Raw genomic sequence first — 109,020 nt, 5'->3', positions numbered from 1 at the left:
GCCAGATAGGCCATAGCGCCACCGCCAATCAACAGGGCAAGCGCGACGGCCTCCGCCGCAAAGCCGCGCGCTGCCAGTGGTGCCAGCAACGGCATGGCGCCGAACAGCAGGGCTACCATCGCAGAAGTGGCCAGCAACAGGCGCGGCAGCAGGCGGCGGGCGCGATCATCCAGGCGGAAATGCCCGCGCGTCCGCAGCAGCCACCACAGCGCCAGCGCATTGACCCAGGCCGAAATCGCCGTGCCGACAGCGATGCCGACATGGCCGAGCGGCCACACCAGGATGAGATTGGCGACGAGATTGACCAGCATCGCCGCCAGCGCCACGCGCACCGGGGTGCTGGTGTCGCTGCGCGCGTGGAAGCCGGGGGTGAGCACCTTGATCAGCACATAGGCCGGCAAACCCAGCGCAAAGCCGGACAGGGCCGCCGCTGTGGCGCGCGTGTCGGCTGCGGTGAATTCGCCGTGCTGGAACAGCAGCGCCACGATCGGCTGCGCCGCTACCACCAGCCCGGCCGCAGCAGGCAGGGTGAGGATCAGCACCAGCTCCATGGCGCGGTTCTGCTGGGCGATGGCGCCGGGCCCATCATCGGCGCCGATCAGCCGCGACATTGCCGGCAGCAGCGCGGTGCCAACGCCGATGCCGATGATGCCCAGTGGCAGCTGATTGAGCCGATCGGCGAAATAGAGCCAGCTGACGGCGCCATCGCCCAGGAAGCGCGCGGCGAGCGCGGTGGAGATGAGCAGGTTGATCTGCACCGCGCCGGCACCAAGGGCGGCCGGAACGATCAGCTTGAGCAGGGTCTTCACCTGCGGGGTGAGGCGGGGCAGCCGCAGCTTGAGGTTGATCCCGGCGCGGGCGCAGGACCACAGCAGCCAGACCAATTGGGCAATGCCGCCCAGGGTGACGCACAGCGCCTGGATGCGCGCCGCCGCCACATCGTCGCCGCTGCCGGACCACAATAGCCCGGCGATCAGCACGATGTTGAGCAGGATGGGTGCGGCCGCATTGACCGCGAACCGCCCGACCGAATTCAAGAGGCCGCCCAGCAGCGAGGTGAGGCTGATCAGCATCAGATAGGGGAAGGTGAGCCGGGTGAAATCCACCGTGAGCGCGAATTTTTCGGGCGCGGCATCGGGAAAGCCACCGGTGAGGCCCCACACCACCGGTACGGCCGCAGCCACCATCACGACGGTGAACGCCAGCAGGATCGGCAGCAGCACCGCCAGCACATCCTCGGCAAAACGCGTGGCGCCGTCGAGGCGGCCGCCATCGGCACCCACCTGCCGGTTGAACATCGGCACGAAGGCTGACGCAAAAGCGCCTTCGGCGAACAGCGCACGGAACAGATTGGGCAGGCGCTGGGCGATCAGGAAAGCGTCTGCCGCCATGCCAGCGCCCATCAGCGACGCCTGCAACACATCGCGGGCAAAGCCACCGATGCGGGAAAGCAGGGTCAGACTGCCGATGGTGGCGGTGGCGCGGACGAGGTTCATTGCGGGTTTGGATTAGGGCCTGAGCCGGAAAGTGCAAGGCGGGAAGGCGACTGTTCTCCCCTCCCTGGAAGGGAGGGGTCGGGGGAGGGTCCGCCCAGAACGAGCCGAGCGCAGACCTGCTGCACAGTCGCGCAGGTTGCAGAGATGGCCGATCTTGCCGCTGCGCACCCTCCCCCAGCCCCTCCCTGCAAGCAGGGAGGGGAGCTATTTGGCGGCTGCCCCAAAACGAAAACGGGCGACCCGAAGGCCGCCCGTCTTGTCGTTTGTGATGCTCGCTTACGCGTTGCCGACCTGGCCCTGCTGGGACATGTACAGCGCACCAAAATCGATCGGATCGAGCATGAGCGGCGGGAAGCCGCCGTCGCGCACGGCGTCCGCGATGATGCGGCGGGCAAACGGGAACAGGATGCGCGGGCCTTCGATGATGCAGAAGGGCTCGATGGCTTCTTCCGGCACATTCTTCAGGCCGAACAGGCCGGCATAGAGCAGCTCGACCATGAAGGCAGCGCCGGCATCGACTTCGGCCTTGGCGCTGATCTTCAGTTCGACTTCATACACGTCATCGGCGGCCTTGCGGGCGTTCACACCCACATTGACGTCGATGCGCGGCTGGCCCTGCACCTGCAGGCTGTTCGGCGCGTTCGGGTTCTCGAAGCTGAGATCCTTCACATATTGGGTGATGATCGCCACCTGCGGCATCGGTTCATCACCAAAGCCGTTTTCGGGGGACGCGCCCAGATCGATCTCGTCAGCCATGATGGCGATCCTTCCGGTTAAGGCTTATTCGTCGTCGCCAAAGGTTTCGACCGGGCCCGAATCCTGGCCCTTGGCATCCACGTCACGATCGACGAACTCGATGATCGCCATGGCAGTGGCGTCGGAACGGCGGAAGCCGGCCTTGACGACGCGGGTGTAGCCACCCTGGCGGTCGGCATAGCGGGCAGCCAGCACGTCGAACAGCTTGGCCAGCTGGGCATCGTCACCCAGACGGGCATCGGCGAGGCGGCGGTTCGAGAGGCCACCGGTCTTGGCCAGCGTCACCAGCTTTTCGACATAGGGACGCAGTTCCTTGGCCTTGGGCAAGGTGGTCTTGATCTGCTCGTGCTTGATCAGGGCGGCAGCCATGTTGCGCAGCATCGCGATGCGATGGCTGCTGGTGCGGCCGAGTTTGCGGTGGGCAACGCCGTGGCGCATGATGTCTCACTCCGTTCGTATCAGGGCCGTGCGAGGTACCCTGAGCCAGGCTGATGATGGGGTCAGCCCTTTTCCCCTTTGCCTTGATAGGCAGTGCGGGTCGCGGCAAAGCCGCGCCCATGACGTCGAACGGGTTGCCGTTGGCGGCTGAGGCCGCCGCCGGCACCCGCCGGCCGGACTGCGCCGAGTCTGTGGCTAACGCTGCGCGTTAGCCACAGCCAGCTTGTCAGAACTCCTGCTCGAGCTTCTTCGCCATCTCTTCGATGTTTTCCGGCGGCCAACCGGCAATTTCCATGCCGAGGCGCAGGCCCATCTGGGACAGCACTTCCTTGATCTCGTTCAATGACTTGCGGCCGAAGTTCGGGGTGCGCAGCATCTCGCTCTCGGTCTTCTGCACCAGATCGCCGATGTAGATGATGTTGTCGTTCTTCAGGCAGTTGGCCGAACGCACCGACAGTTCCAGCTCGTCCACCTTCTTGAGCAGGTAACGGTTGATGCTGGCGCTGTCGTCCACTTCCACCACGCCGGTGCTGGTGGTGTGGGCCACAGGCGCGGCCACGGCGGCATCCTCGAAATTCACGAAGAGCTGCAACTGGTCCTGCAGGATCTTGGCGCCATAGGCCAGCGCGTCTTCCGGGGTCAGGCTGCCATCGGTTTCCACCGAGATGGTCAGCTTGTCATAGTCCAGTTCCTGGCCCACGCGGGTCGGATCGACCTTGTAGCTGACCTGGCGCACCGGCGAGTAGAGCGCATCGACCGGCACCAGGCCAATCGGCGCATCGGCCGGGCGGTTGGCGCTGGCCGGCACATAGCCCTTGCCGGTTTCCACCGTCAGTTCCATGTTCAGCGTGGCGCCTTCGTCCAGCGTGCAGATCACCAGATCCTTGTTCATCACTTCCATGTCGCCGGTAACGGCGATCTGGCCAGCGGTGACCGGGCCGGGGCCGGTGGCGTTCAGATAGACGCGCTTGGCCTGATCACCGGCCATGCGGATCGACACCTGCTTGATGTTCAGCACGATGTCGGTCACGTCTTCACGCACGCCAGCCAGGCTGGAGAATTCGTGCAGCACGCCGTCGGTCTTGATGGCAGTGACGGCCGCGCCCTGCAGCGACGACAGCAGCACCCGGCGAAGGGCATTGCCCAGCGTCAGGCCAAAGCCACGCTCCAGCGGTTCGGCGATGAAAGACGCCTTCTGCTTGCCGTCACCGCTGGGGCGCTGCTCCAGACGGTTGGGCTTCTTGAGTTCGGTCCAGTTCTTGGCGATGACTGCCACGGTTTTCACCTCGGTCTTGGGCGGAACAGGTCGTCACCTGCTCGTCCCGTTGGTCCATGGATTAGGAACGCTGGGCGCCGCAACGGAGCCCGGCGCCAGGCAGACGGTCAGACGCGGCGGCGCTTGGGGGGGCGCACGCCATTGTGCGGGATCGGCGTCACGTCGCGGATGGCGGTGATGACGAAACCCACGGCCTGCAAGGCACGCAGCGCCGATTCACGACCCGAACCCGGGCCGCGCACTTCGACTTCCAGCGTGCGCACACCGTGTTCGGCGGCCTTCTTGCCGGCGTCTTCGGCAGCCATCTGCGCCGCGAACGGCGTCGATTTGCGGCTGCCCTTGAAACCCATGGTCCCCGCCGACGACCAGGCAATGGCATTGCCCTGCGCGTCGGTGATGGTGATCATGGTATTGTTGAAGCTGGCGTTGACATGGGCAACACCGCTGGTGATGTTCTTGCGCTCCCTGCGCTTGATGCGAGCAACTTCGCGAGCCATTTCGAGTATCCTTGCCTTGTATGAAGAAGAAGATGAGCAGCGGTGACGCGCTTACTTCTTCTTGCCGGCGATCGGCTTGGCCTTGCCCTTGCGGGTGCGGGCGTTGGTGTGGGTGCGCTGGCCGCGCACGGGGAGCCCCTTGCGGTGACGCAGGCCGCGATAGCAGGCCAGGTCCATCAGGCGCTTGATGTTCATCGCGTTCTGGCGACGAAGATCACCTTCCACGGTGAGTTCACGGTCGATCTTTTCACGGATCAACAGGATCTCGGCGTCGGTCAGTTCCTGCACGCGACGTTCGCGCGGGAAGCCGAGTTCGGCGGCCAGCCGCGTGGCGGTGGTGCGGCCGATGCCGTGGATATAGGTGAGCGCAATTTCAACGCGCTTGTTGGTCGGGATGTTCACACCCGCAATACGTGCCACAGTCGTTTTCCTTTCATGCTCCACGGCGACCCTGGGCAGATGTCGCCATCTCAAAGCAATATGCCGACCACCCGTGCGGGCCGCCGGTTCCTGATCCGATGAAACGGAAGTGGGCGGGTTAGACGCGAGTCGCTGGAAAGTCAAGCCGACGGCGGCGCGCGATCAACCGCCGGATCAACCCTTGTCGACAATCTTGTCGATGGCTGCGGCAACAGCATCCATATCGGCCATGCCGTCCACACGCGCAACAATGCCACGGCCTTCATAATGCGGAATGATCGGCGCGGTCTTGGCGCGATATTCCATCATGCGCTGGCGCACGGTATCGGCATTGTCGTCGGCACGGCGCTTGAAATTGCTGGCACCGCACACGTCGCACACGCCCTCAACCCGGGGCTGCTTGTAGCGATCATGATAGCCTTCGCCGCAGCTGCCGCAGGTGAAACGGCCGGTGATGCGATCGACCAGCGCCTCTTCGTCGACCACCAGCTCGATCACATGATCCAGCATCAGGCCCTTTTCGGCGAGCATGGCATCGAGCGAATCTGCCTGCACATCGGTGCGCGGATAGCCATCAAGGATGAAGCCGGCACGGGCGTCGGGCTGGTCCAGCCGTTCCGAAAGGATGCCGGACACGATCTCGTCGGAAACCAGCCCGCCGGATTCCATCACTGCCTTGGCGGCCAGGCCGACCGGCGTGGCCGCCGCCACGGCCGCGCGCAGCATGTCACCCGTCGACAGCTGGACCATGCCGCGCTCCTTCACGAGGCGGCTGGCCTGGGTGCCCTTGCCCGCTCCCGGCGGGCCCAGCAGGATCAGATTCAACGACGATTCCCCCGAAGTTTGGACTTCTTGATGAGTCCCTCGTACTGATGCGCCAGCAGATGGCTCTGGATCTGCGCAACCGTATCCATTGTGACATTGACGACGATCAGAAGGCTAGTCCCCCCAAAATAGAAGGGTACCTTCAATTCGCTGATCAGGAATTCCGGCAGCAGGCAGATGAGCGTCAGATAGGCCGCACCGATCACGGTCAGCCGGGTCAGCACGAAATCGAGATATTCCGATGTGCGCTGGCCGGGGCGAATGCCGGGCACGAAGCCGCCGTACTTCTTGAGATTCTCGGCCGTCTCGTCCGGGTTGAACACCACGGCGGTGTAGAAGAAGCTGAAGAAGATGATGCCGGCGGCATAGAGGAACATGTAGAGCGGCGCGCCGTGCTGCAGCGCCGTTGTCACCGTGGTCATCCATTCCGGCATGGTGCCCTGCTGGCTGAAGAACTGCGCCACGGTGAGCGGCATCAGCAGCAGCGAGCTGGCAAAGATCGGCGGGATCACGCCCGAGGTGTTGATCTTCAGCGGCAAGAAACTGCTGTCCCCCTGGAACATGCGGTTGCCCATCTGGCGCTTGGGATACTGGATCAGGATCTTCCTTTGCGCGCGCTCCATCAGGCAGATGAAGGCGATGGTGCCCAGCGCCACCACGGCGACCAGCAGCACGAAGCCGGCCGACAGCGCGCCGGTGCGGCCCTGTTCGAACAGCGTGCCCAGTGCCGAGGGCAGCTGCGCCACGATGCCGGCCATGATGATCAGCGAGATGCCGTTGCCGATACCGCGGCTGGTGATCTGCTCACCCAGCCACATCAGGAACATGGTGCCGCCCAGCAGCGAGATCACGGTGGAAATGCGGAAGAACCAGCCCGGATCGATCACGGCGGAAACGCCCTGGCCGGCGCCCCAGCCTTCCAGGCCAACGGCGATGCCATAGCCCTGGATGATGGTGAGGAACACGGTGCCGAAGCGGGTGTATTGGTTCAGCGTCTTGCGACCGGCTTCGCCTTCCTTCTTCAGCGCCATGAAACTGGGGATGAGGGAGGTGAGCAGCTGCACCACGATCGAGGCGGTGATGTAGGGGGTGACGCCCAGCGCAATCAGGCTCATGCGTTCCAGCGCGCCGCCGGAGAACATGTTGAAGAAATCCAGCACGCCGCCGCGGGTCTGATCGAACAGGCTGGACAGCGCCAACGGATCGATGCCGGGCAGCGGCACGAACGAGATGAGACGGAACACCACCAGCGCACCGAGCGTGAACCAGATGCGGCTCTTCAGCTCGGTGGCCTTGGAGAAGTTGGCGAACGACAGGTTCGAAGCCATTTGTTCGGCGGCAGACGCCATGAAACCCTACCCTGCTCTGCTGGTCTGAAACGGCGAAGCGCCGCGTGTCATCCCCATGTAGGCGACACGCGGCGCAATTGCCATGGGGTCGTTTGACCCGGTTGCTTCTTTACTTGGCGGCCTTGGCAGCACGGGCAGCGGCACGGGCGGCCTTCTGCTCGTCCTTGCTCAGCGGCGCCGGAGCCGGGGCCGGCAGTTCGATCGAACCACCAGCAGCTTCCACCGCAGCCTTGGCGGTGGCCGAGGCACCGGCGAGCTTCAGCGTCACCTTGGCGGTGAGCGCACCAACGCCGAGCAGGCGCACGCCATCACGCGCGGTGGTCAACACCTTGGCGGCGACCAGCGCATCGGCGTCGATCAGCGTCTTGGCATCCAGCTTGCCGGCATCGATGGCGGCCTGCAGCGTGCCGAGGTTGATGACGGCATAATCCTTGCGGAAGATGTTGTTGAAGCCGCGCTTCGGAATGCGCATGTGCAGCGGCATCTGGCCGCCTTCGAAGCCGTTGATCGAGACACCCGAACGGCTGGTCTGGCCCTTCTGGCCGCGACCGGCGGTCTTGCCGACACCGGAACCGATGCCACGGCCGACGCGCACGCGCTTCTTGCGGGCACCGGGATTGTCGTGGAGGTCGTTGAGCTTGGTGGTCATGATTTGCACTCGCTTTCGCTTACGCGCTGGTTGTTGAGCCTGAAATGGCCGGGCACCCCAGGATGAACCTGCGGTGCCCGGCATTTGTTCGTGCCCGGCCGGGGCCGGGCAAAGGGGTCACGCGACCTCTTCAACCTTCAGAAGATGCGCCACCTTCTTGATCATGCCCCGGATTTCCGGCGTATCGACATGCTCGCGGCTGCGGTTCATCTTGTTGAGGCCGAGACCGATCAGGTTCTTTTCCTGGATCGGGGTGCGGCGGATCGGCGAACCGATCTGGGTGACTTTGACTTTGGCCATCATGCCTCTCCTCACGCCACCGCTTCGGCGTCGGCTTCGGCCTGCTTGGCCGAAACGTCGCCGCGGCGCGACAGCAGATCCACAACCTTCTTGCCGCGACGCTGGGCGACGCTCTTCGGGCTGACCTGGCCAACCAGGGCCGCGAAGGTGGCACGGATCATGTTGTAGGGGTTGTTGGTGCCCACCGACTTGGTGACCACGTCGGCAACGCCCAGCGATTCGAACACGGCGCGCATCGGACCACCGGCGATGATGCCGGTGCCCTGCGTGGCGGAACGCACATAGACCTTGCCGGCACCGAAATGGCCGTAGCCATCATGGTGCAGGGTGCGGCCATCGCGCAGCGGCACGCGCACCATCGCCTTCTTGGCGGCGGCGGTGGCCTTGGCGATGGCTTCCGGCACTTCGCGGGCCTTGCCATGGCCGAAGCCAACGCGGCCCTTGCCGTCACCCACCACGACCAGGGCTGCAAAGCCGAAGCGCTTGCCGCCCTTCACGGTCTTGGAGACGCGGTTGATGTGGACGAGCTTTTCGATCAGCTCTTCGCCAGCGGGTTCGCCGCTGTTGTTGTCACGGCCACGCTTGTTGCGGTCACCGTCACGACGGTTACCACCGGGGCCGCCACGACGATCACCGCCGGGGCCACCACGACCACGGCCACGGCCGCGGCCTTCGCCTTCCGGCGCTGCGCCGGTCACTTCGATTTCATCGCTCATCTTAGAACTCCAGTCCGCCTTCGCGGGCGCCCTCAGCCAGCGCTTTCACGCGGCCATGGAAGAGGAAACCGCCACGGTCGAACACCACGGCCGAAACGCCGGCCGCCTTGGCCCGCTCGGCCAGGCGCTTGCCAACGGCCGACGCAGCGTCGGTGGTGGCGCCGGTCGAAGCCCGCACGTCCTTCTCCAGGGTGGAGGCCGACGCCAGCGTGACACCGTTGGTGTCGTCGATGATCTGGGCATAGATATGTTGCGACGAACGATGCACCGACAGGCGCGGACGACCGCCGCTCTTGAGGCGCAGGGCCGTGCGCACGCGGCGCCGACGCTGTTCGAAATGGGTGAGCTTGCTCATTTCTTCTTCCCTTCCTTCCGGAAGATGAACTCGCCGCGGTACTTGATGCCCTTGCCCTTGTAGGGCTCCGGCTTGCGCCAGCGGCGGATTTCGGCGGCAACCTGGCCAACGCGCTGCTTGTCGGCGCCGGTGATTTCCACCGTTGTCGGATCAGGCGTCTTGATGGTGATGCCGGCCGGAATGGCGAAATCGACATCGTGGCTGTAGCCGAGCTGCAACTTGAGGTTGCTGCCCTGCACCGAGGCACGATAGCCGACGCCGGTGATTTCCAGCACCTTGGTGAAGCCATCCGACACGCCGGTGACGAGGTTGTTCACCATCGTGCGCTGCATGCCCCAGAAGGCACGGGCGCGCTTGGTCTCGTTGGCCGGCAGCACCGCGATCTGGGCACCATCGATGGTGTAGCTGATGTCGTCCACCAGCGGCATGGACATCTCGCCCTTGGGACCCTTCACGACCAGGATGCGGTCGTTGATGGTGGCGGTGACACCGGCCGGAACGGCGACGGGTTTCTTTCCGATGCGCGACATGGTCAGAACACCTGGCAGAGGATTTCGCCGCCAACATTCTTTTCGCGCGCTTCCGCGTCGGAAAGAACGCCCTGGGGCGTCGAAACGATGGTGATACCCAGGCCGTTGCGAATGCGCGGCAGCTCGGTGGCGCCGCTGTAAACGCGGCGGCCGGGCTTCGACACGCGGGCCAGGTGCTGGATGGCGGGGCGACCTTCGAAATATTTCAGGTCGATCCGCAGGTTCTCGTGACTGCCATCGAGCACCGGGGCATAGCCACGGATATAGCCTTCACGCTGCAGAACATCCAGAACGCGGGCGCGCAGCCTGGAAGCGGGGGTGACGATCGAATCCTTGCGGGCCTGCTGGCCGTTCCGGATCCGGGTGAGCATATCGCCCAAGGGATCAGACATCGACATCGGGCTATCCTTACCAGCTCGACTTGGTCACACCGGGAATCAGGCCCTTGTTGGCCAGTTCCCGCAGCATGACGCGCGAAAGCTTGAACTTGCGGTAATAGGCGCGCGGACGGCCGGTCAGCTCGCAGCGGTTGCGCACCCGGGTCGGGTTCGCGTTGCGCGGCAGCTCGGCCATCTTCAGGCGGGCCATCAGACGTTCCTCATCGGAACGGCCTTCATCATTGGCGATCGCCTTGAGCACGGCATATTTGCCGGCGTACTTCACAACCAGCGCCTTGCGACGCTCGTTCTTGTTGATCATCGAAAGCTTCGCCATGGTTCAGGCCGCCTTCTTTTCGAGGGTGTAACCAATGAACGGGAAGCCGAACAGCGCCAGCAGCGCGCGGGCTTCCTCATCGGTCTTGGCCGTGGTGGCCACGATGATGTCCATGCCGCGAATCTGGTCGATCCGGTCATAGTTGATTTCCGGGAAGATCAGCTGTTCCTTGATGCCGGTGGCATAGTTGCCACGGCCATCGAACGACTTGGCGGAAAGGCCACGGAAATCCTTCACGCGCGGCAGCGCGATGGTGACGAAGCGATCAAGGAATTCATACATGCGCTCGCGGCGCAGCGTGACCTTGCAGCCGATCGGCATGCCTTCACGCAGCTTGAACTGCGCGACCGACTTCTTGGCTCTACAGATCACCGGCTTCTGGCCAGCGATCAGGGCCATTTCACCGGCAGCCTGTTCGACCTTCTTCTTGTCCTGGGTGGCTTCACCGACGCCCATGTTGAGCACGATCTTCTCGATCTTCGGCACTTCCATCAGATTCTTGTAGCCGAACAGTTCCACCATCTTCGGGCGGATCGTTTCGGCATACAGGACCTGCATGCGGGGGTTGAGCTTCTCAGCCATTGATCACGGCTCCCGACTTCTTGGCGACGCGCACCTTCTTGCCATCCACCACGGCAAAGCCCACGCGGGTCGGCTGGCCAGTGGTCGGATCCTTCAGCGCCACCTTCGAAACGGCCATCGGCGCTTCCACGCGTTCGATACCGCCATTCGGGTTGGCCTGGTTCGGCTTGTTGTGACGGGTGATCAGATTCACACCGGCCACCACCACCTTGCCGTCGCGCGGCAGGTTGCGGGTCACGGTGCCTTCCTTGCCCTTGTCCTTGCCGGACAGGACAATCACGGTGTCACCCTTCTTGATCTTGGCAGCGCTCATCACAGCACCTCGGGGGCAAGGCTGATGATCTTCATGTGACCCGTGGCGCGCAGTTCACGCACCACCGGCCCGAAGATGCGGGTGCCGATCGGCTCTTCATTCTTGTTGATCAGCACGGCAGCATTGCTGTCGAAGCGGATCACCGAGCCGTCGGGACGACGGATATCCTTGGCGGTGCGCACCACGACAGCGCGGTGCACATCACCCTTCTTCACCTTGCCCTTGGGCTGCGCTTCCTTCACCGACACCACGATGATGTCGCCGACGCCGGCAAACCGACGCTTGGAGCCGCCCAGGACCTTGATGCACATCACCCGCTTGGCGCCACTGTTGTCCGCCACGTCGAGGTTCGTCTGCATCTGGATCATGCGTTCGATCCTTCCATCAAGTCTGCCGATTCCGACCGGCAGACGGTTCAAAACTCAGCCGGAAAAGGTCAGCCGACCTTTTCGAGCACTTTCCCGAAAAGGTCGGTTTACCCGACCTTTTCCAATACCTTCCACGTCTTCAGCTTGGACAGCGGCGCACATTCCTCGATGCGCACCGTGTCACCGGCCTTGATCACATTGCCCTCGTCGTGGGCGTGATACTTCTTCGAACGACGGATGATCTTGCCGTACACCGGGTGAGCGACCTTGCGCTCCACCAGCACGACGACCGTCTTGTCGCCCTTGTCGGACACCACGGTGCCCTGCAATACGCGCTTCGGCATGTCTCAGGCTCCCGGCTGCGCGGCGGCCTTGCGGGCCGATTGCAGCGTCTTGATGCGGGCGATCGTGCGGCGCACGATGCGCACACGGCCGGGGCTCTCCAGCTGGCCGGTGGCCGCCTGGAACCGCAGGTTGAACTGTTCCCGCTTCAGCTCCGAGAGCTGGTTGGCGAGTTGATCGTCGGTCGAAACCTTCAGATCGGCAAAAATCTTGTCGGCCATTGTCTTAGTCCTGTGTGGTCGGTTCGCCGAGGCGGACCACCATCTTGGTCTTGATCGGCAGCTTGGCGGCCGCACGCTCGAAAGCGCCGGCAGCAACGTCGTACGGCACGCCGTCGAGTTCGAACATGATACGGCCGGGCTTGACGCGGGCCACCCAATATTCCGGCGAACCCTTGCCCGAGCCCATGCGGACTTCAGCAGGCTTGGACGATACCGGCAGATCGGGGAAAATCCGGATCCACAAACGGCCCTGACGCTTCATGTGACGCGAAATGGCGCGACGAGCCGCTTCGATCTGGCGGGCGGTGATCCGCTCCGGCTCCATGGCCTTCAGGCCGAAGGCGCCGAAGTTCAGCGCCGAACCACCCTTGGCATCGCCATGGATGCGGCCCTTGAACGCCTTGCGGAACTTGGTGCGCTTTGGTGACAGCATTTCTTTCTACTCCTCAGCGCGCCGGACGGACGCCAGAGGTCTGGGCTTCCATCATCAGGCGATCCTGGGCCATCGGGTCGTGGCCAAGGATTTCGCCCTTGAAGATCCAGACCTTCACGCCGCACACGCCATAGGCAGTGTGGGCCTGATGTTCGGCATAATCGACATTGCCGCGCAGGGTGTGCAGCGGCACACGGCCTTCACGATACCATTCGGTGCGGGCGATTTCCGCGCCACCCAAACGGCCCGAGCAGGTGATCTTGATGCCTTCGGCGCCCAGGCGCAGGGCCGACTGCACCGCGCGCTTCATGGCGCGGCGGAAGGCGATGCGGCGCTCCAGCTGATCGCACACACCGGCGGCCACCAGCTTGGCATCGATTTCCGGCTTGCGGATTTCAACGATGTTCAGGCTCACGTCGCTGCGGGTCATCTGGGCGATCTGCTTGCGCAGCTTCTCGATGTCCGCACCCTTCTTGCCGATGATCACGCCGGGGCGCGCGGCAAAGATGGACACGCGGCACAGCTTGGCCGGGCGCTCGATCACCACCTTGGAGATGGCGGCCTGGGCGTGGTTCTTCAGGATGAACTCGCGGATGCGAAGATCTTCCAGCAGCAGATTGCCGTAATCGTCGCCCTTGGCGAACCAGCGGCTGTCCCAGGTGCGGTTGATCTGCAGGCGCAGACCGATGGGGGACGTCTTGTGACCCATTAGTTTGCTCCCTCTTCATCGGCTTCGCGGACGACGACGCGCAGGCGGCTGAACGGCTTGGTGATGGCAGAGGCACGGCCACGCGCACGCGGCGTGAAGCGCTTCATGGTGATCGCCTTGCCAACGCTGGCTTCCTTGACGATCAGCGCATCGACATCGAGATTGTGGTTGTTCTCGGCGTTGGCGACGGCCGAAGCCAGCACCTTGCGCACATCAACCGCCATCGCCTTGCGGCTGAACTGCAGGATGTTGAGCGCGTCCGAAGCCTTGCGGCCGCGGATCAGACCAGCCACCAGGTTCAGCTTGTAGGCCGAGCCGCGGATGGTGGTGGCAACAGCCAGCGCCTCGCGGTCGCCGACCTTGCGGGGGGATTTGGGCTTGGACATCAGCGCTTGCCCTTCTTGTCAGCGGCGTGGCCGGGGAAGAAGCGCGTCGGCGCGAATTCGCCCAGCTTCATGCCCACCATGTCTTCGTTGACGGTGACGGGGATGTGCTTCTTGCCATTGTAAACGTTGAAGGTGAGGCCAACGAACTGCGGCAGGATGGTGGAACGGCGCGACCAGGTCTTGATCGGCGCACGCGCACCGGAGCCCTGTGCGGCTTCGGCCTTCTTCAGCAGCGAGAGATCCACGAAGGGACCCTTCCAGACGGAGCGGCTCATGCGCGCTTACCTCTTCTTCTTGGCGTGGCGCGAACGGATGATCATGTGATCCGTCGCCTTGTTCGAACGGGTCTTCATGCCCTTGGTCGGCTTGCCCCACGGGGTGACCGGGTGACGGCCGCCCGAGGTGCGGCCTTCACCACCGCCGTGCGGGTGGTCGACCGGGTTCTTGGCAACGCCGCGGGTGAGCGGACGATAGCCGAGCCAGCGGTTGCGGCCGGCCTTGCCGAGGTTCTGGTTGCTGTTGTCCGGGTTGGACACGGCGCCCACGGTGGCCATGCACTCGGCGCGGACATAACGCTGCTCGCCCGAGTTCAGGCGCACCATCACCATGCCCTTGTCGCGGCCCACGACCTGCACGAAGGTGCCGGCGGCGCGGGCCATCTGGCCGCCCTTGCCGGGCTTCAGCTCGACGTTGTGGACAATGGTGCCAACCGGCATCTGGCCGATTTCCATCGCATTGCCCGGCTTCACGTCGACCTTCTTGCCGGCGATCACGCTGTCACCAACGTTCAGGCGCTGCGGGGCGATGATATAGGCCTGGGTGCCTTCCTTGTCGGCGTACTTCACCAGCGCGATGAAGGCCGAACGGTTGGGGTCATATTCCATCCGTTCGACAGTGGCCGGCACGTCCCACAGACGGCGCTTGAAATCGACGATCCGATACAGGCGCTTGTGACCGCCGCCAATGCCGCGCGCGGTGGCGTGGCCCTTGTTGTTGCGGCCGCCGGTCTTCTTCAGACCTTCGGTGAGCGTCTTGAGCGGACGACCCTTGTGCAGGGCCGAGCGGTCGATCAGCACCAGGCCGCGCTGGCCGGGGCTGGTCGGGTTGAATTTCTTGAGTGCCATGGTTCTGTCCCTGCCCTCAGATGCTGGTGGTCACGTCGATGCGGTCGCCATCGGCAACCGTCACCACGGCCTTCTTCACATCAGACCGGCGATATTCCTGGCCGCGCCAGCGCTTGGTCTTGCCCTTGGCGACCATGGTGTTCACGGCCAGCACCTTCACGCCATAGAGCGCTTCGATGGCGGCCTTGATCTGCGGCTTGGTGCTGTCCTTGGCGACCTGGAAGACGACCTGGTTATATTCCGACACCAGCGTGGACTTCTCGGTGATCACCGGCTTCACGACAACGTCGTAGTGCTTGAGATCGATGTTAGCCATTGACCCGGGCCTCCAGAGCCGAAACGGCAGCGCGGGTCAGGACCAGCGTGTCGTGCTTGAGAATGTCATAGACGTTGGCGCCGATGGCCGGCAGCACATCGATGTGCGGCACGTTGGCCGACGCGCGGGCAAAGCCGACATCAACCGCAGCGCCATCGATGAACAGGCCGGACGTGATGCCGAGCGCGCCCATCGAAGCGAGGAACGCCTTAGTCTTGGCTTCGCCAAGGTTCAGGTCTTCCACGACGATCAGCTTGCCTTCCTGGGCCTTCACCGACAGCGCGGTGGCCAGGCCAAGACGGCGGATCTTCTTGTTCAGCGACGGATCGAAATCACGCACGCGCGGGCCATGGGCCTTGCCGCCGCCGATGAACTGCGGCGCGGCGCGGTTGCCGTGACGGGCACGACCGCCGCCCTTCTGGTTGCCCAGCTTCTTGCCAGTGCGGGCGACTTCGCTGCGCTCACGCGCCTTGCGGGCGGTGCCGCGACGCTTTTCCAGCTGCCAGGTCACAACGCGGTGCAGGATATCGAGGCGCGGTTCCTTGCCGAACACGGCGTCCGACAGTTCCAGCTCGCCGGCGTCAGCCGCGGTCAGGGTCTTCACCTGAATCTTCATGATCAGGCCTCCGTGGTTTCGTCAGCGGCCGGGGCGGCATCAACCGCTTCGGTCACGACGTTGGTGTTGGCAGCCACCTTGAGAGCGGCCGGATAGGGGGCGTCGGCGTTGCGGGCCACCTTGACGGCGTCCTTGACGAGCAGCCAGCCGCCCTTCGAGCCGGGCACCGAGCCCATCACGAAGATCAGGCCGCGCTCGACGTCGGTCGACACGACTTCCAGATTTTGCTGGGTGCGCTGCTTGGCGCCCATGTGGCCGGCCATCTTCTTGCCCTTGAACACCTTGCCCGGATCCTGGCGCTGGCCAGTGGAACCGTGCGAACGGTGCGAGACCGAGACGCCGTGGGTGGCGCGCAGACCGCCGAAGTTCCAGCGCTTCATGACGCCGGCAAAGCCCTTGCCCTGGGTGATGCCGGTGACATCAACCATCTGGCCGGGGACAAAATGATCCGCGGAAATGGTGGCGCCGGGTTCCAGCACGGCGTCAGCCGCCACGCGGAATTCCGCCACCTTGGCCTTGGGCTCCACTTCGGCCTTGCCGAAATGACCGCGCTCGGGCTTCGTGGTGTTCTTGGCCTTCTTCGCGCCAGCGCCAAGCTGGACAGCGGTGTAGCCGTCGGTCTCGTCGGTCTTCACCGCGACGACCTGGTTGTTCTCGAGGGCAAGGACGGTCACCGGAACGTGCCGGCCGTCATCGCGGAAAATCCGCGTCATCCCCATTTTCTTCGCGATCACGCCTGTGCGCATGATCTGTTCCTTTCATCAGAGGCCCCATCCGGTGTTCCCGGGGGAGGGGCGTGACCCTTCCAAAGTCGCTCCGCGTATTTGGTCGGGACGGTTACTTGCCGAGCTTGATTTCCACGTCCACGCCGGCGGCCAGATCGAGCTTCATCAGCGCGTCCACCGTCTGCGGGGTCGGGTCAACAATGTCGAGAAGACGCTTGTAGGTGCGCACCTCGAACTGTTCACGGCTCTTCTTGTCGACGTGCGGCGAGCGGTTCACGGTGAACTTCTCGAAGCGCGTCGGCAGCGGAATCGGGCCACGGATGGCCGCACCAGTCCGCTTGGCGGTGTCGGCGATCTCACCGGTGGCCAGATCGAGCACACGATGGTCAAAAGCCTTCAGGCGAATGCGGATGTTCTGAGCGTCCATGGCACCAATCTTGTTCTGCAGCCAAAATATTGGCAGCGTTCATTCAAAAAAAGCGGACCGGTTCATCCCCAAACCAAGGTCGGGGTTGCACCGGCCGCTTCGAAATTCCTGCCCCTGGGTCTTCACGCCGCGGGGCCCGGCTTTTTCATCTGCGCGGTGTTTCCACGCGCGGACGAATCAGGGCCGCTCCCCTAGGGAAGCGGCCCTTTACACTCACTTGATGATGGTTGCAACCACGCCGGCGCCGACGGTACGGCCGCCTTCGCGAATGGCGAAGCGCAGGCCCTGGTCCATGGCGATCGGAGCGATCAGCTTGACGGTCAGCTGCACGTTGTCACCCGGCATCACCATTTCGGTGCCAGCCGGCAGCTCAACGGTGCCGGTGACGTCGGTGGTGCGGAAGTAGAACTGCGGGCGGTAGTTGGCGAAGAACGGCGTGTGACGGCCACCTTCGTCCTTCGACAGCACATAGACTTCGGCGGTGAACTCGGTGTGCGGCTTGATCGAGCCGGGCTTGCACAGCACCTGGCCGCGCTCCACGTCTTCACGGCCCACACCGCGCAGCAGGGCACCGATGTTATCGCCAGCCTGGCCCTGATCGAGCAGCTTGCGGAACATTTCGACGCCGGTGCAGACGGTCTTGCGGGTGTCGTGGATACCGACGATCTCGATTTCCTCGCCAACCTTGACGACGCCCGATTCCACGCGGCCGGTGACCACGGTGCCGCGGCCCGAGATCGAGAACACGTCTTCGATCGGCATCAGGAACGGCTTGTCCAGCGGACGCTCCGGCTGCGGGATATAATCGTCAACAGCGGCCATCAGCGCCAGGATGGCTTCACGGCCCAGCTTGTCGTTGGTGCCGTTCAGGGCGCACACGGCCGAACCACGGATGATCGGAATGTTGTCGCCATCGAAATCGCGCTTGGACAGTTCTTCACGGATTTCCATTTCGACCAGCTCGAGGATTTCCTCGTCGTCAACCAGGTCGCACTTGTTCATGAACACGACCATCGACGGCACGCCGACCTGCTTGGCGAGCAGGATGTGCTCCTTGGTCTGCGGCATCGGGCCATCGGTGGCCGACACGACCAGGATGGCGCCGTCCATCTGCGCGGCACCGGTGATCATGTTCTTCACATAATCGGCGTGGCCGGGGCAATCGACGTGGGCATAGTGGCGGTTGGTGGTTTCATACTCGACGTGGGCGGTCGAGATGGTGATGCCGCGCTCACGCTCTTCCGGGGCCTTGTCGATGTTGTCGTACGACGTGAAGGTGGCGCCACCGGTTTCAGCCAGCACCTTGGTGATGGCGGCAGTCAGCGAGGTCTTGCCATGGTCGACGTGACCGATGGTCCCGATGTTGCAGTGCGGCTTGTTCCGCTCGAATTTTGCTTTGGCCATGGCCTTGAACCTTCTTCCTTGCTCAACGTGTGAGGCGTTCAACGATTTTGGCGGGTCCACAACGGAACCGCCCTGGCGGTGGTGTCAGCGGAGAACCGGCCGAATCATCGTGCCCAGAGGCGCGCTGACTAGCCGGGTTTCGCGAAAAATCAAGCCAGCTTGAGCTTGATTTCCTCAGCCACGTTCGACGGCACTTCGTCATAGTGGCTGAACTGCATCGTGTACTGGGCGCGGCCCTGCGACATGGAGCGCAGGTTGTTCACGTAACCGAACATGTTGGCCAGCGGCACCATGGCATCGATCACCTGGGCATTGCCGCGGGTATCGGTGCCCTGGATCTGGCCACGGCGGCTGTTCAGATCGCCGATCACGTCACCCAGATAATCTTCCGGCGTCACCACCTCGACCTTCATGATCGGTTCGAGGATCTTGATGCCGGCCTTGTCGGCAGCTTCGCGCATGGCGCCGCGACCGGTGATTTCAAAGGCCAGGGCCGAGGAGTCGACGTCGTGATAGGCGCCGTCATACAGGGTGGCCTTGAAGTCGATCAGCGGGAAGCCGATCAGGTGGCCCGACGACGCGACTTCACGGATGCCCTTTTCGACAGCCGGGATATATTCGCGCGGCACGTTGCCGCCCTTCACTTCATCGATGAACAGCACGCCCGAACCGCGCTCGCCCGGCTCGACCGTCATCTTGACGCGACCGAACTGGCCGGAGCCGCCCGACTGCTTCTTGTGGGTGTAATCGACATCGACCTTGCGGGCGAGCGATTCACGATAGGCCACCTGCGGTGCACCGACATTGGCTTCCACCTTGAACTCGCGCTTCATGCGATCGACGAGGATTTCCAGGTGGAGTTCGCCCATGCCCTTGATGATGGTCTGGCCGCTTTCGTTATCAGACGACACACGGAACGACGGATCTTCCTGGGCCAGGCGGTTGAGGGCGATGCCCATCTTTTCCTGGTCAGCCTTGGTCTTGGGTTCCACGGCGACTTCGATGACGGGATCGGGGAATTCCATGCGCTCCAGGATCACCGGCTTCAGCGTCGAGCACAGCGTGTCACCGGTGGTGACATCCTTCAGACCCACGAGGGCGACGATGTCGCCGGCCATGGCTTCCTTGATGTCTTCGCGGTTGTTGGCGTGCATCAGCAGCATGCGGCCAATCTTCTCGCGCTTGTCCTTCACGCTGTTCAGCACGGTCGAGGCGGCTTCCAGCTTGCCCGAATAGATGCGGGCAAAGGTGAGCGTGCCGACGAACGGATCGGTCATGATCTTGAAGGCCAGCGCCGCAAACGGCTCGTCATCGGAGGCCTCGCGGGTCTCTTCGACGTCCTTCAGGTTGATGCCAACCACCGGCGGAATGTCGAGCGGGCTCGGCAGATAATCGACAACGGCGTCGAGCAGCGGCTGCACGCCCTTGTTCTTGAACGCCGAACCGCACAGCACCGGCACGAAATCGAAGTTCAGCGTGCCCTTGCGGATCAGCTTCTTCAGCGTGGCGACGTCGGGCTCATTGCCCTCCAGATAGGCTTCCATGACGTCGTCGTCCTGCTCGACGGCCATTTCGATCAGCTCGGAACGGGCAGCGGCAGCGGCATCGGCCATGTCGGCCGGAATGTCCTTGTATTCGAACTTGGCGCCCAGGCTTTCTTCCAGCCAGACAATGGCGCGGTTCTCGACCAGATCGACAAGGCCGACGAAATCGCTCTCGAGGCCGATCGGCAGATACAGCACGGCCGGGCGGGCACCCAGGCGATCCTTGATCATCTGCACGCAGCGATCGAAATTGGCACCGGTGCGGTCAAGCTTGTTGACGAAGCACATGCGCGGCACCTTGTACTTGTCTGCCTGGCGCCACACGGTTTCGGACTGCGGCTCCACGCCGGCCACGCCGTCGAAGCAGGCCACGGCACCATCGAGCACGCGCAGCGAACGTTCGACTTCGATGGTGAAGTCCACGTGTCCGGGGGTGTCGATGATGTTGATGCGATGCTCTTCACCCTTGCCGTCCTGGGCGCGCCAGAAGCACGTGGTGGCGGCCGACGTGATGGTGATACCGCGCTCCTGCTCCTGCTCCATCCAGTCCATGGTGGCGGTGCCTTCGTGCACTTCGCCAATCTTGTAGGACTTGCCGGTGTAATAGAGGATGCGCTCGGTCGTGGTCGTCTTGCCGGCATCGATGTGGGCCATGATGCCGATGTTGCGATAACGCTCAAGCGGGTGGGAGCGGGGCATGGGGAAGAGCCTCAGGCTTGGGGGAAAGGGATGGGCCGGCACCGCGAACGGCGCCGGCCGCACTGATTACCAGCGGTAGTGCGAGAAGGCGCGGTTGGCTTCCGCCATCCGGTGCGTGTCTTCACGCTTCTTGACGGCCGAACCGCGGTTGGCGGCGGCGTCCATCAGCTCGGCCGACAGCCGGGCGGCCATCGTGTGCTCGGCGCGCTTGCGGGCGGCCGAGATGATCCAGCGGATGGCCAGCGCCTGGCCACGTTCCGGACGGACTTCCACCGGCACCTGGTAAGTGGCACCGCCGACGCGGCGGCTGCGCACTTCGATGCCCGGGCGCACGTTGGCAAGCGCATCGTGGAACACGCCCAGCGGTTCACGGCGGCTCTTGGCCTCGATCACTTCGAGAGCGGAATAGACGATCGATTCAGCGACCGACTTCTTGCCCTGCAGCATGACGAGGTTCATGAATTTGGAAAGCACCTGATCGCCGAACTTGGGATCCGGCAGGATGACGCGCTTTTCGGGGCGACGACGACGTGACATATCTATATCCCCCTTACTTCGGACGCTTGGCGCCGTACTTCGAACGGCTCTGCTTGCGGTTCTTCACACCCTGCGTGTCGAGCACACCGCGAACGATGTGATAGCGCACGCCGGGAAGATCCTTCACGCGGCCGCCGCGAATCAGCACGACCGAGTGTTCCTGCAGGTTGTGGCCTTCACCCGGGATGTAGCCGATGACTTCAAAGCCATTGGTCAGACGGATCTTGGCCACCTTGCGGAGCGCCGAGTTCGGCTTCTTGGGGGTGGTGGTGTAAACGCGGGTGCAAACGCCACGCTTCTGCGGGTTGGCCTCCATGGCCGGCACCTTGTTGCGCGCCTTTTGCGGCGTGCGACCCTTGCGGATCAACTGGTTGATCGTTGGCATCGTCTCTCTTCTCGCTTCGGCAAATGGCCACCATGGCCAGACGCCTACTCCAGACCTGCCCCGTTGATGTTCCCATCACATAAGCGCGAAAAGGCCTCCCGAAACCGGAAGGCTTGTTCACGCACGGTGCCGTCTGTCGTATCCCCCGCCCAGCGTTGCCGCCGTTCAGGGATGCGCGCCTTTAGACGAGGCGGCCGGAGAGGTCAACATCGCTGGCTTGCACTGTGGGGGCCGAGGCGTAAGCTTTGCTGCCGCTGGGGGAGACAGATGATGGCCTATGACAATTATACGCTGCTGCAGGTCCGGCGGGATGGCCCGCTGATCACGGCGGTGATCAACAATCCGCCGATCAACATCATCACCATGGCGCTGTTCGGGGAGCTGGCGCAGCTGGCAGCCGAACTGGAGGCCGACCCGTCGGTGCTGGTGTTCGTGCTGAAGAGCGCGGACCCGGATTTCTTCCTCGCCCATTTCGATGTCGAAGCGCTGATCGCCATGGCCGATGCGCCGGCGCCGCCCACCGAGGCGGCCAATGCCTATCATGAAATGTGCCACCGTTTCCGCACCATGGACAAGGTGACGATCGCGCAGATCGAAGGCCGGGTCGGCGGCGGCGGCGCCGAACTGTCGATGAATTTCGACATGCGCTTCGGCGTCATCGGCAAGACCATCATCAACCAGATGGAAGTGCCGATCGGCATATTGCCCGGCGGTACCGGCACCCAGAATCTGCCGCGCCTCGTCGGCCGCGCGCGGGCGATGGAGATCATATTGGGCGGCATCGACGTGGATGCCGAAACAGCGGAACGCTGGGGCTGGCTCAACCGCGCCCTGCCCGCCGATGCCATCGACGCGCATGTGGACGCACTGGCCCGCCGCATCGCCAGCTTCCCGGCAGCGGCGGTGCGGCTGGCCAAGCAATCGGTGGACAGCGCGACGCTGCCGATCGCGGAAGGCTGCGAGCGCGAAGCCGCCCTGTTCCAGACCCTGCTGTTCAGCGACCCGGCCCGCGCCGCCATGCGCCGCTTCCTGGCACTGGGCGGGCAGACGCGGGAAGGCGAACGGCGGGTGGCGGAGATCAGCGCGGCAGTGGCGGGCGCCTGAGGCTTCAGCCCCGTGCCGGATCGTGAAACGGCTTGCAGCCGGCAATGGTGACACGTTCCATCACGCGGCGGGCGGGGAAATAATCGCTGGCGGCGAAATGCTGGGTGGCGCGATTGTCCCAGAAGGCGATGCTGCCCGGCTGCCAGCGGAAACGGCACTGGCGTTCGGGGTTCGATGCCGTGGCATAGAAATGCGCCAGCAGACGCTCGCTCTCCAGCGGGCTGAGGCCCTCGATATGGCTGGTGAAGCCGCCATTGACGAACAGGGTGGGCGCGCCGGTTTCGGGGTGGGTGCGCACCACCGGGTGGCGCTGCGGCGGATATTTGGCGTGCAGTTCCTCCGCCGCCTTGCCCAGCCGTTTGGCAAACACCCGCGCGATATCATGCACGGCGGTCAGGCTGCGGGCGATGCGCTGCATTTCCGGGCTCAGCGACAGGAAGGCCAGGTGCATGTCCGCAAACAGCGTGTCGCCGCCTACTTCCGGCACTTCGATGGCGCGCAGGATCGAGCCCAATGACGGCCGTTCCCGCCAGGTCACGTCGCTGTGCCAGTTGTTTTCACTACCGCGGCTGTCCGGCCCGTGGGCGATGCGCAGGATTTCGGGGTTGGGCTGATCCTTGGGCGTGGCTGGGTGGATTTCCAGATCGCCGAAGTGGCGGGCGAAGGCGATATGCTGGGCCGCGGTGATATGTTGATCGCGGAAGAAGATCACCTTGTGGGTGAGCAGCGCCGCCCGGATTGCCGGGATATGATCGGCGATATGCGGCGCGGCCAGATCGATGCCGTAAATCTCGGCACCGATGGCCGGTGTCAACGGCCTGATATCCAGCGTGCTCGTCGTCATTGCCGTCGCCATAACTTCCCCCCTCGCCGCGCGGGCCGATCGGGTAAAGTATCAATCCGCCACGGCGCCCCATCAAGCAGCAATTTGATCAGGACGCGCAGGCCATCGCTCAGCCCCGGAAACTGGACGCTGACTTCGGCACCGCGGCGCGCTAAACTATGACCAAACGGGGGAACGACAATGCTGATCCGCAAAGCCGAACGTGTGGTGCGCAGCTGGCACGCAGACAGCCGTGTCTGGGATCGGCTGGAGGCGCGGCCCGGGGATATCATCGTGTGCACCGCGCCCAAATGCGGCACCACCTGGACCCAGCGCATCGTTTCCATGCTGATGCTGCAATCGGCAGCTCCAGCGCCGGTGATGCAGATGCATCCCTGGCTCGATGCCTTCTTCATCCCTCACGATATCGTCATCCCGATGCTGAACGAGGCACCGGGTCGGCGGATGCTGAAAACCCATCTGCCGTTCGATGCGATGCCGTTCCACGACGATACGCTCTATATCCACGTCGCGCGGGATCCGCGTGATGCCTGCATGTCGTATCACAATCATACCAACGGCTTTTCCGATCACGCATTGAGTCTGATGGATGCACAGGGGCTGGCCATAACGGAAATCGCCGCCCCCTACCCGCGTCCGCTGGCGGATCCACATGATTTCTTCCGGCGCTGGCTGCGCGATCCGGCCTTTGCGCCGTTCGATGATTGGACCTGTGCCGAATATTTCGAGCTGCAGCGCAGCTACTGGGCGGTGCGCAGCCAGCCCAACGTGCTGATGGTGCACTACAATGATCTGAAGGCTGATCTGGATGGTGAAATGCGGCGCATCGCGGCCTTCATGGGGGTGGAAACGCCGCCGGCGCTGTGGCCCGATCTTGTCGATGCCGCGAGCTTTGCCTCGATGCAGCGCGATGGCGATGCGATTCTGGGCATGGCGGCGCAAAGCTGGAAGGAAGGCAGCAAGACCTTCCTGCACAAGGGCACCAATGATCGCTGGCGCGGGCTGCTGACCGAGGCCGATCTTGCCGATTATGACGCTGCCGCCAACGCCGGCATGACGCCCGCCATGCGCGCCTGGGTGGAAGGTGGCACCCGCCTGGCCGGCGATCCGAGAACGCTGGCGGACTGAGCGGCACGGCCGGAAGACACAGGAAAATTGGCCTCCGGCGGGCAGGCCTGAGGCCTGCACCCTTTTGCTTGTCCGTCCTAGAAACCCAACTTTCGTCGTGGGGCGCGCGCCAACGAAAGCGGGTCCAGGGGCTCAGCCCCTGGCCGCCGGAGGCCCGCTTCCTGTTCAGTTCAGGTCATGCAGCCGCGTTACAGCGCGGCGCTGCTGGCTTGGCGCGTTACAGCGCGGCGCTGCTGGCTTGGCGCGTTACAGCGCGCCATGGCAATGCTTGAACTTCCTGCCCGAACCGCACGGGCATTCGGCATTGCGGCTCACCGTGGCGCGCCATTCCTCGAGGTCTTCCGGATCGACGTCGATCATCTCGGCAGCGCTCTGGGCGGCGGCGAGCATGCCGGCGGGCAGAGCCGAGCCGAAGGCGTCAAAATTCAGCGTCGGGCCGGCTTCATTCTGGCCGGTGGCGGGATCGATGTGGGTGGTGATGAACGACGGCAATTCCGGGGCGGGTTCATCCGCCTGCAGCGCGAACTGGGCATTGGCCAGCATGCGCGTCACGTCTTCGCGCACGTTCTGCAACATGCGTTCGAACAGGGCAAAGGCTTCGCGCTTGTACTCGTTGATCGGCGTCTTCTGGGCATAGGCGCGCAGGTGGATGACCGAACGCAGCGAATCCAGCGTGGCCAGATGTTCCTTCCAGTGATGGTCGAGCGCCTGCAGCAGGAAGCTCTTTTCGATGCTGATCCAGGTTTCGGCCGGCAGTTCGGCGGCCTTGGCAGCCACCAGTGCATCGGATTGTTCGATCAGGCGATCGACGATGATTTCCGGATCAATGCCTTCTTCCCTGGCCCAGGCCGAAACATCCACCGAAAGGCCCAGCGTGCCGGTCACATCTTCCTGCAGTCCGGCCACATCCCATTGTTCGGGATAGCTGCCGAGCGGGCAGCGGGTGGCGACAATGGCGTTCACCGTTTCGTGACGCATGTCGATCACGACATCGCCCACGGTTTCCGAATCCATCACGTCGGCGCGCTGTTCATAGACGACCTTGCGCTGGTCGTTCATCACGTCGTCATATTGCAGCAGCTGCTTGCGCACGTCGTAGTTGCGGGCTTCCACCTTCTTCTGGGCGGTTTCGATGGCTTTCGAAATCCACGGGTGGATGATGGCCTCGCCCTCTTCCAGGCCGCTGTTCATCAGGCGGGTCAACATGTTCTGCTGGCCGAAGATGCGCAGCAGATCATCATCGAGGCTGAGGTAGAAACGTGACAGGCCGGGATCGCCCTGGCGGCCGGAGCGGCCGCGCAGCTGATTGTCGATGCGGCGGCTTTCGTGACGCTCGGTGCCCAGCACGAACAGGCCGCCATTGGCCTTCACCTGTTCGCGTTCAGCCAGCACTTCGGCCTTGATCTTCGCTTCGGCCGCCGCGCGCTCCGGGCCTTCGGGCATGCCGGCCAGTTCGCGCGCGATGCGGGCTTCCTCGTTGCCGCCCAGCTTGATGTCGGTGCCGCGGCCGGCCATGTTGGTGGCGATGGTGACGGCGCCGATGCGCCCCGCGTCTTCCACGATCACGGCTTCCTGCTCGTGATAGCGGGCGTTCAGCACCACGTGCTTGACGCCTTCGCCCTTCAGGAAATCCGACAGCATCTCGCTCTTTTCGATCGAGACGGTGCCGACCAGCACCGGCTGGCCACGCTCCTGGGCGCCGCGGATGGCCTTGACGATGGCCTTGAACTTGTCTTCGGCGTTCTTGTAGAATTCATCATCCACGTCGGTGCGCTGCACCGGCACGTTGGTGGGGATTTCGACCACGTTCAACTTGTAGATGTCGAAGAATTCCGCCGCTTCGGTCGCGGCGGTGCCGGTCATGCCGCCCAGCTTGGGATACATGCGGAAATAATTCTGGAAGGTGATGCTGGCCAGCGTCTGGTTTTCGGGCTGGATGGTCACGCCTTCCTTGGCTTCCACCGCCTGGTGCAGGCCTTCGGACCAGCGGCGGCCATCCATCATGCGGCCGGTGAATTCGTCGATGATGATCACCTTGTCGTCGCGCACGATATAATCGGTGTCGCGGCGGAAGATGATGATCGCGCGCAGCGCCTGGTTCAGGTGGTGAACAACCTGCGTGTTTTCAAAGTCGTAGAGATTTTCGCCTTCCAGCAGCCCGGCGGCGCTGAGCATGCGCTCCACCTTCTCGGTGCCGGCTTCGGTGAGGATGACGGACTTCTGCTTCTCGTCGACCTCGACATCCTCGCGCACCAGTTCCTTCACCACGGCGTTGACCTGGGTGTAGAGCTGCGACTTGTCGTCGGTGGGGCCGGAGATGATCAGCGGCGTGCGGGCTTCATCGACCAGCACGCTATCGACTTCATCGACCACGGCGAAATTGAACGGCCGCTGCACCATCTGCTCACGCGCATATTTCATGTTGTCGCGCAGATAATCGAAACCGAATTCATTGTTGGTGCCGTAGGTGATGTCGCACGCATAGGCTTGGCGCCGCGTCTGATCATCGAGGTTGGGCACGATCACGCCGACGGAAAGGCCCAGGAAGCGATAGATCTGGCCCATCCACTGCGCATCGCGGCTGGCGAGATAATCGTTAACCGTCACCACGTGCACGCCCTTGCCGCTGAGCGCGTTCAGATACACCGCCAGCGTCGCCACCAGCGTCTTGCCTTCGCCGGTGCGCATTTCGGCGATCTCACCGCGATGCAGCACGATGCCGCCGATCATCTGCACATCGAAATGCCGCATGCCCAGCACGCGCTTCGACGCTTCGCGCACGGTGGCAAAGGCTTCGGGCATGATGTCGTCAAGCGACTTGCCGGCTTCAAGCTCGGCCTTCAGCTTGGGCGTCTGCGCCTGCAATTGGTCATCGGTCAGCGCGCTGATCTGGCCTTCCAGATCGGCGATGCGCTTGATGATCGGCCGCAGCGATTTCAGATAGCGATCATTCGACGACCCGAAAATCGCCTTCGCGACCTTGTTCAACCCGAGCATGAAAATCCTGACTTGCAAGTACGCACGTGACAGGCAGGCCCGTCACACCGGTGGCATGGTGGGCGATGTAGGGTCAGCGACCGGGTTCGTCAATGAAGCCGGGGCGTCCTGCATCCGCTGGGCGCGCCGCTTGTCGCGCCGCAGACCGAAGTCCACCGCCCGGCGCACCTTGGGGTAACTTCGTGTGTACATCAGATAATGCCGGCGCGCCCAACGCGAGTTGCGGAACACCAGGGCCACCCCGGCGCCAAAGATGACAATGCCGATCGGCGCCGGCGACAGCAGCCCGACGATACCGGCAGCCGCCATCAGCAGGAGCCCCAGCAGAATCTGGAACACCCGGAACGGTTCGGAACGAACCAGCAGGTCAAGAAAGCCCGGACGACTCACGATATCCCCCCGATACGGCCCGGCTGTGGCAATCATAAGGCGGCAATTGCACCGCAGGGCAGAAGACTCTACGAATTCCCATCAGGGTCAGATGCTTCCTTTCTTTTGGGGAAAAGGTTGATGGTGGCCCATGTCGGCACGGTGGCGTTTCTGGGGCTGGAAGCCCGCAGCGTTGATGTCCAGGTGCAGATATCTGCTGGCCCGGTGACATTTGTGACCGTGGGCCTGCCCGACAAGGCGGTGAAGGAAAGCCGCGAGCGGGTGGCCGCCGCGCTGCATGCCATCGGCCTGTCGCTGCCGCCGCGGCGCGTCGTCGTCAATCTGTCGCCGGCCGATCTGCCCAAGGAAGGATCGCATTATGATCTGCCAATCGCGCTGGGACTGCTCAGCGCGATGGGGGTGATCCCGCAGGATGCGCTCGATGAATTTGTCGCCGTTGGAGAACTTGGCCTGGATGGTGCAATTCAGACGGTGCCCGGCGTGCTGCTCGCCGCCCTGCACGCCGGTGCCCACGAACTCGGGCTGATCTGCCCGGCAGCGCAAGGGCCCGAAGCCGCCTGGGCCGGTGAGGTGAATGTGCTGGCCGCCCCCGATCTGCTGGCGCTGATCAACCATCTGAAGGGCCAGATCATCCTGCCCGCCCCGCAGCGCGCCGAAGCCGAACAGCGGCGCAGTGGCCCGGATTTTGCCAGCATCAAGGGCCAGGAAACCCCCAAGCGCGTCGCCGAAATCGCGGCGGCCGGCGGCCATAATCTGCTGATGTCAGGCCCGCCCGGTTCCGGCAAATCGCTGATCGCCGCCGCCCTGGCCGGCATATTGCCCGATCTCACCCCGGCCGAAGCGCTGGAAGTCTCGATGGTCGCCTCCATCGCTGGCGAGCTGGACGGCGGCAAGCTGAAGCGCACGCGGCCCTTCCGTTCGCCCCATCATTCGGCCTCGATGGCGGCATTGGTCGGCGGCGGCATGAAGGCGCGGCCCGGCGAAGTCAGCCTCGCGCATCTGGGTGTGCTGTTCCTCGATGAGCTGCCGGAATATCAGCGCGGCGTGCTCGATTCGCTGCGCCAGCCGCTGGAAACCGGGCAGGTGCAGGTGGCGCGGGCCGCCGCCCATGTCACCTATCCGGCCCGCGTGCAGCTGGTGGCGGCGATGAACCCGTGCCGCTGCGGCTATCTTTCCGATCCGGCCCAGGCCTGCGCGCGGGCGCCGCGCTGCGCCGCCGATTATCAGAGCAAATTGTCCGGGCCGCTGCTCGACCGCATCGATCTGCATGTCGAGGTGCCGGCGCTGTCGGCCGCCGATCTCACCTTGCCGCCGCCGGCCGAGAACAGCGCGCAGGTCGCCGCCCGCGTCGCCGCCGCCCGCGCCCGCCAGACGGCGCGCTATGCCGGCACGGCCACCCGCACCAATGCCGAAGCCGACGGCGAAGCGCTCACCGCCCACGCCACCCCGGATGCCGAGGGCCAGCGCCTGCTGACGCAAGCCGCCGACACGCTGCGGCTTTCCGCGCGCGGCTATGCCCGCGTGCTGCGGGTATCGCGAACGATTGCGGATCTGGCCGGCAGCGACGGCGTGGCGCGTATTCACGTGGCAGAGGCGCTCAGCTATCGTCGCCGTCCACCGGTGAATTGATGGCACAATCCCCCCTCCACTGGATGATGATGCCGCTGCAGCGCTGCCTCGATTTCCGGGGCCGCTCCCGCCGGGCCGAATTTTGGTGGTTCACCCTGTTCTGGGCCGTGATCGCCGGCACCGCCGCAGCGATCGACGTGTTGCTGCTCGGCGCCGATCTGCTGACCGACATCTTCAAGGGCCGGCTGCTGCTGGCGGCGATGCTGCTGTTCTTCGTACCGCATCTCGCCGTCAGCGTGCGCCGCCTGCATGATCAGGGCATGAGCGGCTGGTGGTATCTGGTCACCCTGCTGCCCACTGCCGGCACGCTGATCAACATCTGGTGGATGAGCCGGCCCGGCACTCCCGGTGACAACCGCTTTGGCCCAGACCCGCTGCCGGCACCTGAGAATCCGACACTTTATTTCTGAGCTGCCGGTTCCGCCACGGCCTCGCCGGCATCCCATTTCGCGATCACGGCGGTGGCCACCGCATTGCCGATCACGTTCGTCGCGCTGCGGCCCATGTCGAGGAAATGATCGACGGCAAGAATCAGCAGCAGGCCGGCTTCGGGGATGTTGAAATAGGGCAGCGTCGCGGCGATCACCACGAGGCTGGCGCGCGGCACGCCGGCGATGCCCTTCGAGGTGATCATCAGCAGGCCGAGCATGGCGATTTCCTGGCCCAGCGACAGATCGATGCCATAGGCCTGGGCGATGAAGATGCTGGCAAAGGCGCAGTACATCATCGAGCCATCGAGATTGAAGCTGTAGCCCAGCGGCAGCACGAACGAGGCGATGCGGCCCGGCACGCCATAACGCTCCAGCGAGGCGAGCAGCTTGGGGTAGGCGGCTTCCGATGATGCAGTGGCAAAGGTGATCAGGAACGGCTCGCGGATTTCGGGGATCAGGCGGCGCACTTCGCCAAAGCCGAGCACGAAACTGCCGGCGCCGAGCAGGAACAGCCACAGCACCGCCAGCGCCAGGTAGAAACCGCCGACGAACTTGCCAAAGGTGACGAGGATGCCCAGCCCTTCGACGGCAATCGACGAGGCGATGGCGGCAAACACGGCGAACGGCGCCACTTTCATCACATAGCCGGTGATCACCAGCATCATGTGCATGATGGCATCCAGCCCGTCGTTGATGACCTTGGCCTTCTCACCCATCTGGATCAGCGCGACGCCGGCAAACAGGCTGAACACCACGATCTGCAGCACTTCGTTGGTGGCCATCGCCTCGATGATGGACTTGGGGAAGATGTGGCCGATGAACTCCTTCAGGTTGAAGGCCTTGTTGACCACGCCCGAGGCGGTACCGGCATCGGGCAGCGGCAGGCCCACCCCCACGCCGGGGGCGAGCAGATTGACCATCAATATGCCCAGCCCGAGGCTGAACACGGAGGCGGCAATGAACCAGGCCAGCGTGCGCACGAAGGTGCGGCCCACCGCCCCGCCCGAACCCATGTGGGCGATGCCCACCGTCAGCGTCGCCAGCACCAACGGCGCGATGATCATCTTGATCAGCCGCAGGAACACATCGGTGATGATCGACAGATAACCGGCGATTTCCCTGGCCTGATCTGCGGCCACGCTGGCATTGATCGCCCAGCCAACGCCAAGCCCGGCCACAAGGCCGATCAGGATCCAGCGGGTGAGCGAGTTGGTGGGCTTCATGGCCATCTGACTTCGGGCAGCGCCAAAGCGCCGTCAAGCCGGAAACCGCCGGGCTTGCAGACAAGCGATGCCCGGGTGCAGTCTGCGGCGCATGATCCGCACGCTTGCCGCCATCCTCGCCCTGTCCTGCTCGGCCTTGCCGGCCCATGCCGCCCCCGGCGACACCGCCGAAGCGAAGCGCCTGTTGATGGACAGTGTGGGCATCGCCAGCGTCAAGGGCCGCGGCCAGACGCCGGCGCTGGCACGTTTCTATCGCGACTGGCTGGTGAAGGCGGGATTCAACGCCGCCGACATCCAGATCGACGAACTGGCCGGCACCGCCAATTTCCACATGGTCTGGCGGGCCGCCAAGGCAAAGGCCAGGCCCATGGCGCTGACCGGGCATCTGGACGTGGTGGAAGCCAATCCGGCGGATTGGGAACGTCCGCCCTTCACCGCCATCGCCGAGCAGGGCTATATCTTTGGCCGCGGCGTGCAGGACAACAAGTTCGATGTTGCCGTGCTGATCGCGACGCTGGCGCAGCTGAAGGCCAGCGGCTTCAAGCCCCGTCGCGATATCCACCTGTTCCTGTCGGGCGACGAGGAAACCGACGGCATCGCCAGCGCCGCGCAGGCCAAACAGGCCAAGGCATTCGATATCGAATTCATGCTGAACAGCGACGGCGGCGGCGGCGGGCTGGATGCAGACGGCAAGCCCTATTTCTATCGGTTGCAGGCAGCAGAGAAAAGCTACGCCGATTTCCAGATGACCATCACCGATCCGGGCGGCCACAGCTCCACGCCGACCGGCAGCAATGCCATCGCCCGCATCGGCCTGGTGGCGGCGCGCATCGCCGGGCACCGCTGGAAGGCGGAAGTGAACGACATCACCCGGGCCTCCCTGGCCGAAGCCGCCCGCCAGCGCAGCGACGCGCTGGGCCAGGCCATGGCGCGCTTTGCCGCCAACCCGGCCGATGCCGATGCCATCGCCGTGCTGCGCGCCAATCCCGGCACCATCGGCCAGATCGGCACCACCTGCGTGCCCACCATGATCAACGGCGGCCACGCGCCCAACGCCTTGCCGCAGCGGGTCACCCTCACGGTCAACTGCCGCATCTTCCCCGGCACCAGCATCGCTGCGGTGCAAACGGAACTGGCCCGCATCGCCGAAGATCCGGGCGTGACCTTTGCGACGGGTGTCGATTGGCCGGTCACGCCGGCATCGCCACTGCGCCCCGACGTGACGGCCGCGGTACAGGCCGCGGTTTCGGCACGCGCCCCCGGCCTGAACGCCACCCCCGGCATGGACGCCGGCGCCACCGACAGCGTGTTCTGGCGGGCGCTGGGCATCCCGTCCTACGGCGTTTCCGGCCTGTTCATGCGCCAGGCCGACAGCTTCGCCCACGGTCTGAACGAACGCGTGCCGGAAAGCGCCATTGCGCCGGCCTTGCGGCATTGGGACATCATCCTGCGCCGCCTCGCCGGATAGGCTGAATTCAGTTCCTGCCGATCGCACAACCGGCTGCCCGCCGGGCCGCCTGCGCGCGCCTGTCGGAGACCAAGAATCACGAATCAAAAACATTTCCTAAACAGAGTCGAAGATTCGATTCACAAAGACTATTTTCAGTAAAGAATGGTAAACAATCCTATAATAAATCAATCAGTTACGAATCGGATCGAATAATGATAAAGACGTGCCCTTCGATTACTTCTCGTTAAGAAGGTTGCGTTTCGATGTTGGGCCGTAGGGGGCTGGGCCTGGCCAAGGATCAGGCCGGTAGTTTGTCAACGCTGACGGCATTGATGATGCCGGCGTTGATGGCGGCTGCCGGCGTGACCAGCGACACGATTCACTGGACATTGATGCAGCGCGTCATGCAGCGCCAGGCGGAAACGGCGGCCCTGGCCGGTGCCCAGGCCCTGGCCGACAATCGTGCCGTGGTCGAAACGGTGCAGGCCGAACTGGCCGGTGCCGGCAAGCCGGTTCTGGCCAACGCGCCGATCATCGAACTCGGGCCGTCGTCCGGCCCCTATGCCGGCGATCCGCTGGTGGTGCGGGTGCGCCTTTCGGGCATGGCCCGCCTGCCTTTTGCCAGCCTGTTCCGCCCGGCCGGCGTGCCGATCCAGGTCGAAGCCACCGCCGGCCTGATCGAGGAACGGGCGGCAGACGCCATTGCATGCGATGGCTGCATCGGGGGCTGAGGCGGCCTGCGTGTTGGCAAGATACTTACGGCCGACTCATGATTATTAACAGTTCAATGACGCATTGCCCGAATCAAGGTTCAGGGATGCGTAACCATTGGCGCAGCAATGCCGTGCACCCAGGCGTTTCCATCAACAAATTGGTAGCAATCTTGTACGGAAATCGTTGGGTTTACCTTGATGCATTGCAATGCAGGGATAATAATTGACGCGCTTAACGCAAAATTGACTCGTGTTCTGATAGGGAGACCATCCAGTGGTGCCAGTTTCGTGGCGTAACAACAGGGCGTGAATGTAATGGGCGGCTTTTCAGTGCGCCGGCTGCAGGCAAGCCGGCGGGGCAATATCGCAAGTCTGACGGCGCTGATGATGCCGATTCTGATCGGCACGGCCGGCCTTGCCAGCGACACGATCCAGTGGACGCTCACCAAGCGCATGATGCAGCGCGCCGCCGATTCGGGCGCAATCGCCGGCGCCTATGCGTTGAGCCAGGCCGCCGACAGCGACAGTGAAGCCGTGCATCAGGCTGCCCTCGGCGACATCGGTCGCAATGGCGGCTTTGTCATGAACATCAATCCGGTGATCAACAGCCCGGCCACATCCGGCAGTTTCCGCGACGCGTCGGCGGCGGTGGAAGTCATCCTCGCCACCGATCTGCAACTGCCCTTCACCGGTTTCATCATGGACGGCCCGGTGCGCATCAGCGCCCGCGCCGTGGCCGAAATCGTGGGCAATGGCGATTATTGCGTGCTGGCCCTGGAACACACCGATACGCCCGGCATCCCGATCGGCGGCAGTGCCACGGTCGACCTTGGCTGCGGCATGATGAGCAATGCACCCAGCACCACCAGCATCATCGCCAATGGCGCCAGCTTTGTGAGAGCCAGCCCGGTGGCGGCTGTGGGCAATGTGCCCCCCGGCAACTATGCCAGCGGCACCGTGCGCCAGGAATATGCCCTGCCGCTGCGCGATCCCTATCGCAACCTGCCCGATCCGCCCAACATCAGCAGCAGCAACAACGACATCAGGGTGCAGCCGAACCGGACGAACAACAGCATCGGCCCGGGCACTTACCGCGATATCGACATCAGCGGCACGGCCACATTCGGCCCCGGCGTCTACTATGTCACGGGCAGCATGAATTTCGGCAGCCAATCGAACGTGACCACCAATGGTGCGGTGTTCATCCTCACCGCCACCAACGCCGCCAGCAACACCAGCAACATCGCCACGGTCAACATGAACGGCGGCGCCCGGATCAACATGACGGCGCCCAGCAGCGGCACCTATTCCGGCATCCTGTTCTATCAGGATCGCCGCGCCAGCAACATGGCCACCAACATCATCAACGGCAACAGCACAAGCCTGCTGCAAGGCGCGCTCTATTTTCCGCGCCAGGAACTGCAGATGAACGGCACCAGCGGCATGAACACCCGCTGCGTCCAGATCGTCGCCCGCCGGGTCGATTGGCGCGGCAACAACAGTATCCAGAACGTCTGCCCGGCCAACAGCGGGGCCAACTCGTTCAGCGGTACCCAGATCAAGCTGGTGGCATGATGCAGATCCGGACTGTTCTGGCATTGCTGCCCGGCTGCCGCAGTGGCGCAGCCGGTGCCGAAATGGCCCTGATTGCGCCCGTGCTGGCCGGCCTGCTGTTCGTTGGCATGGATCTTGGCCTGGCCTTTTCGCAGAAGCAGTCGCTGGAACAGGCCGCCCAGCGCGGCATCGAACTGGCGCTGGCGCCCGGCACCATCGGCACCGGCGACTTCTCGCACCTTGGCCCCGAAGTGCGCGCCGCCTATGGCCGGCCGGTGACATCGCTCACCGTCGACAATTGGCTGGAATGCAATGGCGTCCGTCAGCAGAACTGGAACAGTTTCTGCCCGGCCGGACAGACCTTTGCCCGATATGTTTCGGTTGAGGTCCAGGCCGTATATGTGCCGCAATACAGCTTTGGCGGCATCATTTCGGGCAGCGGCCGCAACGGTGGCTTTGTGTTGACCGGTGATGCGTCCGTGAGGCTGCAATGATCCAGACCCTGCTTCGCCTGGCGCGCAATCGCCGCGGCGCCACGGCCGCCGAATTCTCCATGGTACTGCCGCTGTTCATGATGTTCATCATGGCCTTCATCGGCATCGGATCGGTATTCTGGGCCAATGCCGGCCTGCGTCATGGTGTTGGCGAAGGCGCCCGGGTTGCCACCCTGTTTCCGCGCCGCAGCGCCGGCGAGATCAGCACGGCCATCGTCCGCAACAGCTTCGGCCTTGGCGGCGTGATGACCGCCCCAACCATCACGCCGGGAACGGCCAATGGCCAGGATTTCGTGGACATTACCGTGACGATCAATCCGCAGTTTGATCTGTTCTTCATCGAGGTGGAACCGATCAGGCTGACCGAAACGCGCCGGGTCTACCGCCCAGTCTGAATTCAATCCGCGCGTTGTCTGATTTGCGCGGTCAATCCGCGCGTTGTTTGATCTGCGCGGTCAATCCGCGCGGGGATGGGCCGCCGCCCACGCATCGAGCAGCTGCGCCGCATCGACCTTGGTGTAGATCTGCGTGGACGACAGGCTGGCGTGGCCCAGCAGTTCCTGCAACTGCCGCAGATCGGCCCCACGCGCCAGCAGATGGGTGGCAAAACTGTGCCGCAGCGCGTGCGGCGTGGCACTGGCGGCCAGGCCCATGGCGGCGCGGGCGGCCTGCACCGCCCGGCGCACCGTGCCGGGATCGAGCGCACCGCCCTTTACCCCGCGAAACAAGGGACCATTGCCCACCAGATCGAATGGGCATTGTGCGACATAATCCATGATCGCCGCCCGCACCTGCGGCAGCAGCGGCACAGCCCGCGTTTTCGCGCGCTTGCCGGTCACCGCGATCACCGCGCCCAGCGGCAGGGCGGCGCCGGTGAGCGACAGCGCCTCGCCGATACGCAGGCCCGCCCCATAAAGCAGCAGCAGCACCGCCGTGTCACGCGCCGCCAGCCACGGCTGCGTCGCCGCATCACCCACCACGTCCACCAGTTGCCGCACATCGGCCGGCGTGACCGCGCGCGGCAGGCGGCGTGGCTGTTTCGGGGCCTTCAGCGCGGCAATGGCATCGCAGGCCAGGCCCTCGTTGCGCCGCGCCCAGGCAAAGAAGCCCTTCAGCGCCGACACGTCGCGCGCCAGGGACGGTGCCGCCAGGCCTTCGCCGCGGCGCAAGGCCAGGAAGGCGCGCAGATCGGCGCCAGACAGCGCCGCCAGCCGGCCGCCGGTCACCAGTCCGCCCAGATGCGTGGACAGGAAATCGTCGAAGCGTTCCAGCGTCAGGCCATAGGCCCGCAGCGTGTGGACAGACAGGCGACGCTGATCGCCGGAATAGGCGAGGAAGCGGGCAATGAGCCCAGCCAGAGGCTCGGCCGCAGCGCTCAGAGGATGCTTTGCCCCGTCTTGGCCCAATCGGCGTCGAACGCGGCCAGGCCCTTGTCGGTGAGGGCGTGGGCGGCGAGCGCGCGGATCACCGCCGGCGGCATGGTGGCAACATCGGCGCCGATGCGGGCCGCAGCCAGCACATGCACCGGGCTGCGCACACTGGCGACGAGGATTTCGGTCTTGAAATCATAATTGTCGTAGATGGTGCGGATATCCTGGATCAGCTCCATCCCGTCATGGCCGATATCATCGAGCCGGCCGACGAACGGCGAAATATAGGTCGCACCAGCCTTGGCCGCCAGCAGCGCCTGATTGGCCGAGAAGCACAGGGTGACATTGGTCTTCACGCCTTCGGCGGTCAGCGCCTTGCAGGTCTTCAGGCCATCAAGGGTGAGCGGCAGCTTGATGCAGATATTGGGCGCCAGCGCGCGCAGCACGGCGGCTTCCTTCAGCATGGTGGCATGATCGGGCGCGACAACCTCGGCCGATACCGGGCCATCGACCAGCCCGCAGATTTCCTTCACCACTTCCAGAAAATTGCGGCCCGACTTGGCAATCAGGCTGGGATTGGTGGTGACGCCATCGAGCAGGCCAGTGGCGGCCAGATCGGCGATTTCGGCAACATCGGCGGTATCGGCAAAGAATTTCATGGCGGCAGCCCCGCATTTGAAGGGAGGATTCGCCGCTGCTTTAACCGATGCCGGCGGGCATTCCTACCATCGCTTTTGGTCCCGCAAGCCGCTTCTGTCCTACTCTGTCGCTCTATGGTAGCTTTCTCCTCAGGGTCGAACGCAATTTTCATCGGGGGACTTCCGATATGACGACGCTCGAGCTCCAGAAAGCCTTGAAAGCCAAGGGCTTTGACCCCGGCGCCATCGATGGCGCCATGGGCCGCGACACCATTGCCGCCATCCGCGCCTTCCAGGCCGCCAACGGCCTGGAGGTCGACGGCATTGCCGGCAAGGACACGCGCGCCAAGCTTGCCACCACCGAAGTGAAGACCGCGGCTGACCCGATCCACAGCCTTTCGATGCCCTGGTTCATCGAAGCCCAACGCGCCATCGGCATCAAGGAAGACACTGGCCCCGGCTCCAACCCGCTGATCATCGGATGGGCGCGGCGGCTGCGCATCGATTATGCCAAGGACGAAATCGCCTGGTGCGGGCTCTTTGTGGCCCATTGCATCGGCCTTACCCTGCCCGGCGAAGTGCTGACCTCCAACCCGCTCGGCGCCCGCACCTGGACCAAGTTCGGCGTGCCCTGCCCGGTGCCCCAACCCGGCGCCGTGATGACCTTCTGGCGCGGCAGCCGCGATGGCTGGCAGGGCCATGTCGGCTTCTATGTCGGCGAAGATGCCTCGGCCTATCATATCCTGGGCGGCAACCAGGCCGATGCGGTGAACGTGAAACGCTTCGCCCGCGACCGCTTCCTCATCGCACGCTGGCCGAAAACCGCGCCGCCTCCCACCGGCGGCCCGCGCATCTTGCGGGCGGACGGCAGCTTTTCCAACAACGAGCAGTGAAGAAGCAAGCGGTGGCCTCCGGCGGGCAGGCCTGAGGCCTGCACCCGTTTGCTTTTTCGTCCACGGGTCCGATCGTCGTCCTAGTGGCGGCTCCAACGAAAGTGGGTCCAGGGCCTCAGGCCCTGGCCGCCGGAGGCCCTCTGTCTTCCTGGCGTCTATGGTCTACGCCCCGGCCAGTTGCTTCTTCAATTCCGTCTTCAATATCTTGCCATTGGCGTTGCGCGGCAGTGGTTCGCGGCTGAAATGCACCGCCACCGGCACCTTGAACGCCGCTTGCCGCGCCGCCACGAAGGCGCGCAGGTCGGCTTCGCTCACCTCTTCGCCGTCCTTCAAGGTGACGAAGGCCACCGGCTCCTCGCCCAGCGTCTTGTGCGGGCGGCCCACCAGAGCCGCATCCATCACCGCCGGATGCTCGTACAGGGCGTTTTCGACTTCGACACAGTAGATATTCTCGCCGCCACGGATCAGCATGTCCTTGGCGCGGTCGATGATGAAGCAGAAGCCTTCCTCGTCGATGCGGGCAAGATCGCCGGTGCGCACCCAGCCATCGATGAAGGTGGCGGCGGTGGCTTCGGGCTTGTTCCAGTAGAGCTTCACCACGTTGGGGCCATAGCCATAAAGCTCACCCACTTCGTTCGGCCCCAGCACCTTGCCATCGGCATCGCGCACCTCAAGATCGCACACCGGCACCGGCGGCCCGCAGCTGTCGGGCCGATGCTCATAATCCTCGGCCATGTGGTGGGTGAAGGTGGCGCTGGTTTCGGTCATGCCCCAGCCATTGCCGGGCTTGGCCTTGAACTGGCTGCCGATCTGGCGGACCAGCTCGGGCGCCGAGGGCGCGCCGCCGTAGGAGACGGTTTCAAGGCTCGACAGATCATATTTGTGGCGATCGGGATGCTCCAGTATCTGCCAGGCAATGGTCGGCACGCCGCCGGCGCTATTGCAGCGTTCGCGTTCGATCAGGGTCATGGCCTCGACCACGTCCCACTTCTTCATCAGCACCAGCTTCACCCCGGCAACGAGGGATGGATTGAGCACGGCATGGCAGCCGGTGGCGTGGAAGAAGGGTACGCTGAGCAGTGTGGCCTTCTGCGGGGCATCGGGATCGGCGGCCGGTGGCTGCTCGCCACGGCGCAGGAAGCTGCGGGCCTGGCTGCAGGCGCTGGCCATGATGTTGGAACAGATGTTGCGATGGGTGCCCAGCGCACCCTTGGGTTTGCCGGTGGTGCCGCTGGTATAGAAGATGGTGGCGTCATCTTCGGGCTGCAGGCTGAGCGCTGCTTCCGGGATGGCGCGGTCCTTCAGCGAGGCCCAGTCCATCGGCCAGCCGATCACTTCCTCCAGCCGGCGCGCGCGCGGATCGCCCAGCTCCATCTCGCTGGCGCGGGTCACATAGATGGTTTCGAGATCGGGGCAATTGGGCAGATGTTCGGCGATGCGGTTGTAGCGTTCGGCATCGATCAGCAGGATCCTGGTGCCGCTGTCGGTCAGCCCATATTCCAGCTCGCCGCCGGTCCACCAGGCGTTGAGCGGCGTCACGATCGCCCCGCACAGCGTGGCGGCATAGAAGGCCACCGGCCATTCCGGAATATTGCGCATCACCACCGCCACGCGGTCGCCCTTGGTCAGGCCATCCGCCTTCAGCCGCTCCGCCAGCGCCAGCGTGGCGCGGGCAAAGGCCTCGAACGTCACCCGCTCTTCATCCAGCACCAAGAAGACCTTGTCGCCATGGGCGCGGCCGGCGGCGAAGCAATGGGCAAGCGACGGCGGCGCGTTCTTCCAGGCGCGCGTGGGCCGGCCCTGGATGGACACCGTCTCCATTTCCAGCGGCTGCCCGGGCGCGGTCAGCTGCGCGTGGGCTTCAGCAATCGACATGGCAGGCCAGTTGCTCATTGATCCATTTCCCCAAGACAGTCTTCGTTGCCGTCACGATGCCGCAAAGCGCAGCGCCCCGCCAGTCTGTCAGAACGGCGCGGTTCCCCTTGAATGTGGGCGGCTTGGCGGCGGCGCTGAACCGGCCTAGGCTGCACCCAAACATGTTGGGAGAATGATCATGGCCACTGTTGCCAAGACTGCCGAATGGGATGCCCGCGATGCCGCCGCGATGAAGGCCGTGCTGGAAGCGCAGCGTGCCAGCTTCACGGCCGAACTGCCCGTCACCGCCGCCACCCGCCGCGACCGGCTCAATCGCGCGCTGGATGTGGTGCTGGCCAACAAGGATCGTTTTGCCGCCGCGATGAGCGAGGATTTCGGTCACCGCTCGACCGAACTCAGCCTGGTCACCGACATCATGGCGTCGATCAAGCCGCTCAAGCATGCGCTGAAGCATCTCGATGCCTGGATGAAGCCGGAAAAGCGCAAGCTGGATTTCCCCATGGGCCTGCTTGGTGCGAAAGCGCGGGTGGAATGGCAGCCCAAGGGCGTCGTCGGCATCCTGAGCCCGTGGAATTTCCCGGTGAACCTCACCTTCGCGCCGCTGGCCGGTGTGCTGGCGGCCGGCAACCGGGCGATGATCAAGCCGTCGGAATATACGCCGGTCACTTCGGCGCTGATGAAGGAAGTGCTGGAAGCGGCGTTCGACCGGACCGAAATCGCGGTGATCACCGGTGGGCCGGAAGTGGGCAAGGCGTTCACCGAACTGCCCTTCGATCACATCATCTTCACTGGCGCGACCAGCGTGGCCCGCCACGTGATGGCGGCGGCCGCGAAGAATCTGGTGCCGCTGACGCTCGAACTCGGCGGCAAATCGCCCACCATCATCTCGCGCTCTGCCGATGTGGCGGCGGCCACGGAACGGGTGGCGATGGGCAAGCTGATGAACGCCGGCCAGATCTGCCTGGCGCCGGACTATCTGCTGGTGCCCGAAGAGAAGGAAGGCGAGATCGTCGAAGGCCTGAAGGCTGCGACGGCGAAAATGTACCCCACCATGCTGGCCAACCCGGATTACACCAGTGTGCTGGGTGCCCGCCACCGGGAGCGGCTGGAAGCCCATGTGGAAGACGCCCGCGCCAAGGGTGCGGACGTGGTGGTGGTCAATCCGGCCAATGAGGATTTTTCCAAGCAGAACACCAACAAGATGCCGCTGCACATCATCCGCGGCGCCACCGACGAGATGACGGTGATGCAGGAGGAAATCTTCGGCCCGCTGCTGCCCGTGCGCACCTACAAGGCAGTGGACGGCGCCATCGACGAAATCAACCGCCGCGACCGGCCGCTGGGCCTCTACTGGTTCGGCCAGGACGAACTGGAAAAGCGCCGCGTGCTCGATCGGACGATTTCGGGCGGCGTGACCGTGAACGACGTGATCTTCCACGTTTCGGCGGAAGACCTGCCGTTCGGCGGCATCGGCCCGGCCGGCATGGGGAATTATCACGGCCATGATGGCTTCAAGGAATTCAGCCATCCCAAGGCCGTCTACAGCCAGCCCAAGATTGATCTGGCGGGCCTCGCCGGCTTCAAGCCGCCCTATGGCGAGAAGACCGCCAAGGCGCTGGCGCGTGAACTGAAGAAGTGAAACGCGACGGCCAGTGCCTTTGCGGCGCTGTCCGCGTGGCGCTGGCGCGCGAGCCGCAAGCCGTCAACATGTGCCACTGCGCCGATTGCCAGCGCCGCACCGGCGCGCCGTTCGGCATGGCGCTTTGGTTGATGGAAGCCGATGTGACGATCAGCGGGGAGACCCGGCCATTCGTGCATCTCAGCGACAAGGGCCGCGAACTGACCAATCGTTTCTGCCCCAATTGCGGCAGCACCATCTGCTTCACCGCCGCGCTCAATCCCGGCCTGATCGCCATTCCCGCCGGCCTGTTCGCCGATCCCGACACGCCGCCACCGCTGCGCAGCGTGTTTGAAGAACGCCGGCATCCCTGGGTCGCGGTACCCGAAGGCGCCACGCGCTTGCCGCGCGGGCGCGACGGTTAGGCCGCCGGCCGGGTCGCTTCAAACGCCGGGGTGGCCAGCAGCCGATCCGCCAGTTCCACCAGCGCAGGATTGTGGCCGCGCCAATCGAGATCGGGGAAGCGGAAGCTGAGATAATCGCAGGCAACCGCGATGCAGATGTCGCCAAAGCCGCTGCCGCCCACCCGCGTGTTCATCACCGCCAGCGCGCGTTCGATGGCACGATATTGCCGGTCCACCCACGGGCCACTGGTGATGCCCTGCGCCATGTTGAACCTGAGGATGATCGCGGCATCGAGCACGCCATCGGCCAGCGCCTCGGTGGTGCGCGCCTGCCAATGATAATGACCGCTCTGCGCCATCAGCTTCTGCCCCGGTACGCTGGCCAGCAGAAAGGCGGCGATCACCGGTGAATCGATGATGGCGCTGCCGCCCATACTGCCATCGTCCAGCACCAGCGCCGGCACCTTGCCAAGCGGATTGGCGCTGAGCAGGGCGGCCGGATCGGTCATCGGCGCGGTGTCTTCCACCGGCAGTGCGAGGCCCAGTTCATGGGCGATGATCCGCAGCTTGCGGGCGTAGGGCGATGTTGGGGAGGCGAGGAGTTTCATGGTTTCACCGTCAATTGTTAGATCAGGAAAGGCTCCACCTGGCTCCACACCGGGCTGCCGGGCGCGATGACCTCGAAATGGCCAGTGCCGCCAAGGACGAGCGCGCTGGCCGTATCCTTGCCCTTGCGCGCCTCGGTCACCCACTTGGCAGTGGCCGTGGGGGACAGGAACAGGCTGGCGGAGACGAGGCCGGATTTCACGCCCAGCGGCAGTTGCTTCTGCGGGCTGCCTTCGGCCCAGCGCCTGGGCTGAGCGGCGGGACGGCCACCAAACATCGCCGTGCCAGCGGGCACGCCGCAGCCCTTTTCGAATGTCTCGATCTCGGCACCCGGATCGCCTGGCCCATCAATGGCCACCACCGCGCCGATCTTCAGCGGATCGGGCGAGGCAATCTCGCTGTCCTTCGGCAATTTGTGCCGGCTCGCCACCCACAGGGCCGCATGCGCGCCGGCGCTATGGCCGGTCACCGCCACGCGGTTCAAATCGACCGGATGGCGCTTGGCGAGCTCACGCAGATGGTCCGTCGCGGCGGCCCAGTCGTGGAAGGTGCCGGGCCAGCCAGCGCCGGGATCGCCGCTGTACTTGCCATCTGGTCCCGTCTCGCCGGCCTGGCGATATTCGATGTTCCAGGTGGCAAAGCCCTTTTCCGTCAACCGGCTGGCCAGCGCGGCGGTGTTCTGGCGGGTGGCAAAGCCCTTCCACCAGCAACCGCCGTGGATGACGATCACCACCGGGTGCGGGCCGGGACCCGCCGGCAGGCGCAAATCGCCGACCTGGGCCGGTTCCTTGCCATAGGCCTCGGTCAACGTAGGCGGCGAGGACGGCAATTTATCGACATCCGCCGGCCGCATCCGCTGTGCCAGCGCCGGCGTGGTCGCCAGCAGGGCCAGGGCCAGCAGCGCCGGCTTCACCTGATCACCGCCGTCGCCGCATTCAGGCGATCCGCATAATCGTTCAGCGCCCTGGCAGCGATCCCGGCTTCACGGTTGGCGTCGTCAAAGCGGCGTTCCTCCACGGCTTCGCGCAGGCCCGGCAGGGTCTTGGCGCCATAGCCGGTGAAGCGGCCCGGCGCGTAGAGGATATTCCTGAACCACGGCCGGAACGGCAAACCCGAAGGGCTGAGCAGTGCCTGGTCGATGCCCTTCAGCCGGGCGTTGAGCGCGGCCTTCTGCGAGTCGGTCAGTGCAGCGCCGTTGGCCGAAATGGCCCCGTCAAACGCCCTTGCCGCCGCTTCCAGCCGGGTGATGGCATTGTCCAGCGCGGCCAGTTCGATCTGCGGCGTCGGCGGCTTGGCCAGCGGCGGACCCAGCGGATCGCGCGGGTCCGAACCGAGGCGATAGATCTCGGCAGACAAGCCGGCGCGCTTGTCATCCTCGCGGCGGCGCGTGTCGATCAGCGTGCGGATCTCGCTCAGATAGGACCGCGCCGCGCCGGCCAGCGGGCCAAAGCGCAGCGGCAGCACATCGGCATCGGCGAGGCGCAGCACCATGCGCCCCGCCACCTTGGCCAGCGCCGCGCCATAGGCCAGGCCCGGATCATCCCAGCGCACGAAATGATCATAGCTGTCGTAGATCGAATGGTAGGAACCGGCGCTCTCGCCTTCGCCGCCAAAGCCCAGGTTCAGGCTGGGCACCCCGGCATGGTGGATGAAGGCGGTATAGTCGCTGCCCGAACCCAGGGGCCCCAGCGGCTGGTCGCCGCCCAGTTCGGCCGCGGCCAGTGCCTGCTGATCGCCGCGCAGTCCGTCAAACGCCTTGGCCCGCACGCCGGCGCGCCAGCGATCCGCCACCGATGCGCCGGTCTGCGGGTCCTTCACTTCGGCGGCGACGCGGCCGGCCAGCGACTGGAACTGCTGGCTGCCATCCACGCCCAGGAAACCGCGGCCATTGCCATCGGTGTTGATGTAGATGACCGCCTTCTGCTTCAACTCGGCCAGATTTTCCTCCACCCACTCGGTGGAGCCGAGCAGGCCCGGCTCCTCGCCGTCCCAGCTGGCATAGACGATGCTGCGCTTGGGCCGCCAACCGGCCTTCCACAATGCCCCCAGCCCCTTGGCTTCGCTGAGCATGGCGATTTCGCCCGACAGCGGATCGGCGGCACCGAACACCCAGCCATCATAGTGATTGCCGCGCACCACCCATTCATCCTTCATGGCAGAGCCGGGCAAGGTGGCGATGACATTGCTGATCATCTTGGGCGTCCAGTCCGACTTGACGGCCAGATGCACCTTCACATCGTCGCTGCCGCCAAAGCGATAGTGGAACGGCAGGCCGCCGCGCCATTCGTTCGGCACTGGCGCGCCCTTCAGCCGCGACAGGATCTCGGTCGCATCGGCATAGGAGATCGGCAGGGTCGGGATCTTCAGCACCGTCGGCGCCGTCTCGCGCGTCAGCCGCCTGGCATCCCTGGTGGCGCCCACGCCGGGGGTGAGCGGATCGCCGGGATAGGTGATCATGTCGAGCACGCTGCCGCGCTGCACACCTGCGGGCGGACGGCCGCCGCCATTGGGATAGCTGTCGGCGCTGCCATAACCATCCTGCTGCGGATCGGAGTAGATCAGGCAGCCGATGGCACCCTGCTCCTGCGCCAGCTTGGGTTTCAGCCCGCGCCAGCCGCCGCCATAGCGGGCAATGACGATCTTGCCCTTCACCGAAATGCCGCGCCGGGCCAGCGCTTCATAGTCGCCGGGCAGGCCATAGTTCACATAGACGACCGGCGCGGTCACATCGCCATCACCCTGATAGGCCACATAGGGCGGCAGCGCCCCGGCGAGATTGTTCGACGTCGCGTCTTCCGGGATGCCCGGCTCCTGCCCGCCCAGCGTCTTCGTCACCGGGCCAACCAGTTCCAGCACGGTCGAAATCGGCGTGGGATAGAGCACCTGGTAATCGGCGCGCTTTACCTGCCAGCCCCATTCGCGGAACAATTTCTCGATGCGCGCCGCATTGGCCTGGTTGTGCGGGCTGCCCAGATGATTGGGCCCGGCGGTCATGGTCTTCAGCCAGCCCATCTGTTCGTCAGCGCTCACCTGGGCATCGAGCATGGCGGCCTTTTCCGCCTCCCCCATCGGCTGGGCGTTGCTTGTAGCGCTCATTTGCTGAGCGGAAACCGCGGTGCCAAGCAGCAGACCAGCCAGAATCAATGTTCGCATCTTCGTCCCCCAAATTGTTGCAGACAGGTCTATCCAGCCGGCGGGGCGGTGACGAGGGGGAAAAACAACGCTACACCCAGCCTCATGCCCGGACCCCTTTCAGACATCACCATCATAGACCTTTCGCGCGTGCTGGCAGGCCCCTATGCCACCATGGTGCTGGCCGATCTGGGCGCGCGGGTGATCAAGGTGGAAAACCCGAAGGGCGGCGACGATGCCCGCGCCTATGGCCCGTTCATCCGTGGCCACAGCGCCTATTTCGCCAGCATCAACCGCGGCAAGCAATCCATCGCGCTCGATCTGAAATCCGCCGAAGACCGGCTGCTGTTCGAAGCGCTGCTGGAGCGCGCCGACGTGCTGGTGGACAATTATCGCCCCGGCGTGATGGCCAGGCTGGGCTATGGCTGGGAAGGGCTGGCCGCGCGCTACCCGCGCCTGATCCACGCCGCCACCAGTGGTTTCGGCCAGACCGGGCCCGACAGCCAGAAGGCCGCTTACGACATGGTGGTGCAGGCGATGGGCGGCATCATGAGCGTGACCGGCCACCCCGGCGGCCCGCCGACCCGTGTTGGCACCAGTGTGGGCGACATCACAGCGGGCCTGTTCACCGTGATCGGCATCCTCACCGCCCTGCACGACCGCGACCGCACCGGAAAGGGCCAGTTCGTCGATGTCGCCATGCTCGATGGCCAGATCGCCATCCTGGAAAACGCCATCGCCCGCTATGCCGCCACCGGGGAATCGCCGGGGCCGCTGGGCGCGCGCCACCCCAGCATCACGCCGTTTGCCGCCTATCAATGCGCCGATGCGCCGATCGTGATTGCGGCGGGCAATGATCAATTGTTCGTCGCCCTGTGCAAGGCGCTTGGCCTGCCGGCCAACGATCCGCGCTTTGCCAGCAACGACGCCCGCACCGCCCATGCCGAGACACTGTCGGCCGTGCTGGAAGGCGTGCTGCTGACCCAGCCCGTCGCCCATTGGCTGCCACGGCTGGAGGCCGCCGGCGTGCCGTGCGGGCCCCTGAACAATATCGGCCAGGCGCTGGCCAACCCGCAGGTGAAGGCACGCAACATGGTGGTGCACACCGCCCTGCCCGACGGTACGCCGCTGATTGCCGCCGGCAATCCGATCAAATTGTCGGCCCACGCCGATTCCGACACGCGCGCACCGGCCCCCGCGCTTGATGCCGATCGCGCCGCCATCCTGAAGGAGTTGGGGCTTTGAGCCTGTCTGATCTCGCCCTCGCCGAACTGCTCGCCGAAGCCGCCGGCCAAGCCATAAGGCCGTGGTTTCGCCGGCCGTTCCTGGTCGAGACCAAGGAGGATTTCTCCCCCGTCACCATCGCCGATCGCGAGGCCGAAGCCGCCATCCGCCGCCTGCTCGAACAATATCGCCCCGATGATGGCGTGATCGGGGAGGAATATGGCGACGACCGCCCCGATGCGGAACGTGTGTGGGTGCTCGATCCCATCGACGGCACGCGGGCGTTCGTGGCCGGGCGGCCACTGTTCGGCACGCTGATCGGCCTGATGGAAGCCGGCAAGCCGGTGCTGGGCATCATCGATCAATGCATCATCGGCGACCGCTGGATCGCCGGGCCAGACCAGCCGACGATGCTGAACGGCCAGCGCGTGCACGTTCGCCACTGTGCCGACCTCGCCCACGCCCGCATCGGCACCACCAGCCCGCACGCCTTTGATGCGGCGGATTTCGCCTGTTTCGATCGCGTTCGCGTGGCGGCGCACGACACGCTCTATGGCGGTGATTGCCACAATTATGGCCTGGTCGCCGCCGGCCATCTCGATGCCGTGGTCGAAGCCGGGCTGAAACTGCATGATTGGGCTGCGCTGGTGCCCATCGTCACCGGCGCAGGCGGCGTGATGACCGATTGGCAAGGCCAGCCGCTCAGCACAGCCAGCCGCGGCGCGGTGATCGCCGCCGGTGATCCGGCCCTTGCCGTCGCCATCGCGCAAACACTGGCCGGCTGATCCCGGCTGCGACGATGCGGCCGGCCTGGGCGGGGCGGGATTGCACTGGCAACAGGGCCGGGCCCTGCTAACGTGCGCCCATGTTCCGCACCCTGTGGCTCATCATCGGGCTGACCAGCCTGGCGCTCGGCATTGCCGGCGTCGTGCTGCCGTTACTGCCCACAACGCCGTTCGTGCTGCTCAGCGCCTATTGCTTTGCCCGCTCGTCCCCACGCCTCCACGATTGGCTGCTGGGCCACAGGCTGTTCGGGCCCCTGATCCGCAACTGGGAACAGCATCGCGCCATCTCGCCGCGCGCCAAGCTGCTGGCGGTGCTGTCGATGGCGGCGGTGGTGGGGATTTCCGTGGCAGTTGGCGCGCCGCAGCGGGTGATCATCATCCAGGCGGTGATCCTGCCGATCACCTGCCTGTTCATCATCACCCGCCCGAACGGGCCAACTATTTCGTAAGACCCGTCCAGTAACCGGCGAACGCCCACAGATCGGCCGCTTCCGCGATGATCTTGTCGGTCGGCTTGCCGCTGCCATGGCCGGCGCGCGTCTCGATGCGGATCAGGTGCGGCTTGTCGCCGATCGGGGCGGCCTGCAGGGCGGCGGCATATTTGAAGCTGTGGCCCGGCACGACGCGATCATCCGTATCGGCCGTCGTCACCAGGATGGCCGGGTAATCCTTTCCGCCCTTCACGTTGTGATAGGGGCTGTAACCGAGATTGTAACGGAACATCTCCGGCTTGGTCATGTCGCCATAATCATCCATCCAGTAGCGGCCCGCAGTCCAGTTGGCATAGCGCAACATGTCCATCACGCCCACGGCCGGCAATGCGGCGGCAAACAGATCGGGCCGCTGATTGGTGACGGCGCCAACCAGCAAACCGCCGTTGGAGCCACCCTGGATGGCGAGCTTGCCCTTGGCTGTAAGGCCGCGCGCGATCAGCGCTTCGCCGGCCGCGATGAAATCGTCGAACACATTCTGCTTGTTGAGCAGCCGGCCGCCATCATGCCAGGCCGCGCCATATTCGCCGCCGCCGCGGATATTGGCCAGCGCGAACACGCCGCCCATTTCCATCCACACCAGCCGCGACACGCTGAACCCTGGCGTGCTGCTGACGTTGAAGCCGCCATAGCCATAAAGCAGCGCCGGATGCGGCTTCGACATGTCCAGATCCTTGCGGTGCGCGACGAACATCGGAACCTTCGTGCCGTCCTTCGACGGGTAGAAGACCTGGCTCACCGTGTAATCGGCCGGGTTGAACGCCACCTTGGCCTCGCGCACCACCGTGGCACTGTTGCTGTTCGCATCATAGCGCCAGATCGATCCCGGCGTCGCGAAGCTGGAGAAGCCGAAGTAGGTCGTGCCATCGTCGGACGCGTCAAAGCCCGTCGCCGTGCCGATGCCGGGCAGCGGCACCGTGCCGGCCGGCTTGCCATCGGTTTCATAGAGCTGCACCACCGACCTGGCGTCTTCCAGCGTCTGCACCACCAGCCGCTTGCCGACCAGCGCGCCGCCGGTCATCGTCGCCTTGCCTTCCGCCACCAGCGTGCTGATCTTGCCGGTCGCGCCATCCACCGCCACCAGCTGATAGCGCGGCGCCTGCCAGTTGGTGACAAACCACAAGGTGCCACCGCTGGCACCGGCAAACAGCCATTCCTTGTCCAGCGCGGTCACCAGCGGGCGCGGCGTCTCGCCCTTGGACAGATCGGCGATGAAGATGCCGTTGCCGCCCGAGCCTTCAAAGCTCGACACCACCATCCAGCGGCCATCCTCGCTCAGCGTGGCGTGGTGGCCCAGCCTGGGCTTGTCGGGCGTGGCAAAGAACTTGCGGTCGGCGCTCTGCGGCGTGCCGACCTTGTGCAGCCAGATCGCCTCGTTCTGCGTTTCGGACTGGTATTTCTGCCCCGCCGGCGGTGCCGGAAAGCGCGAATAATAGAAGCCGCTGCCATCGGGCAGCCAGGCCACCTCGCCCGTGTACTTGGCGCCTTCCAGGCTGTCGGCCAGATCGGCGCCGGTGGCAACATCACGCACCTTGATGGTGCGCCAATCGGTGCCGCCATCCTGCACGGCATAGGCGAGATGCTTGCCGTCCTTCGAAGGCGTCCATTCCGCCAGGGCGGTGGCGCCATCCCTGGCCCAGGGATTGGGATCGATCAGCACCTTGGGTTCGGCGCCTTCTGCCTGCACATACAGCACCGACTGGTTCTGCAGGCCGGAGTTGCGGGCAAAGAATTGCAGGCCGCCGCTCACCTTCGGAATCCCGAAGCGCTCATAGTCATACAGTGCCGTCAGCCGATCACGGATGGCCTCCCGCTTGGGCAGGCCGGCGAGATAGGCCATCGTCACCTTGTTCTGCGCTTCCACCCACTTGGCGACATTGGCATCGGTGCGCACATCGGCTTCCAGCCAGCGGTAGGGGTCGGGCACGGAAATGCCGTGGCGCGCTTCCACCTCGAAACCCCTTTGGGTTGCGGGATAGGCGATCGGGGCGGCAACAACGGGGGCAGCAGTGGACATCATCATCACAATCGCAAGAGGCAAGCGCACGGCCGGTTTCTCCCATCTGGGCAATGGCGTTCACCATGGCCGCTTGCGCCGGGCATTTCCAGCCTTTGCGACAATCCGGCCGCCTGCGACATCATATAAAGCTATCTTTATACTTGCATGCGAAGGCCATCGCCGATAGGGGAGCGCGAACTTCAGCTCTCATCGACAGGAATCGCACCATGGCCGATCATGCCATCAAGGACATCAGCCTCGCCGAATTCGGCCGCCGCGAAATCGCCATCGCCGAAACCGAAATGCCCGGCCTGATGGCTCTGCGCGCCGAATTCGGCGCGGCCCAGCCGCTGAAGGGCGCGCGCATCACCGGCTCGCTGCACATGACGATCCAGACCGCGGTGCTGATGGAAACGCTGGTGGCGCTGGGTGCGGAGCTGCGCTGGGCCACCTGCAACATCTTTTCCACCCAGGATCATGCTGCCGCCGCCATGGCCGCTGCCGGCATCCCGACCTATGCCATCAAGGGCGAGAGCCTGGCCGATTACTGGGATTATGTCGGCCGCATCTTCGATTGGGGCGATGTGACGTCGAACATCATCCTCGATGATGGCGGCGATGCCACCATGTTCGCGCTGTGGGGCGCCCGCCTCGAAGCCGGCGAAACCATGGGCGAGCCGGAGAACGAGGAAGAAGTCGAATTCCAGCGTGCACTGAAGGCCTTCGTCAAGGCCCGCCCCGGTTACCTGACCGAGACGGTGAAGAATCTGAAGGGCGTTTCGGAAGAAACCACCACGGGTGTGCACCGTCTTTATGAACTGGCCAAGCAGGGCCGGCTGCCGTTCCCGGCGATCAACGTCAATGACAGCGTCACCAAGTCGAAGTTCGACAATCTCTACGGCTGCAAGGAATCGCTGGTCGACGCCATCCGCCGCGCCACCGACGTGATGCTGGCCGGCAAGGTCGCCGTCGTCGCCGGCTTCGGCGATGTCGGCAAGGGCTCGGCGCATTCGCTGCGCAACGGCGGCGCCCGCGTGATGGTGACCGAAATCGATCCGATCTGCGCCCTGCAGGCCGCCATGGAGGGCTTTGAAGTCGTCACCATGGAAGACGCCGTGAAGCGTGCGGACATTTTCGTGACCGCCACCGGCAACATGGACGTGATCACCGCCGAGCACATGAAGGCGATGCGCCCCAACAGCATCGTCTGCAACATCGGCCATTTCGACAGCGAGATCCAGATCGCCGCCCTGTCCAACTACAAGTGGACCGAAGTGAAGCCGGGCACCGACATTGTCGAGTTCCCCGATGGCAACCAGATCATCGTGCTGGCCAAGGGCCGCCTGGTGAACCTGGGCTGCGCCACCGGCCACCCCAGCTTTGTGATGTCGGCCAGCTTCACCAACCAGGTGCTGGCCCAGATCGAACTGTGGACCAAGAGTGAGAATTACGAAAACCGCGTCTATGTGCTGCCCAAGCACCTGGATGAAAAGGTCGCCCGCCTGCACCTCGAAAAGCTGGGCGTGAAGCTCACCGCCCTGTCGCCAAAGCAGGCCAGCTATATCGGCGTCGGCGAAACCGGCCCGTTCAAGCCCGATCATTATCGCTATTGATGCTGGCCGCCACGTCGGCACGCCATGGTGGGGGCGGTGATGGGGGAATGTCCCCGTCACCGCCCCTGTCGTTTCGGGCAACGGCGGATGCGGCGCGGTGCAAGCGGCACATCATCCTGCGCATTTTGGCGCTGGACTCAGGCCAAGTCGCTGGCCAAGAGCGGAATATGACAGTTGCAAGCATCGCGGGCCGGATGGTGGCCATGGCCAGCACGTGGCTGTTGGCAGTGCCAGCCCTGGCCGCGCAACCTGCGCCGCCCAACGATAGCACGCCGCCGCCTGCCGAACTGCCTGCAGGCGACGAACCCGATACCGCCGCGCCCATCGTCGCCGCCACCGGCAGCCGATCGGCGGAAAATGCCGTGCGCCAGGCCGGCGACGCCTTTGGCACCTCGATCGGCCGCGAAGTCTCCGGCCTCTACAGCCGCGAGCGCGTGCGTGGCTTCTCGCCGGTCGCGGCCGGCAACGTCCGCATCGACGGGCTCTATTTCGATCCCATTGTCACGCCGTCCAGCCGGCTGGTGCGCGCCACCACCATCCGCGTCGGCCCGTCTGCGCTGGGCAGCCCGTTTCCCGCCCCCACCGGCATCGTCGATCTGGGCCTGCGCCGCCCGGGGCAGGAAGCCGCCGCCAGCGTGCTGATCGGCTACAACACGTGGCACACGCCCACCGCGGAATTCGATGCCACGCTGCCGCTCGGCTCCACGCTCAGCGTTGGCTTTGGCGCTGGCATGGTGCTGGAAAACGGCCAGAACAAGACCCGCGATCACAGCTATGAAGGCGCCTTCATCGCCGAATGGAAGCCCTCGGCCCGATTCAGCCTGCTGCCGTTCATCAACGTGCGCCACACGCTGATCGACGATCATGGCCCGCTTTCGGTGCCACAGGGCAATTTCCTGCCGCCGCGCCTGCCGCGCCGCCAGTTCTTCGGGCCATGGTGGTCGCGCGGCGGCGACGTCGAACTCAACGCCGGTGTGATCACCGACTGGACGATCAGCGACGGCTGGCTGCTGCGCGCCGGCCTGTTCCGGTCGCAGCGGGTGATCGATGGGCAATTTGCCAATGTGGTGCGCATCAGCTCCCCCGATGGCACCGGCAATCAACGCATCACCGGCGATCCCACGCTCTACAACGGCGCCACCAGCGGTGAAGTGCGGCTGACCAGTCGCATCGCCGAGGGCCCACGCCTGCACCAGGTGCATGTCACGCTGCGCGGTCGCCAGACCTATCGCCGCTTCGATGGCTCCGGCGTGGTCGATCTGGGGACCGTCAACATCCTGACGCGGGCGCCCGACGTGCCGCCGCCGGTGCTCAATTTCGGCCCGCAACAGGAAGACAATGTGCGGCAGTGGACCGGCGGCATCGCCTATGAAGGCCGCTGGGCCGGCGTCGGCGAATTGTCGGTGGGCGTGCAGAAGAGCGATTACAGCAAGCGCATCGGCTTCCCCGGCGCCATCAATGGCATCGATGCCAGTCCGTGGCTCTACAATGTCACCACCGCCGTGCAGATCAGTGACGATATCAGCCTTTATGGCGGCGCCGTCACCGGGCTGGAGGAATCCGGCGTCGCGCCCAATTTCGCCTCCAACCGCAACGAAGCGCTGCCGGCGATCCAGACCAGCCAGATCGATGCCGGTGTGCGTGTCAATCTGGGCGGCGGCATGCGGCTGGTGGCCGGCCTGTTCGAGGTGTCGAAGCCCTATTTCAATCTCGATGCCAATGGCCGCTTCGATGTGCTGGGCGATGTGATCAACCGCGGCGTGGAAGCCAGCATCGCCGGGCCGATCACCCCTGAACTGTCACTGGTGGCGGGTGCCAGCCTGCTGCGCCCGCGCGTGACCGGTGATGCCGTCACGCGCGGCCTGGTCGGCCGGCTGCCGGTGGGGGCGATTTCGGAACGCGTCGAACTTTCTGCCGATTGGCGCCCGGATTTCGCGCCCGGCCTGTCGCTGGACATGCGCCTTTCCTATCGTTCGCCGGAAGTCGCCACGGTCAACAACCTGGTTCGCGTGCCCACCCGCACGTTGATCGATCTGGGCGGCCGCTACCGTTTCAAGCTGGCCGGCAACGAGGCGGTGTTGCGTGTGCAGGCCACCAACCTGTTCAGCCAACAGGGCTATGAACTGCGCGGCGCCAATGCCTATACGGTGCTGCCCGGCCGGGTGACCCAGGCCTATCTCACCGTCGATTTCTAGAGGGCACGGCGCTTTTCTGGCTGCCAGCCCTTGCGATTGGTGGGCAAAGCGGCAAACGCAGAATATATGTCTGCCCTGCTGTCCTCTCTGGCCGCTGCGCTGCTGCTGGCGCAACCAGCGCCCAACGACAGCGTGCCGCCGCTCCGCGCCACGCCGCCCGCCGACGAGCCCGATCTGTCGCCGCCGGCCGCACCCGTGGCCGCCACCGGCAGCCGCTCCGACGAAAACGCCGTGCGCCAATCCGGCGATGCCTTTGGCAGCACGGTGGGCCGCGAGGTGATCGGCATCTACAACCAGATGAACGTGCGCGGCTTCTCACCGATCGCCGCCGGCAATGTGCGCATCGATGGCCTCTACTTCGATCCGGTGGTGCCACCATCCACGCGCATCAGCCGCACCACCACCATAAGGGTGGGCCTGTCGGCGCTGGGCAGCCCGTTCCCCGCACCCACCGGCCTCGTCGATTTCGGTTTCCGCCGGCCGGGAGACGACGCCGCGGCCAGCCTGCTGCTGGCCGCCGATGCCTGGGGCACGCTGAATGCCGAAGTGGATGCGGCATTGCCGGCCAGCGAAAGCTTGAGCCTTGGGCTGGGCGCATCGCTGCGGCTGGAAAACGGCCTTGATCAGACAAGGGAAGACAGCCTTGGTGGCACGCTGATCGCACGCTCGACCCCGGCGCCCGGCCTCACCCTGATCCCCTTTGTCAACGTGCTGCGCCAGACGCTGGATGATCACCGCCTCACCTTTCAGACCGCGTCCGAGTTCCTGCCACCACTGTTGCCGCGCCGCCAGCGTTTCGGGCCGGATTGGGTGGCCGGCCAGGGGCTCGACATCAACACCGGCCTGGCTGCGGATTGGCAGATCGCCCCGCAATGGCAGCTGCGCGCCGGCCTCTTCCGCTCTTCGCGCGTGCGCGATCGCCAGATGACCAACCTGGTGCGCAATCTCCAGCCCGATCGCACCGGCACGCAGCGGGTGATCGCCGATCCGCGCCTGAATTTTGCCGCCGTCAGCGGTGAAGTGCGCCTGACCCGCCAGATCGACGAAGGCCCGCGCCGGCACCAGATTCATCTCGCGGTGCGCGGCCGCAGCGGCGATCGCCGTTTTGGCGGCAGCGACACGCTGGAACTGGGCCCGGTGCAGATCGATACACCCAGCCGCGTGCCGGAACCCGCCTTTCGCTTCACCGCACAGCAGTTTGATGATGTGAAACAGATCACCGGCGGCATCGGCTATGAAGGCCGCTGGCTGGGCGTGGGCGAACTCGCCGCCGGCCTGCAATGGACCGACTATAAAAAGCGCATCGATCTGCCGGGTGGCGGCGTGCAGGCCACCGATGATCGGTTGCTGCTCTACAACATCACCGTTGCCGCCAACATCACCCCGGCGCTGGTCGTCTATGCCGGCACGGTCAATGGCCTGGAGGAAAGCGGCGTTGCCCCCGGCAATGCTGCCAACCGCAACGAGGCGCTGCCCGCCATCCGCACCCGCCAGATCGATGCCGGGCTGCGGCTGGCGCTCACCGATCAGATCAAGCTGGTGGCCGGCGTGTTCGACATCACCAAGCCCTATTTCAACCTTGATGCCAATGGCCGCTTCGATGTGCTGGGCGATGTGTCCAATCGCGGTATCGAAGCCAGTGTCGCCGGGCCGCTGACGCCCACGCTCAGCGTCGTCGCCGGCGGCGTCTGGCTGTGGCCCAAGGTGACCGCCCCCGGCGCCGCACCGGGACTCATCGGCGAACGGCCGGTGGGCGCCATCAGCCAGCGTGTCGAATTCAGCGCCGATTGGCGGCCACCCTTCGCGCCCGGCTTCTCCTTCGATACCCGCATCGCCTATCGCAGTTCGGAAACCGCCACGGTGAGCAACAGCGTCGCCATCCCGGCCCGCACCATCGTCGATCTTGGCGGCCGCTATCGCTTCAAGCTGGCCGGCAACAACGCCCTGCTGCGCGTGCAGGTGACGAACCTGTTCGACGTGGAAGGCTATGATCTGCGCGGCGCCGGCGCCTATGGCCCCATTCCCGGTCGGCTGGCCCAGGCCTATGTCACCATCGATTTCTGAGCTGACCCTGGCCAGCGAGGCCGACACGCAGGCGGTTGCCGCGCAGCTCGCGGCCGTGCTGCGCCCCGGCGACGTGGTGGCGCTTTCGGGCGATCTGGGCGCCGGCAAATCCACCTTCGCCCGCGGGCTGCTGCAGGCGCTGGGCTGGGCCGGCGAGGTGCCATCGCCCACCTTCACGCTGGTGCAGCCCTATGATGATCTGCCGGTGCCGGTCTGGCATGTCGATCTCTACCGGCTGGACGATCCAGCAGAGGCCGACGCTCTGGGCCTGTTCGAAACCGATGCGGCCCTGCTGATCGAGTGGCCGGAACGATTGGGACACCGATTGCCACCCGATGCCCTCCGTCTGGCATTTTCCGGCAGCGGCGACGCACCACGCCGCTTGACTTGGGACACGCCCCCGGCTTGGGAAGACCGGTGGCCACCTCCCTCTCCCAGATGATTCCGCCGCCCGGCACGGGCGCCTTCCTCAACGCCCATGGCTGGGGCGGCGCCGCCGTACGGCCGCTGGCCGGGGACGCCAGTTTCCGCCGCTATTTCCGGGTGGAACTGCAGGGCCGCACGGCCGTGCTGATGGATGCGCCGCCCGACAAGGAGGATTCGCGCCCCTTCCTCGCCATCGGCAAGCATCTGCATAATCTGGGCTTTTCTGCCCCGCAGCCGCTGGCCACCGATCTCGATCAGGGCCTGGTGCTGCTGGAAGATTATGGCGATGGCCGCGTGAATCCGGTGCTGGCCGAAGATGCCAGCGCCGAGCATGAAATCTACGCCGCCGCCGTCGATATCCTCGCCGAATTGCACAAGCACCCGCCGGCTGACGTGCCGCCTTACACCGAGGCCGAGTATCTGCGCGAAGCCCGGCTGTTCCCCGATTGGTATCTGCCCGCCGTCGGCCTGGCCGAAGCACCCGGTTACGATGCAGCCTGGGCGCCGCTGTGGCCCGCGCTGTTCACCCACCCACCCGTGCTGGTGCTGCGCGATTATCACGCCGATAATCTGATGCTGCTCGATCGCCCGGGCCTCAAGCGCCTGGGTCTGCTCGACTATCAGGACGCGCTGGCCGGCCACCCGGCCTATGATCTCGCCAGCCTGCTGCAGGATATCCGCCGCGTCGTGTCGCCCGAACTGGAAGCCGCAATGCTGGAGCGCTACATCGCGGCCCGGCCAGATCTGGATGAAGCGGCCTTCCGCACCGCCTATGCCATTCTGGCGGCCCAACGGAACATCAAGATTTTGGGCGTCTTCACCCGCCTCTATGTCCGCGACGGCAAGCCGGCCTACCCCAAGTTCCACCCTCGCCTGTGGGAACTGGTGAACGCCGATCTGCAGCATCCGGTGTTGGCCCCGGTAAAGGCCTGGTTCGACGCCCATGTGCCGGCCAGCGCCCGCCACGGCGTAACGGTGCCGGCATGAGCAAGGCCCCGCTGTCCCTGAAACCGCATATCGATTGCGTGCTGCCGCACAGCGCCATGGTGATGGCCGCTGGCTTGGGCAAGCGCATGCGCCCATTGACCGCCACGCGGCCCAAGCCGCTGATCGAGGTGGCCGGCAAGAGCCTGCTCGATCGCGCGCTGGACGGCGTCGCCGCTGCCGGCATCGACCACGCCGTGGTCAACGCCCACTATTTTGCCGATCAGATCGAAGCCACCGTACGCGCCCGCAAGGCCCCGGCCCGCATCGATGTTTCCGATGAACGCGGCCTGCTGCTGGAAACCGGCGGCGGCATCACCAAGGCGCTGCCGCTGCTGAAGGGCGAGGCCTTCTATACCATCAACGCCGACAATATGTGGATCGACGGCCCGGTCGACACGCTGCGCCTGCTCGCCCAGCGCTGGGACGCCACCCAGATGGACGCCCTCCTCCTCCTCGTCCCCCTCGCCCGCGCCCACGGCTATGAAGGCCGCGGCGATTTCCACATGGATGGCCTCGGCCGCCTCACCCCCCGCGCCGGCCTCAAGGTCGCCCCCTTCGTCTATTCCGGCGTACAGATCATCAGCCGCGCGCTGTTCGACGGCGAACCGGTGGAACCCTTCACCATGTGGCGCGCCTGGAACAAGGCACTGGAATCCGGCCGCATGTTCGGCATCAGCCACCCCGGCCTGTGGTTCCACGTCGGCACCCCGGCCAGCATCGGCGAGACGGAAGCGCTGCTGCAGGAAGTCTGAAGCTCAGGGCCTTGCCGGCACATAGTCGATGGTCTGGGTGGACACGGCGCTGGCCCGTACCGTGGCCGGCGCCATCTCGATCTTCTTCAGCTCGTTGGTCTCGTGCATCATGGTCTGGTCGGTCAGGTGGGGGTTGCCCTGGCCCTGCGGGTCGATGAACTGGCTTTGCCCGCCGGCATCGACTACGGAATAGAGCGCAGGCTTGCCGGGCACGATCTCCATCAGCCCCACCCAGCCTTCACCGCCATTGTGCGGCGCCATCACCGGCCCCAGCTTCAATTGTGCCGAAAGGCGAGCGGGATCCGGCGCATCGGGCAGGGCCGGCCGGTCAGACTGGCGCGCAGCCGGATCATAATATTTCCAGAAGTGCGGGAGCTTCCAGTCCGCCAGCGGCCGGCCGGGGAACTGGGGGCGCAGTTGCTCGACCGTGGCCTTGATCGTGTCGGCCACCAGCCCTGTGCGGTCGCGGCCCGCAAACCAGTCGAACGTGAGCGGCGTGGCGGCCTGCTCGCCTTGCAGCGCCCGCAGCAACAGGCTGGTCTGATAACGCAGGTAGCGGCCATCATCGATGCGGGTCCACCAGTCGCCGATGCCCGGCTCGAACAGCTGGCGCGGCGCCACCGTCAGCCAGCGCCGGAACAGGGTGAGGCCGGCATTGTCATAGCGCAGGTCGCCATCGCGATCCTCGTGCAGGCCGTTGTACGACAGCATCAGCGCCGCGGCTTCGCGCACCTCGGGGTCACTGCTGCTGGCCATCGCGGCACGGAAATAGGGGGCGAACAGCGCCGGATCGGTCTGCGTGCGGTCACGCGCGCCCATGGCGTGGAAAATGGTCTCGTTGAAGGCGCGCATGTCGAGCAGGGTGAGGTCCCGCCGCTTGGCGACCAGTCCGGTGCCGGCCCAGGTGCGGAAGGCCAGGCCGATGCGGGCCTCGGTGCCTTCCGGGCTCCAGCCCGTCGCCTTGCTGTTCCAGGCATGGAAATAGCCCTGGGCCGGGTTCACCATGTGCGGCTGTTCAGCCGGGGCCAGGAAGCCCTGCCATTCATGATCGCCGGTGCCGGGGATCGGCAGGCGCGGATCGCTGCCGGGGGCCAGGATGGGCAGGCGGCCGGCTTCCCAAAAGGCGATCTGGCCATCCTCGCCGCCATAGCAGATGCCCAGGTTCCAGCCCATGCGGCTGACGCCCTTGCTGGCAAACTCTTCAAGGCTGCGGGCGCGGCCCATCTCGATGATGCCCACCCAATTGTCGATCTCGTGGCCGCGCATGCCGATGGCGTGGGAGAAGGCGACATTGGCGCCCGGTTCCCAGGCAATCACCGGGCCGTGCACGGTGCGCGCCACCAAATGCTGCACCGGCGCCGCGCCCTTCACCAGGATGGTTTCGCTGCGCTGCTCCATGGCGCGCCAGCGGCCCTTGAACCAATATTGATAGCGGTTCTTCGGGTTCAGCCGCTCGGCAAAGACGCTGTTGGCCTGCGCCACGCCCGAGGTGAGCAGCCAGCCATGCTGCACGCCGCGTCCCATGAACGGCGGGCCATAGCCATTGAAGCTGAAACCGGCCTGATCGAGACCACCGCCATGCAGGTGGATTTCGGGGCCATCGGCAGTCGCTTCCAGCATCAGCACCCGGCCATTGGCCGAACGCGACGGGCCGACCACAAGGCAGCGACTGGCCCCTTCCTGGGGTGTCGCCCCAGGCCGACGGACGGCGGGCAATATCCCGGTCATGTCCACGCTGCCGGCGCGCACGGCCAGCGGGTTCCCCTGCGGCAGCGGCCGGGCCGGGGCGCGATCCTCGCCGGCCGGGATTACCGTGGGCGAACCGGCGTCGGAGAGCGGCACAACGTCATCGAAAATGCGCCGCGCCGCCGCCGGGCCATGGCGACGCACCAGCATGTTCAGGAAGGCCAGATTCTGGATCTCGTGGCTGTAGCGCCCACCCGGCACCGAGGCGATGTAGCCAAGATAGTCAATCAGCGTCCACGGCGTCGGCTTGATTCCCCAGCGCTGAAACTCCAGCGGCGTCTTGTGGTCGGGATCAGCCGCCACCTCGGCCACAGCGCGGTTGATGCCATCCACGAAGGCCTGCATCATCGCCTGATGTTCGGCCGGAATGGCGTGGTACATGCGCATCAGTTCGGCATCGGGCAGGCGGCGATCACGCGCCGTCCGGTCACCGGCAACCGCCGACGGCCCCAGTATCTCCGCCCGCCGCCCCGCCGCCGCCCGGCGCTGCAACTCCATCGCCGCCAACCGGTCCTGCGCCAGCGCATAGCCAGCACCATACATCACCGCCGCCGACGTCTCGGCAAACACATGCGGCACGCCCATGGCATCGCGGTGGATGGTGACCGGCTCGGCGTGGGCAACTGCAGACACAAGCGCCAGGGCCAGAAGCCCGACCTTGCCTGCCCGCCAGCCTGTGCGCCTCATGTTGCCCCCAGCCATTTTTCAAGGGCCATCATGCCCCCCCGGGGCGGTTTGCGCCAGTGCACAACCAGTAGGGCCGCCGCTCTGCCGAGCGACGGCCCTTCTGTTTCGCAGCAGGAGCTGTTTACAGCTTGCCGGTCAGTTCCGGCACCAGCGTGAACAGGTCGCCCACCAGGCCGACGTCGGCGACCTGGAAGATCGGGGCTTCTTCATCCTTGTTGATGGCGACGATGATCTTCGAATCCTTCATGCCGGCGAGGTGCTGGATGGCGCCGGAGATGCCCACCGCGACATAGAGTTCGGGGGCGACGATCTTGCCGGTCTGGCCGACCTGGTAGTCGTTCGGCGCGTAGCCGGCGTCCACGGCGGCGCGGCTGGCGCCGACGGCGGCGCCGAGCTTGTCGGCGAGCGGATCGATATATTCGTGGAACTTGTCCGACGAGCCCAGCGCGCGGCCGCCCGACACGATGATCTTGGCGGCGGTGAGTTCGGGGCGGGCGGACTTGGTGAGTTCGGCGCCGACGAAGCTGGACGTGCCGGCCGAACCGGCGCCGCTGACGGCTTCAACGCTGGCGCTGCCGCCCGAGGTCGCGGCCTTGGCAAAGGCGGTGCCGCGCACGGTGATCACCTTCTTGGCGTCCGACGACTTCACGGTGGCGATGGCGTTGCCGGCGTAGATCGGGCGGGTGAAGGTGTCCGGGCTCTCGACGGACAGGATCTCGCTGATCTGCGCCACGTCGAGCGCGGCGGCGACGCGCGGGGCGATGTTCTTGCCGCGGCTGGTGGCGGGGGCCACGAACGCGTCGTAACCGGCCATCAGGCCAGCGACCAGCGGGGCGACGTTTTCCGGCAGGGCGGCCGCAAGGGACGCATCGTCGGCCAGCAGCACCTTGGCCACACCGGCCACCTTGGCGGCGGCATCGGCGACGGCGGCGCAGCCGGCACCGGCGACGAGCACGTGCACATCGCCGCCGAGTTGGCCGGCCGCGGTGACGGCGGCCAGGGTGGCGTCCTTCAGTTCGGCATTGTCGTGTTCGGCGAGGACCAGCGTGCTCATGCGACGGCTCCCATTTCCTTCAGCTTCGCGACCAGTTCATCGACCGACTTCACCTTGATGCCGGCCTGGCGCTTGGCCGGCTCCGTCACCTTCAGGGTGGTGAGGCGCGGGGTCATGTCCACGCCGTAATCGGCCGGGGTCTTGTTGGCGATCGGCTTGCTCTTGGCCTTCATGATGTTCGGCAGCGAGGCATAGCGCGGTTCGTTCAGACGCAGATCGGTGGTCACGATGGCCGGCAGCTTCAGCGCGACGGTTTCAAGGCCGCCGTCGATTTCGCGGGTGACGTTCACCGTGTCGCCCTGTGGATCGACCTTGGAGGCAAAGGTGCCCTGCGCCCAGCCCAGCAGCCCGGCGAGCATCTGGCCGGTCTGGTTGGCGTCGTCATCAATGGCCTGCTTGCCCAGGATGACCAGGCCGGGGGCCTCTTCGGCCACGATCTTGGCCAGCACCTTGGCGACGGCCAGCGATTCGGTGGTCACGTCGGTCTGCACCAGGATGCCGCGATCGGCGCCCATGGCGAGTGCCGTGCGCAGCGTTTCGGTGCACTGCTGCACGCCGATGGAAACGACCACGACCTCGGTGGCGATGCCCTTTTCCTTCAGGCGGATCGCCTCTTCGACAGCGATTTCGTCGAAGGGGTTCATGCTCATCTTGATGTTGGCGAGTTCGACGCCGCTGTTATCCGACTTCACCCGCACCTTGACGTTATAGTCGACCACCCGTTTGACGGGGACAAGCACCTTCATGGCCAGCCTTTCCCAAGCTTGGTTATGCATCGCACTTGGCCGATGCTGCGGGCAGGGTCAAGGCCCAAGTTTACGTTAACGTCAACCTGTCGCGGCAGCCTCGCAAAAAACATCGGCCCGGCGCTGCTGCCAGCGCCGGGCCGATGCCCGTTTCACTGCGGTTTCAGGCCGAAATCAGGCCGACACCACCGACACGCGGCGGCGACGCGCCACGCCGCCGACCAGACCGAAGCCAGCGATCAGCATCGCCCAGCTCGCCGGTTCCGGCACGGCGCCGGTACGCTGCAGCTGGGTATCGGCAACGAACGTGCCCAGGTTGAAGGCGTTGTTCACCGCGCGGCCGTTGTCGAACTCGAAGTGGATGCCGCCATAGATGCGGCTGATGCCAGCTTCATCGGCAGCACCGCGCAAGGACGTGAAGCAACGATTGCCCACAACGCCCGAGGCCGGATCGGCCGGGGTGCAGAAAGAAACATTGTTGCCGAAAATGCTGGTCAGTGCGCCGGCCGCGCCGCCGGAGAAGCTGCTGTGGCCCGACACATAAGTGGGGAAGTTCGGGGTGGACAGGAACGGCGTCCAGCCCGGTTCGCCGTCCACACCGCACACGGCGAGCGTGCAGGTGTTGATGGCAGTGACCGGCCGGAACAGATCATATTGATATTTGTCCTGCCAGGCGGTGATGCCGGCATCAGCGACCGACAGGCCGACCAGCGACGACACGCGAGCGGCTTCCAGCGTGGAAAGGCCGCCGATCAAGCCATTGGTGATGTCGATCCAGTGGCCAGGCGGGGTGAAGGTGCCGCCGCCATCGGCCCAGAACTGGGCAATCAGCTGTTGTTCGGCGGTGCCGCAGGTGGAGCAGCCCAGCGCCTTCACTTCATTAAAGTCGGCGATGAACTCGGCGCTGCCCAGGGCGGGCGGCGCGCCGTTACCGAACTGGCTGCTGCTGGTGGCGGCAAAGGTGGTGACAGCGCCCCAACCCGGCAATACTGGCTGACCCGGCTGCACCGGCTGAAAATCGCCCGGATCCGTCCCCGGCGTGTAGGGCGACTGGGCGACCGACGCCCCATCGTTGGCACGGGCGTTGAAGAAATTGTTGGCGATGGTGCTGCCCACGGCCAAGCTGTTGGCGCGGATGGTGGCATTGACCGGCAGCGCACTCAGGCGCGTGTTCATGGTGGTCAGCAGCGACGGGGCCAGCGCCGGGAACAGATTGGCCATCATCGTGTAGCCAGCCGAGATCGCCAGCGCGTCCTTGGACACGCCCGAAACCGCCGGGCCATTATAGCTGTAGCCGTCGTAGCCCATATGCGAGCCGGCATTGACGGCATCGAAGGTGGCAGTGGTGACCATGGCGATGGCGCGGGCCGCACGCGGCGGCGGGCCGGCGGCACCAGCGCGAATGCTGTTCAGCAGCGTGGTGTTGACATCCTGGACGGCGGCGCTGGCGTGCGCGACATTCGGCAGTGCCAAAGCGGCAACGGCACCAAAAACAGCCGCAGCCTTGAAGCCACGGTTCATCATGCGAGACATGGAATAATCCCCCGGAGACAGACGGTGGACACCCCCACGGCGCCCACTCACCCCAGCCATAAACCGCAATGGTTAAGAAATGAAGTCAATTTGACTTCAAATCTGGACATCTTCGAAATTTTGTCAGTCTCAGCGGCTGGCGCCCGGAACCCAGAGCACATCGCCGGCACTGGCATTTTCGATTCGGGCCAGCACAAACAAAAGATCGGAAAGCCGATTCAAATATTGGCGCGCGAATGCCGAAATCTCGTTGCCAGCAGCAACCGCATCGCGTTCGGCCCGGCGCGTTATGGTTCGGGCCAGGTGCAAATGGGTGGCCGCTGCAGTGCCCGCCGGGAGAATAAAACTTGTGAGCGGCGCCAATTGATCGTTCACAGCATCAATCTGCATTTCCAGCCAGTCCACTTGCGCCGGAATGATGCGCAATGCGCCATCAATGCCATCGGGCGTGGCCACATCGGCACCAAGATCGAACAGATCATTCTGGATGCGGGACAAGAGGGCATCGGTGGCCGGGCTGGCAGAAAGCCGGGCGAGGCCGATGGCAGCATTGGCTTCATCAACGCTGCCCATCACCACCGGGCGGTGGCTGGCCTTGGAAACGCGGCTGCCATCCACCAGGCCGGTGGAACCATCATCGCCGGTGCGCGTATAGATGCGGTTCAGCCGAACCATGACCGGTTCACCCCGGCCGGTTGATCAGGAACAGGATGACGATGAAGAAGATCGCCAGCCCCTGCAGGGCGACGCGCAGGCTCATCATCCGGTTGGACTGTTCGCCCGTCACATCCTGGCCGCGCGCCATGATGATGATGCCGCGCGCCAGTACGGCCAGCGTGGCAACCGCCGAAGCGACCATGAAGATGATGAGCGTGGCTTGCATGGCGAAGGGTCTATCACCCTTTGCAGCGCAGAACAGGGGGGTGCGGCAGCAAGGCCCATTTCGGGGCCTGCTGCCGCCCGCGTGTGGCGGTTCAGGCCGCGGCCAGCGCGCGCCGGCGGCGCAGGGTGGCTCCGGTCAGGCCAAAACCGATGATCAGCATGGCCCAGCTCGACGGCTCCGGCACGCCGGTGATTTCTTCCACGAAGAATTGCAGGTTGGTCACGGAAATGCTGTGCACCGGCAGCGCGGCAATCTGGGTCTGCGCGGTCGGGTTGCCGCGACGGAACTGCATGCTCATGAACGGATTGGTGCCGCCGGGATTGAGCAGGAACGACGGGAAATCCGGGCGCTGCGTCACGTCGGTGACGAGGGTGGGCAGATTGTTGATATCGCCCACACGGGTCCGGCCAAAGGCCAGGCTGTTGAGGAAGATATCGCCTGGCAGGCCAAGAATGTCATAAGTGGTGGTCAGGAAGCCGGGAACGCGGGCGCTGCTGCTGATGGTGGCCTGATCCAGCCGACCATTGGGATTGCTTGGGCCAGCGCCGCCGTTATCGACCAGGAAGATGTTGCCAAAATCATTGCCGTTGCGCACCAGCGCCACGCCACCGATGCCGATTGCGCCCTGCTGCACCGAACCAGTCCACAGACCGGTCGTGCCAAAGCCGCCAGCCGGGCTGCCCGGGGTGAAGGTGGCGAGCGACGAATCAACTTCGAAGGCGGCAAACACCGCCGCGCCGCCGAGTGCGGCCACTTCCGCGATCGGCGTGCTACCCGGCGCACCAGCAAAGGCAAAGGCCGTACCCTGAACGGTGATCAGATATTTGGCGGCGCTGACAGGCGCCGACATCGTGACTGCGAGCAGTGCAGCACACGCAAAAGCAGAACGCATTGGAAACCCTCCCCCAATCAGGTTCTTATGAGACCCGTTCTGCCTGCCTAGGAGAGCGTCAAAGGCACGTCAATATAGTGTTTGTTCATCAAAGTGGAACATCGCCAGCAGCTGCTCGCCCAGTCTCGCCGGGTCGACGCCGGCTTCGCGCAAGGCCCGCAGCGTCTCGCCCCCAACAGCCTTGGCGTCGCGTTTGGCGAGGCGCTTGCCATCGCTGCCCAGCACCAGCGGATGGTGGTGATAGCGCGGTTCGGGCAGGCCGAGCAGGGCCTGCAGCAGGCGCTGGCCGTGGGTCGCCTCGAAAAGATCGACTCCGCGCACCACGTCGGTGACGCCCTGTGCCGCGTCATCCACCACCACCGCCAGTGTGTAGGCGGTGCCGATATCGCGGCGGGCAATGACGAAATCGCCGCCGGGTTGGACCGCTTGCAGCCCGGCCCAGTGATCGTGCCAGGTCAAGGGCCCGGTGACGGACAGAGCGGCCGCCACGTCCAGCCGCCACGCCGGCGTTTCCGTGGCCAGCCGGCGGGCGCGTTCCTCGGGCGCGAGATGGCGGCAGGTGCCGGGATAGACCGGCCCCTCCGGGCCATGCGGCGCGCTGGCGGCGGCGGCAATATCAGCACGCCTGCAGAAACAGGGATAGGCGACACCGATGGCCACCAGCCGATCAAGCGCCGCGCGATACACCGGGCTACGTTCACTCTGCCGCCACACCGGGCCATCCCAGTCCAGGCCCAGCCAGGCCAGATCTTCGAGGATGGAAGCCTCATGTTCCGGGCGGCAACGGGTGACATCGATATCCTCGATGCGCAGGATGAAGCGCCCGCCGCTGCGCCGCGCCAGGCGCCACGCCAGCAGCGCCGAAAGCGCGTGGCCGCGGTGCAGCAGGCCAGTGGGTGACGGCGCAAAGCGGGTGGTGAGAGCCAACTTATCCACGTTATCCACAACGAAATCCGGTAGTGTCATTGGCCTGACATACAATCCGTTGTAAAGACTGGGTCATCACGGAACGGCCGCGCTGGCGGCCCTGGGGACGCAGCCCATCGGCTGCAGCTCTTGTGCGACTGGGCCCGTGTCAGGCGTTGCCGCCCCGAGACCTGGGGAGGGCCCAATGCTGACGGCAGAATTGCTGGAACAGAAGTTCGTCACCGAACGGGCGCTGGTTTCGCCCGAGGCCTGCCCGGCGCTGGTATTGAACGCCGATTACACCCCGCTGTCATACTATCCCCTGTCGCTTTGGCCGTGGCAGACGGCGATCAAGGCCGCCTTTCTGGAACGGGTGGACATCATCGCCGAGTATGACCGCGAGATTGCCTCGCCGTCCTGCCGGATGAAATTGCCGTCGGTGATCGCGCTCAGGCAATATGTGCGGCCAGCCAGCCACCCGGCCTTCACGCGTTTCAACCTGTTCCTGCGCGATCGCTTCACCTGCCAATATTGCAGCGTGCCCGGCGGCGAACTTACCTTCGATCATGTCATCCCGCGCGCCTATGGCGGCCGCACGACGTGGGAGAATGTCACCACGGCCTGCGCGCCGTGCAACCTGAAAAAGGGCGGCCGCACCCCGGCCGAAGCCCATATGCACCTGCTGTCACGTCCCACCCAGCCGACCACCCACGAACTCCAGGCCCACGGCCGCGCCTTCCCGCCGCATTACTGCCACGAAACCTGGCGCGATTATCTCTATTGGGATGTGGAACTGCTGGCTTGATTAGCCCGCCTTGGGTAGCAGCCCTCGGATGAGCGCCTGCGCGCGCGGATCGCCGATTGTTGACAGCGCGCCTTCCACGCCGCCCATTTCGGCCAGGCGGGCCGCCGTGGCCGCAGCGGCGGCGGCGTCGCCCGACAGCGCCTGCGCCAGGCACAATGCGCCCAGCGTGGGCGGATAAGTCGGGATATGCTGGGCCGCTTCGTCCAGCAGCGGCAGGGCTTCGGCGGCCCTGTCGAGGCCAAGCAGGCACAGCGCCATGCCGGTATAATTGTAAGGCCGCACCGCCGAGCGCGGATTGAGGCGCAGCGCCAGCTGGAAACGTTCCAGTCCGCGCGCCGCCTGGCCGTTGGCAATATCGACCCAGCCGCCCCAGAACAGCACCGAAGCCGCTGTCGGCTGCAGCTCCAGCGCCCGATTGATCATCCGGTCTGCCGCCGCCAGGTCGCCGCCCAGGCGCAGCTGCACGCCGGCGGCATAGCCCAGCACGAACGGATCATCGCCGCCATGGCGCAGTGCCACATCATAATAGCGTTGCGCTGCCGCCCGGTGCGACGCCGGATCGGCGGACCAGCCGGAACCGGCAATCATCGCGTGGCAGAAGGCCGCCAGCGCTGCGGCCCAGGCATTGGTCGGCTCCAGCGCCAGCAATTGCGCTGTCAGTTCGGCCGCTTCCAGCACGGGTTCGCGCTGCCACTGCCGGAACAGCGCGTTGGCCCGCCAGAACAGTTGATAGCGATCGTCGGGCACCAGCGGCGCGGCCAGCGCCCGCTGCCGTTCGTTGATCTCCACCCGTGAATCGATCAACGGCGCGATGGTGACGGCGATATGATCCTGCAGGCCGAACACATCGCTGATCGGCCCTTCAAAACTCTGCGTCAGCAATTGCCGATTGCCCGGCCCGTCGAGCAACCGCAGGCTCACCCGCAGCTTGTCGCCGTCAGCGCGCACACTGCCTTCCACCAGGTAGCGCACGCCCAGCTGGTGGCTCAGCGCCAGTCGGTTGCCGGCGAGCGGCGGACCCTCGCCGGAACCGGCCCCCACGACGGACAGGGTCGAACAGCGGGACAAGGCGCCCGACACTTCTTCGGCAACGCCATCAGCGACGGACCGCAGATCGCCCGACGGTGACAGATCGGCAATTGGCAGCACGGCGATCGACGGCTGCACCGGCTGCTGCGGCGAGGCGGCGCCAATCACCCGGGCCACGGCCGACGGCTGGCCCGGTGCCGGTGGCACTGGCCGGCCCGTCGGTTCCAGTGCCTGGCGCTGTTCGCGCAGCCAATCCTCGAACCCGTCTTCCCCGGACAGATCCATGCCCTCCAGAAACTCGCCGGGGCCACCGCCATGCCGCGCGTCCACATCCAGCCGGGCCAGATCGATCCACGCCCGCTGATAATCGGCCTGCAGCAGTGGCGCGGCGCTGCCGCCATTCACCGTCAGACGCAGATTGGCCAGTTCGCGGCGCAGACTGGCCTGGGCCTGCACGGCCGGCCGGCTGCCCCACAGCCGGTCCTGCAGCCAGCCACGGGTGCGCTCGCCATCCGGCGCCATCGCCAGCATGGCGATCAGCGCCCGGCCCTTGCGGCTGCTGACTTCGATGCGCGCGCCATCAGGCCCGCTCAGCCGAAACGGCCCGACCAATCGCAGACGATAGATATTCCCCCCGGATGACGGCATCCACAGCACCCCCGCCGCCCAGCTAAACCCTTGATGCCTCTTGGATCAAGCACGGATTTCTCGCTCCGCTCACGCCGGTTTCACCGGGTGGCAACGCTCATTCGGCCCGCACACAGGGGGTCGCATCAGGCATGATCAGCCCAGAGCACGGACGCAGGGCAACGCGGCCGGGTGCGGCGATTCAACCGCTCGTCACATCACCGCAGTCGAGAAAGTCGGCGCGCCTGCCACAGCGGCATCGGTCATGGGACGGCCGCCGAAGAGGAAGGGATAGTGATATTCTCGCACGGCACGGTGAAAGCCACGGGTGCGCGCCTTGAACCGCAGATCAGCCCCGACATCGCTGCCGGCAAGCGTCTGCATGGCCTGCGCCACCTTTACCGGCGGCAGCAACCAGCCGAGCCGCTGCGCCCAGGCCTCCCGGTAGGCAATGCCGGCATCGCGCGCAGCGCTGTCGGCGGCCACGGCGGCGTCTCCCAGTTGCTGGAAAGCGAAATACCATTTCCATTCAAAAGCGGTGCCAGTGGCAGCCTGGGCACGATAGGCCGGATAAAGCGCCACGAAGCGCGCCATGGTGTCGGCCTTGGGTCGGTCCCAGCCGGCGTGGACCTCCTCGCGGTTTTCGCGCGCGATGGCGGCGGCATTGGGCAGCGGCACGGCAGCATTGATGGCCAGATGGGCAGCGGCCGGCACCACCAGCGTGATGGCGAACCACAGCCCGGCCAGCACGGCGGCCTGGGTCGCCGACGCCGCCTGCACCCGTGCGACAACCAGCGTGACGATCATCCAGAAGCCCAGGCTGGCCAGCACCAGCGCCGCCGCCGCGCCCAGACGCAGCGGCGCCGTGCCCTCGACCAATCCACCCACGGCCAGCGGCACCAACAGCGCCAGCGCCACCCCACCGGCGCGCAGCACGGCCCGCGGGCTCCACAGCCGCTGCCGGGCGCGCGGCAGGCTGTCGAGCGCCGCCAGCCGACCCGCCTCGCGCTCGCCGGACCACAGGTCGTGCAGCAGCGCGATCAGCAGCAGCGGCGCCAGATAGAGGGTGACGAAGGCGAAATCGAAGCGGCCGGCCAGCAGCAGTTCGGGATTGGCGGCCTCGTTGTCATTGATCTGGCCTTCCAGCGCCAGAATACGAATGCGCATCACCGCCGGCACCGCATCGCCGCGCGTGGGCGCCAGAAACGCCAGATCGCCGGGGGCACGCCACACCGGATAATTGCGATAATAGCCGAACTCGCCGGCATCCCCCTTGGCAAAGGCGGCGATGCTTTGGGTTTCGCGGGCCTCCAGCGCCACCACCCGGGCAATATCGGCGCGGGTGGCCGCAACATCGGCAAGGCCGAGCGCGACAGCGACGCTGGCCAGCGCCGCCAGCACGATCAGCCCCAGCCGGGCCGGACCGGCCAGCAGCCGCCATTCGCGCAGCAGGCCTGCGATCATGGCTGTTCCTGCCGGCCAGTGCGGACCAGCTGCCACGACAGCAGCCCGGCCCACAGCAGCATGGCCGCCAGCCCCGGCAGCATCCCGGCCATCCGATCGGCCATCGTTGGCCCATCATGATGGAACGGCTTCTGATCCGCCCAGAAGCGCGCCGAAATACGGCTCTGACGCTCGGCAATCGGATCCTTGTTGCGGGCCGCATCGTCGGCGCCGCGCACCTGGTATGTGTGCAGGCCATTCAGCGACTGGATCAAGCGATAGCGATGCGCTTCGGCGGCATCGAGGAAAGCAAGATGGCTGGCCAGATCGGTGGCCGCGCCGGCCATGCTGGCCTGGGCAAAGCCGATCGCCGGGCTGATCACGCCCACCAGCGCCAGCAGGCGATGCTGCTGCATCTGCACGGCGGCCGTGTCGGCGGCGTGGCGGGCGAACAGCTGGCTGGTCAGCCGCTCGCCTTCGGCCGACAGGGCGCCGCGATAGTTGAACGGCAGATCCTCGACGCGGGAGACGCCATATTTTTTGAGCAGCCCGGCCTTGAAGGCGGCGAAATGCGGATCATTGGGGTTGTGGCTGTCGCCCAGCGCGCGCAGTTCCTGATGGATAATCAGGTCGGTCTCCGCCTTGGTGGGCAACGGATGCGCCAACGCCGCGACGCCGGCCGCCGCGCGCGGCACCAGCACCACCAGCACCGCCCAGGCCAGCACCAGCGCCATCAGCGCCGATTGCGCCGAACGGGCGCGGGCCGAAACCAGCGTGATGCCCAGCACCCACAGGCCCAGCCACAGCAGCGCCGCCACCGCCATCAGCGCCGCGATGCCGGCTTCGGCAGGCGATTGCGCTGCCGCCCAGGCCAGCGCCGCCAACGCCGGCAGCGCGGCCACGCCGGCGACCGCGGCCAGTGCCAGCGCCTTGCCGGCAATCAGTTCACCCGCGTTCGCGCCGTGGGTCAGCTGCAGCGTGAACAGCCCGGCCTGCCGTTCGGCAACGATCATGGCGAAGCCGACAAACACCAGCAACAGCGGCACCAGCACGCGAAGCACAAAGGCCGGGGTGAGCTGGCCAAAGCGGATAAGCCCTGAGGATTCGCGCGCCGCGCCCAGCGTGGTGGCATTCTGGCGATGGCCTTCCAGATAGATCAACGACCCGGCAAAGGCATCAACCCCGGGATCGAACGCCGCCAGCGCACCAAGCGGGCGCAGCGCATAGGTGCCATAATGCACCATGCGATGCGGGTGGCGATCGGGCTGATTGGCAAATTCGGTGTTGGCTGCCGTCTGCGCCGTTTCGCGATCCGCCGCCATGCGGCTGGCCTGCGTGGCACCCGTGATGGCAGCAATGCCCGACAGCATGGCCAGCAACACCAGCGCCACAACAGCAAGGCGCGAACGCAGCAACAGCCGCAGCTGTGCCGCCGATATGGCGCGCACCCGCCTCATGCCGCGACAAACCCATCGTGCAGCGCGTTGAGATCAAAGCGCGGTGCACTGTCTGCCGCCGTCCATTCCTGCGCCAGCCGTCCCCCGGCCAACAGGCCAATGCGCCCCGCCACGTCCGCAGCACCAAACAGATCATGCGTGACCATCAGCACCGCAACGCCCCGCGCCGCCACCGCGCCCACCAGCGCATGGAAATCGCGCGTGGCCGCCGGATCAAGGCCCGAGGTGGGTTCATCCAGCAACAGCAATGGCGTGCGCCGGAGCAGCGCTAGGGCAATGGCGGTTTTCTGGCGCATGCCCTTGGAAAAGCCGCTCACCGGCCGGTCCCACGCGCCGGCGTCGAGCTTCACTGCGGCAAAGGCCTGTTCGGTCTCGGCTCGGTCACGCGGGCTGCCGGCCAGCTCCAGGAAATAGCCGACATTCTCCCGCGCGGTGAACGCCGGGTAGAGCGCGACGTTTTCCGGCAGATAGGCGGTGGCAGCGCGCACGTCATCCGGTGCAACAGCAGGGTCCTGGCCAGCCACCTGGATGTTGCCACCACTGCGTGGCAGCAGGCCCAGGGTGGCAAACAATGTGGTGGACTTGCCGGCGCCATTGCCGCCGAGCAGCGCATAGACCTCCCCGGGCGCCAGCGTCAGCGTCAGGCCATCGACGATGCGGCGGCCGCCCCGCTCCACTACCAGGCCGTCGATGGCCAGCGTCGCGGTCATCAGAACTTGTACCGCACAGAGGCGGTCGCCGCGCGCGGCTGGCCGGGCTGCACCCACAGCTGGGCAAAGCTGTTGGTGTAATAGGTGGCGTTGAACAGATTGCTGACTTCAGCGAACAGCTCGATCCGCTCCGTGATGTCGGCGCGGACGAACAGTCGGGCCAGCGTGTAGGCCGGCAGGAAGAACATGGTCGCGGTCTCCCCCAGCCGCCCGCCGGTGTGCTGCACGCCGCCGCCCAGCGTCAGCTTCAGATCATCGGTCAGCTGGAAGCCCTTGGCCGCCTGCACGTTGAACTGGTGGCGGGGGATGTTGATCAGCCGATCGCCGACGCGGATGTTCAGGCTGAAATTGGGATCAAGCACGGCGGCGCGCGCGGTGGCGTCGACAAAGGCATAGCTGAGCAGCAGATCAATATCGCCGGGCAGCTTGCCGTTCAGATCCACCTCAAGCCCGCGGCTGCGCGCCCGGCCGATCGGCACCGAGAAACCGGGGTTGGCCGGATCGGCGGCCAGCACATTGTCCTTCGTCAGATTGAAAATCGCGACGGTGCCGGTCAGCTTGCCATCGAGCAGATTGAGCTTGGCGCCCACTTCGGCCGAACGGCTGGTTTCCGGATCGAAGATGCGGCCCGCCACATCGGCACCGATATTGGCGCGGAAACCTTCGCCATAAGCGGCATAGAGCGACAGCAACTTGCTGGCCTCGTAAACAATGCCGGCCTGCGGTGAGAAGCGGCTGAAATCGCGGGCGCTGGCCACACCGTTGGCGCGGTTGAGCGTGGTCAGGCGAATGTCATCATAACGCCCACCCAGCCGCACCTGCACGCCGCCGCCCAGATCGATCTGATCCTGCACATACAGGCCGAACGCTTCCTGGGTGTCGAGACGGTTGGTCTGCGGGCCGGGCGTGGGCAGCGGGAAACGGCCATAGACCGGATTGAAAATGTCGATGTCGTTCGATTGCTGCGCCGTGGTTGTCGCCCCGATCACGGCCGGGCGGGCACGCAGGAACAACTGGCTGTTCTCGAAATTGTCGTAATCGGCGCCGAACAGGATGCGGTGCTTCAGGCCGCCGGTTTCAAAACGGCCCTGCACTTCGCCGCGCAGCACCTGATGTTCGGCATCATAATCGCGGAACCGGCGCTGGCGCGACAGCGAACGGCCATCGCGGCCCAACCGCTGCCGGCTGCCGGCCAGTTCGGCCTCGGTGGAAAAGCCGGTGAGGCGGGTATCGCGGTGCTGGCCGCCGATCAGGATCGACCAGTTGCTGTTGAATTCGTGGCTCAACTGCAGCTGGTGGCCGGTCACGTCGGCATCCAGCGGGCCATCGCCGGGTTCACCCAGGAACGTGCGGCGGTCCATCGCGCCCAGTTGGCCATTGATGGCGACCACCCCGCGATCAAACTGCGCTTCGGCGCGCGTCAACTCCAGCTCATAGGTCAGCGCTGTCTTCTCACCCAGCTTGACCAGCACCGATGGCGTGAAGCCCCAACGCTCGGAACGCGTGCCGCGGAAGCTGCCGGCATCCTCGTAAAAGCCGATCAGGCGCACCGCCGCCACGTCGCCCAGCGCCAGATTGAAGTCTCCATCCAGCCGCTGCCGATCCCAGCTGCCGGCCTGAACCCCGATCGTGCCCCGCGTATCGAAATCGGCCTTCTTGGTGACGATGTTGATCACCCCGCCCGGCTCGCCGCGGCCATAGAGCGCCGCCTGCGGGCCTTTCAGCACCTCGATCTTCTCGATGCCCGAAACATCGCGCACGCCGCCAAAGCCGCGCCCGTTGTTGTAACCGTTGACGAGATAGCCAGACGGCAGATTTTCATCCCCGGCAAAACCGCGCACGGCAAAGGCATCCCACAGCCCGCCAAAATTATTCTGCCGCGCGATCGAGGCATTGAGATCAAGCGCATCGGTGAGGCGCAGGATATTGTTGTTGTTCAGCCAGGTCTGGTCGATCGTCGTGATCGCCGCCGGGGTTTCCTGCACCGTAAAGTCCCCGCGATAGGGCTGACGAGCCGCCGTGACGGTGATTTCGGTATCAGCTTCGGCGGCCATCACAGGCATGGCGGCGGACGTCAGCAGAACAAGCAGCAGGCTTCGCATCGTTTTGAATCCCCTTGCACCGCGCCCGGCGGCACGCTGAATTGCGCCGTGTCTGATACAGAATATCATGACGAGTGCAAGCGGGAGTTTGTGCGCTTTCGGCGGGGGTATCCGGCGGAAAGTGGCGGAGAGGGTGGGATTCGAACCCACGGTACCCGTAAAGGCACAACGGTTTTCGAGACCGTCCCGATCGACCACTCCGGCACCTCTCCGCGAAGTGCGCCGGACACGGGACAAGCCGGTATCCGGGTCGAGGGGCGGCCTATAGCGGAGGGGGCGTGGCCTGCCAAGCCCGGCTTTGCGGCAATTTGCACGGGGCGGCGCGACATCGCCCCCTTCACGCCGGCGCGCGAACACCTATATTGCAAAAGAATGACGCCAAGCCGTCATCATGACTGCAAGGAAAAGCCGATCACAGCCATGCCGCCCGAGTGGAAACCGATGATTGCCCGCCCCGCTCCCGATGCCCAGGGTGAAGCGCCGACCCCGGCAACCTTCACCATAGGCGACGTCGTGCGGCACCGGGTGTTCCCGTTTCGCGGCGTGATCTTCGATGTCGATCCGGTGTTCAACAATACCGAGGAATGGTGGCTGTCCATCCCGGAATCGATCCGGCCGCACAAGAACCAGCCCTTTTATCATCTGTTCGCCGAGAATGAGGAATCGGCGTACGTCGCCTATGTCAGCCAGCAGAATCTGCTGCCTGATGGCGATGGCGACGGGATTGGCCATCCGGGCGTGACGCAGATGTTTTCCGGCCGGGTTGGTGGCCGCTATCAGTTGCGCAACCAGATCCGGAACTAGACTCGATTCTATCAGAATGGCGCCGCTCATGCCGAGCTTGTCGAGGCACCGACCGAGCGTGGTGCGTGCCTCGACAAGCTCGGCATGAGCGGATCAGTCCTGTGGGAGTGGAGACTAGATTCGCTTGGCGACGGCGATCGCGGTGCGGCAGCCGGCGCGGATGATGGCCTCCATCACCGGAAAGGCGCTGCCGCCAGTGTGGACAGCCGCGGCCTCGCGGTGCTCCACCTCGTCGGCGCGATAATCATCGATCATCGCTTTCAGTTCCGGATCGCTGCCATCGCTCAGCGCTTCCGTCTGCTCGCCATAATGTTCGTCGATCACGGTTTCGACCGCTTCGGTGCAGGCCATCGCCGCCTTGGGGCCGAGCAGCGCAGTGCCCGCCCCCAGCGCAAAGCCCGCAACGTGCCAGAACGGGCCGAACAGCGTGGGCCGCACATCGCGACGGGCCAGAATCGCGTTCATGCCATCAAGATGCCGCTGCTCCTGCGCTGCCATGTGGCGGATTTCGCCGGCCATCTTGTGGCGGCCACCCATCACCGCCAGTTGCCCGGCATAGATGCGCGCTGCGCCGGTTTCGCCAGCCTGATCAACGCGGATCATGGCGCGCGTGTCGTGGTGGCGATCGCCAGGCAGGCGACGACGGGACATCAGCGGAAGGTCTTGGGGGGTTTCAGCATCAGCCATGTGGCAGCTCCAACCAACAGGAACGAGATGACGAAATTCCATCCTGCCATGGAAATTCCGAACATCTGCCATGGTATGGCGTCGCACCGCACCAGCGGCTGCGCCAGTATGTCGGCCATCATCGCACGGGCATCACCGGCCACCGGTGGCGCCGTACAGCGGGTGAGGCCCTGCCACCATTTCTGTTCCACCCCGGCGTGATACAAGGCGATGCCGGCGTTGCTGGCGAGGCCGAGGATGGCCACCCAGGCCGTGGCTGCCACGGCCGCGCCCATCGCAGGCTGGCGGCGCGCCACCATGCCCAGCGCCAGCGCGTCGGCGGCAAAGAAGGCTGTCGCCATCAGCGCCCAGCGCTGCCACCAGCACATTTCACACGGGACCAGCCCGCCAACATGTTCAAAGCCGAAGGCGCCGGCCAGCAGCGCCAGGCTGCCCGCCAGCACCAGCACCGGCGCCTTAGAAGGCATATTTCACCACCACGAAACCGCCGACAAACAGGGCCGTAGCCGTCACCGCCAGCGCGTTGAAATAGCGATCAATGAGCTCCTGCGCCTGCGCGCCGAAGCGCCGCAGTACCAAAGCCACCAGGAAAAAGCGCCCGCCGCGCCCCAGGATGGAGGCCGCGATCAGCACCGGGATCGACAGCGACACCGAACCCGCCGCGATGGTCGCCACCTTGTAGGGGATGGGCAGGAAAGCAAAGGCCAGCATCCACAGGAAGCCATTGGCCTTGATGTCGGCGGCAAAGGCCACGAACTTGTCTTCATAGCCATAAAGACTGAGCAGCGGCACGCCGATCGTCTGATAGAGCACGGCGCCGATCAGATAGCCGAGCAGAGCGCCGGCCACCGAAGCCACCGTGGAAACCGCGGCATAGCGCAGCGAGCGTTCCGGCCGCGCGATCGACATCGGGATCTGCATGACATCGGGCGGCACCGGGAAGAAGCTGCTGTCCGCAAAGCTGATGCCCATCAGCCAGCGTTCCGCACCGGGGCCAGCGGCCTTGGCGAGAGTCCAGTCATACAGGCGGCGCAGCACGGGCGGCGAAATCCTTCGCGGATGAACGATGCTTCAGGGCTTAGCCGGCGTGTGTGACAGGTGCAATCACCGCGAGGCGGTGCGCGCAGCAGCAGCCCCGGCCGCCACCTGAACCGCCGGCGGCGCGGGCGGCGCCAGGCGATTCAAGAGCCGGATGGCATAATCCTGCTGATAATCCAGCACGCCCTTGGCTTTCAGATCCTCGGCCTTGGCGAGGAAACGCGGATCGGCCACGCTGTCCTGCTCGACCAGCTTGGCGGTGGAATCCTTGATCTCGTTGATCAGATGCTTCTTCAGATCGGCCTCGCGCAGCGGCTTGCGATCCGCCACGCGCGGATCGGAAAGCTGCGGCACCTGGATATCGGGTTCGATGCCGTTTTCCTGCACGCTGCGGCCCGACGGGGTGAAATATCGCGCCGTTGTCAGCCGCAGGGCGGTTTCGGCCGAGAGCGGATAGACGGTCTGCACGCTGCCCTTGCCGAAGCTGCGCTGACCCAGCACGATGGCGCGGCGATGATCCTGCAACGCACCGGCTACGATTTCGGCGGCCGAGGCCGTTCCTTCATCAACCAGCACCACCACCGGCTTGCCGTCGGTCACGTCGCCGGCCTTGGCGAAATAGCGATCAACATCATTCTTGGCGCGGCGGCGTTCGGACACGACTTCGCCGGCATCGAGGAACACGTCCGACACCTTGATGGCTTCATCGAGCAGGCCACCCGGATTGGAACGCAGATCGATGACATAGCCGACCACCCCGGCGCCGAGCTTGGCCTTGACGCCTTCCACCGCTTCACGCGTGGCTTCGCCGGTCTTGCTGTTGAAGGTGGAAATGCGGATCAGGCCGATATTGCCACGGGTCTCCCAGCGCACCGGCTTGATCACCACCACTTCGCGGGTAAGCTTGAATTCCAGCGGCTTGGGTTCACCCTGGCGCACGACGGTGAGCTTGATCGTGGTGCCGGCGGGGCCGCGCATCTTGTCGACCGCTTCGTTGAGCGTGCCGCCATAGATCAGCTCGTCATCCAGGTGGGTGACATAATCGCCGGCCTTGATGCCGGCCTTGGCAGCGGGCGTGCCATCGGTGGGGGTGACCACCTTCACCGCGCCATCTTCCGATGTGACCGTGAGGCCGAGGCCGCTATATTCGCCGTCGGTCGTCTGTTTCAGATTGGCATAGTCGCGGCCATCCAGATAGCCGGAGTGCGGATCGAGGCTGGCCAGCATGCCATTGATGGCGCCGCGGATCAGCGTCTTGTCGTCAACCTTGTCCACATATGTCACGCGCACCCGCTCGAACACGTCCATCAGCGCGTCGAGTTCCTTGTAGGTATCGGTTTCGGCAGCGGCCTGCACGGCGGCATAGCCCGGCACCAGCACCAGGGCGGCCAGCGGCAGGGCGATCTTCCAGCTCTGTTTCAGGCTCATCGGGCAGCAGACTCACGGCAAATAAGGGCAGAGGATAGCAGATGTGGGAAAGCTTGCTACTCCCTGCGGCCTTTCAAACCAGTGAACGGCCTTTCACTCCCGATGATAGGGGTGGCCATCCAGGATGGAATTGGCGCGATACAGCTGTTCGGCCAGCATGGCGCGCACCAGCATGTGCGGCCAGGTGGCATGGCCAAAGCCCAGCAGCAGATCAGCCTTGTCGCGGGTGGCGGCATCATGGCCGTCGGCGGCGCCGATCAGGAAACGCACTTCCCGCACGCCATCATCGCGCCAGCGGGCAAGCTGTGCTGCCAGATCGGTGGACGGCAGATCGCGGCCACGTTCGTCCAGCGCGACGGTGCGGCCAGGGCCGAGATGAATGCCGAACAGCGGCCACGGCGACGTGTCGCCAATCTCGGTCACCACCAGCCGGCCGCGCAGGCGGGTGGCATAACGTTCCACCAGCTCGGCTTCCGGTGATTGGCCAATGCGGCCGCGCGCGATGATGTGCAGCTTCACCGCTCAGCGCGGAGTCGCAACCGCGGGACCGGTGACGGGGGCAAAGGCCGGCGACGGGTTCGGCGCGTCATCCAACCCCCACATCTTCTCCAGATTGTAGAAGGCGCGCACATCGGGCCGGAACAGATGGACAATGATATCACCGCAATCGATCAGCACCCAATCGGCGGCCGGCAGGCCCTGCACGCGGGCGCTGCGGCGGAAATCGCTCTTCATCTTGTCGGCGATCTTCATCGCCATCGATGCAACCTGGCGGCCGCTGCGGCCGCTGGCGATCACCATGAAATCGGCGATGCTGGTCTTGCCGGCGAGCGGGATGGAAACGGGATCCACGGCCTGATCATCATCCAGGCTCTTCATGATCATGGCGTGGAGTTCGTCCACGCGGTCAGTCTTGGTCAAACGAACGTGCCTTTTCATCAAATCGGGCATCTGTGGCCCAGCCGGGATCGGCGCTGCGGATCTCTGTAGCCGATTCCGGCCGCAAACGGGAGTGCAAGCTGATTATCGCCGGCAGCACGGCCTGCGTCCAGCGTGAAGGCGCTGCGGGCGACCAGCCGGACCAGCTGAGCGCCGGGGCGCCAAGCAGCGAAACGCCGGGGCGCGGCACGACGGCGAGCGGTACGGCACGCAGGAAATGCCGCCAGCGCCGCCAGCGGTGCAGTTCGGCCACGATGTCACTGCCGGCCAGCCAGACGAACTGGTGCTGTGGAAACCGACGCTGCAAGGCCGCCACCGTGTCGACGGCAAAGCGCGTGCCAAGCTGTTCTTCCAGCGCGGTGACCTTGATGCGCGGGTGGCGGGCGACCGCCTTCGCGCGTGCCACCCGCATGGCCAGCGGCGCCATTCCATCCTGCGATTTCAACGGGTTGAGCGGCGAAACCAGCCACCAGACGGCGTCGAGCTGCAATTGCTGCAACGCCACCAGGCTGATATGCCGATGCGCACCGTGCGCCGGATTGAAGCTGCCGCCCAGCAGGCCGATACGGGCCATCAGGGCCGAACCTGGCCCGACCCACGCACGATGGTCTTGAAGATGGTCAAGCCCTCCAGCGCTACCGGGCCGCGCGCGTGCAGGCGGCCCGTGGCGATGCCGATTTCGGCGCCGAAGCCGAATTCGCCGCCATCGGCATATTGGGTGGAAGCATTGTGCAGCACGATCGCCGAATCGACCCGGGCCAGGAAGCGCTCGGCCACGGCCTGATCTTCGGTCACGATCGAATCGGTGTGCTGGCTGCCATGGGCGGCGATATGGGCGATGGCGCCATCGACGCCGGCCACCTCGGCAACGCTGGCGATGGCGTCGAGATATTCGGTGTCCCAGTCCTCGGCCGCAGCCGGCTTCACGCGGGCATCGAGCGTCTGCACCGCTGCATCGCCGCGCACTTCGCAGGGCCCCTCCAGCAGGGCGGTGACCAGCAGATGCTTCAGGCTTTCTGGCGCTGCCGCATCGATCAGCAGCGTCTCCATCGATCCGCACACCGCCGTGCGCCGCAACTTCGAATTGATCACGATGGCCACCGCCTTGTCGGCATCGGCGCTGGCATCGACATAGACATGATTGATGCCATCAAGGTGCGCCAGCACCGGCACGCGCGCCTCCTGCTGAACCCGCGCCACCAGCCCCTTGCCGCCGCGCGGGATTATCACATCGATCAGGCCATGCGCGCCGAGCATTTCGCCCACCAGCGCCCGGTCCCCAGCCGGCACCATCTGCACCGCCGCTGCCGGCAGGCCCGCCTCGCGCAACCCGTGCGCCATGCAATCGAGCAGTAAGGCGTTGGACCGCGCCGCCTCCGAACCACCGCGCAGCAGGCAGGCGTTGCCCGCCATCAGGCACAGGGCCGCCGCATCCGCGGTGACGCCCGGCCGGCTTTCATAGATGATGCCGATCACGCCCAGCGGCACGCGGACGCGCTCGAACTGCAGGCCATTGGGCTGCGACCAGCGCGCAATCACCTGGCCCACCGGATCGGCCAGCCCGGCGACGGTGTCGAGCCCGGCGGCGATGCCCTCGATACGGCCGGGATCCAGTGCCAACCGGTCCACCAGCGCGGCCGACAGGCCGGCGGCGGCGAGCACATCGGCCGCATTGGCCGCCAGCAGCTCATCGCGGCGGGCGCGGATGGCCGCAGCTGCGGCACGAACCGCCTGCGCCTTCTGCGCGGTGGGGGCAGCGGCCAGCGCCGGCAGGGCAGCCCGGGCAGAACGGGCCATATCGTTGATCATAGCATCACCAGATGATCGGCGTGGACGAGAGCAGCGCGCGGTGCATAGCCCAGGATGGCGCCTTGGGCTTCGTTGCGCAGGCCAAGGATGGCGCGGGCATCATCGGCGTCATAGCCGGCCAGGCCGCGACCAAGCAGTTCGCCGGCCGGGCCCATGATGGCCACCACGTCACCGCGCCGGAACTTGCCGTCAACCCGTCGCACGCCCGCCGCCAGCAACGAGGCACCGCGCTTCAGGGCTGCTGCTGCGCCGGCATCCACCACCAGCGTGCCGGCCACGGTGATGCGCCCAGCCAGCCAGGCCTTGCGGCCCTTGGCGGCACGCGGCGGCAGGAACAATGTGCCTCCGCCGGCCGCTGCAAAATGGGTGAGCGGGCGATCGACGCGGCCATCGCAAATGGCGAGCGAGATGCCCGCTGCGCCTGCCATGCGCGCCGCCAGCAGCTTTGCCGCCATGCCGCCCGAGCCCATGCCCGATCGCGTTTCGCCGGTGGCCATCGCCATGATGTCGGGGGTGAGCGCCTTGACGACTGACAGGCGTTGCGCAGTGGGATCGGTGGCCGGATTGGCAGTGTAGAGGCCATCGACGTCGGACAGCAGGATCACCCCGCTGGCGCCCGCCGCCTGCGCCGCGCGCGCCGCCAGCCGGTCATTGTCGCCAAAGCGGATCTCGGTGGTGGCCACCGTGTCATTCTCGTTCAGCACCGGCACCGCGCCCAGATCAGCCAGGCGGGCGATGGTCGCCGCCACGTTCAGATAGCGGCGCCGGTCTTCCAGGTCGCCCAGCGTCAGCAGCACCTGCGCCGCCGTCAGGCCCCGGGCGGCCAACAGTCTCTCCCACACCCCGGCCAGTGCCACCTGGCCCACGGCGGCGGCGGCCTGCGCGTCTTCCAGGCTGGCGCGGCCGCCCTTTTCGAGGCCCAGCCGGCGCGCGCCAAGCGCAATGGCGCCAGACGAGACGATGACCACCTGCTGGCCCTGTTGGCGGCGCTCGGCGATGTCGGCGACCACGCCAGCCAGCCAGTCGGTCCGCACGCTGCCCGCGCCGTCCACCAGCAGCGACGATCCGATCTTCACCACCAGCCGCGGGCAGGTGGCGGGATCGAAGACAGCGGCGGGGAAGGAAACCGCAGTCATCATGCCAACCAGATCATGCTGGCGAAGGCCGGCATCCATCGCGGCGCCAGCTGCGACAGCGGGCGCCCACGGAACAGCCGTGGATGCCGGCCTTCGCCAGCATGACAGATGATGGCTGCGAGGCTTAAAGCGGTGACCACGTCTTTTCCTGCGCCAGCTTCATCGCCTGCGCGCGGCCGGCCATTTCCATCAACTTGTCGAGCACCGGTTCGACGCCTTGCCTGGTGGCGGCGCTGATCGTGTAGACATGGGCACCGCTCGCCTGTTCCAGCGCGCGCTTCTTGGCGGCCAGCGCCTGCGGCGTGACCAGATCGACCTTGGACAGGGCGAGGATTTCCGGCTTGGCGTCGAGCCCGCCGCCATAGGCCGCCAGCTCCTCGCGCACCACGCGCCATTGATCCACCGGGCCGGGCTGGCTGGCATCGACCAGATGCAGCAACACCCGGCAACGCTCGATATGGCCAAGGAAGCGATCGCCGATGCCCACGCCGTCGGCGGCGCCGGCGATCAGGCCGGGAATATCGGCCATCACCAGTTCCTGGCCCTTGTGGGCGACAACGCCCAGCTGCGGCTTCAGCGTCGTGAAGGCATAATTGCCGACCTTGGCCTTGGTGTTGGAAATGGCGTTGATCAGACTGGACTTGCCGGCATTGGGCTGCCCGACCAGGCCGACATCGGCCAGCAGCTTCAGCCGCAGCCAGATCCACATCTCCCTGCCAGGAAAGCCGGCCTGGAACTGGCGCGGGGCGCGGTTGGTGCTGGTCTTGTAATGATCATTGCCCTTGCCGCCGTCGCCGCCCTTCAACAGGATGGCGCGCTGGCCGACGCGGGTCATGTCGACGATCAGCGTGCGTTCGTCATCATCGGCCAGGATCTGCGTGCCCACCGGCACCTTGATCAGCAGGTCATCACCACCCGGGCCGGTGCGATTGCGGCCCATGCCATGGGCACCGCGCCTGGCCTTGAAATGCTGGGTGTAGCGAAAATCGATCAGCGTGTTGAGGCCGTCGACACATTCGAAGATGATGTCCCCGCCCTTGCCGCCGTCGCCGCCATCGGGGCCGCCATATTCCACGAACTTCTCGCGCCGGAACGACACGGCCCCATCACCCCCGGCACCGGAGGCAACGAAAATCTTGGCCTGGTCGAGAAAATGCATGGGGGGCCTTCAAAAGCAAAAGGGGAGCCGGTTGCCCAGCTCCCCTTTTTTCAAATCAAGCGGAAAGAGCCGGGCTTATTCAGCCGCGAGCGGTTCCGCCACCGGGTTGACCGACACATATTTGCGGCCGAGCTTGCCGGTGTGGAATTCCACGGTGCCGGTGGCCAGCGCATAGAGCGTGTGATCCTTGCCAACACCGACGTTGCGGCCGGCATGCGTGGGGGTGCCACGCTGGCGGATGATGATGGTGCCGGCATTGACGGCCTGGCCGCCAAAACGCTTCACGCCAAGGCGCTTGCTTTCCGAATCACGGCCGTTCCGGGACGAGCCGCCTGCTTTCTTGTGAGCCATGGTGGGGCGCTCCTCTTACGCGACTGCGGTGATCTTGAGCACCGTCAGCTGCTGACGGTGGCCATTGCGGCGGCGATAATTGTGGCGACGCTTCTTCTTGAAGATGATCACCTTGTCACCCTTGGTCTGGGCGACGATTTCGGCCTGCACGGTGCCACCCATGGTGAGCGCGGCGCCTTCGCCGGTCATCAGGGTTTCCAGGGTCACGGCAGTGCCGGCTTCCCCTTCGATCTTTTCGACGATGATCTTGTCACCGTCTGCGACCCGGTATTGCTTGCCGCCGGTGCGCACCACTGCGAACATGGTTGGAGCCTTGAAATAAGAGTTTCAAATATGCCGCGGCGCCAGAATCAGGTGATCCCGGCCCCGAACGAAGGCGCGGCACTAGAGGATGGCCCAAATCTTGTCAACGCTGCTGATGCAGTTGGGGATACTGGGCCGGCACCCCTTTTGTCGTGACCCATGTTCGTGCACAAGAGCAGGCAGTGACGCGCCGCCGCCTCCTGCTCATCTTAGCTGCCTTCGTGGCGGGCGGAGGCGCCATGCTCAGCCTCTATGATCCGGCCATCGATGCGCAGACGGCGGCCGCGCTCGCCGATCGGCTGGCGCTGCAGTATCATCGCCAGTCGGGCAATCCGCGCGCAGCCTTTGCCGCCCGGGAAGGCCGGCAATGGGCCGATGGCTGGGAATTCCGCTGGCGCTATCGCCCCTGCCCGGATTTCGCCTCGCTGCGGGTGTGGATCAGCCGCAATGGCCGCCGGGCCAGCTATGCCGAATTTCCCGATTGCGCACCGGTGACCGGCCTGCAGGCCGAACCGCGCAAGGCCTGACCCTTCGCCAACACAAAAAGGGCCGGCCCGCGATGGCGGACCGGCCCCTCTTGCTGGAGTGCCGCCGGATTACAGCGTCAGGCCGTTGCCCTGGGTGATCATGCAATAGAGCATCGGGAACGACAGGATGAAGTTGGTGCGGCTGAACATCATCGCCGTCTTGGCCGCAGCGGCCTTCTGTTCGGCAGTGCCGTCCACCAGGCCCAGCGCCACCTTCTGGTTCGGCCAGATCACGAACCACACGAACGCCGCCATGATCAGGCCCAGCCACATGCCGGTGCCGATGACGATGTAGGGCGACTGGAAAGTGAGCGCTTCAACGAGGTAACGATTGTGGGCCGCAATCGCCAGGCCGACGATCACCGTCAGCAGGGCGGCGTGGCGGAAGAACAGCAGCGCCTTGGGGGCGATATATTTGCTCACGCCCGGCTTCAGTTCGGCCGGCACGCTCGGCATGGTCGGGATCTGCACGAAGTTGAAATAATAGAGCAGGCCGATCCACAAAATGCCGGCCCAGGTGTGCAGGAAGCGCAGGAAGCCGTTGCCGAAGGCATAGAGATCACCGCCGACATAGGACATGTGATAGCCGCCGATCACGGCGAGCAGCGCGACGACGCCGATGATCAGCGCCTGCGTGAGATTGCCAAGGATATTTGCCATGGTGTTCAGCCCCGAAAATGAATGACGCACTGCCTATAGGCGAGTGAACCGGTCTTGTTAAGGGCCGACGGCTGGTCGACGCGCAGCCTCTATTTCTCCTTGCTGCAAGGCCGCCATCGGCGTATAGCGCCACCCATACCTGCATGGTTGATCGATTGCAGGCTGCGCGGCTCCGCTGCGCAGCGCTCGAACCGCTTGGCCATGTCGGAACCGTCCTTTTCCTGCCGGAGTTGCCGCGTCTTGGCCCAGACTGATCTCGATGCCCGCCTGACGGCCATCATTGCGCCCGTGGTGGCCGCGATGGGGCTGGATCTGGTGCGCGTCATGCTGTCTGGCCAGCCCGGCAGCCTCACCCTGCAGGTGATGGCCGAAGATCCGGCCACCGGCCAGCTCACCATCGATCAGTGCGCCCGGCTGTCGCGCGCGCTCGATCAGCCGCTGGATGAAGCCGATCCGATCAGCAGCGAATATCATCTGGAAGTCTCCTCCCCCGGCATCGACCGGCCACTGACCCGCCCCGGCGACTGGGTGCGCTGGGTGGGCCATGAAGCCAAGATGGCGCTGGAGCCCAAGGTGGATGATCGCGCCCGCGCCACCGGCACCATTGCCGGGCTGGATGGCGATGTCGTGCTGCTCACCACCAAGGTTGGCGCCGAATTGCGGCTGCCGCTGGCCAATATCAAACAGGCCAAGCTGGTGCTGACCGACCGGCTGATCGCCGAATCGAAACCGCTGGATCCCACCGGCGCCGACGAGATCATCGAAAGCAGCGCTGCTGCCGACAATGACAATGACACCCCCGACACCGAATTTTCGGAGGATTGAGATGGCCACTGCGACTGCCCTCACTGCCAACCGCGCCGAACTGCTGGCCATTGCCGATGCCGTTGCCCGCGAGAAATCGATCGATCGCGGCATCGTGATCGAGGCGATGGAAGACGCCATCCAGCGCGCCGCCCGTGCCCGCTATGGCGCCGAGAATGACATTCGCGCCAAGATCGATCCCAAGTCCGGTGAAACCCGCCTGTGGCGCGTGCTCGAAGTGGTCGAGGAACCGGAAGATTTCTTCAAGCAGATCAGCCTGAAGGATGCGCTGAAGAAGGACAAGGCTGCCGAACTGGGCAGCTATGTCGTCGATCCGTTGCCGCCGGTGGAATTCGGCCGCATCGCGGCGCAAGGCGCCAAGCAGGTGATCGTGCAGAAGGTGCGCGATGCCGAGCGTGAGCGCCAGTATGAGGAATTCAAGGACCGCCAGGGCGAGATCATCACCGGCGTCGTCAAGCGCGCCGAGTTCGGCCATGTGGTCGTCGATCTGGGCAAGGCCGAAGGCGTCATCCGCCGCGACCAGCAGATCCCGCGCGAAGTGCTGAAGCCGGGCGATCGCGTGCGCAGCCTGATCCTTTCGGTCCGCCGTGAACCGCGCGGGCCCCAGATTTTCCTGTCCCGCGCCCACGGCGATTACATGAAGAAGCTGTTTGCCCAGGAAGTGCCGGAAATCTATGACGGCATCATCGAGATCATGGCCGTGGCCCGCGATCCGGGCAGCCGCGCCAAGATCGGCGTGATCAGCCGCGACGGCTCGATCGATCCGGTCGGCGCCTGCGTCGGCATGAAGGGCAGCCGCGTGCAGGCCGTCGTGCAGGAACTGCAGGGCGAAAAGATCGACATCATCCCCTGGTCGCCTGACACTGCCACCTTCGTCGTCAACGCGCTGCAGCCGGCGGAAGTGTCCAAGGTCGTGCTCGATGAAGAAGAAGGCCGCATCGACGTGGTGGTGCCCGACGATCAGCTTTCCCTCGCCATCGGCCGCCGCGGCCAGAACGTCCGCCTGGCCAGTGCGCTGACCGGCAAGCAGATCGACATCATGACCGAAGCCGACGAAAGCGAGCGCCGGCAGAAGGAATTCGTCGAGAAGTCCGAAATGTTCCAGAACGAGCTGGACGTTGATGAGACGCTGGCCCAGTTGCTGGTCGCCGAAGGCTTCTCCGAGCTGGAAGAAGTGGCCTATGTCGATCTGGCCGAAGTCGCCAGCATCGAAGGCTTTGACGATGATCTGGCCACCGAACTGCAGAGCCGCGCCGTCGAAGCGCTGGAACGCCGCGAAGCCACCGCCCGCGAAGAGCGCCGCGGCCTGGGTGTCAGCGACGATCTGGCGGCCATCGACGGACTGACCGAGGCCATGCTGGTCGTGCTGGGCAAGAAGGGCATCAAGACCCTCGACGATCTGGGTGATCTGGCTACCGATGAATTGGTTGGCCGCAGCGGGATCCTGAAGGATTCGGGACTTTCGGAAGATGATGGCAACCGCATCATCATGGCCGCCCGCGCGCACTGGTTCGCTGATGAGGAGGACGCATCAGCGGATGGAAACCAATGATCGCCTGACTCCGGCATCTCCGGACAACCGCCAGGGCAGCGCGGAGGGTGAAACCGAGCGGCGCTGCATCCTGTCGGGCGAGTCTGCTCCGCGCACTGGCCTGATCCGGCTGGCGCTGGGGCCGGACGGCCAGGTTGCGGCCGACTGGTCGGAACGGCTGCCCGGCAGAGGCGCGTGGATCACGGCAGATCGCGCCCTGTTTGATTCGGTGGCGGCGAAAGGCCGCTTGCGCGGCGCGCTGGCACGGGCGTTCAAGGCCAACAATTTCACCCTGCCCGATGATCTGGCCGATCGTATCGCGACCAGCCTGGCCCAGCGCCTGCTGAACCGGCTCGGCCTTGAAAAACGCTCGGGCACGCTGCTGCTCGGCGGTGACCGGGTGCGCGAGGCGCTGGCCAAGGGCAAGGTTTTTGCCGTGCTGCACGCCGCCGATGCCAGGCCCGACGGCAGCGACCGCATAGACGGCATGGCCCGTGCCGTGGGGACAAGCCTGGGCGAGGATATTCCGCACCGCCGGGTGCCAATGGCGCGCGATGCGCTGTCGGCGGCGCTGGGGCGGGAGAATGTGGTGCATATGGCGCTGGTGGATGAAGGCGCTGCCACCCGCGTGCTGGCCGATCTTGATCGGCTGGCGGGATTTCATGGCGACAAATCGGTAGAGGAAGCGGCGGTAGGTGCAACAGAGGTTGCCCTCGACGCCCGCGAAAGGCATTAGGCGGCGGATTATGAGTGACGACAACAAACCCAAGCTTGGCACCCGTGCCCCCCTCGGCCTGAACAAGTCCGTCCCGGTGGGCCAGGTAAAGCAGCAATTCAGCCACGGCCGTTCAAAGCAGGTCGTGGTGGAGGTGAAGCGCGCCCGCGTGCTGCACCGTCCCGGCGATCCCGCCCCAGCGCCTGAGCCGGCCCCGGCACCCGTTCCCGCTGCTGCAGCCCCTGCGCCGGCCCCGGCACCGCGCCCGGCGCCGCCGGCACCAACACCGGCTGCGCCCGTCGCCGCCGCACCCGCCGTACCGGTGGAACCGCCGGCACCGCGTCCGCAAATGCCGCCGCCGGTGATGTTCCGCCCGGTCGAACGCGCGCCGGCACCGCCAAAACCGGAAGCCAAGGCGGCGGAACCGGCTGCGCCCGCACCCGAAACCAAGGTCGAACCGACCCCGGCCCCGGAAGCCAAGTCTGCCCCGCGTGCCCCGACGCCTGCGGCGGCCCGTCCGGCCGCGCCGCGTGCCGCAGCACCGCAGCCGCCGCGCGGCCGCATGACCCCTTCCGAACTGGCCGCCATGTACCAGCGCCAGGCCGAGGAAGAACGTCTGCGCCTGCTGGAAGAAGTCCGCATCCGCGAGGATCAGGAACGCGCCGCCCGCGAAGAGGAAGAGCGTCGTCGCATCGAGGAGAAAAGGCTGCGCGAGGAAGAACTCGCCACCCGTCCCGATCCGGTGCCGGAAGCCGGCCCCGGTGGCGGTCTGGTGCTGCCCACCGACGTGGTGGACGATGATGACGACAGCATGCGCGTGCGCATCATTCCGGGCCGCAAGCCGGAAGCGCCGAAGTCGCCGCGCCTCAAGGTCGCTGATGATCGCCGCAAGTCGGGCAAGCTCACCGTCACCCGCGCGCTGGATGATGAAGGCAACACCCGCGTGCGCAGTCTCGCCGCGCTGCGCCGGGCCCGCGAAAAGGAACGCGGCCGCCTGGGCAGTCAGGCCAAGCAGGTCCGCGATGTGACCGTGCCCGACATGATCACCGTGCAGGAACTGGCCAACCGCATGGCCGAACGCACCAGCAATGTCGTGCGCCTGCTCGCCCGCCTCGGCGTGCCGTCGGCCGCAGTGGATGAGATCGATCAGGACACCGCCGAACTGGTGCTGACCGAATTCGGCCACAACATCATCCGCGTGTCGGAAAGCGATGTTGAAAAGGGCATGGTCGGGGAAGTCGACATTGACGAGGATCTCAGCCCACGTCCGCCGGTCGTCACCATCATGGGCCATGTCGATCACGGCAAGACCAGCCTGCTCGATTCCCTGCGCGGCACCAACGTCGTGAAGGGTGAAGCCGGCGGCATCACCCAGCATATCGGCGCCTATCAGGTGACGACGAAGGACAAGCAGAAGATCACCTTCCTCGACACGCCGGGCCACGAGGCCTTCACCTCGATGCGCGCGCGCGGTGCCAGCATCACCGATATCGTGGTGCTGGTGGTGGCGTGGGACGATGGCATCATGCCACAGACCATCGAAGCCATTCAGCACACCAAGGCGGCCGGCGTGCCGATGATCGTCGCCATCAACAAGATGGACAAGCCCGGCGCCGACGCGCAGCGCATCCGCACCGCCCTCCTGCAGCAGGATGTGCAGGTCGAGGAAATGGGCGGCGACGTGATGGACGTGGAAATCTCCGCCATCAAGAAGACCGGCCTCGATGAGCTGCTCGAGAAGATCCTGCTGCTCGCCGAAGTTTCCGAACTGAAGGCCAACCCGGATCGCCCGGCCGAAGGCACGGTTATCGAGGCCAAGCTCGACAAGGGCAAGGGTCCGCTTGCCACCGTGCTGGTGCGGCGCGGCACCCTCAAGCGCGGCGACATCTTTGTCATGGGCCAGGAATGGGGCCGCGTGCGCGCCATGGTCGACGACAAGGGCGAAACCGTGAAGGAAGCCGGTCCGTCGACCGCGGTCGAAGTGCTGGGCCTGGGCGGCGTGCCGCAGGCCGGCGATGTCGTGACCGTGGTGGAAAACGAAGCCCGCGCCCGCGAAGTCGCCGATTATCGTGCCGGCCTTGCCACCGCCAAGCGCACCGCCGGCAACGGCCCGGCCAATCTGGAAGACATGTTCTCGGTGCTGCGCGCCAAGAAGGTCCAGGAATTCCCGCTGGTCATCAAGGCCGATACGCAAGGTTCGGCCGAAGCCATCGCCGGTGCGGTGTCGAAGGTTGGCAACGATCTGATCCGTGCCAAGGTGCTGCTGGCCAGCACTGGCGGCATCACCGAAAGTGATGTCACCCTGGCCAAGGCTTCGGGCGCGCCGGTGATCGGCTTCAATGTGCGTGCCAATGCCAAGGCCCGCGAAATCGCCCAGCGCGATGGCGTGGCGCTGAAATATTATGACGTGATCTATGATCTGATCGACGACGTGAAGGCCGGCATGGCGGGCCAGCTCGGCCCCGAAGCGTTCGAAACGGTCGTGGGCCGCGCCCAGGTGCTGGAAGTCTTCCAGGCCGGCAAGGTCGGCAAGGCGGCGGGTCTGCGCGTCACCGAAGGCTATATCAAGAAGGCGCTGCGTGCCCGCGTCATGCGCGACGATGTCATCATCTACACCGGCTCCATCGCCTCGCTGCGTCGCTTCAAGGACGATGTGGCCGAAGTGAAGGCCGGCCTGGAATGCGGCATCACGCTGGCGGATTCGTCGGACGTGAAGGCCGGGGACATCATCGAAACCTACGAAGTGGAAATGAAGGAACGTAATCTTTAACGATTGCGCCCTGGGGGGCAGGCCTGCCTGCCCCCGCCACACCCGCCCTTGATGGGGGAGGAGAATCGTCATGGTCCGTTCCACACCCGACGCCCAGGGTCGCCCGATCCGCTTGCAGCGCATCGGTGAACAGGTGCGCCACGCGCTCGCCGAAATCATCGCACGCGGCGATCTGCGCGACGAGATCATCACCCGCACCATCATTTCCGTGTCCGAAGTGCGGGTGACGCCCGATCTGCGCCATGCCACCGTGTTCGTGAAAGCCTCCAACGGCGACGATGAAGCCGTGATCAAGGCGCTGGGCCAGCATCGCGGCTGGCTGCGCGGCGAAGTCGCCAAGCGGCTGGCAACGAAATACACGCCCGATCTCAGCTTCCGCCGCGACGACAGCTATGACGCTGGCGCCCGCATCGACGAAGTGCTGCGCCGCCCGGAAATCGCCCGTGATCTGCCGCCGGCTGAAAAGCCCGGCGCCCGGCCGTGGAAGAGCCTGGCCGACAGCCTGGATGATGATGACGGCGACGACTGAGCCGGCTGCAATCAACGGCTGGATCGTCCTCGACAAGCCACTGGCCCTGTCCAGCGCGCAGGGCGTGGCCGCCGTGAAGCGCATCCTGCGCACGAACGGCCTGCCCGTCCCGCGCATCGGCCACGGCGGTACGCTCGATCCGCTCGCCACCGGCGTGTTGCCGATTGCGCTGGGCGAAGCGACCAAGCTCGCCGGCCGCATGCTCGATGCTGCCAAGGGCTATGATTTCACGGTGCAGTTCGGCACGCAGACCAGCACGCTCGATGCGGAAGGCGCGGTGGTGGCGACCAGCGACGTGCGGCCCACGCAAGAGCAGATCACGGCCATCCTTCCCGGCTTTACCGGGGCACAGGATCAGGTGCCGCCGGCCTATTCGGCGCTGAAGGTGGACGGCAAGCGCGCCTATGCGCTGGCGCGTGCCGGCGAGGAGGTGGTGCTGGCCACCCGCCGCATCACCGTGCACAATATTGAACTTGTCGCCACCACGGCCGACAGCGCCACCTTCTCCACCCTCGTCTCCAAGGGCAGCTATATCCGCAGCCTCGCGCGCGACATCGCGATCGCGATCGGCAGCGTCGGCCATGTGACCATGCTGCGCCGCACCCGTTCCGGCCCGTTCACCCTGGATCAGGCGATATCGCTGGACAAACTGGCCGAACTGGTGCAGGGCGCTCGCCTTGAACAGGCACTCTTGCCATTGATGGCAGGGCTGGACGACATCCCGGCTCTATCCATCTCGCCCGACGAGGCGGCGGCGCTCCAACAGGGGCGCAGGCTTTTCGGGCACCCAGCCAGCAACGGCACCCATCTCGCGGTCCACGGCTCTGTTCCCGTGGCGCTGGTCGAGGCCCAATCGGGCGAGGTGCGGGTGCTGCGCGGGTTCAACCTTATCTGAAGGAGTAACACGATGTCGGTGACCGCCGAGAAGAAAGCCGAAATCATCAGCGGCAATGCCCGCGCTGCCAACGACACCGGTTCGCCGGAAGTCCAGGTCGCCATCCTGTCGGAGCGCATTGCCAACCTGACCGAGCATTTCAAGACTCATGCCAAGGATAATCACAGCCGTCGTGGCCTGCTGGTTCTGGTGAACAAGCGCCGTTCGCTGCTGGATTATCTGAAGAAGAAGGATGCAGCGCGCTATACCGCGCTGATCACCAAGCTGGGCCTGCGCAAGTAAGGTTCAGCCCCCCGGACGGCCCCCAAGCGGGGCCGTTCGTTTATCCGGCCCGCAGCGAATGAGCGTTGCGGGAACCGGCGCCGCCACAAGGGGCGGCAACCAAAGCTGTGGCGACCGGCAATAGGGCCTGTTCGTCAGGGAAAGATGAAAATGTTCACCATCCACAAAGAAGAAATCAACTGGGGCGGCCGCACGCTGACCCTGGAAACCGGCCGCGTTGCCCGTCAGGCCGATGCCGCCGTGATGGCCACGCTGGGCGAAACCGTTGTCCTGTGCGCCGTCACCGCCGCCAAGAGTGTGAAGGAGGGCCAGGATTTCTTCCCGCTCACCGTCCACTACCAGGAAAAATATTCCGCTGCCGGCCGTATCCCCGGCGGCTTCTTCAAGCGCGAACGCGGCGCCACCGAGCATGAGACGCTCACCAGCCGCTTGATCGATCGTCCGGTCCGCCCGCTGTTCCCCGAAGGTTTCTACAACGAAATCAACGTGATCGCTCAGGTGCTGAGCTATGACGGCGAAGCCGAAGCCGATGTGCTGGCCATGGTCGCCGCGTCTGCCGCGCTCACCCTGTCGGGCGTGCCGTTCCTCGGGCCCATTGCCGGTGCCCGCGTTGGCTATGTCGACGGCGAATATATCCTGAACCCGACGAAGGCGCAGGTGAAGGAAGGCAGCCTCGATCTCGTCGTCGCCGGCACCGCCGATGCCGTGATGATGGTCGAATCCGAAGCCAAGGAGCTTTCGGAAGAGGAAATGCTGAACGGTGTGATGTTCGCCCACCGCAGCATCCAGCCGGTGATCGATGCCATCATCCGCCTTGCCGAAAAGGCCGCCAAGGATCCTTGGGACATGGCCATCACCGACGACAAGGCGATGCTGACCAAGCTGAAGAAGGAAATCGGCAAGGATATCGACGCCGCCTACCGCCTGTCCGGCAAGTCGGCCCGCCAGGCCGCGCTGGCTGCCGCCAAGGACAAGGCCAAGGCCGTGTTCGCCGATGGCACCCCGCAGGAGCAGATGAAGGCCATCAAGCTGTTCAAGAAGCTTGAAGCCGACATCGTGCGTGGCGCCATCCTGAAGGAAGGCCGCCGCATCGATGGCCGCGACACCAGGACGGTGCGTCCGATCGAAGCGATGGTGGGTTTCCTGCCGCGCACCCATGGTTCGGCGCTGTTCACCCGCGGCGAAACCCAGTCCATCGTCACCACCACGCTCGGCACCGCCGATGCGGAACAGATGATCGATGGCCTGGAAGGCCTGCGCTACGAACGCTTCATGCTGCACTATAACTTCCCCCCCTATTCGGTGGGTGAAGTCGGCCGCTTCGGCGCGCCGGGGCGCCGCGAGATCGGCCATGGCAAGCTGGCGTGGCGCGCGCTGCACCCGCTGCTGCCGACCAAGGAAGAGTTCCCCTACACGATCCGCGTGCTGTCCGACATCACCGAGTCCAACGGCTCGTCGTCGATGGCCACGGTCTGCGGTGGTTCGCTGGCCCTCATGGACGCCGGTGTGCCGCTGAAGCGCCCGTGCGCCGGCATCGCCATGGGCCTGATCCTGGAAGGCAAGGATTTCGCCGTGATCAGCGACATCCTGGGTGACGAAGATCACCTGGGTGACATGGACTTCAAGGTGGCCGGCACGTCCGATGGCGTCACCTCGCTGCAGATGGACATCAAGGTCGCCGGCATCACCGAGGAAATCATGCGCGTCGCCCTGGCCCAGGCCAAGGAAGGCCGTGCCCACATCCTCGGCGAAATGGCCAAGGCGCTGGACAGCACCCGCGAAGGTCTGTCGGCGCATGCCCCGCGCATCGAGACGATGCAGGTCGCCAAGGACAAGATCCGCGACATCATCGGCACCGGCGGCAAGGTGATCCGCGAGATCGTCGCCACCACCGGCGCCAAGGTCGACATCGAAGACGATGGCACCGTGAAGATCAGCAGCTCCGATCCGGCTCAGATCGAGGCCGCCCGCAACTGGATCATCGGCATCGTTGCCGAACCGGAAGTCGGCAAGATCTACACCGGCAAGGTGGTGAACCTCGCTGATTTCGGCGCCTTCGTGAACTTCCTTGGTCCCAAGGACGGCCTCGTCCACATCTCGGAAATCAAGAACGAGCGTGTGGCCAATGTCCGTGACGTGCTGAGCGAAGGCCAGGAAGTGAAGATCAAGGTGCTGGGCGTCGATGATCGCGGCAAGGTGAAGCTGTCGATGCGTCTGGTCGATCAGGAAACCGGCGAAGAACTGCCCGATACGCGCCCGCCGCGTGAAGGTGGCGACGATCGTCCGCCGCGTGGCGACCGTGGTCCGCGTCGTGACGGTGATCGTGGTGGCCGTGGTGACCGTGGCCCCCGCCGCGACGGCGACCGTGACCGCGGCCCCCGCCGTGACGACCGCGCCCCGCGCGGCGATCGCGATGGCGACAAGGGTGGCGACACCGGCGGTCTGCCGAGTTTCCTGACCGGCAACGACGACTAAGTCGGCCGGCCAACTGGCCAAACGAAAGGGGGCCGCGCTTCGGAAACGAAGCGCGGCCCTTTTTCCATCTTCAGTTGCTGGCCGGCCTTTTACGGCCGCCGCATGAGACCAGACCTCAAACCGGATCGATGATCGGCGTCTTCATGGGCAATTGCTCAAAAATCTCCAGAGGGCTGATTCTTCCCGCCAGACCCTTGCCCGGCCGCACGATCGTCCTGATCTCGAAATGCAGCTGCAGATCTGCGCCGGTCATGCCGCGCGCATTGCCACTGTCACCGGTCAACCCCAACTGCTGCCCCTTCGAGACAACAGCGCCTTGCGTCACATCAATGCGATTGAGGTGGGCGAATGCGGCAAATAATGTGCCCGAGTTCCATTCGAAACTGTGCACGACCAGCAGACCATAGCCCTGGACGCCGCCGTCTCCGGCAAATTCGATCCTGCCATCTGCGATGGCAAAACACGGCGTGCCAATTGGTGCGAAAAAGTCCCAACCCTGGTGATTGCGCGGGCTGCCATCAGCATCACGCCTGACCGGGCCAAAGGTGTTCGAAGAACTGCCTCGTCTGATCACATTGGAAACGAGCGGCCAGCGTATCATGGGCAATCCTTCACCCGAGCTTCGTGGAATCACCGTTCACAGTTTATGCCACGGCAATGCCGAGTCCAGTTGCATTTGCAGCAGCTGTGCCCGCAGCCTTTTCGTGTGGGACTGTCTGCATTCGCGGCTGCCAACATGCGCAAACAGCCGGCAAAGCATCCCCGATCAGAAGCGGAAGCGCAGCCCGACGATGCCCGCCGTCGTATCCCCGAACGGGAAACTCACCGTCTGGATCACGCTCAGGTCGATCGCCACGGCCTTCGTGGCGTTGAACGACAGGCTGGCGCCGAGCTCGCCCCAGGTGCCGGACTGGTTGGGATTGTCGGCAAAGCGCGGGGTGTTGGCGCCGGTGCGGCCGGCAAACCCGATCTGGCCAACCGCAGCGATATTGCTGGCGGTGCTGATCGCGCCCGAAAGGCCGATGCTGCCGGCATCGTTGGCAAACAAGTGGGTGAGGTTCACGCCAGCCGTGCCGGTGACGCCGTCGCTCGATTGGCGCTGGCTGCTGATCGGGCGGCCGGTCGGGCCGGTCAGCGCGATGGCAAAATCGATCTTGTTGTAATCCACGCCCACGAACGGCGACAGGAACAATTGTTCACCCAGGGTGATATCGTAGCTGATGCCACCGCCGATGGCGAAGATGCTGCCCGAACGGTCCACGGCGATGGGCTGGCCGGCCTGCGTGCGCAAGTTGGCGGCATCGAAAGAGCGCGAGCCGGCCGAGACATAGGCATCAAGGCCGAGATTGCCCACATAGGTGCCGGCGGAAAGCGTGCCGATCCACGTATCGGCCGGGATGGTGGCGCCGCGCGCATCGCCGCTGCCGACATAAGTGCCTTCCAGTTTGACCCAGCCGCTGCCGAAATCGCGGCGGATGCCCAGCGATCCGAACGGCTGATCGGCCTGCGCCTGCACGGCGGTGATGCCGCCGCTGGCCGACAGCGTCCAGCCTGGCGTGTCGGTTTCCTGGGCGCTGGCTGCGCCGGCAAAGGCCAACGCCACACACGCAACCGGCAAGATGAACTTCATGTCTGCTCCCCCAAAAATACGGCTATTTGGTTGTTCAACGCCGGTGCCGGCAAATTCCTTCGCGGCGGCGCAGAATTTTTTTGCTGGCGCGAAGGAATGCGCGCGGCCATCCGTTGAATCCGTCAGCAGGAGACGCGGATGTTGATGGAGCGGCTGGACGATTCCGGCCACAGCTCGGACGACCGGTTGATGGCGGCCAGTGCCAGCGGTGCGGCCGACAGCTTTCGCCTGCTTGTTGATCGCCACAGCCCATCGGCGTGGCGATTGGCATGGCGACTGACCGGCGACGCCGGCGAAGCGGAGGATCTGGTGCAGGAAGGCTTTGCCCGCTTGTGGCGACAGGCGCCGCGCTGGCAGGCGGGCCAGAGCGGTGTGGGCGCATTTCTGCAGCGGGTGATCACCAATCTGGCCATTGATCGCAGCCGCCGCCAACGCCCGCAATTGATGGACGAATTGCCCGACCGCGCCGATCCGGCGCCGCTGGCCGATGCGTTGCTGGCCGAGGCCGATCTGGCCAGCCGGATCCAGGCCTGTCTCGCCAGCTTGCCGGAGCGGCAGCGCGCCGCGATCGTGCTCACCTATTGGGAAGGATTGACCGGGCCGATGGCCGCCGAACTGCTGGAGCTGAGCCCCAAGGCCTTTGAATCGCTGCTGATCCGCGCGCGGACCGCGCTGAAGTCGGTGCTGGCCGCTGCCGGTATTTCAGCCAGCCTGCTGCCGGAGACCAGCGCATGAGCCCTGCCATCACCCCCGCCATTAGCGATGCGGATCTGGCCCGGCTGCTGGGCGCGGGCGATGCTGCGCCAGCCATGCCGGCGGGTCTGGCCGATCGCATCATGGCGGCCATGCCCGCGGCCACCAGCGTGCCGCCCTTGCCGCCGATCACCGCACCGCGCCGACGACCGGTGCGCTGGCTGCGCGGCGGTGTCGCCGTGGTGGCCGGCCTGGGCCTCGCCACTGCCGTCGCCGCCGGGCTGGCGCGCACGCCGCTGTTTGCGCCATTGCTGGCCCCGGCCATGGAACGCCTGGCCGAAGTGACCGGCCTGCCGGCGCTGGCGCCGCGCCCGCCGCGACGGGCGACACCGGCCCCGGTAGCGGCGCCGATGTTGCCGGCAGCCGCGGCACCACAGGCCCGCATCACCACCGGCCTGCCGACGCCCGCCCCGCAACTGCCCGCCAGCCTGCCCTCACCGCCACTGGTGGATGCACCGCGTGCCGGGCTGCCGGACCGCGTGCAACTGCCCGACCGGCCCCAGATCGACCGGCCCCGGATCGACCGTCTGCCGCGTGACCGGCGGCCATTGGCGGCCGCGCCGGCCCGCAGCGAAAGCCCGCGTGCAGCGCCTGACCTTCGGCAGGCTGATCGCCCTGTTGCCGAACGTGCGGCCATCGAGCGGATTGCGCCAGAGCGTCCGCCCGCCGAGCGCCCGTCAGCGGAGGGACCAGCGGCCGAACGGCTGCAGACCGAGCGCCCACCGCGCGAGCGGCCAGCCGCCGACGGCCTGCCCTTGCCAGACGCCGTGACCGAACAGGTGTCAGCGCGCACTGCCGCGCCGGTGGCGCCCGATGGCCCGGCACCAGACGGCGCCGCTGCTGTGGGCGTCGATGCCGCCCGCCCTGAAGCCGCCGCTGTCAGCGCCGAGATCAAGGCGTTGCGCGAGGCCCGCAGTGCCGGCACGCTGACCGCGGCGCAGGCTCAGCGCTTGCGCTCCCTGCAGCAATTGCGCGCTGCGCGTGCGGCCCGAAACACGATAGCGCGCAACCGCCGATAAGCGCCGCGAAGGATTCCACCAGCACCGTGCGTTGAAGGGGGTGTGGACGGCAAACGCCGCCCCGCCAATTTCAAGGGAGAGTTCACCATGCGTATCTTGAATATCGTTTCCGCTCTGGCCCTGATCGCCGCCGCCCCAGCCTTTGCGCAAACCGCAACCCCTGCCCCGTCAGGCACCAGCACCCGCAATTTCGATAATGCGCGCGCGTCGGGCACCACCACCATAACCCGCGATCGCGACGCCGGCACCTTCAGCCGCGACACCAGCGTGACCCGCAAGAGCGACGGCGCCACCATGACCAGCAGCACCGATCGCACCCGCACCGAGAACGGCTTTGCCGTTGAACAGAGCCGGACCGGTTTTGACGGCAGCACAAGCGGCCGCACCTATGAACGCACCCGCACCGATACGGGCTTCACGGAAAGCGGCACCATCACCCGCCGCGACGGCAGCACCTACAATCTGAATGGCAGCCTGGTGCGCGGCGAGGGCAGCGCCACCCGCGATCGCGCCATTACGGATGCCAATGGCGCCACCGTGGCCAGCCGCAATGTGCAAGCCAGCCGCGCCAACGGCCAGGTGACCCGCAATGTCACCGCCACCGGCCCGCAACGCTTGCTGCGCGCCGGCGGCCCGCGCGGCGCTGGCCCACGCGGCGCAGCGCGCGGTCGTCGCGGCTGATCATCAGCGGCCGGGCACGAGAAGGGCCGGGCGTCATGCCCGGCCCTTTTCATTTCTTGCGCGGTGGTCGCTTGGGTTCGTCTGTCGCCCCGCGTGACCGGCGCTCACCGCGGCGATTGCCGCTCGTTGCGCTGGAGAGGCGGCGCTTCTTCAGCGGCGGCGGCGGCGGTTCCACGATTTCGATGTCACCCAGCTGCAGGTCAAAACCCAGCATTTGCCAGCTTTCGGCCATGTGCGGCGGCAGTTCGGCCTTCACGTCCAACGTGCCGCCGCCAGGCGTGGCAATCACCAGCCGGCGGCTGTGCAGGTGCAGTTTGCGGCTGATCCCGCCGGTCAGATAAGATTCCTTGCCGCCATATTTGCCATCGCCCACCAGGCTGTGGCCAATGGCGGCGGCGTGCACGCGGATCTGATGGGTGCGCCCGGTCAAGGGCAGGAACTCTACCCAGGCCGCCCGGCCCGCCGCGCGTTCGATCACGCGATAGCGGGTCTTGGCCTTCAACCCGGCTTCGGTATCCACTTGCATCTTCTCGCCGCCGGTGCCGGGCTGCTTGCCGATCGGCGCATCGATGGTGCCGGCCGCGATCTTGGGCACGCCAACGGTAAGCGCCCAGTAGGATTTCCGTGCCTCGCGGCCGGCGAATTCCTTGCTGAAGAAGGCCGCCGCCTTGGCATTGCGCGCCAGCAGGAGGACGCCGGATGTGTCCTTGTCCAGCCGGTGCACCAGCCGCGGCCGCGACGGCGCATCAAACTGCAGCGCATCCAGCATGGCATCCACGCTGGTTGGCTGCTTGGTGCCGCCCTGCGTCGCCAGGCCCGGCGGCTTGTTGATCACGATGGCGTGCGCATCCATGTGCAGCACCATGGCGCGCATATACTCGATCTGCGCTTCGCTCAGCGGTTCGCGCGGTTTTTCGGTGGGCCTCGTCGCCACCGGCACCGGCAATTCCTCCGGCCAGGTCAGCGTTTGCCCGGCGGCAATCCGATCGCCGGGGCCGGCCTTGGCGCCATCCAGCCGCACCACGCCCGATTTGGACCAGCGCGACACGATGTTGAAACTGATGTCTTTGGTGTGGCGCTGGAACCAGCGGTCCAGCCGGATGCCGTCGTCATCCTCTGCTATGGTGGCAGTCGGCATCAGGCCATTCCTCGCATCAGCCACACGCCGGCCAGCACGGCCAGCACAGAGCCGGCCACACTGGACACGGCATAGGCGGCCGCCAGCGCGATTTCGGCGCGGGTGATCATGTTGTAGATTTCCAGGCTGAACGCCGAGAAGGTGGTGAAGCCGCCAAGCACGCCAACGCCAAGCAGCAGGCGCAGCTCCTCGGCCCCGCTGCTCATCCGCGCCAGCCAGCCGGCCAGCAGGCCCATCAGGAAGCCGCCGATGATGTTGACCGCAAACGTCCCGAACGGAAAGCCCGGGCCCAGCACGGCAATCGCCCAGCGGCCAACGCCATAGCGCAGCGCCGTGCCGATCCCGCCGCCAAGGGCAACCAGCAGCAGATGGGGCATGGTGGGGTTCATCGCCATCCCCTTAGCGGCATCGGCCCGATATTGCCAACGCCGCCGCACGGGCGCAGCATGGCGCCGGATTGATCGGGGGGATTCAGCATGACCAAGCCGCGTACACTTGCCCATGTCGTCTATCAGACACGCCAATATGATCGCATGATCCGCTGGTACGAAACCGTCTTCCAGGCCCATGTCGTGCACCGCGATCCGGCATTGGCCTTCCTGACGTTCGATGAAGAGCATCACCGTTTTGCCTTCGCCAATCTGGAGCTGATGCGGCCCGGCGCTGCCGATGCCGGATCGCGCGGCGAGATCGGGGTCAACCATGTCGCCTGGACCTTTGCCAGCGCCCACGACCTGCTTGCGACCTACAAGCGGCTGAAAGCGGAAGGCATCCTGCCTTACTGGCCGGTCCATCACGGGCCCACATTGTCGCTCTATTATGCCGATCCCGATGGCAACCGCATGGAATTCCAGGCCGACGCGCTGACGGTGGCAGAGGCCAACGCCTTCATGGCCGGCCCGGCGATGGCGGCCAATCCGGTGGGCGTGATCTGGGATCCGGATGCGCTGCTGGCCCGAGCCGAGGCTGGCGCCAACGAAGCCGAACTGCTGGTGATGCCCGATGGCCCGCCGTCGCCCATCCCGGCCACGCACGGCCTCTAGACGATTCCGAACGTCCAGCCTTCCATGGTCGCAATCGCCGGGGTGAGCGCCGCCGGCTGCCACCAGTGCGCCTGAGGAGCGATGGCGCGCAGGCCGGCCGCCGTGATGATGGCATCGCCAACATGATCGGCGAAATGGCCCGGGAAAACGGCGGGCATGGGCTGACTGCCGTGACGAGACAGCGCGGCATTGAGGCTCTCCAGGTCACGCAGCTTGCCGCGAAAGCCGCCGAGCCGCGCAAAGGCCTGCGCGTAGATTTCGAGGATGACCGGGCCTGAGGCGGGTAATGGATCGAAGGGCCACACCGGCCATTGCAACTGATGCAGCAGCCGCATCGCGGCGAGCGTTGCCTTGCCCACCTGGGACGCGCCAAGCAGCACGAAATTGGAGGTCGGCACGCCTAGTCCGCTCGCCTTGTAGACCTGTTCCGTTACCCGCAAATGCGCGCGCAGGTGGCGCGGGCCGTCATCCTTGCCCAACCAGAAGGAGTCGCGCCGATGCGGGATAAAGCCATGGCCGCCCAGATCGGCCTCGGCCACACACACCGCCTCCACCTCGGCCCACAGGTCGCGCGCGGGCTGGTCGAACGGCGGCACCGCGGCAAAGCCGAAGCCGGCATCCATGCCGACCAGCACATCACCGGAAAGCCCGCCCAACCAGTCGAGCACGCCGCCGCGTGACCACACGCCCGACGGCGGCAGCACCAGTTCGGGCGCCGCATCGCCGGCTTCGCACAGTGCGACCTGCACCGAAGGATGCTTCACCCCCTTCGCGCCCGACCAGTCGATGCCGACGAAGCGGCTGAACCTCACAAACCGCGCGCCTTGCGCTGGGCGGCGGAGGCGTGGCCGGCCCAGGCCCGCTCCACCAGCACGGCGATGCGGTCCGGATCAGCCGTGGCCAGCCGGGCCAGCACGGCGGGCCAGCCGACATAATGCGGGGTCTGGTAGAAACAGGCGGGATCGGTGGCGATCAGCATCTCGACCTCGTCCAGCCCGGCGCGCAGCACGATATGATCGGGTTCCTTGCCGATGACCACGAACATCTTGCCGCGCACCAGCACCGCATCGCGGCCATAGCTGGTCCCGCGTGTGGCACCGGGCAGCGCCAGCGCCAATGCCAGCACATCATCCCAGGTCATGCGCCGCCCTTCAGGGCCGCCCGCCGCCGCGCCCATTCGGCCAGGCGCTCGGCGATGCGGGCTTCGGTGCCGCGTGGGCTGGGCGTGTAGAGCGATTGCGCCGCCATGCCGTCAGGCCAGTAATCCTGACCGGAAAAGCCATCGGGCGCGTCATGGTCATAGGCATAGCCCTGGCCATAACCCAGTTCCTTCATCAGCTTTGTCGGGGCGTTGAGGATGTGGGCCGGCGGGGTGAGCGAGCCGGTGCTGGCCGCCAGCTTCTTGGCGGCTTTCTCTGCCACATAGGCGGCATTGGATTTGGGCGCGGTGGCGAGATAGAGGCAGGCGTGGACGATGGCCAGTTCGCCTTCCGGGCTGCCGAGAAAATCATAGGCATCCTTGGCATCGAGGCAGACGCGCAGCGCATTGCTGTCAGCCAAGCCGATATCCTCGCTGGCAAAGCGCACCAAGCGGCGCAGCAGGTAGAGCGGCTCCTCGCCGGCCACCAGCATGCGCGCCAGCCAGTAGAGGGCGGCATCGGGATCGGAGCCGCGCAAGCTTTTGTGCAGCGCCGAAATCAGCCCGTAATGGCCCTCGCGGTCCTTGTCATAGACCGGCATGCGCCGATGCAGGAAGGCAGCGAGATCGGCCGGTGCCATCGGCTCCACCGCGCCCAACGCAAACAGGCTTTCGGCCTGGCCGAGCAGGAAGCGGCCATCGCCATCGGCCGACGCGATCAGCGCGGCGCGGGCGTCGTCCGTCACCGGCAGCACAGTACCCACATGGGCTTCGGCTCGAAGGAGCAGATCGGCCAACGCCGCTTCGTCCAGCCGCCGCACGATCAGCACGCGGGCGCGGGAGAGGATGGCGGCGTTCAGCTCGAAACTCGGATTCTCCGTGGTGGCACCGACCAGCGTGATCGTGCCATCCTCCATCGGCCCCAGGAACCCATCCTGCTGGGCGCGGTTGAAGCGGTGGATTTCATCAACGAACAACAGTGTGCGCTGGCCCGCCCGTGCCGCCTCGCGCGCCTCGGCAAACAGCTTCTTCAAATCAGCCACGCCGGCAAACACGGCGGAAATGGCGACAAAGCGCATGCCGCAGGAAGCGGCAAGCAGCCGCGCAATGGTGGTCTTGCCGGTTCCCGGCGGCCCCCAGAAGATCAGGCTGGACAGGCTGCCGGCGGCCACCATGCGGGTGATGGCGCCATCGGTGCCGGTAAGATGATCCTGACCCACCACTTCGGCAAGGGTGCGCGGACGCAGCTGTTCAGCCAGCGGCGCTCCGGCCGGCGTCACGGAGTCTTCAGCGGCGGGGAACAGATCGGCCATAATTGCTTGTCACGCCTGCTTGTCGCGCCGAAGCGGCCGGTCATGCAAGCTCAGCTCTTGTACCAGGCCTCGACCGTGCCCGACAGCTTGATGGTGAGCGGGTTGCCCTTGCGATCCAGGCTCTTGCCAGCGGCGACGCGGATCCAGCCTTCGGAAATGCAATATTCCTCGACATTGGTGCGCTCGACACCGTTGTAGCGGATGCCCACGCCGCGGCGCAGCAGATCCCAATCATGAAATTCGCTGCGCGGGTTCACACTCAGGCGATCCGGCGGCGTGTCAGTGATCGCGGCAGGCGCTTCCGGGGCGGTTTCGGGCGTGTCAGTCATGGGCGGGTTCCATAGGCGCAAGCGGGCCGGCGGGCAAGAAAAAGGGGCCGCAACCTTGCAGTTGCGACCCCGTTTTTCAGTGCATCAGGACGATCAGGCTTCTTCGGCCGGCGCTTCGTCCATCGGCAGGGTGCCGGGTTCGGCGTTCGGATCAAAGGCTTCAGTGAAGCCCGCTTCCTCGCGCTCGGCAGTGGCAGCAATGTCCACACCCTTGGCCTGCAACTCGGCTTCTTCGGCCGAACGAGCGATGTTGACCTTGACCATCACCACGACTTCCGGGTGCAGCGCGACCTTCACGTCGTGCACGCCCAGGGTCTTGATCGGCTTGTCGAGCACGATCTGGTTCTTGTGGGCCTTGTGGCCACCGTTGGTCAGCGCTTCGGCCAGATCGCGGGCCGCGACCGAACCATAAAGCTGGCCGGTGCCCGAGGCGGCGCGGATCATCACCACGCTGGCGCCTTCGAGATCACGCGATTCGGCGCGGGCGATGTCGCGGCGCTTGGCGTTGTCGGCCTCGATGCGGGCGCGATCGGCTTCGAACTTGGCCTTGTTGGCTTCGGTCGCGCGCAGCGCCTTGCCGCGCGGCAGCAGGAAGTTGCGGGCGAAACCCGGCTTCACATTGACGACATCGCCAATGGTGCCAAGCTTTTCGACGCGTTCAAGCAGGATGACATGCATGGCTTGCGCTCCTCACTTCACCAGATAGGGCAGCAGGCCCAGGTGGCGGGCGCGCTTGATGGCCTTGGCCAGTTCGCGCTGCTTCTTGGCCGAAACCGCGGTGATGCGGGCCGGAACGATCTTGCCACGTTCAGAAACGAAGCCCTGCAACAGGCGCACGTCCTTGTAATCGATGGCGGGGGCATTCGGACCCGCGAAGGGGCACGACTTGCGGCGGCGGAAAAACGGACGTCCCATCTGATCCCTCCCTTAAGCGCGCGGTTCGCGGCGCGGGCGTTCGCCGCGGCCTTCACCGCGCGGGGCGCCATCACGATCACCACGGCCTTCACGGCCTTCACGACCGCCTTCGCGGCCACCTTCACGGTCACCGCCACGGCGGGTCATCGCCGACGGTTCACCCGACAGCGCATCAACACGGATGGTCATGGAACGGATGATATCTTCGTTGAGGCCAACCTGGCGCTCCATTTCGGCCACGGCCGCAGCCGGAGCGTCGATGTTGAGCATCACATAATGGGCCTTGCGGTTCTTGGCGATGCGATAGGCCAGCGTGCGCAGGCCCCAATATTCGCTGCTCGCAACCTGGCCCTTGCCTTCGGCCAGAACCTTGGTGAAGCCTTCCGTCAGCGTCTCAACCTGCGCAGTCGTCAGGTCCTGACGCGCCAGGAAGACATGCTCGTAAAACGGCATTTCTCTCTCCTCGTGCCGATCGTTGACGGGGCCCAATGCCCACGCCCCTCCGGCTGGCGTCTTTTCCCCGCGCAGGGCGAGCCCGGCACGAAGAAGCGGCGCGTATGGCGCAAGCACCCACCGATTGCAAGCGATTCCCCGGTGTGAGACAAGCGCCGCCATGGCCCTTCCCCTCATCGTTGTCGGCGGCGTCGCCGGTTGCGGCAAGACTACGCTGGCCGCCGCACTGGCCGATACGCTCGGCGTGGCGTTTCGCGACGGCGATGATCTGCACCCGCCGGCCAACAAGACGAAGATGGCCGCCGGGCAGCCGCTCACCGATGAAGACCGCGCGCCGTGGCTGGCGGCCTGCGCGGCACAACTGGCGGAGTGGGGCGATGCCGGCGGTGTCATCAGCGCTTCGGCCCTGAAACGCGCCTACCGCGACACGCTCTACGCCGCCCACCCAAGCGTGCGCTATGTGCTGATCCACATCACGCCCGAACTCGCCACCGCCCGCGCCGCACAGCGGCCCGATCATTTCTGGCCGGCCAGCCTGACGGCCAGCCAGTTCGCGATATTGGAAGTGCCCGGTCCAGACGAACCGGCGCTCAGCGTCGAGGCCGATTGGCCCACCGCGCGGCAAGTTGCAGCGGTCGTATCAGCTTTGGCTGATTTAGGAGGTTAGCGCCTCCGGCGGGCAGGGGCTGAGCCCCTGCACCCACTTTCGTTTTTGGGCGGCCCATACTCTACAATTCGTCGTCATGCTGGCGCAGGCCAGCATCCACCGTTGCGCAAGGTTCTGCCGCAGCCGCACGGGCGCTGCGTGGCAAGCTGGATGCTGGCCTGCGCCAGCATGACGGGCGATTTTTGGGAATGGGTCACCCAAAAACCAACGGGTACAGGGACTGCGTACCTGCCCGCCGGAGGCCCCTCGTCCTTCTTCAGCCCAGCCGTTCGCGCACCAGGGCGATCAGGGCCGGCAGATCGGCGATGTCGTCGAAATCCACCACGCTCACCAGCTGCTTCATCCCGCCTGTATCGGCCACAGCGATCAGCGGCAGCGGCCAATCGGCCTGCGCCGGATAGGCCATGCGGAAATCGGGGCGGTGGTGAAAGATCAATTCCATGCCCAGCCCGACCAGAAACCGCCGCCACTCGCCCTTCATGCCAATCAGCCCATAGGTGAGCGCGCACAGCTTGCAGGGGTAGGTGGCGGGCGCGAACAGCTTGTGGATGCTGTCCATCGCGCCCGCCAGCAGACCGGCATTGGCGTTGTAGACGATGATCAGCTGCCGGCTCACCCCGCCGCGCTGAGCGCCGACTTGCCGCGCTTCACGATCAATTTGTTGAGCGCGTTCACATAGGCCCGTGCTGAGGCGACCAGCGTATCGGTGTGGGCGCCGGTGCCGCGCACGGTGCGGCCATGTTCGGCCAGCACCACGCTCACTTCGGCCTGGGCGTCGGTGCCGGCGGTGACGGCGTGGACCTGATAGAGGTTCAGCACGGCATCATCGTGCGGCACCAGCTTGCGGATGGCATTGAACAGCGCATCGACCGGGCCATTGCCGCGGGTCGCCGCCGTCACTTCCTCGCCGTCGATGCTGAGCGTCAGGATCGCCCGCTGCGGCCCATTGCTGCCGCAATAGACCTCGACCTCGGTCACCTGGATGCGGTCGTGCCCGCGCAGCACTTCATCGTCGACCAGCGCGACGATATCCTCGTCGAACACCTGCTTCTTGGCGTCGGCCAGATCCTTGAAGCGCTTGAAGGCATCGCCGAACTCGTTGTCCGACAGATCATAGCCCATTTCCGCCAACTTTGACCGGAAGGCGGCGCGGCCCGAATGCTTGCCCAGCACGAGGTTGGTCGCACCCTGGCCAACGCTGTCGGGCGTCATGATCTCGTAGGTGGACGAATCCTTCAGCATGCCATCCTGGTGGATGCCGCTTTCATGCGCGAAGGCGTTGGCGCCCACGATCGCCTTGTTGGCCTGCACCGCCATGCCGGTCACGCCGCTGACCAGCCGGCTGGCGCGGGTGATTTCGGTGGAGACGATGCGGGTTTCGTAGGGCATCACGTCGTGGCGCACCTTCAGCGCCATGGCGATTTCCTCGATGGCGGCATTGCCGGCGCGTTCGCCGATGCCGTTGATCGTGGCTTCCACCTGGCGGGCGCCGGCCATGATCGCCGAGAGCGTGTTGGCAACGGCGAGGCCCAGATCATTGTGGCAATGGGTGGAGAAGATCGCCTGGTCCGCATTGGGCACGCGGGTGATGACGTCCTTGAACATGGCGCCATAGGTTTCGGGCGTCGCATAGCCCACCGTGTCGGGCAGGTTGATGGTGCTGGCGCCCGAAAGAATCGCCGTTTCCACCGCCCGGCACAGGAAATCCGGATCGGAACGGGTGGCGTCCTCGGCCGACCATTCGACATCGCCGCACAGGTTGCGTGCCAGGCTCACCGATTGCCGGATCGCCTCCAGCACCTCTTCCGGCGACTTGTTCAGCTTCACCTTCATGTGCAGCGGCGATGTCGCGATGAAGGTATGGATGCGCGGCTGCCTGGCGCCTTTCAGCGCGGCCCACGCCCGTTCGATATCGGCGGCGCTGGCGCGGGCCAGGCTGGCGACAATGGCGGTGTCGCACAGATTGGCGACGGCCTG

General features: G+C 65.5%; 120 protein-coding genes and 1 tRNA gene (2 of these 121 only partly in view). 37 read left to right on the top strand and 84 right to left on the bottom strand.

The window, feature by feature from the left end; translation table 11 throughout:
- From murJ to rpsL, 33 genes are all read right to left on the bottom strand, one after another.
- A protein-coding gene (gene murJ, locus D619_RS0102515) for a murein biosynthesis integral membrane protein MurJ (protein WP_017666986.1) crosses the window boundary here: on the bottom strand, positions 1-1,496 show its 5' portion. The gene continues 70 nt to the left of window position 1, outside the view; only the first 1,496 of its 1,566 coding nucleotides appear in the window; it begins with the start codon at positions 1,494-1,496; its stop codon lies beyond the left edge, outside the window.
- A 276-nt stretch (positions 1,497-1,772) separates the two neighbouring features.
- Complete coding sequence (gene secB / locus D619_RS0102510; protein ID WP_017666985.1) at positions 1,773-2,252, bottom strand: protein-export chaperone SecB; 480 nt, start codon at positions 2,250-2,252, stop codon at positions 1,773-1,775.
- Positions 2,253-2,276: 24 nt separating this feature from the next.
- Complete coding sequence (gene rplQ, locus D619_RS0102505; RefSeq protein ID WP_017666984.1) at positions 2,277-2,690, bottom strand: 50S ribosomal protein L17; 414 nt, start codon at positions 2,688-2,690, stop codon at positions 2,277-2,279.
- A 226-nt stretch (positions 2,691-2,916) separates the two neighbouring features.
- Positions 2,917-3,966: a DNA-directed RNA polymerase subunit alpha gene (locus D619_RS0102500; RefSeq protein ID WP_026090627.1), complete on the bottom strand. Its 1,050-nt coding sequence runs from the start codon at positions 3,964-3,966 to the stop codon at positions 2,917-2,919.
- A gap of 107 nt (positions 3,967-4,073) precedes the next feature.
- Complete coding sequence (gene rpsK, locus D619_RS0102495) at positions 4,074-4,463, bottom strand: 30S ribosomal protein S11 (RefSeq protein ID WP_017666982.1); 390 nt, start codon at positions 4,461-4,463, stop codon at positions 4,074-4,076.
- A 51-nt stretch (positions 4,464-4,514) separates the two neighbouring features.
- A complete protein-coding gene (gene rpsM / locus D619_RS0102490) occupies positions 4,515-4,883 on the bottom strand; it encodes a 30S ribosomal protein S13 (RefSeq protein WP_026090626.1) in 369 nt (122 codons plus the stop codon).
- 174 nt (positions 4,884-5,057) lie between these two features.
- Positions 5,058-5,708: an adenylate kinase gene (locus D619_RS0102485; RefSeq protein WP_017666980.1), complete on the bottom strand. Its 651-nt coding sequence runs from the start codon at positions 5,706-5,708 to the stop codon at positions 5,058-5,060.
- A complete protein-coding gene (gene secY / locus D619_RS0102480) occupies positions 5,705-7,057 on the bottom strand; it encodes a preprotein translocase subunit SecY (RefSeq protein WP_017666979.1) in 1,353 nt (450 codons plus the stop codon). Before secY ends, D619_RS0102485 begins: the two co-directional genes overlap by 4 nt.
- Before the next feature lie 109 nt (positions 7,058-7,166).
- Positions 7,167-7,706, bottom strand: a complete 540-nt coding sequence (gene rplO / locus D619_RS0102475; RefSeq protein WP_033372821.1) for a 50S ribosomal protein L15 — start codon at positions 7,704-7,706, stop codon at positions 7,167-7,169.
- 117 nt (positions 7,707-7,823) lie between these two features.
- Entirely contained in the window at positions 7,824-8,006 is a 183-nt protein-coding gene (rpmD, locus tag D619_RS0102470) for a 50S ribosomal protein L30 (RefSeq protein ID WP_026090625.1), read from the bottom strand.
- An 11-nt stretch (positions 8,007-8,017) separates the two neighbouring features.
- Positions 8,018-8,722 carry a 30S ribosomal protein S5 gene (gene rpsE, locus D619_RS0102465; RefSeq protein WP_017666976.1) on the bottom strand — a complete coding sequence of 235 codons (705 nt, stop codon included), beginning with the start codon at positions 8,720-8,722 and terminating at the stop codon, positions 8,018-8,020.
- A gap of 1 nt (position 8,723) precedes the next feature.
- On the bottom strand, positions 8,724-9,077 hold the full coding sequence (gene rplR, locus D619_RS0102460; RefSeq protein WP_017666975.1) for a 50S ribosomal protein L18: 354 nt from the start codon (positions 9,075-9,077) through the stop codon (positions 8,724-8,726).
- Entirely contained in the window at positions 9,074-9,607 is a 534-nt protein-coding gene (gene rplF, locus D619_RS0102455; protein ID WP_017666974.1) for a 50S ribosomal protein L6, read from the bottom strand. The genes rplR and rplF overlap by 4 nt, the downstream gene beginning before the upstream one ends.
- A 2-nt stretch (positions 9,608-9,609) precedes the next feature.
- Positions 9,610-10,005: a 30S ribosomal protein S8 gene (rpsH, locus tag D619_RS0102450; RefSeq protein ID WP_017666973.1), complete on the bottom strand. Its 396-nt coding sequence runs from the start codon at positions 10,003-10,005 to the stop codon at positions 9,610-9,612.
- A 10-nt stretch (positions 10,006-10,015) separates the two neighbouring features.
- The gene (rpsN, locus tag D619_RS0102445) at positions 10,016-10,321 is read right to left on the bottom strand and encodes a 30S ribosomal protein S14 (protein WP_017666972.1); all 306 of its coding nucleotides are present in this window, start codon (positions 10,319-10,321) and stop codon (positions 10,016-10,018) included.
- A 3-nt stretch (positions 10,322-10,324) separates the two neighbouring features.
- Positions 10,325-10,903, bottom strand: a complete 579-nt coding sequence (gene rplE / locus D619_RS0102440) for a 50S ribosomal protein L5 (protein WP_017666971.1) — start codon at positions 10,901-10,903, stop codon at positions 10,325-10,327.
- Positions 10,896-11,216 carry a 50S ribosomal protein L24 gene (gene rplX / locus D619_RS0102435; RefSeq protein WP_017666970.1) on the bottom strand — a complete coding sequence of 107 codons (321 nt, stop codon included), beginning with the start codon at positions 11,214-11,216 and terminating at the stop codon, positions 10,896-10,898. Before rplX ends, rplE begins: the two co-directional genes overlap by 8 nt.
- Entirely contained in the window at positions 11,216-11,584 is a 369-nt protein-coding gene (rplN, locus tag D619_RS0102430) for a 50S ribosomal protein L14 (protein WP_017666969.1), read from the bottom strand. Before rplN ends, rplX begins: the two co-directional genes overlap by 1 nt.
- A gap of 107 nt (positions 11,585-11,691) precedes the next feature.
- Positions 11,692-11,928, bottom strand: coding sequence for a 30S ribosomal protein S17 (rpsQ, locus tag D619_RS0102425; RefSeq protein WP_017666968.1), 237 nt, complete (start codon positions 11,926-11,928; stop codon positions 11,692-11,694).
- A 3-nt stretch (positions 11,929-11,931) separates the two neighbouring features.
- Complete coding sequence (gene rpmC / locus D619_RS0102420) at positions 11,932-12,147, bottom strand: 50S ribosomal protein L29 (protein WP_017666967.1); 216 nt, start codon at positions 12,145-12,147, stop codon at positions 11,932-11,934.
- A 4-nt stretch (positions 12,148-12,151) separates the two neighbouring features.
- Positions 12,152-12,580 (bottom strand): 50S ribosomal protein L16, encoded by a 429-nt coding sequence (rplP, locus tag D619_RS0102415; RefSeq protein WP_017666966.1) that lies wholly within the window; start codon positions 12,578-12,580, stop codon positions 12,152-12,154.
- A gap of 13 nt (positions 12,581-12,593) precedes the next feature.
- Positions 12,594-13,289, bottom strand: a complete 696-nt coding sequence (gene rpsC, locus D619_RS0102410) for a 30S ribosomal protein S3 (protein ID WP_017666965.1) — start codon at positions 13,287-13,289, stop codon at positions 12,594-12,596.
- On the bottom strand, positions 13,289-13,675 hold the full coding sequence (gene rplV / locus D619_RS0102405; RefSeq protein ID WP_017666964.1) for a 50S ribosomal protein L22: 387 nt from the start codon (positions 13,673-13,675) through the stop codon (positions 13,289-13,291). The genes rpsC and rplV overlap by 1 nt, the downstream gene beginning before the upstream one ends.
- Positions 13,675-13,950, bottom strand: a complete 276-nt coding sequence (gene rpsS / locus D619_RS0102400; RefSeq protein WP_017666963.1) for a 30S ribosomal protein S19 — start codon at positions 13,948-13,950, stop codon at positions 13,675-13,677. Before rpsS ends, rplV begins: the two co-directional genes overlap by 1 nt.
- Positions 13,951-13,956: 6 nt before the next feature.
- The gene (gene rplB / locus D619_RS0102395; RefSeq protein ID WP_017666962.1) at positions 13,957-14,799 is read right to left on the bottom strand and encodes a 50S ribosomal protein L2; all 843 of its coding nucleotides are present in this window, start codon (positions 14,797-14,799) and stop codon (positions 13,957-13,959) included.
- Between the two features lie 16 nt (positions 14,800-14,815).
- A complete protein-coding gene (locus D619_RS0102390) occupies positions 14,816-15,115 on the bottom strand; it encodes a 50S ribosomal protein L23 (protein ID WP_017666961.1) in 300 nt (99 codons plus the stop codon).
- Positions 15,108-15,731, bottom strand: coding sequence for a 50S ribosomal protein L4 (gene rplD, locus D619_RS0102385; RefSeq protein ID WP_017666960.1), 624 nt, complete (start codon positions 15,729-15,731; stop codon positions 15,108-15,110). The genes D619_RS0102390 and rplD overlap by 8 nt, the downstream gene beginning before the upstream one ends.
- Before the next feature lie 2 nt (positions 15,732-15,733).
- Positions 15,734-16,477 carry a 50S ribosomal protein L3 gene (rplC, locus tag D619_RS0102380; protein WP_017666959.1) on the bottom strand — a complete coding sequence of 248 codons (744 nt, stop codon included), beginning with the start codon at positions 16,475-16,477 and terminating at the stop codon, positions 15,734-15,736.
- Between the two features lie 91 nt (positions 16,478-16,568).
- Positions 16,569-16,883, bottom strand: coding sequence for a 30S ribosomal protein S10 (gene rpsJ / locus D619_RS0102375; protein ID WP_017666958.1), 315 nt, complete (start codon positions 16,881-16,883; stop codon positions 16,569-16,571).
- A 213-nt stretch (positions 16,884-17,096) separates the two neighbouring features.
- Positions 17,097-18,287, bottom strand: coding sequence for an elongation factor Tu (gene tuf, locus D619_RS0102370; RefSeq protein WP_017666957.1), 1,191 nt, complete (start codon positions 18,285-18,287; stop codon positions 17,097-17,099).
- Between the two features lie 149 nt (positions 18,288-18,436).
- On the bottom strand, positions 18,437-20,530 hold the full coding sequence (fusA, locus tag D619_RS0102365; protein WP_017666956.1) for an elongation factor G: 2,094 nt from the start codon (positions 20,528-20,530) through the stop codon (positions 18,437-18,439).
- A 66-nt stretch (positions 20,531-20,596) separates the two neighbouring features.
- Positions 20,597-21,067 (bottom strand): 30S ribosomal protein S7, encoded by a 471-nt coding sequence (gene rpsG, locus D619_RS0102360; RefSeq protein ID WP_017666955.1) that lies wholly within the window; start codon positions 21,065-21,067, stop codon positions 20,597-20,599.
- Positions 21,068-21,080: 13 nt separating this feature from the next.
- Positions 21,081-21,452 (bottom strand): 30S ribosomal protein S12, encoded by a 372-nt coding sequence (gene rpsL, locus D619_RS0102355; protein ID WP_017666954.1) that lies wholly within the window; start codon positions 21,450-21,452, stop codon positions 21,081-21,083.
- 267 nt (positions 21,453-21,719) lie between these two features.
- Here rpsL and D619_RS0102350 point away from each other — a divergent pair, with 267 nt between their 5' ends.
- Positions 21,720-22,556 carry an enoyl-CoA hydratase/isomerase family protein gene (locus D619_RS0102350; RefSeq protein WP_017666953.1) on the top strand — a complete coding sequence of 279 codons (837 nt, stop codon included), beginning with the start codon at positions 21,720-21,722 and terminating at the stop codon, positions 22,554-22,556.
- Positions 22,557-22,560: 4 nt separating this feature from the next.
- Here D619_RS0102350 and D619_RS0102345 read toward each other — a convergent pair whose 3' ends face one another.
- The gene (locus tag D619_RS0102345; RefSeq protein WP_152417241.1) at positions 22,561-23,400 is read right to left on the bottom strand and encodes a TauD/TfdA family dioxygenase; all 840 of its coding nucleotides are present in this window, start codon (positions 23,398-23,400) and stop codon (positions 22,561-22,563) included.
- Positions 23,401-23,580: 180 nt separating this feature from the next.
- On the opposite strand from D619_RS0102345, the gene D619_RS0102340 reads away from it, so the two are divergent.
- Positions 23,581-24,528, top strand: a complete 948-nt coding sequence (locus D619_RS0102340; RefSeq protein ID WP_017666951.1) for a sulfotransferase domain-containing protein — start codon at positions 23,581-23,583, stop codon at positions 24,526-24,528.
- A gap of 246 nt (positions 24,529-24,774) precedes the next feature.
- Here the strand turns inward: D619_RS0102340 and secA are convergent, their stop codons facing one another.
- A complete protein-coding gene (gene secA / locus D619_RS0102335; RefSeq protein ID WP_017666950.1) occupies positions 24,775-27,525 on the bottom strand; it encodes a preprotein translocase subunit SecA in 2,751 nt (916 codons plus the stop codon).
- A gap of 42 nt (positions 27,526-27,567) precedes the next feature.
- The gene (locus tag D619_RS17055; protein WP_017666949.1) at positions 27,568-27,951 is read right to left on the bottom strand and encodes a hypothetical protein; all 384 of its coding nucleotides are present in this window, start codon (positions 27,949-27,951) and stop codon (positions 27,568-27,570) included.
- 84 nt (positions 27,952-28,035) lie between these two features.
- Between D619_RS17055 and D619_RS0102325 the strand changes: the two genes are divergently transcribed.
- Together D619_RS0102325 and D619_RS0102320 are read left to right on the top strand one after the other, a co-directional pair.
- Positions 28,036-29,544, top strand: coding sequence for a YifB family Mg chelatase-like AAA ATPase (locus D619_RS0102325; RefSeq protein WP_017666948.1), 1,509 nt, complete (start codon positions 28,036-28,038; stop codon positions 29,542-29,544).
- A 23-nt stretch (positions 29,545-29,567) separates the two neighbouring features.
- Entirely contained in the window at positions 29,568-29,954 is a 387-nt protein-coding gene (locus D619_RS0102320; protein ID WP_017666947.1) for a DUF805 domain-containing protein, read from the top strand.
- Here D619_RS0102320 and D619_RS0102315 read toward each other — a convergent pair.
- On the bottom strand, positions 29,945-31,198 hold the full coding sequence (locus tag D619_RS0102315; protein WP_152417240.1) for a dicarboxylate/amino acid:cation symporter: 1,254 nt from the start codon (positions 31,196-31,198) through the stop codon (positions 29,945-29,947). The genes D619_RS0102320 and D619_RS0102315 overlap by 10 nt on opposite strands.
- 91 nt (positions 31,199-31,289) lie before the next feature.
- Here D619_RS0102315 and D619_RS0102310 point away from each other — a divergent pair, with 91 nt between their 5' ends.
- The 5 genes from D619_RS0102310 to D619_RS0102290 all read left to right on the top strand — a co-directional run bounded on the left by D619_RS0102310 (position 31,290) and on the right by D619_RS0102290 (position 35,804).
- Positions 31,290-32,666: a M20/M25/M40 family metallo-hydrolase gene (locus tag D619_RS0102310; RefSeq protein WP_017666945.1), complete on the top strand. Its 1,377-nt coding sequence runs from the start codon at positions 31,290-31,292 to the stop codon at positions 32,664-32,666.
- Between the two features lie 245 nt (positions 32,667-32,911).
- Positions 32,912-33,379, top strand: a complete 468-nt coding sequence (locus tag D619_RS0102305; protein WP_081586999.1) for a pilus assembly protein TadG-related protein — start codon at positions 32,912-32,914, stop codon at positions 33,377-33,379.
- A 297-nt stretch (positions 33,380-33,676) separates the two neighbouring features.
- Positions 33,677-34,936, top strand: coding sequence for a Tad domain-containing protein (locus D619_RS0102300; protein ID WP_017666943.1), 1,260 nt, complete (start codon positions 33,677-33,679; stop codon positions 34,934-34,936).
- On the top strand, positions 34,933-35,409 hold the full coding sequence (locus D619_RS0102295) for a TadE/TadG family type IV pilus assembly protein (protein ID WP_017666942.1): 477 nt from the start codon (positions 34,933-34,935) through the stop codon (positions 35,407-35,409). Before D619_RS0102300 ends, D619_RS0102295 begins: the two co-directional genes overlap by 4 nt.
- A complete protein-coding gene (locus D619_RS0102290; protein WP_017666941.1) occupies positions 35,406-35,804 on the top strand; it encodes a TadE/TadG family type IV pilus assembly protein in 399 nt (132 codons plus the stop codon). Before D619_RS0102295 ends, D619_RS0102290 begins: the two co-directional genes overlap by 4 nt.
- Positions 35,805-35,864: 60 nt before the next feature.
- Here the strand turns inward: D619_RS0102290 and D619_RS0102285 are convergent, their stop codons facing one another.
- Complete coding sequence (locus D619_RS0102285; RefSeq protein ID WP_051033443.1) at positions 35,865-36,767, bottom strand: tyrosine recombinase XerC; 903 nt, start codon at positions 36,765-36,767, stop codon at positions 35,865-35,867.
- Between the two features lie 17 nt (positions 36,768-36,784).
- Positions 36,785-37,438, bottom strand: coding sequence for a fructose-6-phosphate aldolase (gene fsa / locus D619_RS0102280; RefSeq protein WP_017666939.1), 654 nt, complete (start codon positions 37,436-37,438; stop codon positions 36,785-36,787).
- 167 nt (positions 37,439-37,605) lie between these two features.
- On the opposite strand from fsa, the gene D619_RS0102275 reads away from it, so the two are divergent.
- Entirely contained in the window at positions 37,606-38,310 is a 705-nt protein-coding gene (locus D619_RS0102275) for a TIGR02594 family protein (protein ID WP_017666938.1), read from the top strand.
- Between the two features lie 162 nt (positions 38,311-38,472).
- Here the strand turns inward: D619_RS0102275 and D619_RS0102270 are convergent, their stop codons facing one another.
- Positions 38,473-40,203, bottom strand: a complete 1,731-nt coding sequence (locus tag D619_RS0102270; protein ID WP_017666937.1) for a class I adenylate-forming enzyme family protein — start codon at positions 40,201-40,203, stop codon at positions 38,473-38,475.
- A gap of 160 nt (positions 40,204-40,363) precedes the next feature.
- Between D619_RS0102270 and D619_RS0102265 the strand changes: the two genes are divergently transcribed.
- Together D619_RS0102265 and D619_RS0102260 are read left to right on the top strand one after the other, a co-directional pair.
- Complete coding sequence (locus D619_RS0102265) at positions 40,364-41,824, top strand: coniferyl aldehyde dehydrogenase (protein WP_033372813.1); 1,461 nt, start codon at positions 40,364-40,366, stop codon at positions 41,822-41,824.
- Positions 41,821-42,228, top strand: a complete 408-nt coding sequence (locus D619_RS0102260) for a GFA family protein (protein WP_026090621.1) — start codon at positions 41,821-41,823, stop codon at positions 42,226-42,228. The genes D619_RS0102265 and D619_RS0102260 overlap by 4 nt, the downstream gene beginning before the upstream one ends.
- Here the strand turns inward: D619_RS0102260 and D619_RS0102255 are convergent.
- The 3 genes from D619_RS0102255 to D619_RS0102245 are packed head-to-tail and all read right to left on the bottom strand — an operon-like array spanning position 42,225 to position 45,909.
- Positions 42,225-42,815: a glutathione S-transferase N-terminal domain-containing protein gene (locus D619_RS0102255; RefSeq protein ID WP_017666934.1), complete on the bottom strand. Its 591-nt coding sequence runs from the start codon at positions 42,813-42,815 to the stop codon at positions 42,225-42,227. The genes D619_RS0102260 and D619_RS0102255 overlap by 4 nt on opposite strands.
- 17 nt (positions 42,816-42,832) lie before the next feature.
- Positions 42,833-43,726, bottom strand: coding sequence for an alpha/beta hydrolase (locus D619_RS15305; protein ID WP_017666933.1), 894 nt, complete (start codon positions 43,724-43,726; stop codon positions 42,833-42,835).
- Positions 43,723-45,909: a transferrin receptor-like dimerization domain-containing protein gene (locus tag D619_RS0102245; protein ID WP_243442592.1), complete on the bottom strand. Its 2,187-nt coding sequence runs from the start codon at positions 45,907-45,909 to the stop codon at positions 43,723-43,725. Before D619_RS0102245 ends, D619_RS15305 begins: the two co-directional genes overlap by 4 nt.
- Positions 45,910-46,050: 141 nt before the next feature.
- Between D619_RS0102245 and D619_RS0102240 the strand changes: the two genes are divergently transcribed.
- The 3 genes from D619_RS0102240 to D619_RS0102230 all read left to right on the top strand — a co-directional run bounded on the left by D619_RS0102240 (position 46,051) and on the right by D619_RS0102230 (position 48,403).
- A complete protein-coding gene (locus tag D619_RS0102240; RefSeq protein ID WP_026090619.1) occupies positions 46,051-47,190 on the top strand; it encodes a CoA transferase in 1,140 nt (379 codons plus the stop codon).
- Entirely contained in the window at positions 47,187-47,954 is a 768-nt protein-coding gene (gene hisN, locus D619_RS0102235; protein ID WP_017666930.1) for a histidinol-phosphatase, read from the top strand. Before D619_RS0102240 ends, hisN begins: the two co-directional genes overlap by 4 nt.
- An 80-nt stretch (positions 47,955-48,034) precedes the next feature.
- Positions 48,035-48,403: a YbaN family protein gene (locus D619_RS0102230; RefSeq protein WP_017666929.1), complete on the top strand. Its 369-nt coding sequence runs from the start codon at positions 48,035-48,037 to the stop codon at positions 48,401-48,403.
- Here D619_RS0102230 and D619_RS0102225 read toward each other — a convergent pair.
- On the bottom strand, positions 48,393-50,468 hold the full coding sequence (locus D619_RS0102225; RefSeq protein WP_017666928.1) for a prolyl oligopeptidase family serine peptidase: 2,076 nt from the start codon (positions 50,466-50,468) through the stop codon (positions 48,393-48,395). The genes D619_RS0102230 and D619_RS0102225 overlap by 11 nt on opposite strands.
- 203 nt (positions 50,469-50,671) lie before the next feature.
- On the opposite strand from D619_RS0102225, the gene ahcY reads away from it, so the two are divergent.
- From ahcY to D619_RS0102195, 6 genes are all read left to right on the top strand, one after another.
- Positions 50,672-52,057: an adenosylhomocysteinase gene (gene ahcY / locus D619_RS0102220; RefSeq protein ID WP_017666927.1), complete on the top strand. Its 1,386-nt coding sequence runs from the start codon at positions 50,672-50,674 to the stop codon at positions 52,055-52,057.
- A 167-nt stretch (positions 52,058-52,224) separates the two neighbouring features.
- On the top strand, positions 52,225-54,252 hold the full coding sequence (locus D619_RS0102215) for a TonB-dependent receptor (protein WP_017666926.1): 2,028 nt from the start codon (positions 52,225-52,227) through the stop codon (positions 54,250-54,252).
- A gap of 66 nt (positions 54,253-54,318) precedes the next feature.
- On the top strand, positions 54,319-56,316 hold the full coding sequence (locus tag D619_RS0102210) for a TonB-dependent receptor (protein ID WP_017666925.1): 1,998 nt from the start codon (positions 54,319-54,321) through the stop codon (positions 56,314-56,316).
- Positions 56,297-56,758, top strand: a complete 462-nt coding sequence (gene tsaE, locus D619_RS0102205; RefSeq protein ID WP_017666924.1) for a tRNA (adenosine(37)-N6)-threonylcarbamoyltransferase complex ATPase subunit type 1 TsaE — start codon at positions 56,297-56,299, stop codon at positions 56,756-56,758. The genes D619_RS0102210 and tsaE overlap by 20 nt, the downstream gene beginning before the upstream one ends.
- Positions 56,755-57,729, top strand: coding sequence for a phosphotransferase (locus tag D619_RS0102200; protein ID WP_017666923.1), 975 nt, complete (start codon positions 56,755-56,757; stop codon positions 57,727-57,729). The genes tsaE and D619_RS0102200 overlap by 4 nt, the downstream gene beginning before the upstream one ends.
- Positions 57,726-58,481 (top strand): nucleotidyltransferase family protein, encoded by a 756-nt coding sequence (locus D619_RS0102195; protein WP_017666922.1) that lies wholly within the window; start codon positions 57,726-57,728, stop codon positions 58,479-58,481. Before D619_RS0102200 ends, D619_RS0102195 begins: the two co-directional genes overlap by 4 nt.
- Positions 58,482-58,484: 3 nt before the next feature.
- Here D619_RS0102195 and D619_RS0102190 read toward each other — a convergent pair whose 3' ends face one another.
- From D619_RS0102190 to gluQRS, 8 genes are all read right to left on the bottom strand, one after another.
- Positions 58,485-60,860 carry a penicillin acylase family protein gene (locus D619_RS0102190; RefSeq protein WP_193743238.1) on the bottom strand — a complete coding sequence of 792 codons (2,376 nt, stop codon included), beginning with the start codon at positions 60,858-60,860 and terminating at the stop codon, positions 58,485-58,487.
- 175 nt (positions 60,861-61,035) lie between these two features.
- A complete protein-coding gene (locus tag D619_RS0102185; protein WP_017666920.1) occupies positions 61,036-61,968 on the bottom strand; it encodes an electron transfer flavoprotein subunit alpha/FixB family protein in 933 nt (310 codons plus the stop codon).
- A complete protein-coding gene (locus D619_RS0102180; RefSeq protein WP_017666919.1) occupies positions 61,965-62,714 on the bottom strand; it encodes an electron transfer flavoprotein subunit beta/FixA family protein in 750 nt (249 codons plus the stop codon). Before D619_RS0102180 ends, D619_RS0102185 begins: the two co-directional genes overlap by 4 nt.
- A 174-nt stretch (positions 62,715-62,888) precedes the next feature.
- A complete protein-coding gene (locus D619_RS15300) occupies positions 62,889-64,247 on the bottom strand; it encodes a PEPxxWA-CTERM sorting domain-containing protein (RefSeq protein WP_193743237.1) in 1,359 nt (452 codons plus the stop codon).
- A 129-nt stretch (positions 64,248-64,376) separates the two neighbouring features.
- Positions 64,377-64,922: a cob(I)yrinic acid a,c-diamide adenosyltransferase gene (locus D619_RS0102170; protein ID WP_017666917.1), complete on the bottom strand. Its 546-nt coding sequence runs from the start codon at positions 64,920-64,922 to the stop codon at positions 64,377-64,379.
- Between the two features lie 7 nt (positions 64,923-64,929).
- The gene (locus D619_RS0102165; RefSeq protein WP_017666916.1) at positions 64,930-65,130 is read right to left on the bottom strand and encodes a twin transmembrane helix small protein; all 201 of its coding nucleotides are present in this window, start codon (positions 65,128-65,130) and stop codon (positions 64,930-64,932) included.
- 91 nt (positions 65,131-65,221) lie between these two features.
- Entirely contained in the window at positions 65,222-65,980 is a 759-nt protein-coding gene (locus D619_RS18270) for a PEPxxWA-CTERM sorting domain-containing protein (RefSeq protein WP_017666915.1), read from the bottom strand.
- A 111-nt stretch (positions 65,981-66,091) separates the two neighbouring features.
- Positions 66,092-66,958, bottom strand: coding sequence for a tRNA glutamyl-Q(34) synthetase GluQRS (gluQRS, locus tag D619_RS0102155; RefSeq protein ID WP_026090614.1), 867 nt, complete (start codon positions 66,956-66,958; stop codon positions 66,092-66,094).
- Positions 66,959-67,133: 175 nt separating this feature from the next.
- Between gluQRS and D619_RS0102150 the strand changes: the two genes are divergently transcribed.
- Positions 67,134-67,733: an HNH endonuclease gene (locus D619_RS0102150; protein WP_017666913.1), complete on the top strand. Its 600-nt coding sequence runs from the start codon at positions 67,134-67,136 to the stop codon at positions 67,731-67,733.
- On the opposite strand, the gene D619_RS17050 is transcribed toward D619_RS0102150, so the two are convergent.
- From D619_RS17050 to D619_RS0102120, 6 genes are all read right to left on the bottom strand, one after another.
- The gene (locus tag D619_RS17050) at positions 67,734-69,374 is read right to left on the bottom strand and encodes a hypothetical protein (protein WP_017666912.1); all 1,641 of its coding nucleotides are present in this window, start codon (positions 69,372-69,374) and stop codon (positions 67,734-67,736) included.
- A gap of 228 nt (positions 69,375-69,602) precedes the next feature.
- A complete protein-coding gene (locus D619_RS0102140) occupies positions 69,603-70,853 on the bottom strand; it encodes a DUF3526 domain-containing protein (protein ID WP_017666911.1) in 1,251 nt (416 codons plus the stop codon).
- On the bottom strand, positions 70,850-72,289 hold the full coding sequence (locus D619_RS0102135) for a DUF3526 domain-containing protein (protein WP_017666910.1): 1,440 nt from the start codon (positions 72,287-72,289) through the stop codon (positions 70,850-70,852). The genes D619_RS0102140 and D619_RS0102135 overlap by 4 nt, the downstream gene beginning before the upstream one ends.
- On the bottom strand, positions 72,286-72,999 hold the full coding sequence (locus tag D619_RS0102130) for an ABC transporter ATP-binding protein (protein WP_017666909.1): 714 nt from the start codon (positions 72,997-72,999) through the stop codon (positions 72,286-72,288). Before D619_RS0102130 ends, D619_RS0102135 begins: the two co-directional genes overlap by 4 nt.
- A complete protein-coding gene (locus D619_RS0102125; protein ID WP_152417238.1) occupies positions 72,999-75,053 on the bottom strand; it encodes a TonB-dependent siderophore receptor in 2,055 nt (684 codons plus the stop codon). Before D619_RS0102125 ends, D619_RS0102130 begins: the two co-directional genes overlap by 1 nt.
- A 170-nt stretch (positions 75,054-75,223) precedes the next feature.
- Positions 75,224-75,313 (bottom strand) — tRNA-Ser (locus D619_RS0102120).
- Between the two features lie 229 nt (positions 75,314-75,542).
- Between D619_RS0102120 and hspQ the strand changes: the two genes are divergently transcribed.
- Positions 75,543-75,905 carry a heat shock protein HspQ gene (gene hspQ / locus D619_RS0102115; protein ID WP_152417273.1) on the top strand — a complete coding sequence of 121 codons (363 nt, stop codon included), beginning with the start codon at positions 75,543-75,545 and terminating at the stop codon, positions 75,903-75,905.
- A 114-nt stretch (positions 75,906-76,019) separates the two neighbouring features.
- Here the strand turns inward: hspQ and D619_RS0102110 are convergent, their stop codons facing one another.
- From D619_RS0102110 to rplU, 12 genes are all read right to left on the bottom strand, one after another.
- Positions 76,020-76,556, bottom strand: coding sequence for a demethoxyubiquinone hydroxylase family protein (locus tag D619_RS0102110; RefSeq protein WP_017666906.1), 537 nt, complete (start codon positions 76,554-76,556; stop codon positions 76,020-76,022).
- The gene (locus tag D619_RS0102105; protein ID WP_026090611.1) at positions 76,556-77,059 is read right to left on the bottom strand and encodes a disulfide bond formation protein B; all 504 of its coding nucleotides are present in this window, start codon (positions 77,057-77,059) and stop codon (positions 76,556-76,558) included. The genes D619_RS0102110 and D619_RS0102105 overlap by 1 nt, the downstream gene beginning before the upstream one ends.
- A complete protein-coding gene (locus tag D619_RS0102100; RefSeq protein ID WP_017666904.1) occupies positions 77,049-77,630 on the bottom strand; it encodes a YqaA family protein in 582 nt (193 codons plus the stop codon). The genes D619_RS0102105 and D619_RS0102100 overlap by 11 nt, the downstream gene beginning before the upstream one ends.
- A 66-nt stretch (positions 77,631-77,696) precedes the next feature.
- On the bottom strand, positions 77,697-79,052 hold the full coding sequence (locus D619_RS0102095; RefSeq protein WP_026090610.1) for a S41 family peptidase: 1,356 nt from the start codon (positions 79,050-79,052) through the stop codon (positions 77,697-77,699).
- Between the two features lie 99 nt (positions 79,053-79,151).
- Positions 79,152-79,577 carry a 23S rRNA (pseudouridine(1915)-N(3))-methyltransferase RlmH gene (locus D619_RS0102090; protein ID WP_017666902.1) on the bottom strand — a complete coding sequence of 142 codons (426 nt, stop codon included), beginning with the start codon at positions 79,575-79,577 and terminating at the stop codon, positions 79,152-79,154.
- 3 nt (positions 79,578-79,580) lie between these two features.
- A complete protein-coding gene (gene rsfS, locus D619_RS0102085) occupies positions 79,581-79,997 on the bottom strand; it encodes a ribosome silencing factor (protein ID WP_033372692.1) in 417 nt (138 codons plus the stop codon).
- Entirely contained in the window at positions 79,966-80,571 is a 606-nt protein-coding gene (locus tag D619_RS15290) for a nicotinate-nucleotide adenylyltransferase (protein ID WP_017666900.1), read from the bottom strand. Before D619_RS15290 ends, rsfS begins: the two co-directional genes overlap by 32 nt.
- The gene (locus D619_RS0102075) at positions 80,571-81,806 is read right to left on the bottom strand and encodes a glutamate-5-semialdehyde dehydrogenase (RefSeq protein ID WP_017666899.1); all 1,236 of its coding nucleotides are present in this window, start codon (positions 81,804-81,806) and stop codon (positions 80,571-80,573) included. Before D619_RS0102075 ends, D619_RS15290 begins: the two co-directional genes overlap by 1 nt.
- Positions 81,803-82,945: a glutamate 5-kinase gene (gene proB / locus D619_RS0102070; RefSeq protein WP_243442591.1), complete on the bottom strand. Its 1,143-nt coding sequence runs from the start codon at positions 82,943-82,945 to the stop codon at positions 81,803-81,805. Before proB ends, D619_RS0102075 begins: the two co-directional genes overlap by 4 nt.
- Positions 82,946-83,066: 121 nt before the next feature.
- Positions 83,067-84,101, bottom strand: a complete 1,035-nt coding sequence (gene obgE, locus D619_RS0102065) for a GTPase ObgE (RefSeq protein WP_017666897.1) — start codon at positions 84,099-84,101, stop codon at positions 83,067-83,069.
- Between the two features lie 75 nt (positions 84,102-84,176).
- Positions 84,177-84,452: a 50S ribosomal protein L27 gene (gene rpmA, locus D619_RS0102060; protein ID WP_017666896.1), complete on the bottom strand. Its 276-nt coding sequence runs from the start codon at positions 84,450-84,452 to the stop codon at positions 84,177-84,179.
- A gap of 15 nt (positions 84,453-84,467) precedes the next feature.
- Complete coding sequence (rplU, locus tag D619_RS0102055; protein ID WP_017666895.1) at positions 84,468-84,755, bottom strand: 50S ribosomal protein L21; 288 nt, start codon at positions 84,753-84,755, stop codon at positions 84,468-84,470.
- 239 nt (positions 84,756-84,994) lie between these two features.
- Here rplU and D619_RS0102050 point away from each other — a divergent pair, with 239 nt between their 5' ends.
- A complete protein-coding gene (locus D619_RS0102050; RefSeq protein ID WP_152417237.1) occupies positions 84,995-85,282 on the top strand; it encodes a hypothetical protein in 288 nt (95 codons plus the stop codon).
- A 69-nt stretch (positions 85,283-85,351) separates the two neighbouring features.
- On the opposite strand, the gene D619_RS0102045 is transcribed toward D619_RS0102050, so the two are convergent.
- Complete coding sequence (locus D619_RS0102045; protein WP_017666893.1) at positions 85,352-85,942, bottom strand: urate hydroxylase PuuD; 591 nt, start codon at positions 85,940-85,942, stop codon at positions 85,352-85,354.
- 240 nt (positions 85,943-86,182) lie between these two features.
- On the opposite strand from D619_RS0102045, the gene D619_RS0102040 reads away from it, so the two are divergent.
- The 8 genes from D619_RS0102040 (at position 86,183) to pnp (ending at position 95,964) form a co-directional block, all read left to right on the top strand.
- On the top strand, positions 86,183-86,767 hold the full coding sequence (locus tag D619_RS0102040; protein ID WP_017666892.1) for a ribosome maturation factor: 585 nt from the start codon (positions 86,183-86,185) through the stop codon (positions 86,765-86,767).
- Between the two features lies 1 nt (position 86,768).
- Entirely contained in the window at positions 86,769-88,319 is a 1,551-nt protein-coding gene (gene nusA / locus D619_RS0102035) for a transcription termination factor NusA (RefSeq protein WP_017666891.1), read from the top strand.
- The gene (locus D619_RS15285) at positions 88,306-89,034 is read left to right on the top strand and encodes a DUF448 domain-containing protein (protein WP_017666890.1); all 729 of its coding nucleotides are present in this window, start codon (positions 88,306-88,308) and stop codon (positions 89,032-89,034) included. The genes nusA and D619_RS15285 overlap by 14 nt, the downstream gene beginning before the upstream one ends.
- A 10-nt stretch (positions 89,035-89,044) precedes the next feature.
- Entirely contained in the window at positions 89,045-91,783 is a 2,739-nt protein-coding gene (gene infB, locus D619_RS0102025) for a translation initiation factor IF-2 (RefSeq protein ID WP_017666889.1), read from the top strand.
- Positions 91,784-91,853: 70 nt separating this feature from the next.
- The gene (rbfA, locus tag D619_RS0102020; protein ID WP_017666888.1) at positions 91,854-92,312 is read left to right on the top strand and encodes a 30S ribosome-binding factor RbfA; all 459 of its coding nucleotides are present in this window, start codon (positions 91,854-91,856) and stop codon (positions 92,310-92,312) included.
- Positions 92,293-93,207 (top strand): tRNA pseudouridine(55) synthase TruB, encoded by a 915-nt coding sequence (gene truB, locus D619_RS0102015; protein WP_033372796.1) that lies wholly within the window; start codon positions 92,293-92,295, stop codon positions 93,205-93,207. The genes rbfA and truB overlap by 20 nt, the downstream gene beginning before the upstream one ends.
- A 12-nt stretch (positions 93,208-93,219) precedes the next feature.
- Entirely contained in the window at positions 93,220-93,489 is a 270-nt protein-coding gene (gene rpsO, locus D619_RS0102010) for a 30S ribosomal protein S15 (RefSeq protein WP_017666886.1), read from the top strand.
- Positions 93,490-93,639: 150 nt separating this feature from the next.
- Positions 93,640-95,964, top strand: coding sequence for a polyribonucleotide nucleotidyltransferase (pnp, locus tag D619_RS0102005; RefSeq protein WP_026090607.1), 2,325 nt, complete (start codon positions 93,640-93,642; stop codon positions 95,962-95,964).
- Between the two features lie 115 nt (positions 95,965-96,079).
- Here the strand turns inward: pnp and D619_RS15280 are convergent, their stop codons facing one another.
- Positions 96,080-96,565 (bottom strand): M23 family metallopeptidase, encoded by a 486-nt coding sequence (locus D619_RS15280; RefSeq protein WP_017666884.1) that lies wholly within the window; start codon positions 96,563-96,565, stop codon positions 96,080-96,082.
- 165 nt (positions 96,566-96,730) lie between these two features.
- Positions 96,731-97,594, bottom strand: coding sequence for an autotransporter outer membrane beta-barrel domain-containing protein (locus D619_RS0101995; RefSeq protein WP_017666883.1), 864 nt, complete (start codon positions 97,592-97,594; stop codon positions 96,731-96,733).
- 138 nt (positions 97,595-97,732) lie between these two features.
- Here D619_RS0101995 and D619_RS0101990 point away from each other — a divergent pair, with 138 nt between their 5' ends.
- From D619_RS0101990 to D619_RS17045, 3 genes are all read left to right on the top strand, one after another.
- A complete protein-coding gene (locus D619_RS0101990) occupies positions 97,733-98,329 on the top strand; it encodes a sigma-70 family RNA polymerase sigma factor (RefSeq protein ID WP_017666882.1) in 597 nt (198 codons plus the stop codon).
- A complete protein-coding gene (locus tag D619_RS0101985; protein ID WP_017666881.1) occupies positions 98,326-99,366 on the top strand; it encodes a hypothetical protein in 1,041 nt (346 codons plus the stop codon). The genes D619_RS0101990 and D619_RS0101985 overlap by 4 nt, the downstream gene beginning before the upstream one ends.
- Before the next feature lie 87 nt (positions 99,367-99,453).
- Positions 99,454-100,047, top strand: a complete 594-nt coding sequence (locus tag D619_RS17045; RefSeq protein WP_152417236.1) for a hypothetical protein — start codon at positions 99,454-99,456, stop codon at positions 100,045-100,047.
- 49 nt (positions 100,048-100,096) lie between these two features.
- Here the strand turns inward: D619_RS17045 and D619_RS0101975 are convergent, their stop codons facing one another.
- Both D619_RS0101975 and crcB read right to left on the bottom strand, forming a co-directional pair.
- Positions 100,097-101,185, bottom strand: a complete 1,089-nt coding sequence (locus tag D619_RS0101975; RefSeq protein WP_017666879.1) for an RluA family pseudouridine synthase — start codon at positions 101,183-101,185, stop codon at positions 100,097-100,099.
- Positions 101,185-101,562 carry a fluoride efflux transporter CrcB gene (gene crcB, locus D619_RS0101970; RefSeq protein ID WP_026090605.1) on the bottom strand — a complete coding sequence of 126 codons (378 nt, stop codon included), beginning with the start codon at positions 101,560-101,562 and terminating at the stop codon, positions 101,185-101,187. Before crcB ends, D619_RS0101975 begins: the two co-directional genes overlap by 1 nt.
- Positions 101,563-101,661: 99 nt before the next feature.
- Between crcB and D619_RS0101965 the strand changes: the two genes are divergently transcribed.
- Entirely contained in the window at positions 101,662-102,228 is a 567-nt protein-coding gene (locus D619_RS0101965) for a VOC family protein (RefSeq protein WP_017666877.1), read from the top strand.
- On the opposite strand, the gene D619_RS0101960 is transcribed toward D619_RS0101965, so the two are convergent.
- From D619_RS0101960 to rpsF, 7 genes are all read right to left on the bottom strand, one after another.
- The gene (locus D619_RS0101960) at positions 102,225-103,040 is read right to left on the bottom strand and encodes a hypothetical protein (protein WP_017666876.1); all 816 of its coding nucleotides are present in this window, start codon (positions 103,038-103,040) and stop codon (positions 102,225-102,227) included. The two genes, D619_RS0101965 and D619_RS0101960, sit on opposite strands and share 4 nt — an antisense overlap.
- Positions 103,037-103,369, bottom strand: coding sequence for an MmcQ/YjbR family DNA-binding protein (locus tag D619_RS0101955; RefSeq protein WP_017666875.1), 333 nt, complete (start codon positions 103,367-103,369; stop codon positions 103,037-103,039). The genes D619_RS0101960 and D619_RS0101955 overlap by 4 nt, the downstream gene beginning before the upstream one ends.
- Entirely contained in the window at positions 103,366-104,679 is a 1,314-nt protein-coding gene (locus D619_RS0101950) for a replication-associated recombination protein A (RefSeq protein ID WP_017666874.1), read from the bottom strand. Before D619_RS0101950 ends, D619_RS0101955 begins: the two co-directional genes overlap by 4 nt.
- Positions 104,680-104,729: 50 nt before the next feature.
- Positions 104,730-105,008, bottom strand: coding sequence for a DUF3297 family protein (locus D619_RS0101945; RefSeq protein ID WP_017666873.1), 279 nt, complete (start codon positions 105,006-105,008; stop codon positions 104,730-104,732).
- Between the two features lie 93 nt (positions 105,009-105,101).
- Positions 105,102-105,686: a 50S ribosomal protein L9 gene (rplI, locus tag D619_RS0101940; RefSeq protein ID WP_017666872.1), complete on the bottom strand. Its 585-nt coding sequence runs from the start codon at positions 105,684-105,686 to the stop codon at positions 105,102-105,104.
- Between the two features lie 12 nt (positions 105,687-105,698).
- Positions 105,699-105,923, bottom strand: a complete 225-nt coding sequence (rpsR, locus tag D619_RS0101935) for a 30S ribosomal protein S18 (RefSeq protein ID WP_017666871.1) — start codon at positions 105,921-105,923, stop codon at positions 105,699-105,701.
- A 12-nt stretch (positions 105,924-105,935) separates the two neighbouring features.
- On the bottom strand, positions 105,936-106,376 hold the full coding sequence (gene rpsF / locus D619_RS0101930; protein WP_017666870.1) for a 30S ribosomal protein S6: 441 nt from the start codon (positions 106,374-106,376) through the stop codon (positions 105,936-105,938).
- Positions 106,377-106,536: 160 nt separating this feature from the next.
- On the opposite strand from rpsF, the gene D619_RS0101925 reads away from it, so the two are divergent.
- Positions 106,537-107,043 carry a gluconokinase gene (locus D619_RS0101925; RefSeq protein WP_017666869.1) on the top strand — a complete coding sequence of 169 codons (507 nt, stop codon included), beginning with the start codon at positions 106,537-106,539 and terminating at the stop codon, positions 107,041-107,043.
- A 256-nt stretch (positions 107,044-107,299) separates the two neighbouring features.
- On the opposite strand, the gene D619_RS15270 is transcribed toward D619_RS0101925, so the two are convergent.
- Together D619_RS15270 and D619_RS0101915 are read right to left on the bottom strand one after the other, a co-directional pair.
- Positions 107,300-107,659, bottom strand: a complete 360-nt coding sequence (locus tag D619_RS15270; RefSeq protein WP_017666868.1) for a hypothetical protein — start codon at positions 107,657-107,659, stop codon at positions 107,300-107,302.
- Positions 107,656-109,020 carry the 3' portion of a 2-isopropylmalate synthase gene (locus tag D619_RS0101915; RefSeq protein WP_017666867.1) on the bottom strand. It continues 174 nt past the right edge of the window, so 1,365 of the gene's 1,539 nt are visible here — the last part of the coding sequence; its start codon lies beyond the right edge, outside the window; its stop codon occupies positions 107,656-107,658. Before D619_RS0101915 ends, D619_RS15270 begins: the two co-directional genes overlap by 4 nt.

This window comes from Sandarakinorhabdus sp. AAP62, assembly GCF_000331225.1.
Lineage (GTDB): Bacteria > Pseudomonadota > Alphaproteobacteria > Sphingomonadales > Sphingomonadaceae > Sandarakinorhabdus.
The sequence above is the reverse complement of the archived record's forward strand: the minus strand, read 5'-3'. Positions and strand labels throughout refer to the sequence as shown.

What these genes read in the sequence shown, in the direction of transcription:
- secB (WP_017666985.1), bottom strand. Translation starts at nt 2,252, where the DNA reads ATGGCTGACGAGATCGATCTGGGCGCGTCCCCCGAAAACGGCTTTGGT.
- rplQ (WP_017666984.1), bottom strand. Translation starts at nt 2,690, where the DNA reads ATGCGCCACGGCGTTGCCCACCGCAAACTCGGCCGCACCAGCAGCCAT.
- rpsK (WP_017666982.1), bottom strand. Translation starts at nt 4,463, where the DNA reads ATGGCTCGCGAAGTTGCTCGCATCAAGCGCAGGGAGCGCAAGAACATC.
- secY (WP_017666979.1), bottom strand. Translation starts at nt 7,057, where the DNA reads ATGGCGTCTGCCGCCGAACAAATGGCTTCGAACCTGTCGTTCGCCAAC.
- rplO (WP_033372821.1), bottom strand. Translation starts at nt 7,706, where the DNA reads ATGACCACCAAGCTCAACGACCTCCACGACAATCCCGGTGCCCGCAAG.
- rpmD (WP_026090625.1), bottom strand. Translation starts at nt 8,006, where the DNA reads ATGGCCAAAGTCAAAGTCACCCAGATCGGTTCGCCGATCCGCCGCACC.
- rpsE (WP_017666976.1), bottom strand. Translation starts at nt 8,722, where the DNA reads ATGAGCGATGAAATCGAAGTGACCGGCGCAGCGCCGGAAGGCGAAGGC.
- rplR (WP_017666975.1), bottom strand. Translation starts at nt 9,077, where the DNA reads ATGAGCAAGCTCACCCATTTCGAACAGCGTCGGCGCCGCGTGCGCACG.
- rplF (WP_017666974.1), bottom strand. Translation starts at nt 9,607, where the DNA reads ATGTCGCGCATCGGAAAGAAACCCGTCGCCGTTCCGGCCGGTGTCACC.
- rpsH (WP_017666973.1), bottom strand. Translation starts at nt 10,005, where the DNA reads ATGTCGATGTCTGATCCCTTGGGCGATATGCTCACCCGGATCCGGAAC.
- rpsN (WP_017666972.1), bottom strand. Translation starts at nt 10,321, where the DNA reads ATGGCGAAGCTTTCGATGATCAACAAGAACGAGCGTCGCAAGGCGCTG.
- rplE (WP_017666971.1), bottom strand. Translation starts at nt 10,903, where the DNA reads ATGGCTGAGAAGCTCAACCCCCGCATGCAGGTCCTGTATGCCGAAACG.
- rplX (WP_017666970.1), bottom strand. Translation starts at nt 11,216, where the DNA reads ATGAGCGCTGCCAAGATCAAGAAGGGTGACACCGTGATTGTCCTGTCC.
- rplN (WP_017666969.1), bottom strand. Translation starts at nt 11,584, where the DNA reads ATGATCCAGATGCAGACGAACCTCGACGTGGCGGACAACAGTGGCGCC.
- rpsQ (WP_017666968.1), bottom strand. Translation starts at nt 11,928, where the DNA reads ATGCCGAAGCGCGTATTGCAGGGCACCGTGGTGTCCGACAAGGGCGAC.
- rpmC (WP_017666967.1), bottom strand. Translation starts at nt 12,147, where the DNA reads ATGGCCGACAAGATTTTTGCCGATCTGAAGGTTTCGACCGACGATCAA.
- rplP (WP_017666966.1), bottom strand. Translation starts at nt 12,580, where the DNA reads ATGCTGTCACCAAAGCGCACCAAGTTCCGCAAGGCGTTCAAGGGCCGC.
- rpsC (WP_017666965.1), bottom strand. Translation starts at nt 13,289, where the DNA reads ATGGGTCACAAGACGTCCCCCATCGGTCTGCGCCTGCAGATCAACCGC.
- rplV (WP_017666964.1), bottom strand. Translation starts at nt 13,675, where the DNA reads ATGTCCAAGCCCAAATCCCCCCGCAAGGTCGGCGACCGCGAGGCGCTG.
- rpsS (WP_017666963.1), bottom strand. Translation starts at nt 13,950, where the DNA reads ATGAGCCGCTCCGTCTGGAAGGGTCCCTTCGTGGATCTCTCGCTGCTG.
- rplB (WP_017666962.1), bottom strand. Translation starts at nt 14,799, where the DNA reads ATGGCACTCAAGAAATTCAACCCGACCAGCCCCGGCCAGCGCGGCCTG.
- D619_RS0102390 (WP_017666961.1), bottom strand. Translation starts at nt 15,115, where the DNA reads ATGGCTAACATCGATCTCAAGCACTACGACGTTGTCGTGAAGCCGGTG.
- rplD (WP_017666960.1), bottom strand. Translation starts at nt 15,731, where the DNA reads ATGAAGATTCAGGTGAAGACCCTGACCGCGGCTGACGCCGGCGAGCTG.
- rplC (WP_017666959.1), bottom strand. Translation starts at nt 16,477, where the DNA reads ATGCGCACAGGCGTGATCGCGAAGAAAATGGGGATGACGCGGATTTTC.
- rpsJ (WP_017666958.1), bottom strand. Translation starts at nt 16,883, where the DNA reads ATGGACGCTCAGAACATCCGCATTCGCCTGAAGGCTTTTGACCATCGT.
- tuf (WP_017666957.1), bottom strand. Translation starts at nt 18,287, where the DNA reads ATGGCCAAAGCAAAATTCGAGCGGAACAAGCCGCACTGCAACATCGGG.
- fusA (WP_017666956.1), bottom strand. Translation starts at nt 20,530, where the DNA reads ATGCCCCGCTCCCACCCGCTTGAGCGTTATCGCAACATCGGCATCATG.
- rpsG (WP_017666955.1), bottom strand. Translation starts at nt 21,067, where the DNA reads ATGTCACGTCGTCGTCGCCCCGAAAAGCGCGTCATCCTGCCGGATCCC.
- rpsL (WP_017666954.1), bottom strand. Translation starts at nt 21,452, where the DNA reads ATGCCAACGATCAACCAGTTGATCCGCAAGGGTCGCACGCCGCAAAAG.
- D619_RS0102350 (WP_017666953.1), top strand. Translation starts at nt 21,720, where the DNA reads ATGATGGCCTATGACAATTATACGCTGCTGCAGGTCCGGCGGGATGGC.
- D619_RS0102345 (WP_152417241.1), bottom strand. Translation starts at nt 23,400, where the DNA reads ATGACGACGAGCACGCTGGATATCAGGCCGTTGACACCGGCCATCGGT.
- D619_RS0102340 (WP_017666951.1), top strand. Translation starts at nt 23,581, where the DNA reads ATGCTGATCCGCAAAGCCGAACGTGTGGTGCGCAGCTGGCACGCAGAC.
- secA (WP_017666950.1), bottom strand. Translation starts at nt 27,525, where the DNA reads ATGCTCGGGTTGAACAAGGTCGCGAAGGCGATTTTCGGGTCGTCGAAT.
- D619_RS17055 (WP_017666949.1), bottom strand. Translation starts at nt 27,951, where the DNA reads ATGATTGCCACAGCCGGGCCGTATCGGGGGGATATCGTGAGTCGTCCG.
- D619_RS0102325 (WP_017666948.1), top strand. Translation starts at nt 28,036, where the DNA reads ATGGTGGCCCATGTCGGCACGGTGGCGTTTCTGGGGCTGGAAGCCCGC.
- D619_RS0102320 (WP_017666947.1), top strand. Translation starts at nt 29,568, where the DNA reads ATGATGATGCCGCTGCAGCGCTGCCTCGATTTCCGGGGCCGCTCCCGC.
- D619_RS0102315 (WP_152417240.1), bottom strand. Translation starts at nt 31,198, where the DNA reads ATGAAGCCCACCAACTCGCTCACCCGCTGGATCCTGATCGGCCTTGTG.
- D619_RS0102310 (WP_017666945.1), top strand. Translation starts at nt 31,290, where the DNA reads ATGATCCGCACGCTTGCCGCCATCCTCGCCCTGTCCTGCTCGGCCTTG.
- D619_RS0102305 (WP_081586999.1), top strand. Translation starts at nt 32,912, where the DNA reads ATGTTGGGCCGTAGGGGGCTGGGCCTGGCCAAGGATCAGGCCGGTAGT.
- D619_RS0102300 (WP_017666943.1), top strand. Translation starts at nt 33,677, where the DNA reads ATGGGCGGCTTTTCAGTGCGCCGGCTGCAGGCAAGCCGGCGGGGCAAT.
- D619_RS0102295 (WP_017666942.1), top strand. Translation starts at nt 34,933, where the DNA reads ATGATGCAGATCCGGACTGTTCTGGCATTGCTGCCCGGCTGCCGCAGT.
- D619_RS0102290 (WP_017666941.1), top strand. Translation starts at nt 35,406, where the DNA reads ATGATCCAGACCCTGCTTCGCCTGGCGCGCAATCGCCGCGGCGCCACG.
- fsa (WP_017666939.1), bottom strand. Translation starts at nt 37,438, where the DNA reads ATGAAATTCTTTGCCGATACCGCCGATGTTGCCGAAATCGCCGATCTG.
- D619_RS0102275 (WP_017666938.1), top strand. Translation starts at nt 37,606, where the DNA reads ATGACGACGCTCGAGCTCCAGAAAGCCTTGAAAGCCAAGGGCTTTGAC.
- D619_RS0102270 (WP_017666937.1), bottom strand. Translation starts at nt 40,203, where the DNA reads ATGAGCAACTGGCCTGCCATGTCGATTGCTGAAGCCCACGCGCAGCTG.
- D619_RS0102265 (WP_033372813.1), top strand. Translation starts at nt 40,364, where the DNA reads ATGGCCACTGTTGCCAAGACTGCCGAATGGGATGCCCGCGATGCCGCC.
- D619_RS0102255 (WP_017666934.1), bottom strand. Translation starts at nt 42,815, where the DNA reads ATGAAACTCCTCGCCTCCCCAACATCGCCCTACGCCCGCAAGCTGCGG.
- D619_RS0102245 (WP_243442592.1), bottom strand. Translation starts at nt 45,909, where the DNA reads ATGAGCGCTACAAGCAACGCCCAGCCGATGGGGGAGGCGGAAAAGGCC.
- D619_RS0102240 (WP_026090619.1), top strand. Translation starts at nt 46,051, where the DNA reads ATGCCCGGACCCCTTTCAGACATCACCATCATAGACCTTTCGCGCGTG.
- D619_RS0102230 (WP_017666929.1), top strand. Translation starts at nt 48,035, where the DNA reads ATGTTCCGCACCCTGTGGCTCATCATCGGGCTGACCAGCCTGGCGCTC.
- D619_RS0102225 (WP_017666928.1), bottom strand. Translation starts at nt 50,468, where the DNA reads ATGATGATGTCCACTGCTGCCCCCGTTGTTGCCGCCCCGATCGCCTAT.
- ahcY (WP_017666927.1), top strand. Translation starts at nt 50,672, where the DNA reads ATGGCCGATCATGCCATCAAGGACATCAGCCTCGCCGAATTCGGCCGC.
- D619_RS0102215 (WP_017666926.1), top strand. Translation starts at nt 52,225, where the DNA reads ATGACAGTTGCAAGCATCGCGGGCCGGATGGTGGCCATGGCCAGCACG.
- D619_RS0102210 (WP_017666925.1), top strand. Translation starts at nt 54,319, where the DNA reads ATGTCTGCCCTGCTGTCCTCTCTGGCCGCTGCGCTGCTGCTGGCGCAA.
- tsaE (WP_017666924.1), top strand. Translation starts at nt 56,297, where the DNA reads ATGTCACCATCGATTTCTGAGCTGACCCTGGCCAGCGAGGCCGACACG.
- D619_RS0102200 (WP_017666923.1), top strand. Translation starts at nt 56,755, where the DNA reads ATGATTCCGCCGCCCGGCACGGGCGCCTTCCTCAACGCCCATGGCTGG.
- D619_RS0102195 (WP_017666922.1), top strand. Translation starts at nt 57,726, where the DNA reads ATGAGCAAGGCCCCGCTGTCCCTGAAACCGCATATCGATTGCGTGCTG.
- D619_RS0102185 (WP_017666920.1), bottom strand. Translation starts at nt 61,968, where the DNA reads ATGAGCACGCTGGTCCTCGCCGAACACGACAATGCCGAACTGAAGGAC.
- D619_RS0102180 (WP_017666919.1), bottom strand. Translation starts at nt 62,714, where the DNA reads ATGAAGGTGCTTGTCCCCGTCAAACGGGTGGTCGACTATAACGTCAAG.
- D619_RS15300 (WP_193743237.1), bottom strand. Translation starts at nt 64,247, where the DNA reads ATGTCTCGCATGATGAACCGTGGCTTCAAGGCTGCGGCTGTTTTTGGT.
- D619_RS0102170 (WP_017666917.1), bottom strand. Translation starts at nt 64,922, where the DNA reads ATGGTTCGGCTGAACCGCATCTATACGCGCACCGGCGATGATGGTTCC.
- D619_RS0102165 (WP_017666916.1), bottom strand. Translation starts at nt 65,130, where the DNA reads ATGCAAGCCACGCTCATCATCTTCATGGTCGCTTCGGCGGTTGCCACG.
- D619_RS18270 (WP_017666915.1), bottom strand. Translation starts at nt 65,980, where the DNA reads ATGTCGGCGCCTGTCAGCGCCGCCAAATATCTGATCACCGTTCAGGGT.
- D619_RS0102150 (WP_017666913.1), top strand. Translation starts at nt 67,134, where the DNA reads ATGCTGACGGCAGAATTGCTGGAACAGAAGTTCGTCACCGAACGGGCG.
- D619_RS0102140 (WP_017666911.1), bottom strand. Translation starts at nt 70,853, where the DNA reads ATGATCGCAGGCCTGCTGCGCGAATGGCGGCTGCTGGCCGGTCCGGCC.
- D619_RS0102135 (WP_017666910.1), bottom strand. Translation starts at nt 72,289, where the DNA reads ATGAGGCGGGTGCGCGCCATATCGGCGGCACAGCTGCGGCTGTTGCTG.
- D619_RS0102130 (WP_017666909.1), bottom strand. Translation starts at nt 72,999, where the DNA reads ATGACCGCGACGCTGGCCATCGACGGCCTGGTAGTGGAGCGGGGCGGC.
- D619_RS0102125 (WP_152417238.1), bottom strand. Translation starts at nt 75,053, where the DNA reads ATGGCCGCCGAAGCTGATACCGAAATCACCGTCACGGCGGCTCGTCAG.
- hspQ (WP_152417273.1), top strand. Translation starts at nt 75,543, where the DNA reads ATGATTGCCCGCCCCGCTCCCGATGCCCAGGGTGAAGCGCCGACCCCG.
- D619_RS0102110 (WP_017666906.1), bottom strand. Translation starts at nt 76,556, where the DNA reads ATGTCCCGTCGTCGCCTGCCTGGCGATCGCCACCACGACACGCGCGCC.
- D619_RS0102105 (WP_026090611.1), bottom strand. Translation starts at nt 77,059, where the DNA reads ATGCCTTCTAAGGCGCCGGTGCTGGTGCTGGCGGGCAGCCTGGCGCTG.
- rsfS (WP_033372692.1), bottom strand. Translation starts at nt 79,997, where the DNA reads ATGAAAAGGCACGTTCGTTTGACCAAGACTGACCGCGTGGACGAACTC.
- D619_RS15290 (WP_017666900.1), bottom strand. Translation starts at nt 80,571, where the DNA reads ATGGCCCGTATCGGCCTGCTGGGCGGCAGCTTCAATCCGGCGCACGGT.
- D619_RS0102075 (WP_017666899.1), bottom strand. Translation starts at nt 81,806, where the DNA reads ATGATCAACGATATGGCCCGTTCTGCCCGGGCTGCCCTGCCGGCGCTG.
- proB (WP_243442591.1), bottom strand. Translation starts at nt 82,945, where the DNA reads ATGATGACTGCGGTTTCCTTCCCCGCCGCTGTCTTCGATCCCGCCACC.
- obgE (WP_017666897.1), bottom strand. Translation starts at nt 84,101, where the DNA reads ATGCATTTTCTCGACCAGGCCAAGATTTTCGTTGCCTCCGGTGCCGGG.
- rpmA (WP_017666896.1), bottom strand. Translation starts at nt 84,452, where the DNA reads ATGGCTCACAAGAAAGCAGGCGGCTCGTCCCGGAACGGCCGTGATTCG.
- rplU (WP_017666895.1), bottom strand. Translation starts at nt 84,755, where the DNA reads ATGTTCGCAGTGGTGCGCACCGGCGGCAAGCAATACCGGGTCGCAGAC.
- D619_RS0102050 (WP_152417237.1), top strand. Translation starts at nt 84,995, where the DNA reads ATGCTCAGCCTCTATGATCCGGCCATCGATGCGCAGACGGCGGCCGCG.
- D619_RS0102045 (WP_017666893.1), bottom strand. Translation starts at nt 85,942, where the DNA reads ATGGCAAATATCCTTGGCAATCTCACGCAGGCGCTGATCATCGGCGTC.
- nusA (WP_017666891.1), top strand. Translation starts at nt 86,769, where the DNA reads ATGGCCACTGCGACTGCCCTCACTGCCAACCGCGCCGAACTGCTGGCC.
- D619_RS15285 (WP_017666890.1), top strand. Translation starts at nt 88,306, where the DNA reads ATGGAAACCAATGATCGCCTGACTCCGGCATCTCCGGACAACCGCCAG.
- infB (WP_017666889.1), top strand. Translation starts at nt 89,045, where the DNA reads ATGAGTGACGACAACAAACCCAAGCTTGGCACCCGTGCCCCCCTCGGC.
- rbfA (WP_017666888.1), top strand. Translation starts at nt 91,854, where the DNA reads ATGGTCCGTTCCACACCCGACGCCCAGGGTCGCCCGATCCGCTTGCAG.
- truB (WP_033372796.1), top strand. Translation starts at nt 92,293, where the DNA reads ATGATGACGGCGACGACTGAGCCGGCTGCAATCAACGGCTGGATCGTC.
- rpsO (WP_017666886.1), top strand. Translation starts at nt 93,220, where the DNA reads ATGTCGGTGACCGCCGAGAAGAAAGCCGAAATCATCAGCGGCAATGCC.
- pnp (WP_026090607.1), top strand. Translation starts at nt 93,640, where the DNA reads ATGTTCACCATCCACAAAGAAGAAATCAACTGGGGCGGCCGCACGCTG.
- D619_RS15280 (WP_017666884.1), bottom strand. Translation starts at nt 96,565, where the DNA reads ATGATACGCTGGCCGCTCGTTTCCAATGTGATCAGACGAGGCAGTTCT.
- D619_RS0101995 (WP_017666883.1), bottom strand. Translation starts at nt 97,594, where the DNA reads ATGAAGTTCATCTTGCCGGTTGCGTGTGTGGCGTTGGCCTTTGCCGGC.
- D619_RS0101990 (WP_017666882.1), top strand. Translation starts at nt 97,733, where the DNA reads ATGTTGATGGAGCGGCTGGACGATTCCGGCCACAGCTCGGACGACCGG.
- D619_RS0101985 (WP_017666881.1), top strand. Translation starts at nt 98,326, where the DNA reads ATGAGCCCTGCCATCACCCCCGCCATTAGCGATGCGGATCTGGCCCGG.
- D619_RS17045 (WP_152417236.1), top strand. Translation starts at nt 99,454, where the DNA reads ATGCGTATCTTGAATATCGTTTCCGCTCTGGCCCTGATCGCCGCCGCC.
- D619_RS0101975 (WP_017666879.1), bottom strand. Translation starts at nt 101,185, where the DNA reads ATGCCGACTGCCACCATAGCAGAGGATGACGACGGCATCCGGCTGGAC.
- crcB (WP_026090605.1), bottom strand. Translation starts at nt 101,562, where the DNA reads ATGCCCCATCTGCTGCTGGTTGCCCTTGGCGGCGGGATCGGCACGGCG.
- D619_RS0101965 (WP_017666877.1), top strand. Translation starts at nt 101,662, where the DNA reads ATGACCAAGCCGCGTACACTTGCCCATGTCGTCTATCAGACACGCCAA.
- D619_RS0101955 (WP_017666875.1), bottom strand. Translation starts at nt 103,369, where the DNA reads ATGACCTGGGATGATGTGCTGGCATTGGCGCTGGCGCTGCCCGGTGCC.
- D619_RS0101950 (WP_017666874.1), bottom strand. Translation starts at nt 104,679, where the DNA reads ATGGCCGATCTGTTCCCCGCCGCTGAAGACTCCGTGACGCCGGCCGGA.
- D619_RS0101945 (WP_017666873.1), bottom strand. Translation starts at nt 105,008, where the DNA reads ATGACTGACACGCCCGAAACCGCCCCGGAAGCGCCTGCCGCGATCACT.
- rplI (WP_017666872.1), bottom strand. Translation starts at nt 105,686, where the DNA reads ATGCATGTCATCCTGCTTGAACGCGTCGAAAAGCTTGGCACCATTGGC.
- rpsR (WP_017666871.1), bottom strand. Translation starts at nt 105,923, where the DNA reads ATGGGACGTCCGTTTTTCCGCCGCCGCAAGTCGTGCCCCTTCGCGGGT.
- rpsF (WP_017666870.1), bottom strand. Translation starts at nt 106,376, where the DNA reads ATGCCGTTTTACGAGCATGTCTTCCTGGCGCGTCAGGACCTGACGACT.
- D619_RS0101925 (WP_017666869.1), top strand. Translation starts at nt 106,537, where the DNA reads ATGGCCCTTCCCCTCATCGTTGTCGGCGGCGTCGCCGGTTGCGGCAAG.